The following is a 113,948-nucleotide window of genomic DNA, read 5'->3' on the forward strand; positions in this document are numbered from 1 at the left end:
TGAATTCTTGCCCCCGCAACCCTGCGGTCATCCGGTTGCAAGAGGCGCGTCGTCAGTCCAGCAAGGACGGGATGGGGATGAGGGCGTCGAGCGGCTGGCCTCGGCCGAGCTGCCCGTCGGAGTTGCTGCCCCAGGACCAGACGGTGCCATCCGGCTGGACGACCAGCATGTGCTCGCCGCCCACCGCGAGAGACGTCGCGCCGCTGGTGATGCCGGACACCTGGACGGGGGCCGCGCCGCCACTCCAGGCGCCGTTGCCGGCCTGACCCCAGGGCGTGTTTCCGCCCGTCCACAGCTCGCCGCTGAGGGTGATGGCCGCGGACGCGTCCTCGCTGGTGACCACCTCGAGCATCCCCGGGATGACCATGGGACGCGGGCTGTAGTTGCTGGGGCTGCCCAGTCCCATGCCGGCACGGGAGGCGCCATGGCCCCAGCTCATCCCGCTCCCATCCGCCAGCAGCGCCATGCCGTGGTGGGTGCCGCCGCCGATGGCGAGGACATTGCTCAGCCCCGGAATCAGGACGGGTGTGAGCCGCTGGGTGGTCGTGGTGTCGGCGAGCTGGCCATAATCATTGCGTCCCCAGGCCCAGGCGGACCCGTCGTAGCGGATGGCGTAGGACGTGTGAGGTCCCGCGACGACCTTCATCACGTCGCTCAGGTTGGAGACCTGGACGGGCGTGGTCCGGGAGACGAGCGTTCCATCCCCCAGGGCGCCGTGGGTGTTGTCGCCCCAGGCAAAGATTGTCGAGTCGTCGCGCAGGGCGAGGCGGTGGGTGGCGCTGGTCGAGATGGCGATGATGTTCTGGAGTCCCGGCACCTGCGTGGGCGTCAGCGTGCCGCCGCCCCAGGCCCAGACCGTGTTGTCGTCGCGCAGGGCCAGGGACGTCCGGCCCGCCGCCGCGATGGCGATGACGTTCTGGAGTCCCGCGACAGGCGCTGGGAGGACGCGGCGCGAGGTGGTCCCATCGCCCAGCTGCCCCGCCTCATTGGAGCCCCAGGACCAGACGGTGCCCTGGGCGCTCAGCAGCAGGGAGTGCGCGGCGCCGGCCGCGACGGCGAGGGCGGGCTCGGTGAGCGGGATGAGTCCGGGGAGCGGATACAAGGTGACGGCGCCGTCACCGCGCTCGCCCTCATGGCTGGTTCCCCAGGTCCAGAGGGTGCCATCGCTGCGCAGCGCCAGGGCATGCGTCTCGCCTCCGGCGACCACCGAGACGCCCGTCAGCCCCGACACCTGGACCGGGGTGGCGCGGCGCTGCTTGGTGCCGTCTCCGAGCTGGCCCTGGGTGTTCTCGCCCCAGCTCCACACCGTGCCGTTGGACTTGAGGGCGAAGGAGGTGTCGAGGCCCGCCGAGACGTCGGTGACACCCGTGAGCCCGGCCACCTGGACGGGGGAGAGGTGGAACGTATAGGTCGTCGGGTCCTGCATCCCCCAGCTCCACACGGTGCCGTCCGACTTCGCGGCCAGCGTGTGCCTGGGGCCGATGCTCACGGCCACGACGTTCGTCAGGCCGGGCACCTGCACGGGGACCATGCTGTTGCCCTGGGTGCTGCCGATGCCCATCATCCCGAACTGGTTGCTCCCCCAGCACCAGAGCGTGCTGTCCGAGCGGATGGCACAGGAGGTCATGTACCGGGCGAACACGGCGACGACGTTCGTCAGCCCGGGGACGGGCGCGGGGGCGTAGCGGGTGCTGTCGACTCCTCCGTCGCCGAGCTGGCCTTCACCGTTGTAGCCCCAGGCCCACACCGTGCCATCGCCCTTCACCGCGAGGGTGTGCATGTCTCCGGCGGCCACCGCCACGACGCCTGTCAGGTTCGGGACCTGGACGGGCGTGGGGCGAAAGCCGACGGGGCCGTAGGGAAAGTCAGGGGTGCCCAGCTGTCCATGGGTGCCATCGCCCCAGGTCCAGACGGTGCCGCCCGAGCGGAGCGCCACGGAGTGGTAGTCGCCCGTGGCCACGGAGGTGATGGACGTCAGGCCGGGGACCTGGACCGGCGTGGCGGTGCTGGCCGTGCCGGGCTGGCCGAGCTGGCCTCGGAGGTTCTGCCCGGCGGCCCACACCGTTCCATCCGAGCGGATGGCGAGCGAGTGGCGGCGATTCGCGGCGAGCTTGACCCGGGGCCGCGTGCGGGAGATGGCGGCTTCATGTCTGCCTTCAGCCGGATTGTCGACGCCCGCCTCCTGCTGACCACACCCCACGGACAGCAGGAGTCCCAGCGTGATACCCAATACACCGCGCAACCGTGATGACGACGGATGTGACATTCGACCCTCGTGTGAGATTGAAGCGGCGTCGAGACGAGGGCTGGGACTTCTTATTTAATGAGGATAGTCAGAGAGAGGCGTGGTCGCGGTGGACCCTTGCGCCAGTCCTCGAGGATGCCTCTGTTTCAGGCGTCGCGCGTGAGGCGGAAGCGCTCGTAGCGCTCTTCCAGATAATCGGGACGGGGGCGCTGGGCGGGGAGCAGGGGCAGGACTCCCAGCGGCTTGCCCGCGAAGCCCTTGAGCCCGTGCTCCAGCGTGGGGCCGTCCTGCTCGGCCATCAGTCGCCGGGCGATTTCGATGACGCCATCGGGGCGGATGCCCAGCAGGTCCGTGTCGAAGGCACCGTGGTGCAGCTTGCACAGCGAAAGGCCGTTGGGCACCTCGGGTCGGCCACGCACGTCCCGGTCCGGGAGGATGTGGGCTGCGTCCAGCAGCTCCCGACGCGGGAAGCGGCAGATGGCGCAGCGCTGCTCATAGGCGCGCAGCACGTGCTGTCGGAAGGCGACCTGGTGCAGGCGCTTCTTCACCTGCACCGTGGTGTAGCGGCGCTCCAGGCCGAGCAGCTTCGAGTCCGCCACGTAGCTCCCCGGTGCTCGCACCTGCGCTTCCGGCAGGCCGGACGCGACGGTGAAGGACTTCGTGGCCAGGTCCACGCCGGAGATGTAGACGGGCCAGATGGGCGCGTAGAGGCCGGGCTCGATTCCGTAGAAATAGATGAGCGGCGCGTCCAGCTCCATGGCGCGCACGAGCCTGCGGTTGTCGCGTCCGTCGACGTCCTCCCCCTGGAACCGATAGTCGAAGCCCTCGTCCGAGGGGAGGTCGTCGTAGCGCGCCTCGCGCCCATGGCGTGGCACGGTGGTCTTGATGGAGAGCGCCGTCTCTCGCATCTGCCGGGGCCAGAAGATGCCGCGGGCCCGGTTGGCGAAGTGGAGCGTCTCGCCCTGGTAGGTGAAGCCCGCGTCGATGACCTCCCAGGGCAGCACGTCCCCATGGCGACGCACCCGCTCCTGCAGGGCGTTGATGGCGGCGACGCGGATGGGCCAGTCGGAGTCCGGGGACATGGGCACCCACCGCCGTGGGAGGCTCCGGGGCGGGGATGACCAGGCTACCAGGTTGGCGTCCAGGCGGTGTGTCGGCGCGCGTCGACGCCACTCGAGAGCCTGTGGCCGCGCGGCCACGCCGAGTCCGGGCAGCCACGGCTTCACGGGGGGGCGCCATGGGCTTGGGGTTTGCTTGGGTGGGAGGGGATGAGTCCCTCCAGCCACGTCGTGTCGCTCGTCTGCGCTGTCCTCGGTGCCGCTCCGTCGCCGCCCGCGACGGTGCGGGTGATGGCATACAACGTCCTCTACTCCTCGCCGGCGGAGGACATCGACAAGTCCCTGGAGGTCATCGAGAAGGAGGCACCGGAGGTCCTCTGCCTGCGCGAGCTGACGCCTGGGTTCGCGGCCGCCTTCCGCAAGCGCTTGGGGAAGGACTATCCCCACCTCGAGCTCATGCCTCGCAAGGGGGCCTGGGGCGTGGGGCTCGCCAGCCGACACCCGCTGCGGCGGGTGGAGCGCTTTGCCCAGAAGCCACACCGCATGCCCGGGCTCGAAGCGGACGTGGTCGTCGGTGGGCGGGCGCTGAAGGTCGCCTGTCTCCACCTGATGCCGCCAGGGGCCTCGCATCGCCCGGAAGACAGCCTCCTCGAGACGCTGAGGAAGAACGCCACGCTCCGCAAGCACCAGGCGGAGGCCCTGGTGAAGCGCTACGCCAAGGAGCGCGGCCCGGTGCTCCTGTTCGGAGACATGAACGAGTCGCGCACGCAGGAGGCGATGACGACCTTCGCCGCCGCGGGCTTCACGCATGCCTGTGATGGGCCGGACGCGCTGTGTGGAGACACCTGGCCGGGCGCGGCGTCCGTGGTCCCCAGCTTCGTGGAGATAGACCACATCCTGGGACGACAGCTCTCGTTATCGGACGCCAAGGTGCTGCACGGTGGTGGCTCTGACCACTTCGCGGTTCGCGCGTCCGTCACGCTTCCTCCGTGAGCGTTTGTCCCTCCGGGCGGAGCGTTCGTCACGCGCCCGGGCGGTTTCGCCACATCCCCCGCATCGGGTTCGTCGGCGCCCGGTACGACACGCTCCTCCAGCGCCACCGGCGTCACCGGCGGCCCGTAGCGAGGAGCGTGTGCATGCATCGCCCGATGTCCTTCAACAGCCTCTTCCTGGCGAGCGCCCTCACCCTGGCCTTCGTGCCCGGGTGTCAGGACGCCCCGCCTGTCATCGACCCCGAGCCCCTGGGCACCGTCTCGCAAGGGCTCACCTGCGGCGGCAGCCTCATCCCCGTGATGTCGGCCCGCGACAACCCCGTCAGCGGCCTCGTCATCGCCTCCAGCGAGTTCAACGCGTCCAACCCCGCCTGGCACGCGGTCGACGGCAGCGACAGCACCATGTGGCTCACCGCGAGCGGCCAATCCACCGCCTGGCTCACCTACGAGTTCTTCGACGGCGCGCGCACGCTCTCCCACTACGCCATCAAGTTCTCCAATGGCTCACTCAACAACCGCGCGCCGCGCGACTGGACGCTCCAGGGGTGGTCCGGCAGCGCGTGGAACACGCTGGACACCCGCACGCAGCAGACGAACTGGGGCGGCGCCGAGGAGCGTGAGTTCTCCATCACCACCCCCGGCGCCTACAGCAAGTACCGTCTGATGGTGACCGAGGACAACACCGCCGGCACGGGCGTGGATGTCCTCTCCATCGGCCGGCTGTCCTTCTACAACTGCGCCTGTGCCACCATCGTCAACCAGGTGCCCGCCATGACGAGCGCCACCGCGCCCTCGGGCACCGTCACGGGCTCCGGCTTCCTCCAGGCGGGCAATGAGCCGTGGAAGGCCTTCGACAACGTCGACACCTCCGCGTCCATGTGGCTCTCCTCCAAGGCGACGCCCTCCTGGCTCTCCTACGAGTGGCCTGGCGCCTCGCGCATGCTCACCCGCTACGCCCTCAAGTTCCCCAACGGCGAGGCAGCCACCCGCGCTCCGAAGAGCTGGACCCTCCAGGCCTGGAACGGCACCGCCTGGGTGGTCGTCGACAGGCGCGTGGACGAGTTCAACTGGGCGAGCGCGGAGCGGCGCGAGTACCCGCTCAGCCTCCCCAGGGCCTTCAACCGCTTCAAGCTCGACATCACGGATGACAATGACCCGCGCGCCGGCGTGGAGACCGTCGCCCTCGCGCGCGTGGAGTTGCTCGGCTGCGAGCGCGACACCACGCCGCCCATCGTCCCCTCGTTCTCCGCCTTCACCCCGCCGTCGCCCGGCAACCAGACGGCCATCACCCTCAACGGCGTCACCGAGGGGAACGCCACCGTGCGCCTCTTCTCCGGCGGCACCTGCGCGGGCTCGCCCATCGCGACGCTCACGGCCACGGGCTCGGGCGCCTTCTCCCGCGCGCTCACCGTGGCGACCAACACCACCACGACCTTCTCCGCGAAGGCCGAGGACCTGGTGGGCAATGTCTCCGCGTGCTCCGCCGCCGTCAGCTACACGCACGACAACGTCGCACCCGTCACCCCCTTCCAGCTCGCCTTCGTCCCCAGCGACACGGGCTCCGAGCTGAACCCGCAGCTCGAGGGCCGCACCGAGGCCGGCGCGGTCGTGCTCGTCTTCCGGAGCGCCAACTGCTCGGGGTCCGTGCCGACCACCGCCACGGCGCACGCCACCACCGGCGTCTTCAGCACCAACCGGGCGGTGTTCGCGAACACGGTGACGACCTTCTCCGTGCGCGCCGTGGACGCCGCGGGGAACCTGTCGGGCTGCACGTCCGTGGCGTACACGCATGACTCCGTCGCGCCGGCCGCGCCGACCTTCACGACGGGGCTGGTGCCCCTGTCCCAGGGCTCCATCGTCGCCGGCATGCGCGTCCAGGCCGAGCCCCGCTCGCGCCTCTTCCTCTTCTGGGGGAATGACTGCGCCAACCCGACGAGCACCGATGTCGCGGTGGACAGCGGCGGCAGCGCGCTGGTGCCCCTGGTCGCGAGCCAGGTCGGCGTCCCGATGTCCCTTCGCCTCCGGGACATGGCGGGCAACCTGTCGCCGTGCGTGGCCGTCGAGGAGACCTGCTTCGCGGGTTTCCGCGACTGCGACGGTGACCCGGTCAACGGCTGTGAGACCTCGGTGATGGAGGACGCGGCGAACTGCGGCGCGTGCGGCACCGTGTGCGCCGGCGCGCCTTCCGCCAGCGGGGTCTGCGGCGCGGGCACCTGCGGCCTCGCCTGCGCGGTGGGCACCTTCGACTGCGATGGCAGCCCCCTCAACGGCTGCGAGTCCAGCACGGCCTGCGCGCCCGGCGTGTGTCAGGTGTCGCCGGAGAACGAGCTGCTCATTACGGCCCTGCCCGTGGTGGAGGACCCGGTGCGGACCGTCAACGGCGGCGCCTGGACGTTCGGCACGCTGATGCGGCGCATGAACGGCGGCCAGAATCCGTCCGAGATGATTCGCACCTGGCTCAAGACATGGGAGACGAACCAGGTCATCGCGGGCCTGCCCGTCGCCGGGCGCCCGAGCATGCTCCCCGATGTGCTCACGCCCTGGGAGACGCGCAGCGGCGGCCCGTCCGCGCCGCTCGACTTCAACACCGCGCCCTTCCGGCTGCTCGCCATCGTCAACCGCATCGACCTGCGCAGCGAGGGCACGCACTCGGGCGAGGGGCGCTTCGTCTTCGGGGTCACCACGCCCGCGGGGCTCGACCTGCCCTTCACCGTCATCCTCGAGTACATGCTGCCCGGCGACGGCCCGGAGGACATCCAGCGCTGGGCGCGGGACTGGCACGAGCTGGGCTCGCTGCCGCTCGGCAGCCCTCTCTACAACGCGAAGCTCCAGGCCCTCACCGACCGCTTCACCGAGCCCTTCGTCGCGCAGGGCCGCTTCATGGGCAGCGCCATCCACCAGGTGCGCACCAACGAGAACGCGCTGAACCCGCTGTGGGAGCTGCGCGAGTTCCACTTCGGTCCGAACGGGCTCGTCCCGTCCCCCGTGGCCCTCACGCCGGAGCTGAGCCTCAACAACTCGCCCCGGCTCGCGAGCTTCGTGCAGGAGAACGCCGCGGCCATCCTGGCCGGCACGCACGAGGTGCCCTCGCTGTACCAGGGACAGGCCTTCGTCGCCGGCTCGGCCCTGACGCCCTTCGGCCTGACGTGGTCCATCCCCGGTGCGGACCCGGAGGTCCGGCATCGCTTCTCGCTCAACACCTGCAATGGCTGCCACGCGGGTGAGACGCAGACGCCGTTCCTCCACGTCTTCCCGCGCTCCGCGGGAGCACCTTCGTTCCTGTCGCCCTTCCTCGTCAGCGCGCAGCCCGTGCCGGACCCGCTCACGGGCACGCCCCGCGTCTTCAACGACCTGGGACGACGGGATGACGATTTGGAGACGCTGGTGTGCGGCGCTCCGCAGGCGCTGGCGCCGAGCCTGGGCTCGGTGGGGGAGGGGCTGCTCGCGCCTCGCTCGCTGAGTGGCTCGTCGGCGCCGAAGTCGGACGCGGTGCCGGGCTTCCCGCCGCGCTCGAACCTGCCCCCGGGCCGCGTGCACTGACGCGCGGACGTCGTCACCGGAAATGAACGGGCCGGGCTCCATGTCACGTGCATGGAGTCCGGCCCGAGTGTTTTCGCGAAGTGGGTCCGGCTACTTCTTGGAGCTGCGCAGGTAGCGATAGAACTCCGAGTCGCTCCCGAGGAAGAGCGAGGTGGAGCGGTCCATCACCTGGGGGTAGGCCTCCAGCGTGCGCATGAACTGGTAGAACTCCGCGTCGCGACCGAAGGCGTCGGCGTAGATGCGCGTCGCCTCGGCGTCGGCCTTGCCGGTGATCTCCTGCGCCTTGCGGTAGGCCTCGGAGCGGATCTCCTTCAGGTCGCGCTCGCGCTGGCCGCGAATCTCCGCGGCGCGGCCCATGCCCTCCGAGCGTGAGCGCTCCGCGGTGCGCCGCCGCTCGGAAATCATGCGCTCGAAGACCTTCACCTGGACCTCGTCGACGTAGTTGATGCGACGAATCTGCACGTCGACCAGCTCCACGCCGAACTCCTTCACGATCTCCGCCGCGCGCAGGCGGATCTGCCGGGTGAGCTTGTCGCGGCCCTGGGCCACCTGCTCCTGCGACTCGCCGCGCTCCTCCTCGGTGGTGTACTCGTCGTCCTCGAACGGGCGGTTGGTGGAGCGCACCGCCTCAATCAGCGCGAAGGACGCGATGGTGTTGCGTGTCTCGCCGTCGATGATGTCGTCCAGCCGGGACTGCGCGTTGCGCTCGTCGCGCAGGCGCTGGAAGAAGCGCAGCGGGTCGACGATGCGCCAGCGGCCGAAGGTGTCCACCCAGATGTACTTCTTGTCCTTGGTGGGAATCTGGTTCGGGTCGCCGCGCCAGTCGAGCCAGCGCTTGTCGAAGCGGTTCACCGTGTCGACGAAGGGCTGCTTGAAGTGCAGGCCCGGCTCGGTGATGGACTGGCCGCGGGGCTGGCCGAAGCGGGTGATGACGGCCTGCTCGTGCTCGCTCAGGGTGTACGTGCTGGAGAAGCCCAGCACGATGGCGAGCACCGCGACGCCGAGGACAATCGTTGCCACGCGGCTCATCGCTGGGCCTCCGTCGTGTGCGCCGCGCCGGCGGCCGCGGAGTCCGGGCCGTCCATGCGCAACATGGGCGTGAGGCCCTTGAGGTTCTCGTCCATGACGACCTTCTGGCCGGTGCTGGTGAGCACCTGGCTCACGGTCTCCAGGTACATGCGGCGGCGGGTGACCTCGGGCGCCTTGCGGTACTCCTCGTAGACGCGGGTGAAGCGCTCGGCCTCGCCCTTGGCGCGGTTGACGCGCTCGATGGCGTAGCCCTCCGCGGAGCGCAGCGCCTCCTCGGCCTCGCCCTTGGCGCGCGGGATGGCGCGGTTGAGCTCGGCGAAGGCCTCGTTGATGGCGCGCTCCTTCTCCTGGATGGCCTGGTTGACCTCGTTGAAGGATGGCTTCACGGGGTCGGGCGGGTTGACGTCCTGGAGGACCACCTGCTGGATGTCCACGCCCGTCTCGTAGCGGTCCGCCAGGTCCTGGAGGAGCAGCTTGGACTGGGTGGCCACCGTCTGGCGGCCGGTGGTGAGGACCTCGTTGACGGAGTGGTCACCCACGACGGCGCGCATCGACGCCTCGGAGATGTCTCGCAGCATCCCCTCCACGTTCTTCACCTTGAAGAGGTACTTGTACGGGTCCTTGATCTTGTACTGGACGATCCACTCGACCACGGCGACGTTGAGGTCGCCGGTGAGCATCAGGGACTCGCGCTTCATGTCGGAGCCGCTGGCGGCGTAGGACGTGTTGCGCGCGCCCACGGACTCGGTGCGGAAGCCGAACTCCGCCTTGAGCTGGCGCTGCACCGGCACCTTGACGATGCGGTCGATGCCGTACGGCAGCCGGAAGTGCGGACCCGGCTCCACCGTGTCCACGAAACGCCCGAGCCGCAGGATGACGCCGACCTCGTCGGGCTCTACCTGCGCGTAGCTGGTGAACAGGCCCACCAGCAGGGCCAGGCCGACGCCACCGAAGAGCAGCCGGCGGCCCAAGCCTCGTTTGAGCTGCCTGCGCAGCTCATCCAGCACATCACCAGGATCCCGGCCATTCGGCTCGGGCTTCAATACGCGGGGGTCCCATGCCATCCTTCAGTCTTTGGACTACATAACATCCAGATGCAAGCGGGAACCCGGTCGCCGAGTGAAACAAGGGGCCACCTGGTTCCCTGGTGGCCCTCGTGAGATGGCGAGCACTCGGGGCCGGCCGTCCGGCTCACCGCGCGAGGCGAAGGCGCAGGGAGGGGGCGAGCTTGAGGGAGAAGACGCCGAGCACGCTCACGGCCTGGCTCGCGAGCATCACGAAGCCCAGGGTCGACAAGGTGGCGGAGTGGACGAGCATGAGGGCCACGCTCCCCAGGACCCAGGTGCCGTCCACCAGCAGGTGCACCAGGAGCATGCTCGTGGCGACGGGCGATTGGGTGGAGGCCCAGACGTTGATGCCGGCCCATGGCACCAGGAACACGCCCAGGCCGAAGAGGAAGGACGGCGGCAGCGTCCATCCCGCGAGCGTGGTGAGCGGGGTGGCGACGAACAGCAAGGTGACGCCCATGCTGAAGGCGGCGAAGGCATCCAGGCGATAGACGAGGCGGTCGTTCATGGGGAATCCTCGGGTGATGGGATGCCTCGAAGACTCGGTGTTGCCTCGACTGCCCCGCAATGACCTGGGAGGGAAGTGTGTGGCCACCTCGCGTGTGGGCGCGCGATGAAGCGGACCGCGCTCCGGGAGGTCGAGGTGTCGACCCGGCGTCCGCGCAAGGGTGTCCCGAAGCCCCGGAGCGAGCTGGGGGCGTTGCTCAAGGACTGGCGCGCGTCGCGGGGCAAGAGCCAGCTGGCGCTGTCGTTCGACGCGGAGGTGTCGCCCCGGCATCTGGCCTTCATCGAGTCGGGCCGGACGGAGCCCAGCCAGGACATGGTCCTGCGATTGGCGGAGGCCTTGGGCCTGGGCTTGCGTGAGCGCAACGCGCTGCTGGTCGCGGCGGGGTATGCGCCCCAGTTCGGTGAGAGTGATTGGAACAGTGAGGAGATGCGCGAGCTGCGACAGGCGGCGGCGCTGATTCTCGGCGCGCACGAGCCGCACCCGGCGCTGGCGCTGGACGCGGCGTCGACGGTGCTGGATGCGAACGCGGGGGCGCTGGCGATGATGGGGCTGGGGCGCGACGCGCTGGGGCGCACCAACCTGATGGACCTGGTCTTCGCGCCCGGGCGGGTCCGCTCCGCGATTGGGAACTGGCAGGACATCGCGGGCTACCTGCTCGGGCGGTTGAAGGAGAACGCGCGCCTGCGGGGGCCCGGGTCCGAGGTCGCGAACGTGCTGGCGCGAGTGCTCACGTACCCGGACGCGCGAGAGCTCCCCGCGAGGATGCCTGGCCGCTCCGCGGGCGTCCTGGTTCCGCTGACGTTCGTGGTCGATGGCGTCGCCACGCACTGGTTCACGACCGTGACGACCTTCGGGGCGCCGCTGCATGCCCTGGCGGAGGAGGTCACCATCGAGCAGTTCTACCCCCGCTGAGGTTCGGGGTGGGCGTGAGGGGTTGCGAGGTCTGCCTTCTGTCCTGGCGGCATTCTTCCAGTTGGGTGCTCTCGCGTGAGGGATTGGGCTTCTGTCCTCTCCAGGCAATGGCATAGGGTTGTCGCCAAACCCTGCTCGTGCAATCGGGAGGTACTGTCATGGACAGCGTGAAGTCCTACTCAGACTTCGAGAAGGAAGTGGACCCCCACGGGGATGCGCGGGCCGAACCGCTCATCATCCAGTTCGGCTTCCCGGGCAGCGGCTCCACGTTCGTCTGGCAGGTGCTCAACTCCATCCTGGGCAACGTGAAGAAGACCCACAAGTGTCCCCAGTTCCGGCCGGAGGACCGCGTGGTGGTCACGGTGCGGGACTTCCGAGACATCCTCTGTACCTACTTCAAGCGCGCCAACCTGCCCGTCACCAAGGCGAGCATCGACTTCCTGGTGAAGGAGCACGCGGAGGACAACTCCTCGTTCAGTGATTTGTACCGCGTCAGCGAGACGTGGGGTGACCGGAAGAACGTGCTCTGGCTGCGGTACGAGGACTTCTTCGGCAACTTCGACTACCTGTTCGGGCAGATCGAGAAGTTCTTCGGGATGAAGCTCACGGACGAGCAGAAGGCCCGTGCCCGCTCGAGCTACTCGTTGGAGGCGAACAAGGCGCGCTCGGAGCGCGTCGCCGTGGTCTGCCGGCAGGAGGGCGGGGCGGGGTGGATCGACGAGAAGTGGCAGGCCTACACCATCGACGGCATCAACGGGCTGCACGTCACGGGCGATGGCTCGGTGGGCAAGTGGCGGCAGATCATCCCGAAGGAGTGGCACGGCTACGTCAACGAGCTCCTGGCGGAGCCCCTGAAGCGCTACGGCTATCCGCTGGAGTCCTGAGGAGGGGTTCCCCGCATGAAGCTATCGGCTCGTGGTGAAGAGGTCCTGGCCGCCATCAACGACTCGGGCCTGAGCGTCGAGGAGAAGGCCGTGCTCGCGCGCGCGCTCCAGAAGAGCGTGGCGCGGGCGGGGCTTCTCCTCGGTCATCTCTCCTTCGGCGTGCGGGACATCGCGCGCGCCATCGCGTTCTACGACGCAGCGCTGGCGCCGCTGGGCTACACGCGGGTGTGGAGCTCGGAGCGCTCGGCGGGTTACGGCCCGGAGGGAGAGGGGGACACGCTGGCGCTGTTCCTGCGGCCGGAGGCCACGCCGCCCGGTGACGGCTTCCATCTGGCCTTCAATGCGCCGAGCCGGGAGGCCGTCGACGCCTTCCACGCCGCGTGCTTGAAGCACGGGGGCAAGGACCAGGGGGCTCCTGGCCTGCGTCCTCACTACAGCGACACGTATTACGCGGGCTTCGTGACGGACCCGGATGGGCACAAGCTGGAGGCCGTCCATCAGCTGGGATGAGCTTTCCGACGCGTGCGCGCTCGAGCGCCTCTTTGATGTCCTCGGACACGATGAGCGCGATGGTCCATCCCCATGTCCGGAACACCTTGGCGTCGCCCACTCTCGTGGGGTCGATTCGCATGCCCGCGACGCCCCGGCCAGCAGGACGACGCGGTACGCGCGCGTGCCGGACGCGGAGACGAAGAATCCCATCCATTAGGATCGACGCGTTCAGCAGGGCTTGCCCGAGGAGGGCAGGTGGAAGGCCGGCGCAGGATGCGCGCGGCCCTCCGGCGCGAGAAGGACCCGTTACCCGGGAGTGACGGGTCCACTTCGCGCTCTGCCTCACGGACGCTGCTGCGCGAGCATCCAGCTCAGCACCTTCGGCTCCTGGTAGACGCGGTCCCAGATGGAGTGGCCGCCATCATGGAAGAGGGTGAAGAGCACCGGCTTCGCGGGAGCATTGCCGCCGGCATCCTGCGCCGTCTGTCCGTCGACCCACTCCCACCGCGCGGGGCCCTGACGGAAGAACGCCGTCTGCGCGCGGCTGGGGTACGTGTACGTGTCCATGACCGTCCCCGTGGCGCCCATGGCCTGTCCCAGGCGCGTGAACCAGTCCCGCGTGCCCGTGTACGAGGCGGGGTCGTTGATGGCGTGCGAACCCCAGACCGCCAGGTTGGCGTTCACCATGGCCTGCGCGCGGGCGACGGAGGAGCCGTAGCCGCCGTTGCAGACCGGAATCGCGGCCGCCAGCTTCGCGGGGAAGGTGGACGCATAGGAGAACGTGCCCGCGCCGCCCATGCTCAGGCCCGTCAGGTACACGCGCTTCCTGTCCACCTTGTACGTCGACAGGATTCGCTCGATGAACGGGTCCAGGCTGTCGAGCGCCTCCTGGTCGTTCCAGAAGTTGGAGGTGCTCGTCTGGGGCGACACGAGGATGAAGGGATAGTCCTTCCCGTTCCTGTCGATGTACGACTGGAGCCCCATGTTGCGGACCCGGCCGAGCTGGGTCGGCCCGCCGTCTCCCCGCTCACCCGCGCCGTGCAGGAAGATGACGATGGGCCAGTTCGTGCCCGCGTCGTAGCCCGGCGGCAGGTACACGACGTGACCGTAGTTGCCCTGGAACACCCTCGTGGTGTCCTTGTAGATCTCCACGGTGGTCCCGCGTCCGTTCAGGGCGGGCTCCACCCGGACCTTCGTGCGGGAGCTCGCCGAGGCGCCCTGGTCATCCGTCACGCTCAGCTCGAACTCGTAGAGCCCCATCACCAGGCCGGAGGCCGTGGCGGACAGCGTGGTGGCGCTCGTCAGCGTCGCGGTGTTGGGACCGGAGACCTGTGTCCACTGCCGTGACACCACCGTCCCGTCCGGGTCGCTCGCCGTGCCCGTCAGCTGCGCCGACGACGTGGGCAGGATGAGCGTCTGGTCCAGGCCCGCGGAGGCGGTGGGCGGCACGTTGGCCGTCGTGCCCGCCGGGGTGCCGTAGACGACGATTTCGTTCGACGCGCCGTACATGCTGCGCGCGAAGTGGAGGTAGCGCGTGCGCTGGCCCACCGTCAGCCACTTCCACTGCTCCCACCCGTTGGTGGTGAGGGAGAGGGGCGTGGACCAGGCCCCCGGCGCCCCGACGCTGAAGAAGACGGTGCCGGAGTCATACGTGTCGAACACGCCGACCTCCGTCACGTCGTACAGCTGCCCCAGGTCGATGACGAAACCCATGGGGTACTGGTTCTCGTTGTAGACGACGTTGCCCCAGGTTGTCGCGGGCTTGAACGTCGAGCCCGCGCGCGGGTCCCCTATCAGGGCCTGCTCGTCATACAGGTTCTGATAGACGCCCAGCGTCGGACGGACGCCGTCGGGTTGGACGTTGGCGGGGTCGATGACCAGCTTCTGCCCCACCAGCGGCGACGTCACCGTGGAGAGGGATTGTTCGACGCCGTCCCCCTCCTGTTGTGCACCACAGCCGACCAGCATGCCCAGCGAGGCGAAGCCACACAGCCATGCTTCACGAAGCCGCGAACGAATCACGAAGGCCTCCTCATTCAGGATGGTGAGGAGGCCAAGGACAATCCAGATTAATCAGTGAAGTCCAGATTAATCATTTTCTGATGTTCCTGGGATGGGGTTGCCGTTGCAACCCGACTTCATTCCCGGGCTTCAGTCGTCGTCGTGGTCGTCGTCCTCGTCACCGTCCAGGTCGTCGTCGTCGAAGGCGTCGATGGAGCGGCGCAGGTTGTTCTCGATGGTGGAGCGGGCGGACGCGTCGCGCGGGTCCAGCCGCTGTCCATTGCCATCGACGAACCAGCCGGTCGGGTCGATGTTGAGCGTGATGTTGGGCTCCTGGCCCTCCTTCACCTCGAAGCGCGCCTCGCGCTCCTGCTCCAGGCGGACGCTGGAGACGAAGCTGAAGGGCTGCCCGTCGATGTGGCCATCGATGATGACCGAGGCGCCGAGCTCGGCGAGCTCCCGCAGGGGCGCGTCCTGGCCCGCCTGGGCGACGGTGACCTTGCCGATGTCGAACTCGATTTCATCGAAGATGCCGGGCGTCACCCGCAGGTTGCCCACGGGGACGATGCGGCCATTCAGGTCCTCCGCGGACAGGTCGATGAGGACGGGCCCCAGCCGCTGCTCGTCGTCATCGCGCGGGCGCAGCTGGTCATCGTCGTCGTCGTCCCGGTCATCGTCGCGATCATCGCCCTCGTACTCGAGCTCCAGCTCGCGCACGGACAGGCGCACCCGGTCCAGCGTGATGCCGGCGGCGGGCTCCTCTTGCTGAGCGCTCTTGCCGACGGCCTGGGCGCCACGCGCCGCGCCCACCCGGGTGCTCAGTCCGACCTTGACGCTGTCCTCATTGCCGCAAGCCGCGAGCAGCATGGCGGACACGCACAATCCGATGAATCGCATACCTTCCATCTCCTGGTATCGAGGGACCTGGCGAGCGGCGTCTCCGGCCTGCCGCCGCCCGAAAATCCCGGTCTGGAAATGAAGGAGCCTTGAGGCCCGAATCGGCCACATCACCTCGCCTGCATGAAGGGCGGCGTGGCCGAAACGGGGCCCGTGACTCCTTCCCATGAGACAGGTACTGACTGGGGAGACATGGTTTGTGCGCGTGCCTCGAGATGGGAGTGCCTCCGGTGGTCCGGAGCCCTCTTCGTGTGCTCCCAGGTGGACGCACGTGGGGATGCGTGGGGGATGGGCGGGGGAGAGCGGGCGTGACGGAGGAGGAGGTCGCCACCTGCATCCGGCGGGCAGCCGAGGGGGCTCAGGACGCGCACCGCGAGCTGTACCAGCGCTTCCATGGGGCCGTGCGCCGCGTGGCGCTGGGCTACTCGGCGCTGGGGCCCGCGGAGGTGGAGGACGTGGTCCAGGAGACCTTCGTCCGGGCCTTCCGCGAGCTGCCCCGGCTCCAGCACCCCCGCGCCTTCGGGAGCTGGTTGGTGACGATTGCCCGCCACCACGCGCAGTCGCTCAGCCGGGGCGCCCAGCTGCGAGGTCGCGCGGCGGAGGACCTGGCGCTGGAGCTGGAGTCGACCACGCCCGCGATTCCTCCGGCGCTGGAGCTGGAGCGGCGCGTGGCGGTGGTGCGCGAGTTGATTGAAGCGCTGCCCGAGGGCCCCGAGAAGGAGACGGTGCGCCTGTTCTATCTGGAGGGTGAGCTGAGCGCGCGGGAGATCGCCGAGCGCCTGGGGCTGGGCAAGAGCGCGGTGACGATGCGCCTGGAGCGCTTCCGCGCGCGGGTGAAGCGCCAGTTGCTGTCGCGGCTGTTGGCCGCGGGAGTGGGATGAGCCATGGGTGACGCGAGCAGGCACCTGGATGCGCACAGCTGGCGGGCGCTGCGGGACAAGTCCCCCGACGCGGTGGCGTACTTCGCCGACCACCTGTCGCGGCCCTGCGGCGAGTGCGAGGCGTTCCTCGAGAAGAACGACGACGCGTTCGGCCTGGAGGCGATGACGGACGAGGCGCTCGGGAGCCTGGCTCCTGTTCGCGAGGACGCGGTGGGCTGGGCCCGCTTGCGCAAGCGGCTCGGTCCGCCTCGGCGCCTGTGGCTCTCCGGCGCGGTGGCGGTGGCTGTCGCCGCCATGGTCACCTTCGCGTTCCATCCCGCGATGCTGACGGGCGGGCAGCCGGGCACCTCGGTGCGACTGAAGGGCGGCGCCGCGCTGTCGCTGGAGCTGACGGCGCTCGCCCGGATGCCGGATGGGAACCTGCGCCCGCTGACGGATGGAGCGCAGCTTCCTCCCGAGGCCGTGGTGCTGGTGCGCTATCGCGCGAGCGAGCTGGCGGACGCGCTGCTCGCGCTGGAGTCGCCCGACGGCTCCGTGCAGATGCTGGGCGCCTACGCGCTGGAGGCGGGGACGCATGACCTGCGCGAGGACGGTGAGCTGGCGGGCGTGTCCCTGGAGGGCGAGCAGGGCCCGAGGACCCTCGTGCTGGCCGCGTGGCCCCGGGGGGAGGGCTCCCGGGAGGCTCGTGACGCGGCGCTCGCGCGAGGACGGGTGCCGGAAGAGGCGACGCTGGCCCGGCTCGGGTTGCGGGTGACTCCGGAGGGCGCTCGCTGAGCGTGGGCCCTTGATTCGCTTCCGGCTCCAGTTCGTCTTCTGTCTCGTGCTCGTGGCGCTCTCGGCCTGCGGTGGCGCGCGGGACAAGGGGAAGGCGGTGAAGGTGCGCCTGGACCCGGCGCGCCTCGCCTCGGCGCACGAGGGGGAGCGCCACGCGCTGCTCATCGGCATCGACCAGTACGACGACGACTCCTGGAACGACCTGCGCTACCCGGGCAAGGACGCGGAGGACCTGGGGCGCGCGCTGGCGGACCCGAGGCGTGGAGGTTTCGCCTCGGTGACGGTGCTCAACCGTCCGGAGCAGACGACGCGCGCGGGAGTGCTGGAGGCGCTGCGGACGCTCCAGGCGCGCGCGTGGAATCCGAGGGACGTGGTGGTCGTCTACGTCTCCGGCCACGGCACGCTCGCGCGCGACACGCGGGGCGAGCTCCAGCGCTACCTGGTGATGCGCGACACGCGCTTCCGGGACGTGCAGGGCACGGGGCTGGAGATGGCGGTGCTGGAGCAGGCGCTGGAGCGGCTGGGCTCGCTGCGCCGGGTGCTGGTGCTGGCCACGTGTCACAGCGGCACGGGCAAGTCGCTGCTGCCGGAGTCGGTGCGCTCGGAGCTGGAGCGCACCAAGGCCGCGTTCCTCCCTCGCCCGTTGGAGGAGGACAGCCGCGCGTCGCTCGTCCTGTCCGCCAGTGATTGGGGCGAGGCGGCGCGCGAGGACGACGCGCTCGGCAATGACATCTACACCCACTTCTTCGTCCAGGCGCTCGACGGGCGCGCGGACCGCAACCGCGACGGCGCGGTGAGCGCCACCGAGGCGCACGACTGGGCGCGCCGCCACACGTGGACGTATACGCAGGGGCGCCAGCGCCCGAGCGTGCGGATGACGGAAGTGGGCGCGGACCCGGTGTTGCTCTCCGGCTCCCTGTCCCAGCCCGGCCAGCCGGAGGTGTTCTCCTACAGTCCTCGCCTGGAGGGCTTCACGCTCAAGGTGGATGGCGTGGACGCGGGGGAGCTGCCCGGCGGTGTGGCGCTCCCGGAGGGAAACCGCCGGCTGGGGCTGCACAAGGGCGGCGCGGTGTTGTGGGAGGACACGGTGGTGCTGCGTCCCGGGGAGCGTCGGGCGCTGGACTCGATGCTGCGCGAGCAGGCGGAGGGGCCTCGGCGCACCGTCTCGCTCGACATGGGCGTGCTGGGCTTCCTGGATGCCCGCAGCCGGCGCGAGGTCCTCCCGCGCACGTTGATGGCGGGCGCGGGCCTGCGGTGGCATGGGCTGCTGCTCGAGGAGCGGTTGGATGTGGGCGTGGACCTGGCCGTGGGGCAGGGGCGTCAGGCGCTCCAGTTGGAGCTGGGTGGGGCGGTGCCGGTGCGACACCGGGCGGTGATGTTGGGGCTGACGGTGGGGCCGTCGTGGGAGTGGGGGCGGCTGGGCGTGTCCACGGGGCCTCGTGTGGCCGCTCTGTGGATGGAGCGCTCCTTCCAGTTGGACCTGTTGAAACAGGATGAGCGCTACTTCACGGTATGGCCTGGCTGGATGGCGGGAGTGTCATGGAAGCTGGGGGCGCGGTGGGTGCTGGAGGCCAAGGGGCAGCTGCTCTGGGCCTATGTGCCCGTGGACGGACGCACTCGCGCGGTGGGCTTCGGTGGCTTGTGGCTGAGCGGAGGGTATCGCTTCTGATGCGTGCGCCTGGACAGCCGTGGCTCCTGTCGATGCTCGTCCTCCTGGGGGCCTGCGGCGGCTTCAACAATGGTCAGCTGGGGGAGGGCACCGTGCGCGGGCGCATCCTCGGCGCCGATGCCGACGTGGCGTGGGTGAGCGTGTTCGGCGAGTCCGAGCTGATGACCGGTGTGTCCTCGGACGGCCGCTTCGAGCTGGAGGGCGTGCCCGCCAGGACGGTGGAGCTGTTCGTGCTGGCGTCGCGCACGCACGCGGCCCGGGTGCGGGTGGTGCCGCAGGGGGCTCGCATCATCGACGTGGGAGACATCGACGCGCCGCCGGGCGCCTTCATCACCGTGCGGCTGCGGGGGCCTGACGGCAACGTGCCCGAGGAGGGGGAGGTGGAGGTGGATGGCACGCCCTTCGATGACCTGCCGGTGGACCCGTCGACGGGCGAGCTGCGCGTGGGGCCCCTGCCCGAGGGGTGCTACGAGCTGGAGGTCGACGCGAAGGAGCACGCGAAGAAGGAGGAGCAGGTCTGCGTCCGCGAGGGCGAGGAGCGCCTGCACGACGTCGTCCTGGAGAAGGCCGACGACGATGACGAGGAGGACGACGACTAGCGGACTTCAGACGCCGGTGACGCCCCGGATGAAGGCGAGCATCTGGTCGCACGTCGCATGCAGGTCCATCCGCTCCTCGGCCATGCGGCGGGCCTCGTGTCCCATGGTGCGCAAGGTGTCGGGGCTCGACACCAGCGAGTCGAGGGCCCTCGCGAGCGCCGGGTAGTCGCCCGCGGTGACCAGCCGCCCGTCCACGCCGTCCCGCACCAGCTCGCCCACGCCGCCCACGGGTGTGGCCACCACCGCGAGGCCCGCGGCCTTCGCCTCCGCGATGGCCCACGAGGACATGTCCGCCATCGTCGGCAGCACGAACAGGTCCGCCGCCTGCGCCAGCCCAATCAGCTCGGGCGAGTTGGGCCGGACGCCGGTGTGGACGCGGACGCCGGGCGGCGCCTCGAAGGTGTCGGACGTCACCAGGTCCAGCCGCCAGTTCCTCAGTCGCGTCTCCCGGGCCCAGCGCAGGAGCAGGTGCCCGCCCTTGCGGCCCAGGTCCCCTCCGACGAAGAGCAGCCGCACCACGCCGTCCTGTGCCTTGCGTTCGGGCGCCGGACGCCACAGCCGGGTGTCCACGCTCGGCCAGACCACGTGCACGCGGGCGCGTGGGACGCCGTACTCCTCCACCAGCGAGCGCTTGGTGAACTCCGAGAAGGACAGCATGCCCTTCGCGATGGAGTAGGTGCGGCGGTGCAGCGCGTTCTTCGCCTTGCCCACCCAGCCGGCGTGCTGCGAGCGCAGGCCGTAGTAGCGGAGATAGTCCTCCAGGCCGCTCGGCGTGGCGTCCGTGGAGACCACGCTGGGCACGCGCCCCATGAAGTCGTGCGCCAGGTGCGCCATGCGCTGCGTGTGGACCACGGCGGCCTGCACCGGGGCCCGCGCGAGCGCCTGATTCAACGCCGAGCGTGTCCTCAGCCCTCCGCGAAGCGACAGGCGCGAGCGCACCAGGGGCAGGCCCTCCCAGAGGTCGTCCGCGTGCTCGTCGATGGGCAGCCACACCGGCGTGATGTCGGTGCGCGCGGCCATGGCGCTCTTGAGGTTCTGCAGGAAGACGGCGTTGCCGAGCGTCGTCTCGATGGCGAAGGCAATGCGTGGAGGCGCCGACATCGCTTGCACGTCCGTCCGTCGCAGCTGGCGGCGACATGCCGCGCACGGCACCCACCTAACTTCAGTCCGTGGGCCTTGTTAAGGCCCATGAGCCTCCACGGCGCGGTTCTCAACGTGCGAGAAGATGCATGGTGGATGTGCCGACATCGTCACACCAACCTGAACCGTCCTTCAGTTATCGCCAGGCGCACGGCGGCCACCGTGGCGGCGGCATCCTGCTCGCTCGTGTCGAGCACATGACCCTCCGGGAGGGACGCGTCTCGGAAGCCGCGCCAGATGCCACGCAGCACGGCGGCGTCCGTCAGTGCGTCCGACGTGGTGCGCGCCTGGGCTCGCGCCACCGTCCGGGCCTCGTCCGGCAGGAGGATGACCAGCCGGAGGTCGAGTGGGTGTGTGCGCGCGGCGGCCAGCCAGGGCGCGAAGAACCAGGGGCCGATGACCCCATCGACCACCACCTCGTACCCGCCCGCGGCATAGGCCGTGGCGCTCGCGACCAGCGCGTTCATCACCGTGGTGTTCTGGTCATGGGCCTCGGTGCGCCAGGGTTCGAGGTAGCCCTGGCGCACGTAGGCATAGAAGTCATCCGAGGGAAGGTGGACCGCCCGCTCCTCGGGTGACTGCTCCGCCAGCCTCCGTGCCACGGTGGACTTTCCGACGCCCGACGGGCCGGAGACGAGGATGACACGCGGTGCGCTCATGTTGCCCAGCGTACCCCGGGGCCCCGGGCGAGGTGCTCCGGCTCACAACAACGGCGCGATGGTCAGCGTGGCGGGGCCGTCCAGGCGCGTCAGGCCGGACGGCGAGTTGCAGCCGTTCTCCAGGTCCTCGTTGAGGTAGGTGATGGTCTGGACGGCGCGGTTGCCGGCGAACTTGCCGGCGGTCACCGTGCCCGTCTGGACGAAGGCGAAGGTGGTGCTCTGCAGCGAGACCTTCACGGTGGTGAAGAGGACGGTGGAGGTCTCTCCGGTGTCCCACTGCAACGTGAGGGTGCTGCGGTAGGTGGAGAGGAAGTTGTCGCACGAGTTGCCGGGGAACAGGACCGGCCCCACGGACCAGGTCGCGGTGGTCACACGGGGGCCGAGCACGGTGGCGCACAGGCTGTAGGTCGTCTCTCCGGTGATGAGGACGTCCTGGGGCTCGTTCGTGAGCCCGGGGTTGAAGGTCACCGAGTTGGTCCCCGAGGGACAGCTCACCACCGCCGCTTGCGCGAAGGCTTGATGGGCGGGGAGCGCCGCCACCAGCAGTCCCAGCAGCCGCGCGAGCGCGCCCCATCGGTTCCAGGAAGATTCACGAGCAGGTCCGGACATGGCTCCTCCGACTTCCGCCGCCGACGTGGCGGCGATGGCGCGTACGGTGACCCGGATGCGGGGCGTCGCGGAACTGTACCCGGGTCCACGTCTGTCCTGGGATGCGGGCGCAATGTCTTGCGGGGAGTCCGTCGCCGCCCATGACGCAACCATGACTGACTCATGGAAAGGCAAACGCCCTGCCTCCGTCCGCGCCGCGTACCTTGCTTCGCGAGTGCTCGAGTCGTCGTTCCCCCAGTGGCTCCGTCGCGGGGCCAACGCGCGAGGAGGCGCGTTTCGAATCACCATGAACTTCACCCTCATTGGCTTGTGGGGCCACATGGGCCCCTTCGCGAAGCTCATCGTCATCGTGATGGGCGTGATGTCCGTGTTGTCATTGCTCATCCTCGTCGAGCGCGCGCTCGTCTTCCGGACCGCGCGTCGCAACTCGCGCAGGTTCGCCTCGGAGCTGGCCACGCTGCTCGCCAACGGGGACTTCGACACCGCCGCTCACGTCAAGCTGGGGCCCGACGTGGGCTACCTCGGCCGCACCATCCGCGCCGGCCTGACGGCCTATCGCACCGCCTCCGATGACGACCGCAACGAGGTCATGGAGTCCGTCGCCCGGAACCTGGAGCGGCAGGCGCAGCGCGAGGTGCAGGGCATGAAGCGTGGCCTGGGACAATTGGCGACGGTGGCCTCCACCGCGCCCTTCGTGGGGTTGCTCGGGACGACGATGGGCATCGTCACCGCGTTCCAGCAGATGGGCGAGGCGGGCGCGGGCGGCATCGGGAACATCTCCACCGGCATCTCCGAGGCGCTGGTGACGACGGCCTTCGGCCTGCTCGTCGCCATCCCCGCGGTCATGGGCTACAACTCCCTGCAGGGCTGGGTGGACGCGCGCGCCGTGGACCTCGCCGAGGCGAGCAACGAGTTCCTCGACGTCGTGGCCCGGGTCCTCAAGCGCTCCCGCGTCGCGGCGGGCTGAGCCGGGCGCCGCGCGCGGCCTTCCGAATCCTCCTGGAAAATACGGCCGGGAATATCCGGGCCCAGGCTCGTTCAGGTGCCGAGGCCGGGAAGCAGAAGCGCGACGCGCTCCTTCCCGTCTCCGGCGTGCCATTCGGGCACGCCCTCCTTCGAGGGGGACCTGGACCATGAAGATTCGGACTCAAAAGAAGCAGTGGCTGGCAGGCGCGCTCGCGGGCGCCCTGCTCGTGCCGGCGGCGGCGCTGGCGAACGAGACGCACGCCTACGGCATCGCCAACTTCGGCGGCTCCGGGCAGTGCTCGGGCTCGTCGCACTCGGTGCACACCCAGACGGCGTCGGCGTTCGCCAGCTACTTCACGTCGCTGCGCAACTCCGGCCTCTGGTCCGACGTGCGCACGCTCTCCAACATGAACGTGACGCGGGACCTCTGGACGGACCCGGCCAAGGGCGCGGTGGGCGAGTCCAACGACGCCGCCCTCAACGCGGGCGTGGACGACGCGGACGTCATCTTCATCCACACGCACGGCGGCCACGAGGTGTCCACGCCGCGCAGCTCGCTGGTCATGGGCAGCAACAGCCCCTCCTGCTCGGCGCTCACGGACAGCCACATGCGGCTGGGCAACGGCAAGCTGGACATCGCCGTCATCAAGGCCTGCCGGTCCGGCAACATCGAGGTCTGGGAGCGGGGTGGCTACCGCCAGCAACTGGTGACGGCCACCAGCGGCTTCAGCGTCTGGAATGCCTTCCACGGCGACTCGTCGTGCGGCGGCTTCGTGAAGGACTACCTCGAGGACTACCTGGAGGACTCCCGCAACGACGGCGTCGGTGAGAACTGGATTGATGAGGCCTACGACTGGGGCGTCATCTACGACGACTGCCCGGTCTCCATCGTCTTCGGAGACTCGAAGGCGAAGCGCAAGAGCATGTACGAGGCGGGTGGGTGGAGGGACCGCAAGAACACCGGCAGCAAGACGGGCTCCTCCTACTTCTACGTGAGCGGCTGCAACCCGGACAACGGTCGCAAGCTGCCCTGAGCCTTCCTCTCTCCACCCATCCATTCTTTTCGGACCTTGAAACCATGAAGACCCAACTCATCCGATTCCTGACCGCATTGCCTCTCACCGCGCTGCTCGGCTGCGACACCGCGGCGCCCCTGGCGGAGGAGGGCCAGGACACGGCGCCCGCGCAGGTGGCCCAGGCGGCGACCACCGTCAGCTTTGCCTTCGACTCCAGCGGCATCGCCGCGCTGCCCTCGGGCGCGCTTCCCACGCAGTTGCTGCCGGCCTCGGCCTTCAACGAGGCGATGGTCCAGCGCGGGCTCATCGGTACCTCCGAGTCCTTCACCGTCGCGGAGGAGCTGGGCACGCGCCGCGACCTGGAGTCGCCGTCCTGGCGGTTCGAGCGGGACATCTCGTCCGGCCGCGTGCTGGTGCTGAACAAGGTGGAGAGCGGCCCGGCGACGCCGCAGGAGCCCGGGGTGTTGCAGCGCAACGCCGTGGCGCGGCTGCAGCGCTGGGGCATCCCTTCTGGGGAGATTGGCGAGATTCGCCAGGTGCAGTCCTTCCTGCAGAACGAGGAGGTGGGCGAGGTCTCGCCCGCGGAGCTGCACCGCCACAAGACGTTCGTGCTGCGCGCCATCAATGGCATCCGCGTGCAAGGGCACCGCGCGGTGGTGACGCACGGCGTGGACGGTGGCTTCCAGCGCGCGCTCATCCGCTGGCCGGCGCTGGCGCGTGAGGGGCACCTGCTGCGCACCCGCCTGAGCACGGCGGAGATCGAGCGCAAGGCGACCGAGGCGCTCGTGGCCGAGGGCCTGACGACGGGCCGCGTGCGGCTCAGCTGGAAGTACGTGCCGCGCCAGCTCACCGACGGCACCTGGGCGCTGACGCTGCAGGTCAACGCCTCGCTGCCCTCCGTCAACACGGACACCCACACCGAGGAGCCTCGGGTGATTGACGTGGATGTGAACGCCGTCCCGTAGTCGCGGTGTGTCACCTGCTCGCCCCGGCCTCTTGTGGGCGGGGGAGGGTGGCAGGGTGGCGGCTTCGCTTCCCGCCGCCTCCAGTTGAAAGGGCTCGTCATCCTCAGGGGGGCGAGCCTCTTCGCCCACGCCGAGTTGGTGGAAGCGCTTCGTGCTCACGCCGTGGCGAGTGGCCCGGCCGGTCTGCTCCCTGCGGGTCTTGCAGGTTTTGAGTTGCAGTAGGGCGCTACACGGAGGCCCAGCTTCCAGACGGCTGGACTATTCCAGTGTGCGTTCTCCTTGCCGATAGGGATTCGAGCATTTTGGACCTGTCACGTCGTTCAGATGTGGAAGGGCTGGTAGTAGCTTGAGTCTGCCTTTGCGCGACCCCTGTTGCGCTGGCACTCGGAGCGTCCTGCCCATGTCCAATCCGTCTGACTCTCGGCCTGCCGGGAGCGCTGTCCCATGTCGCCCGAGCATCGCGCGCGTCCATGGCCTCTTCGAGTCGGAGATGGGCCTGCGTGTGACGATGGAGAGCGTCGCAGGGTTGCCGCTCAACACCCTGCTGTCCGTTGCCCAGGCGCGTGACCGCGGCTTCTCCGAGGCGCTCATCCTCTACGGGAACGCGGAGGTCGCGGTGGCCTTGGCCTGCGTGCATGCGCGCATGGGCGACGCGAGCTTCGCAATCGGCATCGTCAACCCGGTGGCAACGGAGCCCGGTGCAGCTCCGCGCCGTCGCACGTTGACGAAGCCGCTGACCGCGTAGCGGCGGCACCCCGTTCCCTTCACCACCACGGAGCCACCATCGGCGCGGCGCGAGTCGCTCCAGCCGACCGGGAGGCGTGTGTTCTTCGTGCCTCATCCCGGGGCACGCACAGGAGGCGTGTATGCACAGGAAGCGAAGCTGTCTGGCCGCCGCGCTGCTGCTGTTGCCGGCGACAGGAGGGGCCTCGGAGCCTTCGGCCCCGGAGGAAGAAGCCTCCAACGCTTCGGCCGCACCACCCGCGCGCAAGTGGCACTACCTGACGCGCGTGGAAACCACGTCGTTCGCGTTGCTGCCTCGCGCTGGCGCGGGGGATGACGAGGGCTTCGTGCAGGTGGCGCCCACGTTCATCCTCGACGGTGGTCCAGAGTTCGGCGTCAACGTGGGAGCGCCCGTGCGCTTTCGCCTGTGGGGCGGGAACGACGGCGGGACCCTCGTGCGTCGCGAGGACTGGGACACGCTCTCGGACTGGGGGCAGCTCGTTCGCGGCCTCAAGTTGGGGTCCGACGACGCGCCGGTAGGCGTCTGGTTCGGCCCGCTGGAGGAGTACAAACTCCTCTCCGGCCATCTCGTCCGCCGCTACTCCAACCGCGCGAATCCCGACTACCACCCGGCTGGGGGCATCTTCACTGGCACGTTGGGCCCGCTCTACACGGAAGCGTTCGCCTCGGATGTGCTCGGCGCGCGGCTGGTGGGCGCTGAGCTCTCCCTGGACCTGGAGCACCTCCTCTTCGGGCAGCCCGAGCAGCGGGGCCGGTACACGCTGGCCCTGTCCTCCGCCCATGACTTGGGGAGAGCGGGAGGAACAGCGCCGTCGATGACGTTGGCCCACCTGGATGCCATGGCGGTGATGGTGGTGCGGCCTGGAATGGAGGCCTACGTGAACGCGGGGTGGGGCGGGCAGCCGGGAGAGGGCGGTGCTTGGGGCGCTGTCATGGGAGGCGGGGTGGACTCCCTCTCCGAGAAGTTCAACCTGCGCCTTAGGCTGGAGGCGAGGCGCCAGCATGGCGGCTTCCGACAAGGCTACTTCGGCGCGGACTACGAACTGGCGCGCTTCCTGGCGGCGGGCCCTGACGGCGTGCCACTTGCGGAGGCTCACTTCCCGGACGGCTACTCCGCATTCGGAGAAGCCCTCGTGGAGTGGGATGCAGTCAGTTACGGAGGGCCCTACAAGCACCTGAGCCTCTCGGTGGGCGCGGAAGCCTTCTCGTGGGGGCGCGTCGACGTGGACGGTCGCGTTGCGGTGCAGCTCTTCGAGCGCGCCTTGGAAGTCGCGTTGAAGGGGCTCGCGGTTGGAGCTTGGAAGCCCGGGGCTCGCTACCTGGGCGCGGCGGAGGTCCGCTGGAGGTTCCTCGGCGGGAAGCTCTACGCGATGGGGACGGCCGGCACGCTGCTGTTCCCCACGGCGGAAGGGACGCTGCGGCCGGGGGCCTTCGCCTCGGCGGGCGTGGGGGTGGACAATGCGCGCTGAAGCCCTGCTCCTGGTCGTGGTGCTGGCCACGGGATGCGCGTCGGTGCCGCATGCTTCCGGGCGTGGTGGAACGCTGAACTACACGCCTCGCGGGACGACCTCTCCCGAGCGGGTGGACGTGCTGAGTGACGAAGGTCCTCATGCCTCCGGCTCCCCTCCGTACTCCCTCGCGGGCTCTGGGGCTGGGCAGCGCCTCTTCCGTCATGTCGGGCCACGAGGTGAGGGAACGAAGGCAGCACCTGGCACCGCATCTGGAGCTGTCGGAGGCAGAGGCCCGCAAGCCGCCTCGGCGCGGCAAGCCTTCCTTGACTCCCTCGACGAGGTGAAGGACTCGCTGAAGGAGTCCGAAGCCATGTTCTCCAAACTCGCGAAGAGCGCTCCCGTGTTCAGTGGCAGGGCTCTCAGTGAGGGAGCGTTCACGCGCTATCTCGACCAGGGCACCCATGAAGTGGCGTGGATTCGCGGCGCCCTCGGAAGCGCGACGATGCTGGCGGGGGACGCGTCGGAGGTGGGGGACTCGGAGCTGGAGTTGGCCCTCCTTCGCATGGCGGGTCCACGGCTCCAGTCCGCGATGTTCGGTGCCCTGCTGTTCGCCACCTGGGTGGACTTCCTCCAGCTCTCCGACGTCCTGCTGCGCGAGTGCCCGATGTGCGGCGACGAGAAGCTGTTCGTGGACCTCCACCGCGTTCAGGGCTTGATGGAGCCCACGCTCGCGGACCTCGCCTCTCGCGACCCCGAGCGAGTGGAGGCGGCGGCACTCGCGATGCCTGAGCTGATGGGGAAGCTGACGCGCGAGTTCAACAGGATGCACGCGGATGCCAGGGCCGCCATGGAGACCGGAGGCAAGGTCATGGTGGCGGCGCAGGTGTTGGAGATGCTCGCCATGATTTCCACGCTGAAGCTGGGGATGCCCAGGCTTCCACCTTCCGCCCCTGCGACGCTCGGCGTGGGACTCGTCATGAGTTCAGGCGGCGTCATGGCGGGCTCCCAGCTCGTTGTCTCCGCTGAGTGGGTGGAGATGATGCGAAGACTGGTGCAGGCAGGCGTCATCTCACTTCCCGTCGTTAGCGCGGCGGTCCGCATCCACAGTGGACAGGTGATGATGGCGCAGGCGCACCAGGACTTGCCCGAGGGCGTGCGAGAAGCGCTGGGGGACAGTCCCGAGGTGCGCGGTATGCGGGTGACAGGTAGAGCTGGGGCGGGCATGTCCGAGGTGCCAAGGCACCATGTCATGCCGAAGGAGCACCGCGAGTGGTTCGAGCAGCGCGGCTTCAAGGGCGACATGGACATCGACCAGTTCTGTGTCCGCCTGGAGCAGGCCCATCACGAGGCGATTCACGGAGGGGGGAACTGGAGGCTGGGACGCACATGGCCCGGGGAGTGGAACCGGATGATCATGAAGGTGCTGCGGGAGGCTGAAGCAGAAAACGGCCAGAGGTTGACGCGGAACGAGATCTTGAGGCTCATCGCGGGATACTTGAAGGAGTACGACATCCCGATGAAGTTCATGAAGGGGACGAGCCGATGACCGACGGGCGTTCGTGGCAGGGGAACTGGAAGGCCCGCCTGTATGAGCGCGTCCGAGCGCGCGGCTACGATTCGCTGACCGCATTTGCCGAGGCACGCCCGACTGCTTCGCTCGCGGCACTGGCCGAGGAACTGGGGCCTGACGATGTTGCCGGAGTGCAGGTGTTCAGCGGGCTCGTAGCTGAAGCGGAGCGAAGCCATCAGGTCACTCGTTTGGTGCGTGGGCAGTTCGTGCGCGAACTGCATGCGAGCCTTCCTACTGGGTGGCCCTCTGTACGGGATGACACAAACCGATTCGATGTTGCCCAAGCTCTCGCTCGCTGGAGTAGCTACACCCCGGAGACGCATGAGGCGCGCGTGAAGCACGCCAGAGCTGCGCTTCGCACAAATCCGCCGCCGCCCGGTTGGCGTCCGATGGGCCCCGACGATGAGCTGCTCCGCATCCTCCTACCCGACGACGAAGCCTGAGCCGGAGATGGTGGCCCCGCCAGTGGGTGAGGCGGGGCACCACGTTGTAGCGCCGCCACGAGTCAATCTGGACGTCATGCAGAAGAGAAGGCGATGAGCGACGGAGCAGCTTGGCAGGGCAACATCAAGGCTCGCCTGTACGAACGGGTCCGCGAGCGAGGCTACGACTCGGTCACTGCCTTTGCCGAGGACCGCCCCACCGCATCCCTCATCGAGCTTGCAGAGGAGCTTGGCCCGGATGACGTTGCGGGCGTTCAGGTTTTCAAGGGACTGGTCGCCGAGGCTGAGCGCAACAAGAGGCTCACTCGATTGGTGCGCGGGCAACTCGTGAGGGAGTTGTACGAACATCTCCCTGGTGGCTGGCCTGTCGCACTGGAGGGAGAGGCACGAACGGATGTTGCGATAGCGCTCGGACAGTGGTTCGCCTACACCCCGGAAACACACCAAGAGCGTGTTGACCGCGCGAGTGACGCTCTCTTCGCCAATCCCCCGCCCGTTGGCTGGCGCCCGCTCGGTCCTGATGTCGAGTTGCTTCGCACGCTCCTGCCGGACGACGAAGCCTGAACGAAGTGGGTAGCCCCTCGTGGCCGGAAGCGGCGGGAACTGGCGGCGGGGGGCGGGTTCGATTAATGCTGCGGGGAATCAGGTGGGGGGAACGCTCGTGAACCTGCAAACCGAGTTCGCCGCGGCGGTTCGACGTCAAGACATCCACTTTGCTGTCCGCAGCCTGCTGGAGCCCGTCACCCAGCCGCAGTTGGCCACGCTGGATTCACGGCTGCTCGCGTCCCTGCTGGAGCTCTACTGCCAGCCGCTGCTCATCGACATCGCCGACCGCAATGGCCTGCGCGTCGTCGATGCACCTCCCGAGGTGTATCCCCACTTCACGCTGCTGAAGGACGACTCGGACCGGGCCAAGGTCGCCGTCGACATCGAGGTGCGCTGGTCCACCGGGATGTCCGGGGGCGTGGTGATTCGCGAGCCGCTGGTGCAGAGCCGCTTCCCGCTCGACGAGTACACCGCGCACTGGGTCATCTGTTTCTCGTTGGACGTGCGCGCCCCATCCGAGCGCATCGAGTGGCGCGTCGAGAAGCGCCAGCCCGGCGAGCGCTCCTCCCTGAATGGCTGGCACCCGGAAGCGCCGCCCGTGCCGGAACTGGCTCCCCGACTCCGGTAGCTACGGCGCGGACCTGGGCGTCGTCGCCGCCCCACTGGCCGCTGGCGTGGGAGCCTGGGGCTTCGCGGGCTCGGCGGCCGGCGCCTCTGGCTCATGTCCTCGCAGCGCGATGGCGGGCAGCGACACAGTCAGCGCCCCCACGTCCAGGAAGCCGTGGAACCCCTCCGAGTGCACCTTGGGGAGCATCCGGATACCCACGGGCGTCTGGGGACGAATCTCCACCACCGGGCCCGGGGTGATGCCCATCACGTTGCACGTGATGTCCCCGTTCAGCTCCACGTCGCAGCCCCAGCGGCGGCCCTGCGCGTAGCCCACCTCCAGCACCTTCACGTCCGGGTGCTTCTCCACCACGTGCCGCGACAGGGGCACGAAGTCATCGTTCCAGTCCGCGTCCCCGAGCCGCGTGTGCGCATTGCCCGCCAGCACCAGGAACACGTCCTGGGGCCGCGCGGCGCGAGGCTTCAACACCTTGCCCGCCATGTGCGCGTCACGCGCCTTCCCCTGGCTCATGTCCGTGTCCATCGCCACCACGGAGATGGCGCGTCCCTGCGCCTTCAGCGCCCGCGCCCGGTCCAGCAAGTCCATCATCGCGCGGCTGCCTCGGCCGTCCTGCTGCACCTTGCGCCAGAAGTGGCCCCCGAGCAGCGCGTCCTGGTCCGCCGGCTTGCCCGCGCTCGCCAGGTACGCATCGATACGCGCCTGCTCCTTGTCGGGCACGGTGAGTGCGAGCGTGACGGCATGGCCCGCCTGCGAGGCCTCGCACATCAAATCTCCCACGCTCGCCGGCACCTCCCGCGTGCCCAACTGCTCACCGATGAGCACCGTGAGCCCCGCCTTCAGCAGCGGCTGGAACCCAGGGACCTTGCGCTCACAGGGCTCCTGCACCGGCTCCTTCCACCGCCGCAGATAGAAGGTCGGATCCCGCGCGAACGAGTCATCCCGCGACAGCTTCAGCGAGCCGGTGAGCGTCTCCAGCGAGGGGCGCGACTCCAGAATCAGGGTGAGCTGCCGCTCCAGCTCCAAGTCCCGCGTCCCCTGCGTGGCGCCGTCCAGCTCCACCCACGCCGCGGTGTCCCGCTCGCGCTGCGCCAGCTCCACCGGCGCGCCCCGGGCGCGGAACTCGTCCTCGAAGCGCTTCATGCCCACGAAGCGGTTGTGGATGGCGCCGCTCGCCTCGGGCTTGATTTCGACGTCGTTGCTGAAGGCGACGCGCTTCATCCGGAAGATGCGGATGATGCACTCGCGCTCGGAGAGGGACTCGCTGGACACCAGGTAGCGCGTGTGGTCGCCGTCGCTCTGGTAGCCCCAGGACTTCGTGCCGATCTGCGCCGCGCGCCACTCGGTCAGCAACAGCCGGGGGTCCTCCATGGGCTGGAGCACCCAACCTTCGTTCTTCAGGAGCTTCGCGGCCTCGGCGAGCGCCCGCTCCGGCGGCATCAGGAAGATGTGCTCGTACTTCGGCTGCTCCGGCTCCACGGGCGGCGGGGCGGGCTGGGTGGCCTCGGCCTGCTCGGGGGGACGGACGTTCCTCGCACAACCCGCGAGCAGCAACACCAGACCAGCCAGGGCTCGGTGCATCGATGGCCTCCCTTGTCGCGTCGGAGAACTCAGTGGCGGGGCTGGAACGCTCGGGGTCGAAAAGGATATCGGGGAGCCGCAAGCCCCCAGGGCGACGCACCACGTCGAGCACGCCCGCTCCCCGGCTGGAGGGCCCGGGGGGACGCAGGCCCCGTCGCCCGTCATCGCGGCGAGCAGGCGTCCTCCAGGGGCGTTATCCACGCGCCCTACCTTCAGAGAAGGAGGAAGCGTTCCATGAGCGGCACCTCGTCACGACCTGTCGAAAAGAGCGGCGTCTTCAAGCTGGGCGGAGTGCTGCCCATCCATCGCCTGGGCTATGGCGCCATGCAGCTGACCGGCCCCGGCATCTGGGGCCCGCCGAAGGACCGGGCGGAGGCGGTGCGCGTGCTGCGCCGCGCGGTGGAACTGGGGGTGGACTTCATCGACACCGCCGACTCCTACGGCCCCTATGTCAGCGAGGAGCTCATCGCCGAGGCCCTGCACCCGTACGCGAAGGGGCTGGTCATCGCGACCAAGGCGGGCCTGGTGCGCACCGGCCCCAATCAGTGGCACCCGGTGGGCGCGCCCAAGTACCTCCGCCAGGAGGTGGAGATGTCCCTGCGCCGCCTGAAGCTGGAGCGCATCGACCTGTTCCAGCTGCACCGCATCGACCCGAGGGTCCCCGTCGAGGAGTCGCTGGGCGAGCTCAAGGCGCTCCAGAAGGAGGGCAAGCTCGGCCACATCGGCCTGTCGGAGGTCTCCGTCGAGGACATCCAGCGCGCGCGCAAGGTGGTGGACGTGGTGTCGGTGCAGAACCGCTACAACCTCACGGACCGCGTGCACGAGCAGGTGCTGGCGTACTGCGAGCAGGAGCAGCTGGGCTTCATCCCCTGGTTCCCGCTGGCCACCGGCGGGCTGGCGAAGCCGGGCGGCGCGCTCGACGCGGCGGCGCGCAAGCACCAGGCGAGCCCCGCGCAGATTGCCCTCGCGTGGCTCCTGGCCCGCTCGCCGGTGATGCTGCCCATCCCGGGCACCTCCTCGGTGAAGCACCTGGAGGAGAACCTCGCGGGCGCCGAGCTCTCACTGAGCAAGGACGAGCTGGCCGCGGTGGACGCCCAGGCCTCGGGCCGCTGAAGGCGACGGCGCCCCGGCGGGCCGGCCCAGGTGCTCGGGCTGGCCTCCGGGGCGCCATCACTCCGCTCCGGGACTCAGGGGTTGGTCCAGATGCCCCAGTTCAGGAAGAAGTTCCGGATGGAGTTGCGCAGGCTGGTGGTCTGCGGCGTGCCCTGCGACGTGCCGTAGGTCCACACGGCGGCGTGGCCATAGGGCCCGTTCGGGCAGGAGGACTGGCCGTGGATGGCGATGGAGTGGCCATTCGAGATGGACGCCGACGCGAAGTAGGGGAAGGTCGGGGAGTAGGCATACACGTAGCCGTAGGAGTCCACGCGGCCGATGGTGCCGACGTTGGAGAACAGGGACACGCCACTGAGCTGGTTGAAGAACCCGCCGTTGCTGGCGCTCGTGTTCAACAGATACGTGCCGTCCACGCGATAGGAGCCCTGCTCGTACGCGGTGGCCGCGCCGGGGCTGGTATAGGCCGCGAAGGTGGAGCCGCTGATGCGGCCCTGGTGGTCGAAGCGCACCCGGCAGGTCGAGGTGCACGCGGCGATGCTCAGGCGGGGAACGAGGATGGGGAAGCGCGGGCCACCCGGCCAGGTGACGATCCACTCGATGTAATAGGTGATGATCCACCGCGAGCAGTTGAGCCGGAGGTTGACCTGGCTGATGCCGGAGAACCCGTACGAGATGCCATTGCGCCCCAGGGCGGTGAGCGCGTGCTTGGCGCCGGGGCCGTTCGTGCCGCTGACGATGCCTCCGCTGTTGTTGATGTAGACGCTGTAACCGGAGCCCGAGGGGCTCTGGCCATAAACGGCCTGCCACACGCAGGTGCAGGGGCCCTGGACCTGGAGCTTCGAGAGCGCCAGTGAGTAGGCCACCGCCTGGCCGCGCAGGGCGGGATTGATGGCGACGACCTCGTCCAGCAGGTCGACCTCCTTGCCCTCACCGGCCTTCGCGGCGACCTCGGCGAGCGCCGCGTCCAGCTCCTCGCTCACGTGCAGCACGTCGCCGCTCGTCCCCGCGCCCGGCGCCACGGTGAGCTGGCACTCCTTGTCGTCAGGGCAGTCGAGGTTGAGGTTGTAGGGCTGCGTGAGGAGGGTCTCCTTGCCCTCCCTGTCCTCGAGCACCAGCCGCTGGGACCAGCCCGTCTCCCAGAACTCCTTGATGGCGCCATCCAGGGAGATCTCCGTCTCCTTGCCGGGCTCCGGCTGCACCTCCACGCTCGCCGTCCCCTCGTCCTTGCCGTTGTAGGACGTGAGCACGAGGCCGGAGGGGAGCTCCTGGTTGTCGGCCCACTGGATGCGGACCTTCAGTCCGCCTTCGCCCACCAGGGAGAGCCCGGTGATGGTCGCCGCGGCGCCCTTCTCCGCCTGCGGGTCGGGGTCGGCGGCGCGGGCCATCGGGGCCAGCAGCAGGCCTCCGAGCGCGAGCACGGACAGGGGCAGCGAGCGCAGCGGTTGCAGCACGAGGTCCAGAAGACCCCGCGTGGGACGGTATGACATGGGGAAACCCCTTATGAGACACGAGGCACGGCCGACAGGGATTGCCGGGCGTGGTGTCTGTCAAAGCAGGTCTCGTGCCCGTGACATGGATTGTTTGTTTTTCCTGAGACAGCCCCCGGACCTCCCCGACCCGAGGGGAGGTGGGAGTGTCGACCGGTGGACGAAAGGGCGTAACCCATTCCGCCACGAATCCGTCCGACGCGTGGCGAGGAGCGCTACAGCCGCGTGAAGGTTTGATTGGCAAACGGGTGGTGAGGTCTGACTCATCCCGCGATACGGCGTTGGATGAGCAGTCATTGCCCCGGGCCCGCCGGTGAGGCGCGGGCCCGGGTGCGACAGGCTCAAGGCGCGCCGAACGCCTGGGTCCAGTAGTGCTTGTAGGTGCTGGAGGGCGCGTTGTAGTAGCCGACGCCGATGTGCACGAGCTGCGCGTTCATGATGTTCACGCAGTGGCCGCTGCTGGCCATCCAGCCGTTCACCACGGCCGTGGGCGTGGCGTAGCCCGCCGCGACGTTCTCCGCGGCGCGCCGGTAGGAGTAGCCCGCCGCCGTCATGCGCTGCCAGGGCGTGGAGCCGTCCGAGCCGGTGTGGCTCATGAAGTTGTTGACGCCCATGTCCTTGGAGTGTCGCCGCGCCGCGCACCGCAGTTGGTCGTTCATGGTGAGCGCGGGCGCCGGGGGATAGGCCGTGCCGCCGCAGGTCGCCCCGGCCGCGCGCCTCTGGTTGACGAGCACGAGGACCTGCTCCTCGAACGCGGCCCAGGCCGGGTCCCACGTCGCCACGTCGCTACAGATGGCGCTGGCGGTGACGGAGCCGGTGCCGGAGGGCGCGCCTCCCGTCTCCACGTGCATGGGAGGAATCAGGGTGCCTTCCTCCGGGGCGCCACCGGGGCCACCCGCGGACGGCGTCTCGGGCCCACCACAGCCGCCCATCAGCGCGGCGCCCATCAGGAACAGGGGGACGGAGCTCCATCGCATCGCGAATCCTTTCGAGTCAGAGGTGTGGCCATCTCCGGACGAGATGGTCTCCTCATCCTGGCGAGGACCGACGGGATGTCGAGAGGGAACCCGGCGCCCGGCTGCTCGGGCGAGGGGCCATGCGCTCAATGCGATGCAAATCTTACCAGGACATCGTGGCGCTCCTGGCCCCCTTCCTCACACGTGGCTTGTCTTCCTTTGCCGGCCGGAATGTTCCATCACCCCTGTCCGCGTCACTTCGTGGGAATGAAGCGCGCTACCGGGGCCCCTCGCGGAAGATGGCGCCGGCCAGGGTGGCCACGCTCGTCACGGCCGCGAAGGCGACGAGGGCGGCGGAGACGAGCGCGAAGAGGGTGGGCAGGCCCGCGCCGAAGTGGGAGACGGCGAGCCAGCCCAGGCCCGCGGCGATGAGCATGCGCGCGGTGCCTCCGACGACGGGCCAGAAGACCCGCGCCACGCCCTGGGAGGCGAACCCGAGCACGAAGCCCAGGCCCAGCAGGCCATAGAACGGCGCGACGATGCGCAGGTACAGCGCCCCGGGCGCGAGCACCGCAGGGTCCTGGCTGAACAGGTGCAGCCAGAGGCCGGGCGCCACCGCCACGACGAGTCCGATGGCCGACGTCACCCCGAAGCCCAGCCAGGCGCCCACCCACGCGGTGCGCCGCGCCCGCTCCAACTGCCCCGCGCCCGCGTTGGTGCCCACCATCGTCAGCACCGCCGTCCCCAGCCCGAACAGCAGCGGCACCAGCAGGTAGTCCAGCCGGGAGGCGATGCCGTAGCCGGCGAGCGCCTCGACGCCGAACAGGCCCACCGCGCCGGTGACGACGATGACCGTGAGGTTCGGCTGCACCGCGCTGAACGCCGTGGGCAGCCCCACGCGCAGGATGTCGCGGACGAGCCGCCCCTCCAGCCGCGCGGGCGAGAGCCGCAGCGAGGTGCGCCCCGATGCCAGGTGCTTGAGGAGCCAGAGCGCGGCGCCCAGGTAGAACAGGTCCATGGCCAGCCCCGCGCCCGCGATGCCCAGCGCCGGCAGCGGCCCCACGCCGAAGATGAGCGCCGGGGAGATGACGACGAGGACCGTGGCGCCCGCCAGCGTCACCTTCGCCGGCAGCTTCACGTTGCCCGCGCCTCGCAGCGCCGCCGCCAACAGGTTCACCACCCAGAACGGGATGGCCCCCAGGAACAGGTAGTTCGAGTACTCCACCGCCGCGTCCAGCGCCCCCGCCTCGCCGCCCAGCGCGCGGTAGAGCGCGGGGCCTCCCAGCCACGCGAGCAGCGTGGAGACGAGCCCCAGGCCCACGCCCATCACCACCGCGTGCCACACCAGCGCGTCCGCGTCCTGGCTGCGGTGCGCGCCCACCGCCCGCGCCACCGCGGAGGCCACCCCGCTGCCGATGCCCCCGTTGGACATCATCGTCATCAACATGAAGATGGGGAACACCAGCGACACGCCCGCCAGCGCGTCGGTGCCCAGGAAGCTCACGTACCAGGTCTCCGCCACGCCGACGAAGGACTGCGCCACCAGCACCACCGTGGTGGGCACCGCCAGCTTCAAGAGCGTGGGGAGGATGGGCCCGTGCAGCAGCGCCTGCCGGATGTCCGCGCCCGTGGTGCCCGCCTTCTGCTCGCCGCTGGCCTCGGCCTCCGAGGAGAGTGCGCTCTTCACCTGCATGGTTCCCGCTCCCGCGTGACGTATGATGAGCGTAATATGGTGTCGCGCGGGAGACACCGGAAAAATCCGGGGGAGCTCAGGTGAGCAGGAAGCTGTCGTCGGGGCGTGTGGGTGGGGGGAGGGGCTCGCCGGCCAGCTCCAGCACGGCGCGCTCGATGTTCCGCGTCAGGGCGTCGAGCGGCAAGTCGTTGGGCTCGGTGCCGAAGGGGTCCTCCAGCTCGGAGGTCACCATGTCGAGCGCGATGAACGTGTATGTGACGAAGACGGAGACCAGGGGCGTGGACCAGCCCAGGCTGCCGGCCAGGGCGAAGGGCAGGAGCAGGCTGTAGATGTAGACGGTGCGGTGGAGCATCACGCTGTAGACGTAGGGGATGGGGGTGCTGGCGATGCGCTCGCAGCCGCCGAGCACCTCCGAGAAGCGGTCCAGGTTGGCCTCGAGCGGGGCGACGAGCAGCTCGCCCAGCCGTCCCTCCCGCCGCATCCGGGCCACCCAGTCCGCCAGCGCCAGGATGACGCGGGGGGCGCGCTGGCCGGCCTGCTCCACGCGCTCGCGCACGCCCGGGGGCAGGGCGTCGAGCGCCACGGGGGTGCCGCGCAGCTGGTGGTTGAGCGTGAGGGCGAGGGCGCGGAGCAGGTCCGTCACGTCGCGGCGCTCCTCGGCGGAGAGGGCGGGCGTGGGCAGCGAGAGGGCCTGGCGCATGAAGGAGCGCGAGACGATTTGCAGCGAGCCCCACAGCTTGCGCGCCTCCCAGAAGCGGTCGTAGGCGGTGCTGTTGCGAAACCCCAGGAAGATGGCGAGCGCCACGCCCAAGAGGCCGAGCGGACCTTCCCGGAGGTTGAACTTCAGGTTGAAGGGCAGCGGCTGCAGGACGACGGCCAGGCACGCCAGCGCGAGGAAGAAGCCGAGCCGGGGGAAGATGCGTGGCATGACCGAGCCACGCCAGACGAAGAGCATGCGAAGCCAGTGCATTCGCGGGCGGACAATCATGCCGCCCCTGTAACACGCGAGGCCGGGGCAGGGTGGGGACGCCCCGGCCTCGTTGAAGGCGGACTCATCGGGGGCATCCGCGCGGACGAGCCCTCGCCCGTCGGCTCAGCGCACCTCGGGGCAGTCCCTGGCGTGCCTCCAAGGGCTCACAACAGCCTGGTCAGGACGAACGTCACGGACCCGTTGAGCGTGGCGAGCCCTTCTGGCGACGCGCACTTGTTGCCGAGCAGGTCGTTCGCGTAGGTGCTGACCCGCACCATGGTCGCGCCCGCGAACCTCCCCGACCTCACCGTGCCCGTGTCGGTGATGGTCGTCGCCACGTCTCCCACCCCGACGACGGTGGCGGAGAAGAGGACCTCGGACTCTCCCGGGGCTGGGTTTCCCGGCTCACTCCAGATGAGCCGCAGCGTGCCGTAGCTGGAGTGCAGGAGGTCCAGGCACGACGCGGCCTTGATGGGGCCGGTCCGAGGCACGAAGGTGGCGGTCAGCCCCGAGAGCAGGCAGTTGGACAGCACGCCTCCCGCCGAGGCCACCACGTCCTGCGGTTCGTTCTTCAGGGGCGGGTCGAAGGTGGAGATGACCGTGCCTCCGCAGGTCACCAGCGTCAGCAGTCCCTGCTCGGCGGCGCCGACCTCTGCCGGGCTCGTCGAGGCTCCTGGCTCCGGCTCCAGCGCTTCCGGTCCGACACCACACCCCGCGATGACGAGAAGCCCCGCGACGAAGCCCGACACGTGACAACGCATGAATGCCCCTTGGGTTGATGGGCATACATCATACGGATACGTGCCCTGGCGCCGTGGGGACCGACACCTGGGGGCAAGGAGGCTGTCGGGTTCCTGGCGTGACAAGCATTGACCAGACGGCACTTGGACCTGGGGCCACATCGAGGAGGGGTCAGGTCTGTCTTTGCGCGCGGCGGGTGGGCCTTTCGTGGCGATGTGGGTCCAGGGTCACCTCGCGCAGCCGCGTTCCCACCCGGACGATGGCCTGGAGCACCGGCAGCAGCTCCTCGCCGAGCGGGGACAGGGCGTACTCCACCGAGGGCGGTGACGTGGGCCGCACCTCGCGCGTCACCGCGCCCTTCTCCGTCAGCTCCTTCAGCCGCGTGGTGAGCACCTTGGGTGAGATGCCGGGGATGTCATGCAGCAGCTCGCCGAAGCGCCGCGGGCCGCCGGACAGCTGCCAGACGATGTTGGTGGTCCACGCTCCGCCCAGGAGCGACATGCAGGCATGGATGGGACAGCCGGGCGGTGGCGGTGGGGCCTTGCTCTTGCGCAGCTTCAGGGACATGGGGACTTACCGCCAGGTGAGTGGAGTTACCGCGGGGTGAGTGGAAAGTGCGCTCACCTTAGCCGCACTACTTTCCAAAGGTAACCCAGCCCCGTTACTCATGCGCCGTCGTTCCCATCCACCACGAGGAAGCCGATGAAGCTCTATTTCGCGCCGGGCGCCTGCTCGCTGTCCCCCCACATCGTCGCGCACGAGGCGGGCCTCACGCTGCAGCTCGAGAAGGTCGACACCCAGACGAAGGTCATGCAGTCGGGCGGTGACTTCTGGAAGGTCAACCCCAAGGGCTATGTGCCGGCGCTGGAGCTGGAGCCGGGCGACGTCCTCACCGAGGGCCCCGCGCTGGTGCAGTACCTGGCGGACCTGCGGCCCGAGGCGGGGCTGGTGCCTCCGGCGGGCAGCCTGGAGCGCTACCGCGTGCAGGAGATGCTCGGCTACATCAACTCCGAGCTGCACAAGACCTACGCCCCGCTCTTCCGCAACAACACGTCGGCCGAGGTGCGCGAGGAGCGCACGGCCTACCTGTTCAAGCGCTACCAGCTGCTTGAGGAGCGCCTGGCCACGCGCCCCTACCTCTTCGGGGACACCTTCGGCATCGCGGACGCGTACCTGTACACCGTCACCCGCTGGGCGAAGTACGTGAAGGTGGACATGTCCGGCTTCCCGAACCTGCTCGCGTTCATGGAGCGCGTCACCGCGCGTCCCGCGGTGCGCAAGGCGCTCGAGGCCGAGGGGCTGCCCGTCTGACGTCCCGGCCTCACATCCGGGCCAGGATTTCAGTCCGCTTCGACTCGTACTCGTCGGGGGGATGTGTCCCGCGTCGACCAGTCGGCGCAGGTCCTCCATCGCCTTCGCGGGGTCGTTCTTCCGCTGGAGGCGGATGGCGGTGTGCCACTGCTCCAGGAGGGGGGGGCTCGGACCCGGAGGCCCCTCCGTCAGGCGCGGGCCTGCCCCACGAGGACTCCCCCTGCAATCACCAGGGCGACGCCGATGAAGACGAGCACCAGCTCCTTGCGAGTCTTGTGCTCGCCCAGCAGGAAGACGCCGCCGAGCGTGGAGATGATGACGCCCATCTGCGACACGGTGAAGCCGGTGGTGACGCCCACGCGCTCGTCGGCCAGCAGGAGCGCCAGGTTTCCCGTCGCCCAGATGAGGCCGGGGAGGATGTTGAGCCAGGTCTTCTTCACGAAGGGCCGGCCCTCGCCACGCAGTGACAGCAGGAAGGCCGTCGTCAACAGGCCCACCGACTGGGGGAGGATGGCGTCCCAGCCGTTGACGCCGAACCACTTGGGGATGATGACGTAGGCGACCAGCCCCGCGCCGCAGAGCAGGAGCGCCGTGAGCCCCGCGTTGCGCTGGGCGGGGCTCGCGGTGTCGCGGACCTCCTTGTAGGACGTCATCGCGACGCCCAGCATCACCACGACGAGCCCCGTCGTCCCCAGCGCCACCTTCGCGGTGGTGGGCCACTCGTGGAATACCAGGACGCCAATCAGCGAGGTGCCGAGCAGTTGGAGGCAGACGATGGCGGGCATCGCCGTCGACACGCCGAGCAGCGCGAACGAGCGGAACTGGTTCGTCTGGCCCACCGCGCAGCAGGCGCCGGAGGCGAAGCCAGCCAGCACCACCGTGCGCGACAGGTGCGGTGAGACGACGTTGAGCGCGAACAGGGCCAGCGCCAGCGCGCCCAGCGTGCTGCCCAGGACCTGCTGCTTGGGAAGACCGCCCACCTTCGCGACGAGCAGCGGTTGGATGCCCCAGCACAGGGGCGGGATGAGCACGACCAGGTTCTCCAGGCTCATCCCCATGCTCCCCGCCTACGGCCCCCCGGAATCTAGGGCTGGAGGACGTGGCGGGAATCGGCCCCGTGGGCAGCGCCATGTGGGGCGGGGGACAGTGACGGCGTTGTCCCTCCGCCCGAGGGCCGGCTACGGGCGGTGGCTGCGGCGCTGCTGGAGCAGCCAGTCGTAGAGCTCGAGCGTGGCGTAGGCGGTGTCCCACGTCGAGCCGTCGTGGCGTCCACCCGGGATGACGGTGAAGCGCATCGCGCTGGAGCCCGCGCCGCAGCGGGTGTCCAGCCAGTTCTTGAGGTTGCTCGGGCGGCTCGGCGTGTCGAACTCGCCCTGGAAGGACCAGATGGGCAGGGCCTTCAGGTTGCAGACGTTCGCGTCGTTGGTGGGCGTGGACGTGAAGGCGATGGGGACGATGGCCGCGAGCGGCCCGTTGTCCGTGATGCCCTGCTCGAGGCTCCGGTTGGCGCCGCCGCTCAGGCCGGTGAAGTAGATGCGGTCCGTGTCCACGCGGTAGTCCTTCTTGGCGTCCTCGACCAGGGCCAGCAGCGCGTCGTTGTTGAACCAGCCCGTGCCGGAGTTGGTGAACGGCAGCCGCTGGTTCGGGGAGATGACGATGGCCTTCATCGCCGCGCGGAAGCTGGCGGAGTTGAACTGCCGCGCCAGGCCCTCGGGGTTGGCGAGAACGCCGGAGCGGTCCGTGGCCAGCGTGGCGCCGCCCAGGCCGTGCAGCGCGATGATGAGCGGCCAGCGGGTGGTGCGGTCCGCGTTGTACTGCTGGGGCAGGAACAGGGCGTAGTCGTAGCGGACGTTGCGCACCAGCGTCTGCTGTCCGGCGGCGCACGTGGTGGGCGCCGTCGACGCGACCCCGGGTCGGCCCGACAGCTCCAGCTCGCGCAGTCGGCAGTAGGGCTGGTCCTTGCACACCACCCGGACCTTCGTGGTGGTGACGGGCGCGGTGAAGGTGAGCGAGCGCTGCGTGGTGTTGGTCGGGTTGCCCTCCACCACGGAGCCCGGAATCGTCTTCCAGCAGCCGCCGTCCCAGCTCTGCAACTCGAACGCGGTCATCGCGTAGGACGACGTCGCGCTGGTGGACAGGTGCAGCGTCGCGCCGTGCACTTCGTGGGCGCTCCCGAGGTCGACGTCGAAATAATTGTGCGTCTGGAAGTGGTAGCCGGACTCCCAGCGCGTGGTGAGGTTCCCGTCCACGGCGTTGGAGGGCGGCAGGTTGGCGTTGCTGCTGCCGGCGGAGACCGGCTTGCCGAGCGCCACGTTGGTGAGCGTCTGGGGCGCGGGGGCCACCGTCACGCTGACCTCGTCCGTCCCGGTGGCGCCGTCATTGTCGGTGGCGGTGAGCCGGAAGACGGCGGTGCCGACCGTCAGTCCCGTGACGCTCAACGTGGCGGTGCTGACGCCGGAGAGCGTCGCGGTGGGACCGCTCACCTGTGTCCATGCTAGCGAGACCACCGTGCCGTCCGCGTCGGTGGCGCCGCCGCTGAAGGTGACGCTGTTCGTGGGCAGGGTGATGGCCTGGTCCGGGCCGGCGTTGGCCACCGGCGGGATGTTCACCTCGGTGGCGTGCGGCGTGCCGAAGACCCACAGCTCCTTCACGCGGCAGTTGTCCGCGAGCGGGTCCTTGCAGGAGAATCGCACCTTCTTCGCCGTCACCGGCTGGGTGAACGTCGTCGACACCGCGATGCTGGTGTTGTTCGTCTGGCTCGCGCCGGGGATGGGCTTCCAGCCCGTGCCGTCGTCGTAGAACAGCTCGTAGCTCTTGATGGGCCGGTCGGCGCGGAAGCCCGTGTAGAGCTCCATGCGCACCAGGTCGAATGTCCCCTGCAGGTCGATGTCCAACAGGCGCGTCTCGTTGTAGACGCCAGGGCACCAGCGCGAGTCATCGCTGTTGATGTCCCCATCCACCGCGTACTCCGGCAGGAAGCTGCCCTGCGTGGCGCTCGCGGTGGCGGGCTTGTGGAGCGTGACGTTGATGGGCTCCGCGAGGGCCGCGGCCTGTCGCGAGAGGGCTTCAGGGCCGCCAGCTTCCTCGGGGGTGCCACAACCCAGCAGCACGCCCATCACCAGGGTGCACAGTCGAGACGGAATCCTTCGCATGGTGTCCTCCTCCTCGGGCTCTTGGAGAAGAACGGGGCCGCTCGCGGCAAGTCTCATGGCCTCCGTGTTTTGCGCGGGTGTACCGTCCACCCGGGTACCGAGAGGTGGGGAACATGCGCGTCGCAGTCGCTCCTGGATGGCTCGTGGTGTTGCTCGTGTCCGCGTGTGCACACCCTGCCTCCTCGGAGCGGACGGGGGCCACGGGGTGCTCGGCACCCGGGACCCTGTGCTGGGACTTCGAGGAGGGGCGACTGCCGGAAGGCTGGACACCGTTCCGTGACGAGTTCAGCGGCCAGCTCCTCGTGGATGCCACGCGTGCACATGGTGGCAGGTATGCGCTGCACGCGAGCCAGCTCGTCGGGGGGCGCGAAGGCGAGCAGGGCGGTCCGAAGAAGACGGTGCGCTTCCAGCTCCCGAAGGACTTCGGCCCCGTGCTCTGGGGGCGTGTCCACGTCTACGTGACACCCGCGCGGCCGGCCTCGCACGCGGGGCTCTTCAACGCGCGGTATCCGCGCCCGGGGAGTCAGGACACCGCGTTCGAGGCGCTCGACTGGTACGAGGTGGCGACGTACCAGGAGAAGTACATGGCCATCTGGCATCCCCCGGAGCCGCCCGGCTTCCCGGAGTGGGTGCAGGTCTCCGACACGCCGCTCGTGCTGGACCGGTGGGCCTGCGTGGAGTGGCTCTTCGACGGCGCGAACGGTGACGCGCCCCAGGCCGCCGAGCCTCGCGTGTGGCTCGACGGCGTGGAGCTCCAGTGGCCTCGCAGGTTCGTCTTCGCCGACCCGCCCACCCAGACACCGCCCATGCGCGAGAAGGCTCGCGACTTCACGGTGCTGGAGGCTGGAGTGTTCCTCTACCAGGGCCTCTCTACGCCCACGGACTGGTGGCTGGATGACCTGGCCGTGGGCCCGCGGCGCGTGGGCTGCGAGTGATGGCGGGCTTCAGGCTCCGCCCGTGGGGCCGTGGAGCTTGAGCACGTAGAGGAAGTCCGGGACGGTGAGGCCGCGCGCCACGACGAGCCCGTCGCGCAGGATGAGCGTCTCCTCCAGCGAGTCGTGGAAGTGCGCCAGGGGCGTGGTGTCCAGGCGGCGGTGGAACGCGACGGGCGCGTCGCCGAGCACCTCCCAGTACGCGCGGCGTGTCACCTCGTCCGGCGGCGCGTTGCCGTCGAGCACCTCCCGGGGCGCGCCCGTGGCGAGGTCGAAGAAGCGCGTCTTCTGGTCATCCGAGCGGGTGACCAGCACGTCCCCCTCCATGGCCACCTCGAACGGCAGCGCGGGGTGCGGCACCTCGTACACCCGCCGCCCCGTGTCCGCTTCGTACAGGCGCACCCGGTCATCCAGCGTACACACCGCCACCCGCGAGCCATCCGCGGAGAACCGCGCGGCGATGACCGGCTCCTCGGAGACCTGGAGCACGCGCCGGAAGCCCGCGGGCAGGTCGAGCAGCTCCAGCTCCCCCGTGGCGCGCCCCACCGCGATGCGCGGCACGCGCTCGGCCGCCGTGTACGCCACCGCGGGCTTCATCAGGGCCTGGGTGTCGAGCACGAGCCGCCCCGTCTTCACGTCGTGCACCTGGAGCCGTGAGAGGGCCTCGTAGCCCGACACGACATGGGCGCCGTCCGGCGTGAACTCCACCATCGTGACGACGGCCTCGGGGCCCTTCAGCGTGTGGAGCAGCCGTCCGTCGGCCACGCGCCACACACGCACCACGCCCAGCTCGAACGTGCCCGCGAGCAGCGTCGAGTCCGGGGAGAAGGTCATCACCTGCTCCATCGTCATCTTCCGGGACGCGTCCCGCCCCTCCAGCGGCTTGTCGGTCAGCTCCGTCGTCGGCGTCATGCGCGCCACGTCGAACAGCTGGATGCCCCGCCGCCAACCGTCATCCAGGTAGCGCGTGACGGGATAGGCGGCCCACGCCTCGTTCGGGCTCAGGTTCCAGGGATGAAGGCCGGAGTCGTGGGCATCACGGGGCGGCTCGCGCACGCGGCCCTGGGCGTCGATGACGAGCATGCCGTCCATCCGCTTCGCGACGGCCAGGGTCCCCTCGGCCCGCCCCCACAGGTGCTTCACGCGGTGCTGCTCGGACAGGAGCCTGGGCGGAATGGGCGCGTCGAGCCTGCTGAGCAGCACGCCGCCATCGACGGCCGTCAACGCGAAGTGCCTCAGGTCCGGCGAGAAGGCCGCGCCGCGCTCATGCCCATCCGAGGAATAGGGGCGCGACCACACCGTGGCGCCGTCCTTCACGTCCAGCATCTCCAGCCGGTCGTATCCCAACAGGCCCAGCCGCGAGGTCCCCAGCCACTGCACGTGGGAGTAGCGCGATTGGCCCTGCAGGCCGCGCACCCGCTGCCAGGTCTTCGTCTCCGCCACGCCCACGTCGTCGAGGTCCGCCCACGCGAGCCACTCGCCGTCCGGACTGAAGGCCACCGTGCTCACGGAGCGCTGCGTGTCCAGCCGCGCCACCTGCTCGCCCGTGGACACGTCCCACACGCGCACCGTGTCGTCCGACGCGCCCGACACGAGCCAGCGGCCCGAGGGATGGAACGCCACGCTCAACACCGACTGCTGGTGCCCCTTGAGCGTGCGGACCTTCTCGCCCGTGTCCAGGTCGTACAGGTGGATGCGCCAGCCCAGGTTGCCCACCGCGAGCAATGTGCCGTCCGGGCTGAAGGCCACCGACGTCACCTGGCCCTCCTGGCGCCCGAACACGTGGAGCTGCTCGCCCGTCTCCACGTCCCAGACTCGCGCGTCATGCGCCCTGGAGCCCGAGGCCAGGCGCTTGCCGTCCGCGCTCCAGGCAATCCCACGCACCTCGCCCTCGTGGCCCTCCATCGTCTGGAGCCGCTGGCCCGTCGCCACGTCCCAGACCTGGACGTTGTCGCCGTCCTCGTGTGAGCCGGTGGCGAGCCGCGCCCCCGTCGCGTCGAACGCCGCGCACAGGACGTGGGCCTCGTGCCAGAGGTACGTGTCGGCGCCGTCCAGTGCGCCACGCAGCGGCAGCAGGGACTCCACCCAGGCCGCGCCGCCGGAGGCCTCGCGCTGTCGTCGCCACCATGCCGCGAGCTGGTACAGGTGCGCCTCCGGGTCGTCCCAGGGGCCCTGTCCCGTCGTTGCGTAGTGGGGCGCGGCGTCCGGCGCGTCGTACCAGCGCAGCCGGTTGTAGAGGCACTGGAAGAGGGCCTCGGGGTGCTCGCCCAGGAAGTCCGCGTCGAGCGCGACGGCCTTGCGCAGCACGCCGAGCGTCCGGGGGCCCACGGTGGGCCCGTCCTCGTGCAGCACGCGCGTGTCCGCGGGTGTCCGGGCGAGCGCGTCGTCGAGCGCGGCGAGCAGTCCGTCCACCCCTTCGGCGGCGAGGAGGGATTCGAGGGTGGAGAGCTCGGTGAGGGAGGCGAGGTCGTGGGGCATGGAGGGCCGCATTCTCGCGGCGACCCTCCATCGGGTTCAATGGGTGCGACGGGTCTGCGCCGTGCTGGTGGCGCGCGAGCCCTCGGAGGCCGGGGTGTCGCGCAGGGCGTGGACGGCCTCGACGATGTGCGTCGCGTCGATGCCCGCCGCGGCGAGCAGCTCCTCGGGCTTGCCGGAGCCGGGCAGCTTGCGCACCGCGAGGCGCTTCACGCGGGGCAAGGGCTCGGTTCCGTCCGAGAAGGCCTCCAGCACCGCGTCCGCGAGCCCGCCCTCGGCCCAGTGGTCCTCGACGACGAGGAGCCTACCCTGGGTCTCCTTCGCGGCCTGCCGCAGCGTCTTCACGTCCACGGGCTTCACCGAGTACAGGTCGATGACGCGCACGGACACGCCCGCGTCCTGCAAGCGCGCGTGGGCCTCCAGCGCTTCATGCAGCGTAATCCCGGCGGCCACAATGGTGACGACGTCCCGGTCGGAGCGTCGGAGCACCTTGCTGCCGCCGATGGGGAACTCCTCGGTGGGCGCGTAGAGCACGGGCGTCTTGGCGCGCGTGGTGCGCAGGTAGCTGATGCCGCGCAGGTCCACCAGGGCGGCCATCAGTCGGGCCGTCTGGTTGGCGTCGCTCGGGTAGAGCACGGTGCTGCCGGCGACGGCGCGCATCATCGCCAGGTCCTCCAGCCCCATCTGCGAGGGACCGTCCTCGCCGATGGACACGCCCGCGTGGCTGCCGCACACGTGCAAGGTCGCGTTGGACACGGCGGCCATGCGCAGCTGGTCATATGCGCGCGACAGGAAGGCGGCGAAGGTGCTGACGAAGACGCGCTTGCCCAGCACCGCCATGCCCACGCCGCTGGACACCATGTTCTGCTCGGCGATGTACATCTCGAAGTACCGGTCCGGGTGCGCCTTGCGCAGCTCCTCCGAGTACGTGGAGTTGGACACCTCCGCGTCCAGCGCGACCAGGTCCGGGTAGGCATCCCCCAGCGCCGCGAGCGCGTCGCCGTACACCTTGCGCGTGGCGACCTTCTCGTCCGTGGCGTAGGTGGGCAGCTTCAGCGGCCCGGCGGCGGGCTTCGCGGTGGGCTTCGTCACCTCCGGCTTCCTCACGTCGAAGCGCAGGTTCCGCTCGCCGCCGAGCTCCTGGATGGCCTCGCGCGCCTTGTCCTCGGGCAGGGGCTTTCCGTGCCAGTGCTCATGGTTGGCGATGAGCGAGTAGCCATGGCCCTTCTCCGTCTTGAAGACGAGGCACGTGGGCCTGCCCTTCGTGGCCTGGGCCTCGGCCAGCGCGCGGTCGATGGCGCCCAGGTCATGTCCGTCCACGGCCAGCGCATGCCAGCCGAATGCACGCGCGCGGGCGACATAGGCCTCGCCGTTCCAGCCCAGCTCCGTCTCGCCGCTCTGGCCCAGGCGGTTCATGTCGATGAGCGCGCACAGGGTGTCGAGCTTGTAGTGTGCGGCCTTGTCGAACGCCTCCCAGACCGAGCCCTCCGCCGTCTCGCTGTCGCCCATCATCACGTACGTGCGGAAGCGGCGCTGGTCCAGGCGCGCGGTGAGCGCCATGCCCACGCCGATGGCCAGTCCCTGGCCGAGCGAGCCGGTGGCCACGTCCACCAGCGGCAGCACATGCGGGTTGGGGTGTCCCTCCAGGCGACTGCCGAACTGGCGCAGGGTCAGGAGCTCCGCGTCGTCGATGGCGCCCGCCGCCTTGAACGCGGCGTAGAGGACCGGGCAGGCGTGGCCCTTGGAGAGCACGAAGCGGTCATTGTCCGGGGCGTGCGGGTGCTGGAAGTCGAAGCGCAGGTACTTCTGGAACAGCACCGCGACGATGTCCGCCGCGGACATGGACGAGCTCGGATGTCCGGAGCCCGCCGCCGTCGTCGCGCGGATGCTGTCGACCCGCAGCTGCGCCGCGAGCCCTGCCAGTGTGTCTGCCATCGTCTCTCTCCAGGCTGGGGGACCTCCGTAGGGTGTTGATGGCGGGGCCCCGGGTGAAGCGGCGCGGGCGCGCGCGGGGAGAGGGCGGACGAGGGGCCTCTCCTCGCAGGGCAACCCGACGAGGGGGCTCCCGTGTGCAGGCCCGCTCACGCTCCGGCGCGCGTGGGCAGATTCAGAGCCAGGGGTGTGAACCGCCATGAATCCACTGCGTCAGCTCGAGGAATTCGGCCAGGCCGTCTGGGTGGACAACCTCCAGCGGAGCTACATCACCCAGGGGACGCTCCAGAAGCTCATCACCGAGGATGGGCTCAAGGGGCTGACCTCCAACCCCACCATCTTCCAGAAGGCGGTGTCGGGCAGCGAGGACTACGAGGACCTCTTCCAGGCCGCGCGGGGCCAGGGGCGCTCGGCGGATGACGTCTACGAGCAGCTCGCCGTGCGCGACGTGCAGGGCGCCGCCGACATCCTGCGCTCCGTCTACGACGCGCTGAAGGGGAAGGATGGTTACGCCTCGCTCGAGGTCTCCCCGCGGCTCGCGAACGACACGAAGGCCACGCTCGACGAGGCGCGCAGGCTCTGGAAGACGCTGGACCGGCCCAACGTGATGATCAAGGTCCCCGGGACGGAAGCCGGGGTGCCCGCCATCGAGCAGCTCACGGCGGAGGGGCTGAACGTCAACGTGACGCTCCTGTTCAGCCAGGAGCGCTACCGGCAGGTCACCCACGCGTACCTGACGGGCCTGGAGCGCTTCGCCAAGGCGGGCGGAGACTTGAGCAAGGTGTCCAGCGTGGCCTCGTTCTTCGTCAGTCGCATCGACGTCGCGGTGGACAAGGAGATTCAGCAGCGATTGAAGGCGGGCGTCACCGCGGAGCAGCGCAAGGTGCTGGAGTCGCTGCACGGCAAGGTGGCCATCGCCAACGCGAAGCTCGCCTATCGCATCTACCAGGAGGTCTTCAGCAGCCCGCGCTGGAAGGCGCTCTCGGCGAAGGGCGCCAAGGTGCAGCGGGTGCTGTGGGCGAGCACCAGCACGAAGGACCCGAAGCTGCGGGACGTGCTCTACATCGAGGAGCTGATTGGCCCCGATACCGTGAACACGATGCCGCCGGCCACCATCGACGCCTTCAGGGACCACGGCAAGGTGCGCACCACGTTGCTGGAGGACCTGGCGGGCGCGAAGGAGACGATGCGCCAGCTGGAGGCCGGGGGAGTGTCGATGAAGAGCGTCACCGAGCGGCTGGCCGTGGACGGCGTGCGGCTCTTCGAGGAGTCGTTCGACGCGCTCCTGAATGCGGTGGAGGCGCAGCTGAAGAAGTCTTAGGCGGCGCAGTGTGCGGACCCTCCATGTCTCTGGCATGGTGCCGCGGACATGCGACGACTCCTCCTGGCCTGGTTGTGCTGCTGCGTCCCGTCCCTCGTCCTCGCGCAGTCGGTGGTGAAGGAGGAGTGGGTCGTCACCACGGACATGTGGGGCAACGCCCTGCACCAGGGGCTCACGCTGGAGCGCTCGGGGAAGAAGCTGTCCGGCACGTTCGACGGTGACGCGCTGGAGGGCGAGCGCACGGGCAACGAGGTCCGCTTCAACGTCACCGACTCACGGCAGGCGCGCTACGTCTACACGGGCAAGGTGCGGGGAGACCGGCTGGAGGGAACGGCGGACGTGCCGGACACGAACGACAAGAAGGCGCGGGTGAAGCGGGCCTTCACGGCGCGCCGGATTCCGGAGCGGCCTTCAGGCCCACCGCGTCGGCATGAGTTCACCCCGACGTCGTGGTCCAACGAGTTCTCGGCGGACCGGGCGCCGGTGCTGACGCTGTGGTCCGGGGACACGGTGAAGACGACGACGCTCGACTCCGGTGGCATGGATGAGCACGGTGTCTCACGCGCGCTGTATGGCAATCCGCAGACGGGGCCGTTCTTCATCGCGGATGCGCGGCCGGGGGACATGCTGGCGGTCCACTTGAAGCGCTTGCGATTGAACCGGCGCAGCGCGGACAGCCTGGACAGCATCGTCGGGCGGGCCATGACGCCGTTGTTGGCGTCGAAGGCGACGGAGCTGGGCAAGCCGGTGCGCTGGACGTTGGATTGGGAGAAGGGCGTGGCGCGGCCGGAGTCGCCCACGGAGAAGCTGAAGGACTTCACGGTGCCGCTGCGGCCGATGCTGGGCGGGCTGGCGGTGGCGCCGGGCTTCGGCTCGCCCCCTGTCTCCACGGGAGACACGGGGCGCTTCGGTGGGAACATGGACTTCAACGAGGTGGTGGAGGGCAACACCGTGTACCTGCCCGTGTTCCAGCCGGGAGCGCTGCTCTACGTGGGGGACGCGCACGCGGGGCAGGGGGATGGCGAGACGTCTCAGTTCGCGCTGGAGACGTCGATGGAGGTGGAGCTGACGGTGGAGGTCATCCGGGGCAAGGCGCCGTCGATGCCGCGAGTGGAGTCCCCCACGCACCTGATGGTGTTGGGACAGGCGGGCTCGCTCGACGATGCGCTGCGCCAGGCGACGAGCGGCCTGACGCAGTGGCTGGCGCAGGACTACGGGCTGTCGCTCTCGGAGAGCGCGCAGGTGATGGGCACGAGCGTGCAGTACGTCGTCGCCAACCTCGCGGGGCGCAGCGTCGGTGTCGCGGCGAAGCTGGACAAGGCCCGGCTGGCGCCGCTGCGGCCCTCGGGGAGATAAGCCCCCTCGCGTCGTCGGTCCTTACTCCCAACTGCTCCCGTTCCACGTCCGGGTGACATTCACCGTGGACGCCCCCGTGGTCTCCACCCAGCTGAGCACGGGGCGCTCCTGCACATCCCAGCTCAGCACGGGCTGGGACGCGACGGAGTCCTGCGCGTCATTCACGTTGAGCACACCACCCAGCGGATGCCACGCCTGCCCATCCCAGCGCGATGCGCGCAGCTCCACGTTGCTGAAGTGGGGCGACGCCTTCTTCAGCCACGCGACGGTGGGAAAGCCCCGCTCGTCCAGCGCCAGCGTGAACGTGTTGACCGCGCTCCCCGGCGGCCCACCCAGCCGCAGGTCCACCGGACCGACTCCGTCCCCGAGCTTGCGGTACACCGTGTTGTTGAGCACCGGCCCCGAGCGCTTCACATACACGCGGTAGATGTCCTCCGCGTAGTTCGTGTTCACCTCCAGCGTCTCACCCGTGTCCCCAATCCACGCCACGACGCACCCGTCGAACCCCTGGTCCGAGTAGTACGCCTGGAGCACCTGCGGCGTCAGGTAGTCCTTGTAGAGGTCGCAGTAGGGGAGGTTCGACCCCGCGTCCCGGATGGCCTGCAACGTCAGCCCCACGCGGGGCGGCAACGCGGTGAGCGCCTGTGACGACGAAGCCGCGTCAAACGACGGTGACACGGCGTCCTCTTCCGCGCAGCCCGCGAACAACCCCGCGCACACCACCGCCGTCAACAAACCCCGAGCCTTCCTGCCTGGGACGAATCGCATGTGAGCCACTCCTGTGGGAGGTGAAGCGGCCCAAAGCTAGGCATGCGAGTCTTTCACGGCCGTCGAGTCCGCCATGTCTGTTCAACGGCGGACCCGACTCATGTCAGGGAAAGAAGAACGAACGGTCGCAAGCGAGACTGCCTCCCGCGCGATACAGCATGTCTTGGTAGACGATGGTGTTGTTGATGGAAAACGCGCTCGTCACCGACGCCACGGTGACGCCGCCTCGCACCAGCCGGAAGCGCGGCGTGCCCTGCTGCAGCGGCACCCGGAACGATTGGATGCCCGCCGCCACGTCCCTGCGCTGAACGACGCCCGCGAACTCGATTTCGAGCGTCCCGGGCGCGGTGAGGAAGGCGAGCAGCTCGACCTCGTTCGCGGCCGCAGCCCCGCCCCGCAGCTCGTAGGGCGCGCGCTGCTTCGTCAGGTCCGGCGCGGCGCTCGTCGAGTGCACGCGGTGGAAGTAGTAGAGCGCGTCCCGGGCGATGGTCGGCTGGACGCCCGTCTTGAACCAGGCGGTGTAATACGCCGTCAAATCGAACGCCGCCCACTGCGTGCCGGACGAGGGCGAAATCTCCGTCGCCTCCGAGTAGTCGTTCCAGGTGATGAGCTGCACCCAGTCCGCGCCGCCCTGGATGGCCGCGTCCCACAGCGCCCGGTACGCCTGGGAGTTGTTCGCCTCCGTGTAGACGAGGTCCTTGGGCCGCGAGTCCTGCACGGCCACGGGCGCCATCCACTGGAGCCCCATCCCGTGCGCGGTGCCCACGTTGGTGCGCTGTCCCGCGGCGCTACCGAGCGTTCGGTTCCCCCACGTGGACGTCCCATGCAGCGGCACCACCGCCTGGAGCGTGTTCGTCGCCGCCACCCAGGGGCGCACGTACACGGGCCACAGCGCGGAGGGGATGCCCCGCGCCTGGAGCGCCTGCAGCACCGACGCCCACCACTGCGGCGTGCGGTTGTCCGCCATGTACGGCGAGAGCAAAAGCCGCCCGTCCGGCAGGTGATACACCGCCGGGTGCGAGGCCACCGAGCCGATGGAGCTCACGAACGCCGACAGCGCCTCCGCGTCCGTGCCCGAGTACGTGGAGCTCATGTCCGGCATGAGCACGATTCGAAAGCCGCTGTCCACGTTGCTCGCCGCCTGGAGCAGCTTCAGCAGCCGGTTCCAGTGCGTGCCGGTGTGGTTGAGGATGTCATACGTGAAGCCATCCAGCCCCAGCGTCGCCGCGCGCCGCACCTCCACCTCGAAGTTCGCCAGCTCGTAGTCCACGCCCGAGGCGCGCGGGGCCTGGGGCAGGGGGCGCTGCTTGAGCAGCCCGCCGCAGTACGCGAACTTGGAGTTCTCCCCGGTGGGCTGCAGGTAGTTGCGCGCGTAGTAGTCGACCGAGGGCTCCCGGTTGTCGAGCGAGAGCGGGTAGGGCGAGAAGTAGTGCGCGAACACCTTCTTCGGCGACGCGCGCAGCGTGCTCAGCGCCGGCAGGTTCAACGCGAAGCACGGCGTGGCCGGGGCGTCCTCCACCTCGGCCGTGAGCGACGCATCGAAGCTCAGGTCCGACGAGTTCAGCGTGGACTGGTGCACCTCCACCGCCACCACGTTGGTGCCCGCCACCAGCGCGGTGCTGGGGATGCTCGCGGTGTGCCACGCCTGCTCGGCGCTGTCGGCGATGACGGTGCTCGCCAAGGTCGACGCCGTCACCGTGCCCGAGGGCAGGTTGCTGCGCAGCACCTCCTGGCCATTCAGGTAGACGATGGCGCCGTCATCGCGCAGCAGCCGCAGCACCACGTTGCTCACCCGCGCCGGGTCCGCGACGGTGAAGGCCCGGCGGAACCACGTCGTCACGTGGCGCGCGCTGGTGCTCGGGCCGTAGGCGACGACGGTGGCCTCGTCCCCGTCGCCGTACCCCAGCTGCGCGGGCCCCTGGGCCCACGACGTGTCCGCGTAGCCCACCGACGTCCAGCCCGCGCCCGGGTCCACGCCTGTGTCGCGGTAGCGCCACGTACTCCCCGCGGCGATGAAGGTGATGGCCTGGAGCGCCCGCGCCTCGGCCGTGTCGCCAGGGGGCTCCGAGACAGGCTCGGAGGTGGTGGGGCCACAGGCGCTCAGCCAGGGAACGAGCACGGCGAGCCAGCGCGCTCGGCGGGAGGGAATCCGATTCATGGGGGCGTCTTCCGAGGGGGTGAGGGAAAGACAGGCAGACAGCCCGTCCTCTCGTAACACGCGACAGGCGGTGAATCCGAGACAAACTCGGCGATGGCTGTGTATTGCGCCGTTGTCGCCAAATTCCACCCGCCAGCCGGCGTATCAGCACATCCCATTTTCGGGCACCCTTCCCCCGGATGTGGGAAGGCGGAGGTGTGTCCCACGGGGGGCTCCCAGTGGAGAGCCCGTGGCACCCGCCTTGCTGTCGGGACCGAGTCGCTGGTTCAGCTTGGGAGATTGGCATGACGGGCCTGGTCCAGGAGTTCCGCCTCGCGCTGCGCAGGTTGCGCGGCTCGCCGGGGTTCACGCTGGTGGCGGTGTTGACGCTGGCGCTCGGCATCGGCGCCAACAGCGCCATCTTCAGCGTGGTGGACGCGGTGCTGCTGCGGCCCCTGCCCATGGCGGAGTCGGAGCGGCTCGTGCGCTTGTACAGCTCGGATGGCTCGCCGGGTGACTCGCCGTCGTCGGGGCCGGACTTCGTGGACTTCCGCGAGCGCACCCGCTCCTTCTCCGGGATGACGGCGGTGCGCAGCGGCGAGCAGAGCCTGGCCAGCGACGGCGCGGCGCCGGAGCGGCTGCGCGGCACCACCAGCACCGCGGACTTCTTCGACGTGCTGGGCGCGCGGGTGGCGCTGGGCCGGGCCTTCCGTCCGGAGGACGAGCAGCCGGGGCAGGAGCGGGTGGTGGTGCTCGGCCATGCGCTGTGGAAGCGCCGCTTCAACGCGGACCCGGAGGTGCTGGGCCGCTCGCTGTGGCTGGGCGGTGAGCGGCACACGGTGGTGGGTGTGGCGAGCGAGGGCTTCAGCTTCCCGCTGGAGACGCAGCTGTGGGTGCCCTTCGTGTGGGACGAGTCGCTCACCGGGGCCACGATGCGCGCCACCCACAGCCTGCGCGTCTACGCGCGGCTCAAGCCGGGCGTCACGCTGGAGGCGGCCCGCGCGGACGTGGCCGCGGTGGCCCAGGCGCTCGCGGTGGCCTACCCGGATTCGAACGGCGGGTACCGCGCCACGCTGGTACCGCTGCGCGAGGCGCTGCTGGGCAATGTCCGTCCCGCGCTCCTGTTCCTGCTGGGCGCGGTGGGGCTGGTGCTGCTCATCGCGTGCGCCAACCTCGCCAACCTGCTGCTCGCCCGCGCGGTGAGTCGTCGGGGGGAGCTGTCCGTGCGCATGGCGCTGGGGGCCAGCCGGGGCCGCATCCTGCGCCAGCTGCTGGTGGAGAGCGGCGTGCTGGCGGCGATGGGGGCGGGGCTCGGGGTGCTCCTGGCCGGGTGGCTCCTGGATGTCCTGGTGAGCCTGTCCCCGCAGGACATCCCCGGGCTGGCCCAGGTGGCCATCGACGCGCGTGTCGTCGCCTTCACGTGCGGACTGGGGCTCGTCACCGCGCTGCTGTTCGGCCTGTTGCCCGCGCTCCAGGCCTCCCGCGAGAGTCCGGCGGTGAGCCTGCGCGAGGTGGGCGCCAAGGGCGGCACGCGCGGTGGTGCTCGCGCGCGTCACCTGCTCATCGTCGGCGAGACGGCGCTGGCGGTGGTGCTGCTCGTGTGTGGAGGGCTGCTGCTCAAGGGCTTCCACCGCCTCTCCGACGTGGACCCCGGCTTCCGTCCGGACGGGGTGCTCAGCTTCGAGCTGGACCTGCCGGAGAGCGCCTACGGCTGGGCGTCGACGCGGAACCAGCGCTTCTACGACGCGCTGCTGGAGCGGCTGCGCGCGCTGCCGGGCGTGCAGGCCGCGGGGGCCGCGCTGGGCGTGCCGCTGGACGGCCGCTACATGGTGACGGGGATGTGGGACTCGGCGCGGCCGGAGCCCGGGCCGGGACAGAGCTGGGGCGTGCAGGTGGGCGTCATCACCCCCGGCTACGCGGAGGCGCTCGGCCTGCGGCTGGTGTCGGGCCGGTGGCTGACGTCCGCGGATGGCCTGGGCGAGGGGCAGCGCGCGCTGCTCATCAGCGAGGAGGCCGCGCGGCGCTACTGGCCCGGGGAGAGCCCGCTGGGGCGCACGGTGGAGATGGGCATCAACTTCGGCCTGGGCCGCTTCGGCGGACAGGTGGTGGGCGTGGTGGGGGACACGCGCAACAACGGGCTGGAGAAGGCCTCCTTCCCCCAGGTGTACGTGCCCTTCTCCCAGGCGCTGTACGGGAAGATGACGGTGGTGGTGCGCACGAAGGACGCGCCGCTCTCGCTGATGGCCCAGGTGCGCGAGGAGGTGCGCGCCCTGGACGCGAGCCTGCCGCTGGGCAGCGTGCGCACCCTCGAGGACCTGATGGGCGAGGCGCTGTCACGGCCGCGCTTCTACATGCTGGTGACGACGGGCTTCGCGCTCCTCGCGCTGCTGCTCGCGGCGGTGGGCCTGTCGGGTGTCATCGCCCACGCGGTGAGCCACCGCACGCGGGAGTTCGGCATCCGCATGGCGCTGGGCGCGCGCGGCGTGGAGCTCATGCGGCTGGTGCTGGGACAGTACCTGCGGCTGACGCTGGTGGGGCTCGGCGTGGGGCTCGGGCTGGCGCTCGTCGTCAGCCGGCTGCTGGAGGGGCTGGTGTACGGCGTCGCCCCGTGGGACCCCGTGACGTATGGCGCGGTGGCGGTGCTGCTCGTCGGCGTGGCGCTGCTGGCCAGCTGGGTGCCCGCGCGGCGCGCCACGCGGGTGGACCCCATCATCGCGCTCCGTCAGGAGTGAGCGCCCGCCCGGCCGCCTGCCTTGGGGCGGGCCGGCCGACGCGGGCCTGTGTCCCGGGTTGTCCTCTCCGGAACAGTCTCCAGCTTTCAGGGAACCATCCTTCCCAAGGAGACTTCCATGAAGCTTCCACTGATGGCGGCCGTGGCCGCACTGACGTTCTGGGGTTGTTCCAGCCACTCGGCGAGCACGCGGCCGGACAGCCCCTCGGGCTCCAGCGTCCCGAGCGCCACGGGTGGTTCGGGCTCGGTGGACGCGGCCGAGCAGGAGCGTCAGGCGCGCGAGGATGAGCGCGACGCGAACGAGAGCCCGGGTGAGGCCGCGGACGTGGTGGACAACGAGCGCCGGGACCGGGGCGGGGCGCCGACCATCTACGACAACGAGGCCACGGGTGGCTCCGGTACGGGCACCCAGGTGACGACGCCGGACGGCGAGAAGTGGGACGTCATGGAGGAGCCGGGTGGCTCCGAGCCGCGTGACTCGACCGAGGGCACGGGTGGCTCGGGCGTGGACGCGGCGGACGGCACGGACGGCAGCCTCGATGACGACCCGGCTCCCACGGGCGCCGAGGAGAGCCAGTAGTCCCTCGAAGGTGGCCTGAGGCCTTCCGCGTCGGTGCGCCCCGGCGCGGAAGCGCGGTCTCCCTCTAGAAGATGGAGTCCTTGTCGGTGAGGTTGTAGACCTCCTGCACGCCGCGCAGCAGCTGGGGGAAGTCCAGCTCCAGGTCCCTCAGCAGGCCGGTGCGCATGTCGAACACCCAGCCGTGCACGGTGGGGAAGCCCTTCTCCACGTACGAGCGCTGCACCGCGGCCGTCTTGATGACGCTGATGCACTGCTCGGTGACGTTGAGCTCCACCAGCCGTGCATAGCGCGCCTCGACGTCCTCGAGCGCGTCCAGCTCCGCCTTGTGCAGGCGGTAGACGTCGCGCACGTTGCGCAGCCACGGGTTGAGGATGCCCAGGTCCTTGGGCTGCATGGCGGCCCGCACGCCCCCGCAGCCGTAGTGGCCGCAGACGATGATGCGCTTCACCGACAGCTGGCGCACGGCGTAGTTGATGACCGACATCACGTTCAGGTCGACGTTGTTGATGAGGTTCGCGACGTTGCGATGGACGAAGACGTCCCCGGGCTCCACGCCCATGATTTCATTGGCGGGCACCCGGCTGTCGGAGCAGCCGATGTAGAGGTACTCGGGGCTCTGTTCCGCGGACAGTCGTTCGAAGTACTGCGGGTCGTCCTTCGTCTTGGCGGCGGACCAGCGGCGGTTGTTCTCGAAAAGCTGTTCGTAGGAGGGCACGAATCGGTGGCATCCCTCCATGGGCTCCCCCGCGTCAACGGGGAAGTGCGCTCGGAGGGTGACAGCGTCAGCGGGCGAGCTGAATGGGCCGGGAGGTGGAGGTCCGGAGCTGACGCATGTCGACCAGGATGTCGTAGGCCCGCGCCTTGGGGAGTACCGGCCCCGCGTCGAAGCGGTAGCTGGCGCGCACGTCGGGGAAGCGCTCCCGGGCCGCCAGGGCGAAGAGCTCCTTGGCCACCCACTCCGTGTCGACGGACACCGAGCCGAACTCGTCCAGGTAGCGCTGGGGCGCGGAGGAGTCCGTCTGTCGGGCGGTGAGCACGAAGACGCGCGGCGTGCGCGTGGGGACGAGCGCGGCGGCCCCCTGGCGCATCAGCTCCAGCTCCCGCAGCTGGGGCCAGGCGAACAGCTCCAGCGACTGTTGATGCGCGAGCAGTCCGCTCACCGCGACGAGCAGCGCCAGCGCCGCGCCGGCCACGCGCGGCCCGTGTCGGGGCCAGTGCTCGCCCAGCTTCACCACGCCCGCGAAGAAGAACACGCTCCACACCCCCGCGAGCGCGAAGAGCGTGCGGTAGGTGGGCCAGCGCTCACCGGCGAGCAGGCTGGCGCAGTACGCGACGCCGGACAGCCCCACCAGCGCCAGGAGCCACGCGGCCACGCCCGTGCGCCCCGCGCGCCGCCACTCGACGACGAGCGTCAGCAGGAGCAGGCCCAGCGTCACGCCCACCATGGGCCAGTAGCCCCACGCGGGCGTTGTGTCCGTGTCGTCGATGGCCGTCAGCGCCAGGGCGTTGGGCAGCACCTGGGTGACGAACCACGCCGCCTTGTCCAGCAGGTGTCGCTCCAGCGCCATGCGCGGCGAGGGGGTGAACAGCCCCACCGCGAAGCTCACGCGCGTGACGACGTACGCCAGCCCCAGCCCCACGCCCAGCACGGACACGTGGCCCAGGAGCCAGCGGGCCGGAGCGCGCACGTCCTCGTGTCGCCGCGTCACCAGCACCGCCGCGAGCAGCACCGCGTAGAACGGACCACTGGCCTGGTAGATGAGCGTCGACGCCGCCAGCGCCAGCGCGCCGCCCACCAGGAGCAGCCGTCCGCGGACGCCGCCGAGCCACGCGCCAGCTGGCCCGATGGCCTGTCTCGTCAGCGCGAAGGCCCCCGCGCTCGCGAGCAGGGCCACCGCCTGCGGCCAGCAGATGCTCCAGTTGGCGACGACCTGCGCGGACGGAATCAGCGGGATGAACGCGGCCAGCAGCGCGGCGGGCACCTGCTTCCAGCCCTCGGCGCGCAAGAGCAGGTAGAGCACCACGGCGAGCAGTCCCAATCCGAGCACCGCCAGGGCCCGCAGGCCGCGCAGCCCGTCCAGGTCCTCGGCCGCGCGCGTGGTGCGCTCCAGCATCCAGCCATACAGCGGACGGCCCATGGCGCCGCAGACGCGCAGAATCTTCCCGGGCTCCTCGCGCGCCTCGCGCAGGATGGCGTAGTCGTCCCTCAGGCCGTAGCGCAGCGAGACGGCGCTTCCGTAGACGACCCAGGGAAGCAGCAAGAGCAGGGCGGCCGTACCCCAAGCCCGGAAGAAACCTGTCGTGAAGCGTGTCCGCAGGGGAGAACCTCTGAAGGCCGACACCCTAGCAGAGTCGTATGACGCGTCTCGGCATGCGTGGAAACGAGGCTGTCCACGCCCAGGCCACATGCCCATCCGGACGCACGAGCAGTCCGTCCACGCCCCGCAGCGCGCCTGTGTCGGCGGAAGTCTCCAGCGCCAGGGCATTGACGCGGGGGCGCCAGCCAGGTGCGGGCTCCCAGTCCGAGGACGGCGCGGCGGCGGGTGTCGCGTGCAGCCACAGCCAGTGGCCGTCATGGAGGCCGGAGTAGAGCGAGCGCTGGCCTCCGTCGGCGAGTCGCAGCGTCCAGTCCGGGAGCCTGCGTCCCGTCCAGCCCGGCAGGGTGCTCGGTGAAGGCGCGGGGATGGGTGCACCAGCGAAGGCGACGTCCAGTCCGCTGAGCTGTTCGGCGAGCCGCTGGTTGATGGCGGGCAGGCGCAACAGGCCGTTCATCAGCTCGCGCAGCGCGAGGACCTCCGGGGTGAAGCCCATGAGCGCGGACTGGGCCTGGGTGTTGCTCAGGAGCGACTGCCCCACCGGATGTCTCTCCTGGTGGTAGCTGTCCAGCAGCGTGGGCGGCGCGCCCTCGCGCAGCACGGCGGCCAGCTTCCAGCCCAGGTTCATCGCGTCCTGCAGGCCCACGTTGAGCCCCTGTCCACCGGCCGGGTAGTGCATGTGCGCCGCGTCTCCGGCGAGCAGCACGCGGCCTCGCCGGTAGTGCTCCGCCAGCCGCGTCTCGTCGCCGAAGCGCGACAGCCACCGGGGCTCCTTCATGCCGAAGTCGGAGCCGGCCACGCGCGTGAGGCTCTCACGCAGCTCCTCCAGGGACAGCGGCTCGCGTGGCGAGGTGCGCTCGCGCCGGGCGTCGGTGACGATGGCGCGGTACTGGCCCTGGCCCAGGGGCACGATGACGGCGTTGCCGCGCGCGTTGGTGAGCGCGAGGAACGGCGTGGAGGGAGGGTGCTCCAGCGTGACGTCGCCCAGCATCGACGTGCGCGTGGAGTCCGTCCCCGGAAAGCCGATGCCCGCGAGCTGTCGCACGACGCTGCGCGCGCCGTCCGCCCCCACGGCGTAGCGGGCGCGGCAGCGGAACGCCGTCCCCTGGACGCTCCCCGCGAGCACCACGCCCTCCTCGTCCTCGTGCAAGGACTCCACGACGTGGCCTCGGCGGATGTCCACCCCCAGCCCGCGCGCGTGCTCCGCCAGCAGGGCCTCGGTGAGCGCCTGGGGCAGGAACAGCGTGTAGCGGAACGTCGTGTCGAGCCCGGAGAAGTCCAGCCGCGTGTCCAGCAGGCCGAAGTGCCCGGTGGGCAGGGGACGCCCGCGCTCCAGGAAGGGCGCCTCCAGCCCCCGCAGCGCCAGCACCTCCAGGGAGCGCGGATGCATCGTCAGGGCGCGTGACTCCCGCACCGGCGCCTCCCTTCGCTCCAGGACGCACACCTCCACGCCCGCGAGCGCCAGCTCGGCCGCCAGCATCAACCCGGTGGGGCCGCCTCCGACGATGGCCACCTCGACGTCCAGCTCCATGACCTGCCTCCTCATCACGAATCTAACGTTGTTAGTTTTCATCTAACGGCGTTAGATTGGGCCGTCAACACGAGGTGGCACGGGCGCATGCGCATCCAGAAGGAGCAGGTGGTCCAGGCGGCGTGGGCGCTGGTGGATGAGGTGGGTGTGGAGGGGCTGACGATGCGCTCGTTGGCGCAGGCGCTCTCCATCCAGGCGCCGTCGCTCTATTGGCATTTCCCCAGCAAGCAGTCGCTGCTGGAGACGATGGCGGACGCGCTGCTGGCGGACGTGGCGGTGGAGCGCCCGACGGGGAGGAGCTGGGAGGTGGTGGTGAAGGCCGTCGCGGGGGAGCTGCGGCGCGCGTTCCTGAGCCACCGGGACGCGGCCCGGGTGTTCGCGGGCACCGTCGTCGCGACGGAGAACACCTTCCGCGTCAGCGAGTGGCTGATGGAGGCGCTGACGCAGGCGGGGCTGTCCTCCAAGGAGGCGGGGTGGACCACCTTCACGCTGCTCGACTACGTCCTCGGGTTCACCATCGAGGAGCAGTCGTTGGGCACGCGCGACGCCCAGGCGCCCCCGGTGGCCGAGCAGATGCGGGCCCTGGCCACGCCGCGCTTCCCCCACGTGGCCCGGGCGGTGGAGGCCCTGGTGGACCCCGACTTCGACGCGCGCTTCACGTTCGGCCTGGAGCTGCTCCTGGCCGGCGTGCGTGCTCGTAGACCCGCGCGCGCGCGGTGACCAGGCGACAGCAACCCTGCCCTGGGGGCGCGCCCCTGGGTGCGCCGCGTCTGCTCTTGCACGACCGGATGTCAGACTATTGGAAGCGCTCCTTGACGTCGCCCCTCCACGCATCCACCTCAGCCCTGGTGGCCGTGCGTGCGCGACGAGAAGGATGTGGTGAAGCTCCGAGCCGATGACCGAGAGGTGTCCTGGGAGCGCCCGTCGCGGCCGGGGTTGTCCGCGTCACGGCTGCCTGCTCACAATGTGACCATCGAGGGTTGGGTGGTGGAGTGGCTCGCCCTGCACTGGCAGATGCCCACGGCCTCCATCGACACCCGGCGCCCCCTGGTGGAGCAGGGCCTCGACTCGATGGGGGCGATGCGGCTCACGTACGACCTGGAGCAGTGGCTGGGGTTGCCCCTCACCCTGTCGTTCCTCTGGGAGCAGCGCACCATCGAGTCGCTGGCGCGCGCCCTGGCCTCGCCGGACACGCTGTTCTCCCTGTCGCCCGTGAGTGATGCGGGCGACGCGGCGGGGGGGCTGGCGTCGGACACCGCGCCCGCGTCCTCGGGGCAGCGGCGGCTGTGGCGGCTGATGCGTCCTGTGCCCGACAGCCCGCGCTTCCACGTCCATTTCGGGCTGCGGTTCGACGGGCCGCTGGATGTCGACTCGCTGAAGCTCGGCCTCGAGGAGCTGGTGCGTCGGCACGAGGCCCTCCGGACGACGTTCCGCGAGGGCGACGGCGCGTTGACCCAGGTCGTCTCGCCCGCGGCGCGACTGGAGCTGCCGGTCGTCGACCTGCGGGGCGGAGGTGGGGGCGCGCCGGAGGAGGCGCTGGACTCGTCCTCGTTCCGCGCGATGAACGATGCCCAGGCGCGCGCGCCCTTCGACGTGGCGTCCGGTCCGCTGATGCGCGCCGCGCTGGTCATCCTGGCGGAGCAGACCCACGTCCTGCTGGTGACGCAGCATCAGCTCATCACGGACGGGCCGTCGCTCGGGGTCTTCGGGCGGGAGCTGGCCTCGCTGTACCGCGTCTTCCAGGCCGGGGTGCCCTCGCCGCTGGCGCCTCCCGCGCGTCAGCCCGTGGACGTGGCGCGCTGGCAACATCGCTGGTCGACGAGTGACGCGGCCCGCCTGCAGCGCGAGTACTGGCGCGCGCGGCTGGAGGGCGCCCCGCCGCTCTCGCTGACGTCGCGATGGACTCGCGAGGAGGACGCGGGAGGGCAGGGCGGCCTGGTGCGCTTCGAGGTGCCCGTGGCGCTGACGGCCGCCTGGAAGTCGCTGGCGAGCACGGAGGGCGCCACGTTGTTCACGGCCCTGTCCGCGGTGTTCGCCGCGCTCTTGCGCCAGGTGTCCGGCCAGGAGGACGTGCTCGTGGGCACGGTGGTGGCCAACCGGGGACGCCGCGAGCTGCGCGACGTGGTGGGCCTGCTCTCCAACACCGTGGCGCTGCGCTGCGACCTGACGGGCAACCCGTCCTTCCGCGAGCTGCTCCGGCGCCACCGCCTGCGCACCACGGAGGACCTGGGCCACCAGGAGCTCCCCTTCGACGAGGTGGCCGCGAGCCTCCCGCACGGGCTGCAGGCCGCGTGTGTGTTCGAGAGCGCGACGGGGGTCGACCTGTCCATCCCCGGCCTGTCCTGCACGCTGCTGTCGGACACGCCGGACGCATCCGTGCCGGGGTTCGCCCGCCATGCGCTGACGCTGCTGCTGCGCGAGGACCTGGCGGGGCTTCGCGGCGCCTTCGAGTACGCCTCCGCCGTCTTCCATCCCGCGGAGGTGGAGCAGCTGGCCCGGGCCTTCCGTCACCTGCTGGGGCGCATCGTCGAGGCGCCGGACGCGCGGCTGGACGAGCTGGCCCTGTCCGACGAAGCGCCGCGTCAGGCGCCGGGCGGCGGACCCGCGAGGACCTCCGGCACGGCGGACTCCAGCGCCTGACGGGCCTCTTCGAAGTCCCGTCGCGCCAGGTCCACCCACTCCCGGAGCTGCTCCAGCGGCTCGTGCGGCGCGCGCGTCTCCAGCGCCTCGCACCGGCGCGACAGCCGGGCCGCGCCGAACAGGGCCGCGCTGGAGCGCAGGCTGTGCGCGTGGCGGGTGAGCGCCGCCGCGTCGGAGGTCTCCAGGGCCTGCTGGAACGAGGACAGGTGCTTGTCGGCGTTGCGCAGGAAGTCGCGCACCAGCGTGGCCAGCTCGCCCCGGTCCGGGCCGGTGAGCAGCTCCAGCTTCTGCACCGCGGAGGCGTCGAAGCCGGGCGCCTCGGGCGGCGGCGCCAGCGGGAGGTCGGGCAGCCGCGCCGCGCTCTCCAGCGCCGCCATGAGCAGCGTGGCGTCCACCGGCTTCGTCACGAAGTCGTTCATCCCCGCCTGGAGACACAGGTCCTTGTCTCCCTGGATGACGCTCGCGGTCATCGCGATGATGCGGGGGCTGCCATACCGGGGAGCGTCCGCGCGGATGCGGCGCGTGGCCTCCAGGCCGTCCATCTGCGGCATGTGCACGTCCATGAAGACGACGTCGTAGCGCTCGCGCTCCAGGGCGCCCAGCGACTCCACGCCGTTGCCCGCCACGTCGGCGTCGTAGCCCAGCTTCTTGAACAGGCGCAGGCCGACCTTCTGGTTGATGGGGTTGTCCTCCACCAGGAGGATGCGCAGGGGCAGCCGCTGGCCCAGCGTGGCGTCCAGCTCCGCGGAGGCGCGGGTGGCCACCTCCTCGCCCTCGCGCAGGACGACCTCCACGCTGAAGGTGGAGCCCAGGCCCACGGTGCTGTGCACGCGGATGGTGCCGCCCATCAGCTCCGCCAGCCGCAGGCTGATGGCGAGCCCCAGGCCCGTGCCGCCGTAGTGGCGGCTGGTGGACGCGTCCACCTGGCTGAACGAGCGGAACAGCCGGTTCATCCGCTCCGCGGGGATGCCGATGCCGGTGTCCTGGATGTCGAAGCGCAGGGGCCAGCTGTCGGGCTCGAGCCCCGGCTTCAGCTCCCCGCGCGACACGCGCACGCTGACGCCGCCCTCGTGCGTGAACTTGAGCGCGTTGCCCACCAGGTTGACCAGCACCTGCCGCAGCCGCGTCTTGTCGCCCCACAGCGCGTCGCGCACGTCCGCGTCCACCGTGTGCTTCAGGTACAGACCGCGCGAGGCCGCCTGCGGCCCCAACAGGCCCAGGCATTCCTTGAGGCTCTGGCGCAGCGAGAAGGACTGTCCGTCGAGCTCGAACGCGCCCGCTTCTATCTTGGAGAAGTCGAGCAGATCATTGATGAGCCGCAGCAGCGCCTCGCCGCTCGTGTGGATGACGTCCACGCTCTCGCGCTGCTCCTCGGTGAGCGACGTCTCACGCAAGAGCTGCGCCATGCCCAGCACGCCGTTCATGGGTGTGCGGATCTCGTGGCTCATGTTGGCCAGGAAGCTGGACTTGGCGGTGTTGGCGGCGTCCGCCTCCGCGCGCGCGGCGTCCAGCGCCAGGTTCTTCTCCCCCATGCTGGAGAGGGCGTCCTGGGCCTCGGTGACGTCCAGCAGCGCCCACAGCCTGCCGCGCGCGGAGCCCCGGCGCGCGGGCACGCAGGAGACGGACAACGTCTGGTGTGGTGACTCGAAGCGCCAGAGCATGTCGCGCAGCTCCGGCTGGCTGCCATCGAACAACCTCGCCATCCGCTCCTCGATTTGCGCGCGGTTGGTCGCGCGCTCTCGCAGCGAGGCCATGGCGCGCGACATCTGGTGGGCGGGCACCTGCCCCTCGGGCAGCCCGAGCATGACGGCGCCCGGCTTGTTCACCCACGTCTCGACGCGGTTGTGCTCCAGGAACACCAGCGCGCAGGGCACCGCGTCGGTGATGGCGTCCACGCGCGCGCGCAAGGTCTCCGTGGCGCTCTCCAGGTCGCTCTCCCGCGCGCAGGTGAGCAGGAGCCCCGTCAGGGCCTGGAGGCAGGCGCGCTCGGCGGGAGAGAAGCCCGTGGGGCCCTGGCGCACCAGCACGAGGCCGCCCTTGCGGTCATCGACGGAGTGCCACGGCAGCACGGCCATGGCGCCGCGCAGCGACTCGGGGACGCCGCTCTCCAGGGGACGGGGTTCATGGAAGCGCCACGTCGAGTCCTCCGCCAGGGGGCCGCGGAAGAGCGCCTCGCCCAGGTGCGCCAGCCGAGGGCGCTGCGCGGGCGTGCCGGCCAGCTCGAACACGGTGAGCGGGTCGATGCGGCGCAGGCTGACGGCCACGTCCGCGCGACAGGCCTGACGCACCACCTCCAGCAGCCGGGTGAGCTGGCCGCCGTCGCGCGTGCCCAGCGCTCGCACCGCGGCCACCATCAGCTCCGCCAGCGCGGGGTCCACGGTCAGGGAACCGGGAGGGGGCCCCGGTTCCGTCACTTCCGTCGAGGAAGCGCTCACGCCGCCGCGAGGGCGCTTGCCGCGAGGGCGTCCGAGATGAGCGTGTTGACCTCGTTGGGCGCGCTCAGGTGCGGCAGGTGTCCCTGGTTGGGGACGTAGCGGATGTTGCCGCTCGGCAGGCTCCTGGCCAGGTACTCGCCCACCGCGGTGGGGACGGCGAAGTCGTTGAGCGGCTGGACGACCCAGGTGGGCACCTTCAGCCGGGTCACCTGCTCGCGGTAGTCCGACTCGAAGATGATGCGAATCACGCCGACGGCGATGTCGGGGCGCAGCGCCAGCAGCGAGTCGGCGAAGCCCTTGACCATCTCCGGCGTGGCGGCGGGACCCATGGCCGCCTGCGCGAAGCCGCTGGCCCAGGCCTCGAAGTGCTGCTCGATGGTCTTGTACAGCTCGTCGACGGCCTGGCGGTCGAACCCGCCCTTGAAGTCAGGCGAGTTGAGGTAGCGGGGCGAGGCGCCGATGAAGAGCATGCCCCGGAAGAACTCGGGTCGGACCAGCCCCGCGAGCACGCCAATCATGCCGCTCATCGAGTGGCCCACGTAGAACACGTTGCGCGCCTTGACCGACTCGAGCACCTCCAGCAGGTCCAGCGAGTAGCTCTCCAGGGCCGCGTAGCGATGCGGGCTGTAGTCCTCCAGGTCCGTGCCGTGCGTGCCCACGTGGTCGAACAGGACGATGCGGTGCGTGTCCTCGAAGGCGCGCACCTGGTGGTGCCACGCGCTCTGGTTGGTGCCGAAGCCGTGGGCGAAGACAATCACATCGTCGCCTCGGCCAATGACCTGCACATTGTTTCGAGTGGTGACTGACTTGGTCATGGCGCGAGTCTAGATGATGCGGGGCGCACGGGACGATGCAGCCCGCATGCTCGCAAGTCGACCACCCGACGGAACGTCACGACTCGCGCAGGCGCGCTCACGTTGCCGCACAAGGCGGCAGTGTACCGAGGGCCAGTTGACCCGCGGGAACCCCGTAGTCGCGCGGGACATGCAGGCGGGTCATGACGGACAGTCGCCGCGTCGGCCCCGGCACATCGCGTGCGAAGTCTGTCCGGGGGCGCCCACTCGCGGGCCCGGAGGGTTGAGGCGCGCGAGGCGTGCGGGGACAACGGCGCGTGGGGAGGAGCGCGCATGGGACTGTCGATGTTCCTGACGATGTGGGTGGGGCTGATGTCTGTCGCTCCAGCGGGCAGCGAGGCCCGGCTGCCCGGCAGCACGGAGTGGGCGCTCAGCCAACCGGCGACGGGCGCGCAATTGGAGGGCTACGCCAGCGCGACGAGCGTGCAGCGGGGCCAGTCCATCGACATCCACGTGCGGACCGACAGCCCGCATGCGGTGCGCTGGGAGCTGTACCGCATGGGCCACTACGGCGGCGCGGGCTCGCGGCGCATGGCGTCCGGAGGTCCCGTCACCCTCGGCCCGCAGCCCACGCCGGCGGCGGACAGGACGACGGGGCTGGTCGAGTGTCGCTGGCCGGTGAGCTTCACCGTGGCGACCCAGGCCTCGTGGCCCAGCGGGGTGTACCTGCTCAAGCTGGTGCGTGACGACGGGCCGCAGTCCTACGTCATCTTCGTGGTGCGCGCCGACGAGCGGAAGAACACGGGCGTCGTCCTGATTCCGTTCACCACGTTCCAGGCCTACAACGCCTGGGGCGGAGAGAGCCTCTACGCCACCTCCCTGGGACTGTCCGGAGGCCACGCGAAGGTCGCCTCGTTCGACCGGCCGTACCTGGATGGCAATGGCGCGGGCGAGTACTTCCATGCCTCGCACCACTTCGTGCTGTGGGCCGAGTCCAAGGGCTACGAGCTCAACTACGTCACCAACGTGGACCTGGACCGGGACCCCTCGCTGTTGCTGGGACAGAAGCTGTTCATCTCCGTGGGGCATGACGAGTACTGGTCGCGTCCGCTCAAGCAGGCGGTGGACGCGGCGCTGGCGTCGGGGGTGAACCTGGCGTTCCTGGGCAGCGACACCAGCTGCTGGCTCATCCGCCTGGAGGCGGGGCCCACGGGCACGTCGCGGCGCAGGCAGGTCTGTTACAAGGACGAGGCGCCCCAGGAGGACCCGAAGGCGGGCACGAACCTCATGACGGTGCGCTGGCGCAACGCGCGCCTGGGCGAGCCGGAGAACGGCCTGGTGGGCGTGATGTCCGACGCGTGGGGCCTCATCCCGCAGCCCTACGTGGTGCGCACGCCGGGCGCCTGGCCCTTCGCCGGCACGGGGCTCGCGCAGGGTGACTCCCTCCTCTCCGTGGTGGGCTACGAAATCGACCGCGCGTGGAGCAACGGAGCCTCGCCGCCGGGGCTCGTCGCCCTCGCCGAGTCGCCGGCCATCAGCAGCAGGGGCGAGCCCAACTGGCACACCTCCACCCTCTACACCGCGCCCTCGGGCGCGTTCGTCTTCGCCAGCGGCGGCATCTCCTGGTCCCACGGCCTGTCGCATCCACACTTCGCGGACCTGCGCGTGCAGCGCATCACCGACAACGTGCTGCGCAGGGCGGGCCTCGTGCCGCCGCTTGCGGGCGACACCTTCGGCGCGGACGACCCCAGGCCCGTGGACCGCACCGGACAGTCCGCGGGCGTGTCCACCTTCGCGGGGGCCGCGTTCCAGGAGGGGTTCGTCAACGGCCCCGCGGCGCAGGCGCGCTTGCGTCGGCCCGTGGGCGTGGCGGTGGACGCGCAGGGCAACGTGTTCGTCGCGGACACCGGCAACCACGCGGTGCGGCGCATCGCCAACGACGCGGCGCGCACCGTCACCACCATCGCGGGCACGGGCACGCCGGGGGTGGGCGAGGGGGCCGGCGCGACGACGGCGCTGCGCTCGCCGCAGTCCATCGCCATCGCCACCGACGGCACGCTCTACGTGGCGGACACGGGCAACCACCGCGTCGTCCGAATCGCCCGGGACGCGCGCTGGACGGTGACGACCTTCGCGGGTTCCAAGGACGGACGCCAGGGCAAGGCGGACGGCGTGGGCACCGCCGCGCGCTTCCAGACGCCCTCCAGCGTGACGTTCGCCGGGACGGACCTGTATGTGGCGGACACCTTCAACCACCGGCTCGCGCGCATCACCCCGGCTGGACGGGTGAGCACGCTGATTGGCGCGCGAGGCTCGGGCAGCACCAACGGCCCCGCCAGCCAGGCGAAGCTCCACCGGCCCACGGGTGTGGCCTTCGGCGGTGGCGCGCTGTGGGTGGTGGACACGGGCAACCGCCTCATCCGCCGCGTGGCGATGGACGCCTCCTTCACCACGTCCACCGCCGCGGGCGCCGTCACCGGCGGCTTCTCGGACGGGGCGGGCAGCGCGGCGCTGTTCCTGCCGATGCTCGGCGCGGCCTACGTCCAGGACCGGCTGCTGGTGACGGACACGGGCAACGAGCGCATCCGGGCCGTCGCCTCCGGCCGGGCGAGGACGTACGCGGGCACGGGCGCGCATGGTGCTCGGGATGGCGCGGCGGAACAGGCCACCTTCAGCCTGCCCGCGGGCATCGCGGGCCTGCCCAACGGGGACGTGCTGGTGGTGGACCAGGGCGCGTCCACGGTGCGCAAGCTGCTCGCGCCCGCCTCGGGGGGAGGCTCGCGACCCGTGCCGCGCATCACCGGTGGACCCTTCTCCGGGACGAGCGCGCCCTTGAACGTGTTCCTCGACGCGACGACGAGCACCGCGACGGGCGCGGGCCGCTGGATTCAGCGCTTCCGGTGGGAGCTGGGTGACGGCACCACGTCCGACGCGGCGTACCTGGAGCACCGCTACACGGGCGTGGGCCGCTACACCGTCACGCTCACCGCCACGGACGACCTGGGGGCGAGCGCCTTCGCCACGCAGGTCATCCAGGTGGGCCCGCCCTGACGACGGGCCCGTTCAGGCTCAGGACTTCAGGAAGGCGAGCAGGTCCGCGTGGAACTGCTCGCGGTGCGTCACCGTCAGGCCGTGCGGAGCGCCGGCGTAGACCTTGAGCGTGGAGCCCTTCACCAGCCGGGCCGCCGCGCGCGCCGCGCCCTCGATGGGGACGATCTGGTCGTCATCGCCGTGGATGATGAGCGTGGGGACGTCGAACTTCTTCAAGTCCTCGGTCTGGTCCGTCTCGGAGAACGCCTTGACGCAGTCGTAGGCGGGCTTGAGGCCGCACTGCATGCCGGCCAGCCAGAACGCGTCGCGCGCGCCCTGGGAGACCTTGGCGCCGGGGCGGTTGGCGCCGAAGAAGGGCGTGGTGAGGTCCTGGAAGAACTGGGAGCGGTCGGCGAGGACGCCCGCGCGGATGTTGTCGAACACCTCGATGGGCAGGCCGCCCGGGTTGCTGGCCGTCTTCGCCATGAGCGGAGGCACCGCGCCCACGAGCACCGCCTTGGCCACGCGCTTCGTGCCGTGCCGGGCGATGTAGCGCGCCACCTCGCCGCCGCCGGTGGAGAAGCCCACGAGCACCGCGTTCTTGACGTCGAGCGCGTCGAGCACCGCGGCCAGGTCGTCCGCGTACGTGTCCATGTCGTGACCGGACCACGTCTGGGTGGAGCGGCCGTGGCCCCGGCGGTCGTGCGCGATGGCGCGGTAGCCGTTCGAGGCGACGAACTGGAGCTGCTCGTCCCAGCTGTCCGAGTTCAGCGGCCAGCCGTGGCTGAAGACCACGGGCTGACCGGTGCCCCAGTCCTTGTAGAAGATGCGCGCTCCATCCTTCGTCGTGACGATGCTCATCGTGCCGGCTCCTTCGGGAAGTGACTTCCTCGAGAGCCAACGTAGCCAGGTGCACATCCGCGCCCCACCCCAAGCCGAGGCGCGCCTGACTCCCCCGGATGGGGGAGCCCGGGGGGCCGTGGGTCGGGATGCGGTCGGCTTCGTCAGTTATGCGCCACTGCGTCCACCAAGCGTCCGATGACGAACGTGGCGAGGGACTCCGTGCGCCGTGTGCGGGGTGGCTGGCCTAGGGTCCGACGCGTGGACCCCGTGGATACTGGTGACGCGCGCGCGAGCGTGGAGGTGGGCCGGAGGCGGGCGCCTCGGCTGGACGTGGGTGCCTGGAAGAGCGCGGTGGCGCGCGTGGTCTTCCTGGCGCTGACGTGGTGGGCGCTGTGTGACGGCGACCCGAGCAGCCTGACGTTCGGTCTGGTGGTGGTGGGCGTCGTGGCCGCGGTGAGCTTCGTGTTGAGCCCTCCGCGTCGCCATGCGTGGACGCTCCGGAGCGTGGCGGGCTTCACGCTCTTCTTCCTGAAGGGCTCGGTGCACGGCGGCTTCGACGTGGCCAGGCGCGCCCTCTCTCCCAGCCTGCCCATCTCCCCCGTCCTCGTCCGCTACCCGATGCGCCTGCCCGAGGGCGCGCCCCAGGCGCTGTTCCGCATCACGCTCTGCCTGATGCCCGGCACGCTGAGCGCGGACGTGGAGGGCGAGGAGCTGGTGGTGCACGCGCTCGTGGACCGGGGCCAGGTCATCCACGAGGAGCTGGCGGGCCTGGAGCTCCGTGTGCGCCGCCTGTTCGGCCTGGGGGGGACACCCCCGCCGCCGGAGGGCGCTCATGCATGAGCTGCGCACGGGCCTGGCCCTCTTCCTGCTCTTGAACATCCTGGCCGGCATGGTGCGCGTCGTTCGCGGGCCCACGCTGACGGACCGCTTCATCGTCGCGCAGCTGTTCGGCACCACGGGCGTGGGTGTGCTGGTGCTGCTCGCCGGGAACGAGGGGAGCGCCCCCTTGCGGGACGTGGCCCTCATCTTCGCGCTGCTCGCGCCCGTCACGGTGGTGGCCTTCGTGCGCTTCGCGGTGGGCAGCGACGCGGAGGACGCGCGCGCTCGTGGGGAGGCGCCGCGCCGATGACCCTCCTCGAAGGTGTCTCCGCGGCGTTCATGCTGGCGGGCGCGGGCTTCTGTCTGGCGGGCACGGTGGGCGTGCTGCGCTTCCCGGATGTGTACTGCCGGCTGCACGCGCTCACCAAGGTGGACAACCTGGGGCTGGGCCTGGTGGTGGTGGGCCTGGCGCTCCAGTCGGGCTCCTGGGCCACGGCGCTCAAGCTGCTGTTCGTCTGGCTGTTCGTCCTCGTCGCCAGTGCCTTCACGTGTCAGCTCATCGCCCGCGCGGCGCTGCGGCGGGGCACGCCGGCCTGGACTGGATGGCGGGAGTCATGATGGACGGGCTGCTCGACGCGAGCCTGGCCATCTGTCTGCCCCTCCTGGCCTGGCGGGTCCTGAGGACGGAGGCGCTGTCGCAGGCAGTGGTGCTCTTCGTGGCCTTCGGCCTGTTCTCCGCGCTGGGCTGGGCGCGGCTGGACGCGCCGGACATCGCGCTGGTGGAGGCCGCGGTGGGCACGGGCCTGACGGGCGCGCTGCTCATGCACACGCTGAGCTGGACGGAGGACGACTCCTCGGACGTGCGCGCCCGCGCGCGGCGCAGGCCCTGGGCGCTCTTGTGCACGGTGGCCCTGACGGCACTGCTGGGCTGGGCGGTGCTCGCGCTGCCCGCCGACAGCCAGGGCCTGGGGCGGCTCGTCGCCGCTCGCCAGGGGGACAGCGGCGTGGAGCACCCCGTCACCGCGGTGCTCTTGAACTTCCGGGGCTACGACACGCTGCTGGAGATCGCCGTGCTGCTGGTGGCCGCGCTGGGCGCGCGCGCGGTGAATCCGCGCAGCGAGCGGCCGGACAAGGAGGCGATGGAGGACCCGCTGACGGGGGAGCTGTTCCAGCTGATGACGCCCGCGCTGCTGCTGGTGGCGGGCTACCTGGTCTGGGTGGGCGACCACGGTCCGGGCGGAGCCTTCCAGGCGGGCGCCATCCTCGCGGGCGGCGGGGTGGTGGCCATCCTCACCGCGCGCATGGGCACGCCGCGCATGTCGTCGTTGCGGGTGCGCTGGGCGCTGCTCACCGGGCCGTTGATGTTCATCCTGGTGGCGGTGGCGCCGCTCGTCTCCGGAGGGCGGCTGCTCGAGTACCCGGAGCAGTACGCGGGCACGCTCATCTTCGTCGTGGAGGCGGCGCTGACGGTCTCCATCGCCATGGTGCTGCTGATGTTCTTCCCCGGGACGCGTCCGCCCCGGGCGCTGCCGGAGCAGCGGCCGTGAGCCCGTGGGCCGTCTATGCGCTCTCGGGCGTGGCGATGTTCAGCGTGGGGCTGGTGGGGCTCTTCTCCCACCAGCACGTCGTGAAGCGCATCCTCGCGGCGAACATCGCGGGCTCCGGCGTCCTGCTGGTGCTGGTGGCGCTCGCGCGGCGGGGGCCCAAGGGCGTGCCGGACCCGGTGCCGCACGCGCTGGTGCTCACGGGCATCGTGGTGTCGGTGAGCGCCACGGCGCTCGCGGTGGCGCTGGCGCGGCGCATGGCGCGGCTGCAGGCCGAGCAGTCCCACACCCCGGAGCGTGAGCCCGTCCCCGTTGGGGAGCGCTCATGACGGGAGCCTCGGCCTTGATGGCGTGGCCCGTCATCATCCCTCTGCTGGGCGCGGTGCTGGCGCTGCTGGTGGGACGGCCCGCGGTACGCCTCATCGCGGGCGTGACGTCGGTGGCCACGCTCAGCATGTCCGCCGTGCTGGCATGGGAGGTGGCGCATCGGGGTGTGCTGCGCCAGAGCATCGGTGGTTGGGGCGTGCCGCTGGGCATCGAGTGGCGGGCTGACGGGCTCGCCGTGCTGATGATGTTGACCATCGCCCTGGTGGGCTCGCTCACCAGCGTCCATGCCCTGGACCACCTTCCGGACCGCGAGGACCGGGAGTTCCTGCCGCTGTGGCTGCTGGTCTGGTGCGCGCTCAACGCGCTGGTGCTGTCGGCGGACGCCTTCAACCTCTACGTCACGCTGGAGCTGACCACTCTGGGCGCCGTGGCGCTCATCGCGGTGCGGCGGGACTTGCCGGGGCTGGACGGAGGGCTGCGCTACCTGCTCTTCGCGCTGCCGGGCTCGCTCTGCTACTTGCTGGGCATCGCGCTGTTGTACGGGGCCCATGCGGCGCTGGACGTGGGGCTGCTCGCCGAGCGCGTCCAGTCCGGGCCGGTGACGTGGGTGGCGGCGGCGCTGGTGACGGTGGGGCTGTGCCTCAAGACGCCGCTGTTCCCGCTGCACGTGTGGCTGCCACCGACGTACGCGGGCGCGCCCACGCCGGTGACGGCGCTGTTGTCGGCGCTCATCTCCAAGGGCTCCTACTACGTGCTGTTCCGGCTGTGGCTGGAGGTCTTCGCGCCGGTGATGGACGCCCAGGTGGCGCAGCTGCTCGGGCTGTTGGGCGCGGCCGCGGTCATCTGGGGCTCGTTGCTGGCGCTGCTCCAGTCGCAGCTCAAGCGGGTCGTCGCGTACTCGAGCGTCGCGCAGATCGGCTACATGTTCCTCGTCTTCCCCATGGCGACGGAGGATGCGCGGGCGGGGGCCATCTACCTGGTGGTCTCGCACGCGGCGGCCAAGGCCTCCATGTTCGTGGCGGTGGGCAACATCCACCAGGCGGTGGGAATCACCACGCTGGGCGGGGTGCAGGGCCTGGCGGGGCGGATGCCGTTCACCTTCCTGGCGCTCGGCCTGGGGGGCATCAGCCTGATTGGCATTCCTCCGAGCGGGGGCTTCATCGCGAAGTGGCTGCTGCTCAACGCGTCCATCGCCACGGGCCAGTGGTGGTGGGGCGTGGTGCTGCTGGTGGGCAGCCTCCTGGCGGCGGCGTACGTCTTCCGCATCCTCCGGGGCTCGTTCCTACCGCTGCCGGAGGGCGTCACCGTGCGCGCCATCCCGCTGGGCAACGAGCTGGCGCCGTTCGCGCTGGCGCTCATCGCGCTGGTGCTGGGGCTGGTGCCCTGGTTCCCGTTGGGGTTGCTGGCGGTGGGGGCGGCGCGATGAAGAACACCTGGCTGCCCCTGTGCGTGCTGCTGAGCTCGCTGTTGCCGGGGCTCATCATCTTCCTGCTCGCCGAGGAGGCGCGGCGCACGCGCACGGCGCTCAACCTGACGGCCGCGGCGACGAAGCTGCTGCTCACGGCGGCCATGGCCTGGGGCGTGTTCCAGGGGCGTCAGTACGAGACGCGCGTGACCTTCTTCCCCAACGCGGACCTGGTGCTGCGGGCGGACTCGTTCAGCCTGCTCTTCATCACGCTGTCCGCGGTGCTCTGGTTCGTGACCACCATCTACGCGGTGGGCTACCTGGAGGGCACCGGGCACCGCAGCCGGTTCTTCGGCTTCTTCTCGCTGTGTGTCGCCTCGACGATGGGCATCGCCCTGGCGGGCAACCTCCTGACGTTCTTCCTCTTCTACGAGATGCTCACGCTGTCCACGTACCCGCTGGTCATCCACCGCGGGACGAAGGAGGCGCTGCGCGCGGGCAACGTGTACCTGCGCTACACGCTCAGCGGGGCCACGCTGCTCCTGGCGGGCGTGGTGCTGCTCTACACGCTGGCGGGCACGGTGGAGTTCACCGAGCGGGGGGCGCTGTCGGCCGTGGTGGACCACCGCGTGGAGTTGACGGTGGCCTTCGCGCTGCTCATCGGCGGGCTCGCGGTGAAGGCGGCGCTGGTGCCGTTCCATGGCTGGCTGCCGGTGGCGATGGTGGCGCCCGCGCCGGTGAGCGCGCTGCTCCACGCCGTCGCGGTGGTGAAGGCGGGGGCGTTCGGCATCACCCGCGTCATCTACGACGTGTATGGCGTCTACCTGGTGCACGACCTGAAGGTGACGCGTCCGTTGGCCATCGTCGCGGCCATCACCATCCTGTACGGCTCGCTGAAGGCGCTCCAGCAGGGGGACTTGAAGAGGCGGCTGGCCTACTCGACGGTGAGCCAGGTGGCGTACATCGTGGTGGGGGTCTCCATCTTCGGCACGGTGTCGACGATTGGGGGGCTGGTGCACCTGGTGCATCAGGGGGTGATGAAAATCACCCTGTTCTTCTGCGCGGGGAACTACGCGGAGGAGCTGCACCTGCACCGGGTGAAGCAGCTGCGCGGAGTGGGGCGGCGGATGCCGCTGACGACGGCGGCCTTCACCATCGCCGCGCTGGGGATGATTGGGATTCCGCCCGTCGCGGGCTTCATCACCAAGTGGTACCTGGGCATCGGCGCGCTGGAGGCGAACGAGTCGTGGCTGGTGGTGGTGCTGCTCTTGAGCAGCCTGCTCAACGCGGGGTACTTCCTGCCCATCGTCTACTCGGCGTGGTTCCAGGCGCCGACCGAGGACTGGAAGCCGAGCCCGCGTCCCCACGGGTGGGAGATTGGCTGGGCGCTGCTGTTCCCGACGGTGGTGACGGCGGTGCTGTCGGTGGCCGCGGGGCTGTTCGCGGGCGCGGAGCTCAGCCCGCTGGGCTGGACGAGGCTCATCACGGACCGGGAGTTCCGGCCATGAGCGGATGGCAGGAGGTGCCCTCGCTGCTCGTCCTGGCGACCCTGGGCGTGCCGCTGGTGCTCATGGTGACGATGATGCCGCCGGCGACGCGCAAGGTGGGCGCCCTGCTGGCGCCGTGGGCGGCGCTCCCGACGGTGGTGCTGGGCTTGAGCGCCGGGGCGACGGTGTACTGGCCGCACGTGCTGTTGGGCATGCGGCTGTACGCGCCGGACGAGGTGACGCGGACGTACCTGCTCTTCACCGGCGTGTTGTGGCTGTTCTCCGGGCTCTTCGCGCGAGGGTATCTGCGCGAGGACGGGCGGAAGGCCTCGTTCTGGGGCTTCTACCTGGCGACGCTGGTGGGGAACGTGGGGGCGGTGCTCGCGCGGGACATGGCGAGCTTCTACCTGTTCTTCGCGATGATGACCTTCTGCGCGTATGGGCTCGTGGTCCATTCGCGGGAGGAGCGCGCGGCCCGGGCGGGGCGCGTGTACATCATCATGGCGTTGGTGGGCGAGGTGCTGCTGCTCGCGGCCTTCTTCCTCATCGCGGGCACGCGCATCAACCTGACGTTCGACGAGGTGCCGCGCGTGGTGGCGCAGTCGCCCGAGCGCGCGCTCATCTGCGTGCTGATTCTCGCGGGCTTCGGCGTGAAGGTGGGCGTGCTGCTGTTGCACATGTGGCTGCCCCTGGCGCATCCGGTGGCGCCCGCGCCGGGCAGCGCGGTGCTCAGCGGCACCATCATCAAGGTGGGGGTGCTGGGCTGGCTGCGCTTCCTGCCGCTGGGCGAGGCGAGCGTGCCCGAGGTGGGGCAGGTGCTCGTGGTCCTGGGGCTGGCGGCGAGCTTCTACGGCGTGCTGGTGGGGCTGACGCAGAAGGAGGCGAAGACGGTGCTCGCCTATTCGAGCATCAGCCAGATGGGGTTCTTGACGCTCGCGGTGGGGCTCGCGTTGGGGGCGCCGGAGGCGGCGGCGGTGTTGGTGGGCGCGGTGCTCGTGTATGCGACGCACCACTCGCTGGCGAAGGGGTTGTTGTTCCTGGGCGCCGGGCTGGTGCACGAGACGGGGCGGCGGGGCTGGCGCGCGGTGGTGGTGTGGGTGGGGCTGGTGTGGGCAGGGCTGGAGATTGCCGGAGCGCCGCTGACGAGCGGGGCGCTGGCGAAGCTGTCGTTGAAGTCGGCGGAGGCGGTGGCGCACGCGCCGGAGGTGGTGTCGACGCTGTTGTCGCTGGCGGCGGTGGGCAGCACGCTCATCATGGCGCGCTTCCTGGTGACGGTGCTCCCCGACGCGCCCGAGCAGGGGACTGGCGACACGGGAGGGATGTGGCTGTCGTGGGTGCTGCTGCTCGTCGTGGACACGGTGCTGTTGGTGTGGCCGCCGGTGGGCTCGGAGTTGCTGCCCAAGCTCCTGGAGCCGAAGAATCTGTGGTCCTCGGCCTGGCCCGTGGCGCTGGGCGTGGCCGTGAGCGCGGTGGCGTGGCGCATGGGCCGGAGCGTCCTGGAGATACCGGCGGGGGACGTGCTGTGGCCGTTGTCGAGGCGGGTGCTCCCCGGGTGGCGGCTGTTGACGCGAGGCGCGGAGCGCGAGGACTCGAAGCCGGGGGCGCTGACGGTGCGCACGCTGCGCGGGTTCGAGCGGATGCGCGACCTGTTCCTCCACGCGGTGGGCCGCGGGGAGGAGGGGCTGAGCCGGCTGAGCCACGTGGGCTTCCTGCTCCTGGTGTTCCTGGGTGTGTTCCTGTTCCTGCTCGTGCGCTGAGCCGGAACGCCCGCCCGGGCAAGGCCCGCGTGCCGAGCACGCGGGCCGGTGAGGCTCAGCCGCGCTGGACGCGCAGGCGGGCCGGCAGGCCGTTGAGGCTGACCTCCTCCTCCTGGCCGGTGAAGCCCTCGGGCCCCACATGGATGGCCGAGGCGAGCGTCTCCCGCGCAATCAGCGCGCGGCCCTCGTCCGTCACGCGCTTCACGCGCGCATCACCGTCCACCCACAGCTGGATGGTGTCCGTGTAGCCCAGCTCCAAATCCTTGCGAGCCCCCTGCACCCGCGCGAGCAGCTCGCGCACGAGCCCCTCGTCGATGAGCGCTTCGGTGAGCTGCGTGTGGAGCACCACCACGCCGGCGCCGGTGCCCGCCGCCGCGAAGCCGGGGTTGGCCTCCACGAGCGTCTCCAGCTCCTCACCGGTGAACACCAGCTTCTCGCCGCCCAGCTCCAGCGCCACCTGCCCCGTCTGGAGCAGCTCGCGGTGCAGCGCGCGCCCGTCGCCCGTGTCGAACGCCTTGCGCACCGGCGCCAGCTTGGGCCCGAGCCGTCCGCCCACCGCGCGCAGGTTCGGCCGCACCCGGAAGCGCACCACGTCCGCGTCCGGGCTGCCCGGCTCCACGAAGCGCACCTCGTGCACGTTCAGCTCGTCCGCGAGCAAATCCTTGTACGCGGCCAGCCGCTCCGTCAGCTCCTTGCGCGCGAGGATGATGTCGGCTCGCGCCAGCGGCTGACGCACCTTGAGCTTGTTGTCCGTGCGCACCTTGAGGCCCGGCGACACCAGCTCGCGCACCGCCGCCATGTCCGCGGCCAGCTCCGCGTCGATGAGGCTTGGGTCCGCCTGGGGGAAGTCCGCCAGGTGCACGCTCTCCGGCTGCGTCGTGGGCCAGGGCTTGCGCACCAGGTTGCCCCACATCTCGTCGGCGAAGAACGGGATGAACGGCGCGGAGAGGGCGGCGATGGTGGTCAGCGCCTCGTACAGCGTGAAGTACGCGTCCTGCTTGTCCTGCTCCAGCCCCGCCGTCCAGTACCGGTCCCGGCTGCGGCGCAGGAACCAGTTGGACAGGCCGTCCACCAGCGCCACCAGCCGCTGGGCCGCGTCGTACACCTGATAGGTGTCCAGCGCCTTCTCCACGTCGCGCAGCGCCAGCTGCACCTCGGAGAGAATCCACCGGTCCAGGAGCGGGCGCTGCCTCACCTCGCGCCAGCCCTGGCTCTGCTTCACCGCCTCCCACGGCGCCGCCTTGGCGTCCGGGTTGCCCTTCGCCGGGTTGAAGCCGTCGATGTTCGAGTAGATGGTGAAGAACGAGTAGACGTTGCGCAGCTTGATTTGAAAGTCCTTCTGCAACAGCCGCACGTTCGCCAGCGAGTGGCGCGTGTTGGACCACGTGGGGCTCGCCGCGTAGAAGAACCAGCGGAACGCGTCCGCGCCGGGGGCCTTGGCGTTGGGGTCCTTCACGGTGACGCGCTCGGAGGCCGCGAGCCTCGGCACCTCCACCGGCATCACGCCCGCGCCCTTGGCGGACGGCGCCACGCCCAGCTTCTCGTGCTCCGCGGGCCCGAGCAGCACCACGCGGCGCTTGAGCTTCTTGTGCGCCTTCACCGTCACGGTGACAAAGACGTCCGGCCGGTCCGGGCGGAACACCTGCACCTTGGCGCCCTCCACCAGGTCCAGGCCCTCCAGGTCCTCGCGCGCGATGAGCGCCACGCCCGGCTCACCCGGCATGCCCGCCTCGGCGGCGGTGAGCACCGCGAAGTCCATGCGCACTTCGTCGAGGATGATTTCGGGCGGCGTGTAGTTGCCCTTGGACTTGGACTCCTTGCGGCCCTCCTTGTCGGAGACGTGGCCCAGCACGATGCAGCTCTTGTACGGGTGCGGCCACTCCCGCTGGGGCACGAGGCCCAGGCGCGCCTGCGTCTCCTCGTCGAAGACCAGCGTGCTCACCATGAGCAGGGAGTAGAACCACCCGCGCGTCTGGTCGATGGCCTCGGAGATGAAGTCCGCCGGGAAGGCGCGGTTGAAGATGGCGTGCGAGCCCTCCGCATGCGGGAAGCCCCACTGCGCGAAGGGCATGCAGCCCGAGTCGAACCACACGTCCACCACCTCGGGCACGCGCACGAAGCGGCCCGGGGTGCCCGGCTTCTCGTACGTCACCTTGTCAATCCAGGGCTTGTGGACGATGAGGTGGCGCGCGTTGGCCTCGTGCGGCTTGCCCTTGAGGAACGCGGCGAGCTCCGACTCCACGGCGCCCAGGTTGCTGCCGGGCTTCTGGCGCAGCGCCTCGAGCGAGGGCACCGCCTCCACCTCGCCCGTCTCCGAGTGGACCCACAAAGGCAGCGGCGTGCCCCAGTAGCGCTCGCGCGACAGGGCCCAGTCGACGTTGTTGGCCAGGAAGTCGCCGAAGCGGCCTTCCTTGATGTGCTCGGGCACCCAGTTGACGGCGCGGTTGTTGGCGATGGCGCGGTCCTTCACCGCCGTGGTGCGGATGTACCAGGCGGGGCGGGCGAACTGGATGAGCGGGTCGTCATCCGCGCGCCAGCAGAACGGGTACTCGTGCTTGTACTGCTCGGTGACGAGCAACAGGCCCCGCTCCTTGAGGTTGCGCTGGATGTCCTTGTCCGCGTCCTTCACGAACTTGCCGGTGACGAGCGGCACGTCCTCGGAGAAGGTGCCGTCCGGCTTCACCGCGCAGAACAGCTCCATCGCGTGCGGCTGGGCGAAGCGCTCGCGGTCCTTGCGGAAGGCGTCGTAGTCGTCCTCGCCGAAGGCCGGGGCGATGTGGACGATGCCCGTGCCGCTCGACAGCGTGACGAAGTCGGCGGCCAGCACGCGCCAGGCGCGCACGTCGTCGCCGCCGTCTCGCAGCGCCAGCCGCGTGTCCCCCTCCTTGGAGAAGTACACGTCGAAGGGCGGCAGGTAGCGCTGGCCCACCAGCGCGCGGCCCGGCTGCGTGTCGAGGACAGGCAGGTCCTTCTTGAGCTTCTTGGCCAGCTCCTCGCGCAGCGCGGCGGCGACGATGAGCTTGCGGTCGCCCGCGTCCACGGTGACGTAGTCGACGCCCGTGTTGACGGCCGCGTACATGTTGGACGGCAGCGTCCAGGGCGTGGTCGTCCAGACGAGCAGCGAGGTGTCCGGCGCGTCGCGCAGCGGGAAGGCGACGTAGACGCTCGGGTCGTCCACCGTCTTGTAGCCCAGGCCCACCTCGGCCGAGCTCAGCGCGGTGCCGCCCTGCGGCCACCACCAGACCACCTTGTGGCCCTGGTACAACAGGCCCTTCTGGTGCAGCTCCGCCAGCGCCCACCAGACGCTCTCCACGAAGGGGCGGTGGTAGGTGACATAGGCCTGGTTCAGGTCCACCCAGAATCCGATGCGCTCGGTGAGCCGCTCCCACTCGGAGGTGTAGCGGAAGACGGACTCGATGCAGCGCTCGGTGAAGGGCTCCACGCCATAGCGCTCGATTTCCGCCTTGCCGTGGATGCGCAGCTCCTTCTCCACCTCCACCTCCACGGGCAGGCCGTGGGTGTCCCAGCCCGCCTTGCGAGGCACGTAGTGGCCGCGCATCGTCTGGTAGCGGGGGAACAAATCCTTGATGACGCGGGTGAGGACGTGGCCGTTGTGGGGCAGACCGTTGGCGGTGGGCGGGCCCTCGTAGAAGACGAAGCTCTTGGCCCCTTCGCGCGCCTCGAGCGAGCGCTCGAAGATGCGACGGTCCTTCCAGAAGGCGAGGATGCGGCGTTCCTCGGCCGGGAAGTCCATCTCCGCGGGTACGGCGTCGAACAGGGCGGGGGGCGCTGACTCAGGCATGGTGGGTGCTTGATAGCACCCGGAGCGAGGGAGGGAAGGGGGCCCGAGGAGGGATGCGCTCCTAGTTCCAGGGATAGGACGGCTCGTAGGTGCTCGTGCCGCCCAGGAGGAAGGGGAGCTTGCCTGTCAGGACGAGTCCCACCTCGCGGCCCTGTCGGACGCGGCCGGGGACGCCGTCCGGGCCGAGCGCGCCGCCCTTGTCGCTCAGGGGCAGGCTGATGCGCACGCCCAGCGAGCCGTAGATGCCCGTGAGGAAGGGGGTGAGCTGCAGGCCCGTGGTGGGCAGGTGGTCCTCGGTTCCGGTGAGGTGGTAGGCGCCCAGCTCCAGGCCCGCGAAGAGCAGGGTGCCCTGGATGCCGCCGGCGAGGCGGGCCTCCCCCTGGGTCATCCACTGGGCCTGGGCGAAGGCGCCCAGGCTCTGGACTTCATGGACCCAGTTGAGGGTGGACTCCAGCCCCAGCCCGTAGCGGGGCTTGCCCGTGAGGTCGTCGATGCTGACGAGGGGGCCGACGGTGAGCCAGGTCTCGTTCTTGGGGAAGGAGACCTGGGCCTGCGACGCGAAGGGGAGGAGGACGAGGAGGGCGCAGAGGAGGCGTGGGTTCATGGCGTGCTGGAGTTGCAACGCACGGACCTGGAGGAAGTTGCAGCGGAGGCAGGGGGTGGGACGTGTGCAGGGGACTGCACGGTGCGCAGCGGCTGGCGCACGCTCATGAAGTCGAGCGCGGGGCGCGGACGAAGAGCCGGCGCGCGGTGCGCAGCAGCAGGTCCTTGTAGCGAGGCTGGGAGTAGCCGCGCTCCAGGGTGAGGTGCTCCCAGTTGCGCACGGACAGGAGCGTCCAGAGCAGGTCGGTGGCCTCGCGCGGTGTGTAGTCGGGGGAGAGGGTGTGGTCGGTGCGCAGGGCTTCGATGGCGGCGGCGCAGCCTTCGCGCATGTCCTCCATGCGCTTCTTCCAGGCCTCGGCGGCCTCTTCGTCGGTGTCGGCCATGGCCATCAGCGCCTTGGCCACGCCGCGAATCTCGGGGATGTAGTCGGCCCAGGCGCCGACGTATGCGTCCAGGCGCTCCGCGCCGCTCTTCGCGGTGCGGCTGGGGACCAGGCGCGTGCGCACGTCCTTGAGCTCGTCCAGGTAGAGCGTGGTGGCGATGAGCAGGGCGGCCCGGGTGTTGAAGTGCAGATAGACGGCCTGACGGCTGACGCCGGCCTTCTTCGCGATGTCGCTCATCCGGACGGCCTGCCCCTGGCGTGTCTCCAACAGGTGCAGCGCGGCCGCGAGGATGCGGGTCCGGGTCTCCGGCGGTTCACTTGACATGATGTAAAGTCGCGAATATCTCTCGCGGAGTCAATTGACACGGTGTCAAGCGAGGGGCGGCGATGCGAAACCGGATGACGAAGGCGGTGTTGCTGGTCGTGGGCGCAATCGGGGGGGCGATTGGCGCGGCGTTGTTGTTCACGCCGCAGGCGTTCCACGGGTGGAGTGGAATCGACCATGGGGGGCAGGTGAGTCTGTTGAGCGAGGTGCGCGCGCCAGGAGGGGCATTGCTGGCGTGTGGGCTGCTCATCATGGCCGGCGGAATCTGGAGCCGGCTGACGTTCACGTCGCTGGCGGTGTCGACGACGCTGTACCTGTCTTACGGCATGTCGCGGCTGCTGAGCCTGGCCGTGGACGGCACGCCCGCGCCGGAGCTGGTCGCGGCGATGGTGGCGGAGCTGGTGATTGGCGCGCTCTGCGCGGTGCTGTGGTCGAAGAGCGCGCAGCCGCTGGGGCGCGCGGAGGCGCTCCCGGGGACTTGATGGGTGCTACGTACTTGCAGCCTTCTGCTCAAAGCCCATGACGAAACGGTTCTTCGAGCTTGCTCCCGACATGTCGCTCCCTGGGCGATGTTCTCTCGGAATCCCCACGGACATGAGTGGCCGCGAGGTCGAGGACCCCTGGCTGTTCAAGAAGGGGCGTCGCATCGAGAACCCGGGTCGATTGAGGATTCCCGTGGACGTCCCGGGCAGGACTTTCGATTTCACCCTCGCGGGGATTTCGACACCCGTCGTCCACGTCCGAGTGGCGACGCTGCTCACGGAACTGGCACCCGAGGATGTGCAGGTCATCCCGGTGGAGATTCCGGAGTACCCCGAGCAGTACAGCATCCTCGTGGCGACGAAACTCATCGAGTGCATCGACGACGCGGCGTCCCGGGAGGTGGAGCGGTGGACCGCCGAGGACGGACGGCCCGAGAAGGTGGGCCAGTACCGGGACGTGGACGGGCTGAGAATCGACCCGTTGAAGGTGGGTGAGGCAAAGCTCTTCCGGACCTGGGGCTGGTCCGTGGCGCTCATCGTCTCCGAGGACCTCAAGCTCGCGCTGGAGGCGCTCGGTATCACGGGGATGCGCTTCACCGAGGTCTGAGGTCCACCGTATGGTGGCGCATGGGAACGAAGGAACAGGACGCCCGGGAGCGCATCCTCCGGGCGACCATCATCTGCATCGAGCGCGACGGGCTGGATGCCACCGGCATCCGCGAGATTGCCCGCGAGGCGCAGGTGAACAGCGCCGCCATCAGCTACTACTTCCGCAGCAAGGAGAAGCTCATCACCCAGGCCCTGGACTCCACCCTGGACCAGGCCTTCACCCACGTCCTCCTCGACTTCGACAGGCTCCTCGACGAGGGCCTCTCCGTCCGCGAGGCCTTCGAGACCCTCCTCGAGGACGTCGTCGGCAACGTCGGCCGCTACCCCCGCATCGCCCACGCCCACCTGCACGACGCGCTCGTGCACCAACGCTACGACGGCGCCGCCGTCCAACGCCTCAACACCTTCCTCGAAGCGCTGTCCCGAAAGCTCGCCCCCGCCACACCCCACCTGAAGGAAGCACGCCGCCGACTCGCGCTCACCCAGGTCTGGTCCTCCATCCTCCTCGTGTCCATGCTCCCCCGCGTCTTCGACCAGGTCCTCCTGCTCGACTTCCGCACCCTCGACACCCGCCGCGCCTGGGTGAAGCAATACACGCGGCTGCTCTTCCCCTCCTGAGCCCCCGCCTCCGGCGCGAAGCGTCAACTCCAGTGCAACGGCTGCTTTCCCGCCGTCTTGAACACGTGAGACTTGAAGTCCTTGTGAGTGTTCACTCCTTGGCCGTCTAGCTCCGCGTCGCCAGAGGGCTTTCCGCAAGTCCGACAGTTCCTGAAAATAGCGATTTTCACGCCCCGCAGATGCGGGCTCGACTGGACGCGTGCTCCCAGAGGGGAGTGTCTGTCTTTCGCGTTTCGCGGGAGGACCGCATGCGTCAATCGTCGAAGTGGGTCGCCTGTCTCGTGCTGTGTTGCAGCGCGCTGGCGTGGGCACTCCAGCCCTCACAACCGAGCCCGTTGGCGAGCCAGGCGTTCTTCAAGCCGGAGCTGTACCTGCCCGTCTCCAACGTGTCCCTGGATGAAGCCCGCTCGAAGCTGAAGGGCGCGGCGCCCGGCGCGTGGGACGACTTCTTCGCCCGCAACGGGCGCGACTTCCACGTGTACCTGGACCCGCTGACGGGCATGCCCTCCGCCGTCCAGGGCGCCATCCCCCTCATCCCCGGCAAGGGCGTGGGCAACACCGTGACGCTCGGCTCGCTCCAGCAGCAGCTGGGCCGCTCCACCGGCGAGGTCGACGAGGCCGTCGTCGCCGATGCACTCTTCAAGTTCCTGAGCGACAACGAGGCCGCGCTCGGCGTGGACCTGCGCCAGCTGGGCCAGCCCCGCGTGAAGCAAGTCACCGACGTGCTGTGGCACGTGCTCATCCCGCAGGAGGTCGACGGCATCCCCGTGCGCCACGGCAAGCTGGTCGCCACGCTCAGCCACGGCAACATGGTGCTCCTGGGGACGGAGGCGTGGAGCAACGTCACCGCGGCCACGAAGCCCACGCTGAGCCCCGAGCAGGCCCTGACGCTCGGCGGTGAGCGCTTTGGCCTCCTGGAGACGCCGAGCACGCTGTGGCAGGAGCCCACGCTGGAGCTCGCCCCCCTGGCCCGCGCCGACGCGGCCTTCGGCGAGGGCTACCGTCACCAGCTCGTCTGGACGTATGGCTTCCAGAACCCCGGTGAGGTGGAGCGCTGGAAGGTGACGGTGGACGCGCACTCCGGCGAGGTGCTCGCGCTCGAGGACGACAACCACTACCTGGACGCCACCATCAAGGGCGGCATCTATCCGTTGAGCAGCACCGGCATCTGCCCCGACAACACCACCTGCGGCACCATGCAGCTGGACACGCCCATGCCCTGGGCGAACACGGGCCTGGCCTCGCCCAACAACTTCACCGACGGCGCCGGCGTCTTCAACTACTCCTCCGGCAACGTCACCACCACGCTGGCCGGCCGCTACGTGCGCGTGAGCGACACGTGCGGCTCGCCCAGCACCAGCTCGGCCACCGGCAACCTCAACCTGGGCGGCGCCAACAACCAGCACGACTGCACCACGGGCGGCGGTGGCGCGGGCAACACGCCGGCCTCCCGTTCCGCCTTCTACGAGCTCAACCGCATCGCCGAGCTGGGCCGCGGCTGGCTGCCCAACAACACGTGGCTGCAGAACCAGCTCACCGCCAACGTGAACATCAACAGCACGTGCAACGCCTTCTGGAACGGCTCCACCGTCAACTTCTACCGCAGCGGCGGTGGTTGCCGGAACACGGGCGAAATCGCGGCCGTGTTCGACCACGAGTGGGGCCACGGCATGGATGACTTCGACTCCGGCGGCGCGCTGAGCAACTCCAGCGAGGCGTACGCGGACATCGCGTCCATCTACCGGTTGCAGGCCTCGTGCGTGGGCTATGGCTTCTTCGCCACGACGAACCTGGGCTGCGGCATGACGCCGGACGGCACGGGCTACAACCAGAACGAGGCGCAGGCGGGCGGGACGTGGTGCAACACCCGCTGCTCCGGCGTGCGCGACGCGGACTACCTGGCGCACGCGAACCAGACGCCGGCCACGCCGCAGAACTTCGTGTGCTCGCGCTGCTCCTCCGGCACCGGCCCCTGCGGCCGTCAGGTGCACTGCGCCGCGGCGCCCGTGCGTCAGGCCGCGTGGGACCTGGTCGCTCGTGACTTGCAGGCCGCGCCGTTCAACTACGACTCCAACACGGCGTTCATCATCGGCAACAAGGTCTTCTACCAGGGCAGCGGCAACGTGGGCTCGTGGCACGCCTGCAACTGCTCGGCGGGCACGTCCGATGGCTGCGGCGCGAGCCACGGCTACATGCAGTGGCTGGCCGCGGACGACGACAACGGCAACCTCAACGACGGCACGCCGCACATGACGGCCATCCACGCGGCGTTCAACCGCCACGGCATCGCCTGCTCCACGCCCGCGCCCGCCAACTCCGGCTGCGCCACGGGCCCGAAGACGGCGCCCACCGCCACCGCCACGCCGAGCGACGGCCAGGTGGCGCTCGGCTGGAACAGCGTGCCCGGCGCCAGCGAGTACTGGGTGATGAAGACGGAGGGCTACGCGGGCTGTGACTTCGGCAAGGTGCGCGTCGCCACCGTCACCGGCACCACGTACACGGATGGTGAGGTCGCCAATGGCCGGCAGTACTGCTACTCCGTCGTGCCGGCCAGCTCCAGCGCCTGCTACGGCCCCGCCGCCGCGTGCACCTGCGCGACGGCCGGCGGTCCGTGCACGCCCCCGGGTGTCGCCACCCTCTCCACCCCGGCGGATGGGGCGGCCAATGTGGCGCTGTCGCCCGTGCTCGACTGGGCGGACGTGGCGGGCGCGACGTCGTACGAGGTGCAGGTGGCCACCGACGCGGCCTTCGGCACCGTGGTGCGCTCGGCGACGGCGCTCTCCAACAGCACCTGGAGCGTGACGCCCGCGCTGACGGCCAATACGCAGTACTTCTGGCGCGTGCGAGCGGTGAGCGGCTGCGGCGCCGGCAACTACAGCGCGGCCTTCCGCTTCACCACCGCGGACACCACCTGTCAGCCCGCGGCGGCCCCGGTGCTCGCCACGCCGTCCAATGGCGCGACGGGCGTCGCGCTGTCCCCCGTGCTCGACTGGGGGGATGTGACGGGCGCGACGTCGTACGAGGTGCAGGTGGCCACCGACGCGGGCTTCTCCAGCGTGGTCCGCTCGGCCTCGACGCTCCCCACCAGCACCTGGAGCGTGACGTCCGCGCTGACGGCGGGCACGCAGTATTTCTGGCGGGCGCGCGCGGTGGATGCGTGCGGCGCCGGCAACTACAGCGCGGGCTTCAGCTTCACCACCCAGACGGGCGGAGGCGGCACGTGCACCACGCCGCCCGTGGCCACGTATGACGCCACGCTCGGCACGCCCGTCTGCGGCAACGGCTGCGGTTGCGACACCGGCACGCTGGTCAACAGCCGTGGCAGCCAGTTCCTGGCGGCGGAGCCGAACGAGCCCAACACGCTGGATGGCTGCCCGGATGGTCCGTTCGGCTTCTACCACCTGGACGAGAGCATCGACCGTGTCGTGCTGCGCAGCGTGGACGGCGGGCCGATTACCCCGGGCAAGCAGGTCAAGGTGGACGTGACGGTGTGGTGCTACGACGCCACGGACAAGCTCAACCTCTACTACGCCCCCGTGTCCGGCTTCCCGCTCTGGTCCACGCTCGTCACCGGCCTGCAGTGCACGGGCAGCGGGGCGAAGACCTTCAGCCACACCTTCACCGCGGGCAGCAGCGTGGGTCAGCACGTCCTGAGGGCCCAGTTCGTGGAAGCGTCCAGCCCGCAGCTGAGCTGCACCTTCGGCTTCTACGATGACAACGACGACGTCGTGTTCGGAGTCTCCGCCGCCGTCGCGTCCAGCCCCACCCGGCCCCAGGCCGTGCAGGGCCGCGCGAAGGTGACTCGCTGAGCTTGCTCCGGCGCCGCCAGCCCGCTCGTGTCAGGGGCTGGCGGTGCGCCAGGCGCGCCTCTTGGTGGAGTATCGCGAGACTCAGTCCACGCGGCGGCCGGTGAAGCTCACCACGTAGTTGCACGTGGGCGTGTCGAAGTTGGCATCCATGAGCTGGGTCCTGAGGTCGATGAATCCCTCGACGCGGTCTGCCTCGAGCGAATCGCTTTCGATGACGAAGCGCTGCACCACCGTCCCACTGCCGGTGTCGTCCTCGATGAAGGTCTCGAGGCCCACGAACTGGAACGGGCCTCGTTCGACCGAGGTTCCGTTGACGATGAAGGGCGTCTCATCCAGGGGGACCTTGTGGAGCTGGGTCCGGAAGTAGCCAGGGACCTCGATGCGCGTGTCGCCATGCTCTCCCGCGGTGATGGTCCATCGCTGCTTCGTAGAGACCTCCCAGGCAGCCGAGAAGCCCTTCCGGCCGTTGTCGCAGACGTAGGGCACGGCGCTCAGCTCGGCCTCGTTCAGCTCGATGTCGTAAACGCTCTTCTCGAAGCCGCACCCCGTCGACAGCATCACCACGGTGCCGATGGCTCCCAATCTCGCGAACGTCGCCTTCCGCATCCGATGCCTCCTCCGTTGGGGCCGTGAATCACCACCGCGTGCCCTGATGCAATGAGACCTCCTCCGAGGAGACAGGTTCAAGGAGGTGTCTGGATGCCACTCATCCGGCAACCATCTGCCTCCCACGGGGCGTCTCGCGTCTTCAGCACGCTCCGTGCGGCGCTGGGGCGACGGTGAAGTCGAAGCCCTCGGTGGGAAGGGTGTCCGGGAGCCGTTCCACCGGATGGAATCGCAGCCGGGCGCACGCACTGAGCCTCGTGTCAGTGAGGCACGGGCAGGGCTTCATGCTCCCGACACAACAACTGGCTGTCCTCGCGAGACAGCGGCTCGCGCGTCAGTCCGCAGCGGAAGCGCCCCGAGCCTTCGCGCTGGAAGTGCTTGCAGGTGGCGCAGGCGCCGAAGCTGCGCTGGGCGTTCGCCGCCTGCAGCGCGCTCAAGAGTCCGGTGAGCGCCTCCTCGAGTCCCTCGCCATCGCCGGGCAGCCGCGCCAGGGCCCGTTTGAAGAGCTCCGGTGGCAGGGCCGCCCTCAGCACGGCGCGGCCCTCGTCCGTCAGCAGCAGGTGGACGACGCGCCGGTCCTCCGTGTCCGCCTCCTTTCGGAGCAGCCCCTTCTCCTCCAGCAGCAGCAGCGTCTGGGACACGGTGCCCTTGGTGAGCCCCAGGTACTCCGTCAGCGCCGCGGGGGTGTTGCTGTAGCGATTGCACGCCTGCAGGTAGCGCAGCGCCTGCAGGTGCACCGGCTGCAACCCATGGGGCAGCCCCGCCGCCCGCTCCTCCGTTCGGAGCAGGTTCCCGAGTCGCTCGAGCAGCGCGTAGAGGCGGTCGCCGGCCATGGGTCAAAAGGTATCGTGTCGATACTGAGTTGACAAGCGAAGGGGACGGGCGCATTTAGTGTCGAGTCGATACCAATCGACCCGCTGAACCACCCGCAGTCCCTGGGAGCACCCCATGACGACGCCCCTGATTGCCCCTGTTGGCCCCTCGAACACGCCCGCGGCCTCCGAGCCCACGCTCGCCGCCCTGAAGACGAAGTTCGGGGGTGTGCCGAAGATGTTCTCCACCTTTGCGCACTCGCCCGCGGCGCTGGAGGCCGTGGCGGGCTACTTCAACGCCATGGGCGGCGCGAAGCTGTCCGCGCGCACGCAGGAGGCCATCGCCATCGCGGTGGCGGAGCTGAACCGCTGCACCTACTGCCTCTCCGCGCACACGGCGCTGGCGAAGGGGCAGGGGGTGAAGGCGGATGAGCTCACGGGGTTCCGCTCGGGGCGCTCGGCGGACCCGCGCGAGCAGGCCATCCTGGACCTGGCCGTGGCCATCGCCCGGACGCGGGCGGCGGACGTGGGCCCGCAGCTGGCGCAGGCGCGCAAGGTGGGGCTGAGCGACGCGGAGCTGGTGGAGGTGGTGGCCGCCGTCGCGCAGAACGTGCTCACCAACTACCTCAACGTCGTGGCGGGCACCGAGGTGGACTTCCCTCGCGTCGCTTGAGTCCTCGCGGAGGTCCGTGGCGTGTTCGCACCGTGTGAGGCCGAGCGGGAGGTCCCCGCCCGGCCCCGCGCGATAGTCGTCATCGCGCGTGCGGCGGCGCCGCGCACGGTGGACGTCGGCCCTCGGGATACCCATCCACGAGGTCATCGCACTCGCAGCCGCGACGGCCGTCCGGGCCCAGGCTCCACACCTCCACGGCGTCTGCCTCGACCGAGTAGCCATAGGGCCGCTCCCAGGGGTCGAGCGGCACGGCCCCGATGATGAGCCCGCTCGTCACCAGGGCCTGGAGTCCTTCTTCTCGCGTCGGGTATCGCCCTGTCTTCATCCGGTAGCCGACCAGCATGCGCCGGAGGTTCTTCAGGTCGTACTGGGCCCGGTCCAGCTGCGCCGCCTTGTAATTGGGGAGGATGACCGCGAACACATTGAAGCCACAGCAGGACAGCAGGCTGAGCGCCACCACCCAGGGCCACACCTTTCGTGGGCGCGGGCGGGAGTCCGGGAGGGGCGGTGGGGCGTCGGTGTCATTCATGGGCGCGGTGGCATTTCAAACCCCATGCCCGCATGGCCTCCTCGTGCGCCAAGGTCTGCTCCTGACTCCAGGCGCGTCATCCCGTCAGGGTGGTGCCCCGGGAGCGCGCCGTATTGGCAGGCAGGTGCTCGCCGATGGAGGCACCACGCGGCCCCGAGTCCCTCGCGGCGTCTGTGATTGGGTGAGACGGCCCGGAGCATTCTCCTCCGGGCCGCCCGTTGCCGCGAGGAGGACTACGGGCTCAAGGAGATGCTCCCCGCCCAGGAGCCGTAGGAGGACGAGGTGACGCCGTAGCGGCTGGTGCTCGTGTAGCTGCTCTGGCCCGGCTGGATGGTGACCGTGACATCTCCACCGGAGGCGGGAATCGCGCCCGCGTGTACGGCGGCCGCGCAGACATCCGAGTCATCGGTGTACAGGTCCGTGCCCCAGATCGACGCGCCCAGGCTCACCGTCGGGCAGCCGCAGCGGATGGCCCTCCCGGTCTGCCCGCGATAGGACGTCAAGTTGTAGGTCGAGCAGAGCGGCGTCGTCTGGGGCTGTGGAATCTGCGCCCCGATGAAGCGGTAGCTCCCGCCCCAGTAGCCGTAGGAGGACGAGGTGACGCCGTTGCGGGTGGTTCCGATGAACGTGCTCTGGGCCGGCTGCACCTCGACGGTCACCTTCCCCCCGCTGGGGGGCATCACCCCCGCGTGCACCGCGGCGCGACAGATGTCCGAGTCATCGGTGTAGTTGTTCGTCCCCCAGACCGAGCCCGAGCCCCCCGAGGAGCAGGCGCAGCGAAGCTGCTTCCCCGTCTGTCCGCGATACTCCGCGACGTTGACGCTCCCGCAGGGCTTTCCATAGAGCGCGAACAGCGCGTCGGCGTCCGAGCTGGTGAACTCGCCGCTGCTGTTGACGTGAGGGCAGGTGTTCATGACGGAGCCGTCCCACGTGGCGGCCTCGGGCGTCCCCGAGATGGGGATGGCGCCCACGCCCATGTCGCCCTCGTTGTGGCCGTAGTACTGCAGGCAGCTGATGTAGATGTTGTAGTAGTCCGAGTGGCGCAGGCCGAGCGCGTGGCCAATCTCGTGGGTGATGGTGTGCTCGGTGACGTCGAGGGAGAACTCGCCCAGCTGGGTCGTCATCGTGATGTTCGCGTAGGGCAGCCCGAGATCAGGGAAGCCCGCCCTGCTCACGTTCTCGGAGGTGGGCGCGATGGTGATGTTCGCGGTGCAGCCGTCGGTCGGACCGCGCGCGAGGGTGAAGCGCAGCCCCAGCGCGTTGTAGTTCTCGATGGCCAGGTCGAGCCCCTGGCGCAGGAAGATGTAGTCGTCGTACCCAGGCGCGGGGTTGATGCAGATCTTCGTCACGTGGGCGCCGACGAGGTTGGTCGTGCGGAACTGCTCCTGGCTCCCCTCGGTCGCCTGAAGCATCTCGCGGGACGCCTGGAGCGTCACGTGCGCGTCGCCGCCCACGAACACCGCCTCGTCGATGACCTGGATGTCCCGGGCCGGGTAGCCCGCCTCGATGAGGTTGGCGATGATCTCCTCCTGCTCCATCTGAGGCTCGACACCGCCACAACCGGCCAGCCATGCGACACCGGTCGCGGCGAGGACTGCTGCCTGCTTGAACATGGATGCTCGTCTATCTGACAACGGGGAATGCGCCGCCCGGCGTGGGCTTCGCGCCAGGTCTCATAGCGTGCCCCCACCCCAAGTCCTCAGTGACATGTCTGGATGATAAATCCCTCTCGAACCCCGAGATTCGAGACAGCTGAGCGCTGTCAGAGCTTGCTGCTGAAATGGTCTCGCACGCTGGCGAAGACCTGGTCCGCGCGCGGCGCCGGTGGCGCTGGCCGCATGGGACGTCAGGACGACCTTCCCACAGGCCGCGAGGGTGGGAGGGACGTCCGGCGCGTGCTCGAAGACACCCTGGCTGGCGTCGGCGATGCGCCCTCCTGGAGCGCGCGGATGAGCGCCGCCTCGTCGACGATGGACCCTCGCGCGATGTGGCTCAAGAACCCCCGGGGTCCCCATGCGTCCAGCGCCTGTGCTGCCATCAGGCCACGAGTGCCCGCGCCCTCCTGGCAATACCAGCGCCGTCCCGCGCGGGGCGCTCCGGGAGCCACCTTGGCGAAGGGGCCGGCGGGACGCATGAAAGGGCGCCCCGGGCCGGGCACCTCGGCGCCCCCGGTGTTGGAATGGCCCCTCCCCGCGGGGCTGGCGACAACCCCTTAGTCAACGCTCCGTGACGGAGTGCGCCATGTCAGTCATTGTCATGGGATACAGCATCTGTGTTCATTTGAAGGCAGGGCGGTATGCGGGAGTGTCTGGGTCGTTCCCGGGTCCAGGTAGAATTTCAGCTTGCAGGCAATTGAAGGCCTGCCGACCAGGAGCGCACATGCAACGACTTCCCGCCCCAGCGTTCATCTTCAACCTCACCACGTCGTATCTGGCCCCGCGGTGTCTGTATGCGGTTGCACAGCTCGGCGTGGCGGACGTGCTGGGGACGACGCCGATGAGCACGGAGGAGCTGGCCAAGGCGACGGGGGCGCACGCGGACTCGCTGCACCGGATGCTGCGCCTGCTGTCGGCGCAGGGGGTGTTCGAGCGGCGCGCGCAGGGCTGGGCGCACACGGACTACTCCGAGCACCTCAAGGCCAACCACCCGCACTCGCTCAAGGCGCTGGTCATGATGTTCAACGACGACATCAACTGGCGCAGCGCCCAGTCGCTGACGGTGTCCGCGCGCACGGGGCAGACGGCGTGCGACACGGTGACGCCCGGCGGCCTGTGGCCGTATCTCCAGTCCCACCCGGAGGACGCGCGCATCTTCGACGCGGCGATGACGGGCAAGTCGCACATGGCCATCGCGGCCATGCTCCAGGCGATGGAGTTCCACCGCTACGAGCACATCGCGGACATCGCGGGTGGCCGCGGCCACGTGCTGTCGGCGGTGCTCGACGCGACGCCCCGCTCGCGCGGCACGCTGTTCGACCTGCCCCACGTCGTGGAGCACGCGCAGGCGCATGCCCGCATGCAGAAGCAGGGCGGTGACTTCTTCGTCGGGCCGCTGCCGCGCGCGGACGCGTACATCGTCAGCAACATCCTCCACGACTGGGCGGACCCGCAGGCCATCTCCATCCTGCGCAACATCCGCCAGGCGGCGCCGGCCCACGCGGAGCTGCTCGTGCTGGAGATGATGCTGCCGGAGGGGCCGGAGCTGCACCCCGCGCTGGTGATGGACATCGTCATGCTGTCGCTGGCGGGCGGACGCGAGCGCACCCAGGTCCAGTACGACGTGCTCTTCGCCGAGGGCGGCTTCAAGCTGGACCGCGTCGTCCCCACCCAGGGCCCGTACTCCATCATCGTGGGCAAGGTGGCGTGAGCCGTCCGCCCGACGCGGGAGGAGGTAAACCCTCCATTTCGTTGAAGATGTCACTGTGTGACAAGAACTGACCCGCGGGTCCGCGTGCAGGTCGCGCGGACTCCGCGTGGAGTCGGGCTAGGCTGGTGGCCTCCTTTCCCCTCAGGAGCCACCTCATGATTCGGAGTCTCTGGGCGCTGTGTCTCGTCGTCTGCCTCACGTCGGCCTGCTCCTCGGAGGACCCGCCCGATGAGGGCCCCGACTCGCTGGGGGACGCGGGGACGGCGGATGGTGGGCTGACGCCGGACGGTGGCAACCCTCCCGCGGACGGCGGTGCGGGCAACCCGGATGGTGGCGGCGTCACCGAGGCCGCGTGCGAGCCGTTCGGCCGCTTCGGCCCGCCGGGCAACACCCTCACGCTGCCGGGGCCCAACGCCACCAACGGGGAGATGTACATCCCCAACGTGCAGACGCGTTACCCCGACGTGGACTGGAGCACGCTGGACCGGCTCTACATCCCCGCGGGCAACTACACGCTCATCAACCTGGGCAACCTGCCGCAGCGCCCGGCGAGCCGGCCGCTGGTCATCACCAACAAGGGCGGCCAGGTGGTCATCCGTCCCAAGGCGGGCAGCACGCAGGGCTACATCTGGTCCATGGGCGGCGGCTCGAACTGGGTGCTCACCGGCCGGTATGACCCGGACTCGGGCACCGGCCACGCGGACTTCCCGGGCCACCGCTGCGGCCAGTACGCCACGTCGCGCAACCGCTACGGCATCCTGAGCGATGGCATCTTCCTGAGTGAAGGCCACATGGGCGTGGGCATCGGGGACGCGCACAGCTTCGAGCTGGAGTACCTGGAAATCACCCGCTCGGGCTTCGCCGGCGTGCGCATCAACCGCGCGGCGAGCGGGGGCGTGGCGCCGCCGCTCAACGACATCAAGCTGCACGACCTCTACATCCACGACACCGCGAGCGAGGCCATCTACTTCGGCTCCACGCAGGGCGCGCCCACGCCGCTCGCCACGAACCTCAAGGTCTACAACAACCGGCTGGTGCGCACCGGCAGCGAGGCGCTCCAGGTCCAGAGCCTGGGCGACGGGGCGGAGGTGCACCACAACGTCTTCGCCTTCGGGGCCATCGACTGGCGCGCCGTCTTCCAGCAGTACCAGGACAACAACTCCCAGGCCACGGTGCGCTCGGGCCGCATCCGCTTCCACCACAACGTCTTCGTGGGAGGCGCGGGCGCGCTGCTCAACTTCTTCGCCCAGCCCGAGTCGGGCGACGGGCCGCTCGACGTGGACTTCACCGACAACTACTTCGCGGACACGCTGTCTTTGGGCATCTGGTTCGGTGGCACCGTGGGGACGGGCTCGAGGTTCCTCTGGGAGCGCAACGCCTTCCGCGGGCTGGAGTTCGGCTACCAGAGCGTCTATCCGACCTCCTCGGACCCGGGCGTGGTGCTCAGCAAGGCGAACACCGTCACCTCGCCCATCACCTTCAAGGACAACCGCTGGGAGGGCGGTCGCCGGCTCATCGCGGGGCTCACGGGCGGCACCGGCACCGTGGGCACCGTGACGGCCACCGGCAACGTGAACGGCGCCGTCCCCGCGCTCACCTTCGTGAACACCGGCCTGCCGGCGGGGACCGCGACGCGCGCGCTGGAGATGTGGACGGACCGCGCCATCCGTGCCCCCAACTCACCGGAGGTGACGTACGCCGCGGGCGCGCTGGTGATGCACGACGGCCAGCTCTACCGGGCGCGCGCGCAGAACACCAACAAGGTGCCGCCCCAGAACGCCGCCCTCTGGGAGCTGCTGCCGCCCCCCGCCGATGACCTGCGCACCGCCCCCGGCACCGAGTGGCACACGAAGGGCGTGGGGCTCCTCGACGTCGCGCCGTGAGCAGGCCGTGAGCCTTCCAGACGGTGTCTCCGGGCGCGGCCTTCGAGACGGCCTTCGCGGCCACCCCGTTGCCCTCACGGACACGGTGGAGGGTCAGGGCGAGGCCCTCGAGTACGCGCCGAACGGCTCGGGCTGCTTCACCATGAGCGAGTCGGGGACGCCGTTCCGGCTCGAGCGCGTCGCCCGTCAGTCGCGGGAGGGGTGCTCCCGGGCGCCGCCACGGGCTCCCGGGAGCACTCCGGTGGGTCAGGTGCTGGAGCCGTCACAGCCCCAGGCGGCGCCGTCGCAGCGAATCCAGTTGCTCCCGTAGTCGCACTCCCAGGTGCCGTTGCACCGGAGCACCGAGCCGTTCTCGCAGATGAGCTCCAGGAAGCACGGGCCGGGATAGGCCGAGGGGTCCTTCTGCTCGTGCTCCTGCTCCGAGGCGCCCGCGACGGCCGCCGGAGGAACCACCGCCGCCGCGAGTCCGACCACTGCGCCCAACGTCACCGCGAGCCACGTCTTCATGGGGACCGCCTTTTCGTGAAGGGAAGCCCAAAGACTAACATCATCCGGTGACATGGGTTTCAGGGTGGCGGCTGTTCCAGCCTTGTCGACAGGCGATGGCTGGGGACACGGATGTTTTCATTCGGGTAAGAATCATGGGGTCCCCGGGACTCCCTCCCTGGACACTTCGAGGACGACGTCATGGACCAGCTCACCGCGATGCGGGTGTTCGCCCGGGTGGTCGAGGCCGGCACCTTCACCCGGGCCGCGGACACCTTGAAGATGCCCAAGCCCTCCGTGACGAAGCTGGTGCAGGGGTTGGAGGCGCACCTTCAAGTGAAGCTGCTCCAGCGCACCACGCGGCGGGTGACGGTGACGCCGGAGGGCGCGGCCTACTACGCGCGGACGTCCCGGCTGCTGGCGGACCTGGAGGACATCGAGGCGGACGTGTCGAGCGCGCGGACCCGGCCCCGGGGACGTCTGCGGGTGGATGCGGGCTCGTCGGTGTCCAACTTCCTGCTCATCCCCGCGCTGCCGTCGTTCCGGGAGAAGTTCCCGGACATCCAGCTGGAGCTGGGGGTGGGGGACCGCTCGGTGGACCTGGTGGGGGATGGCGTGGACTGCGTGATTCGCGGCGGCGTGTTGCCGGACCCGGCCCTGGTCGGTCGGCGCATCGGTGAGCTGGAGTTCGTGTCCTGCGCCACGCCGGGCTACCTGAAGCGAAGGGGCACTCCGGCGCAGCCCACCGACTTGCAGGATGGCCACGACATCGTGAGCTACTTCTCCACGCGGACGGGGCGGGTGATTCCGTTGTCGTTCCTCCAGGGCGAGGAGCGGCTGGAGGTGCTGGGGCGCGCCAGCGTGGCGGTGAACGAGAGCACGGCGCATCTGACGGCGGTGCTTGCGGGGCTGGGCGTGACGCAGCTGCCGGAGTTCGTCGTGCGCCCGCATCTGGCGAGCGGCGCGCTGGTGCGGCTGTTGCCCGAGTGGCGATGCGAGCCGTTCCCGGTCTTCATCGTGTATCCGCAGAACCGGCACATGAACGCCAAGCTGCGCGCCTTCGTGGACTGGGCGGTGGAGCTGTTCGCGCCGTTCCGCGCGCGCGGTGAGGTCCGTCAGGCGGCCTCGGGACGGTGAGCGGGTGGCGTGAGGCGTAGCGGTCCGTCAGCGCGCGGCGTGGGCGAGGGCGGAGGCGTCCTCGAGGAGCTGCTCCAGCCCCTGGGGGTCCTCCGTCACGCGGTAGTAGCCGCGGAGCCGACCCGCGGCGTCCACGAGGACGAAGTGCTCGCCGTGGAAGAGGGAGAGGAAGTCGTCCTCGTCGGCTTCCTCGGCACGGCCCATCATGACGCGGAAGCCCTTCAGGACGGTGGTCTCCACCTGTTCCAGGGGGCCCGTGACGAGGCTCCAGTTGGCGGTGTCGAGGGCGTGGTCCCGGGCGTAGGCAGCGAGCCGTTCAGGTGTGTCGTAGCGCGGGTCCACGCTGAAGGACACGAAGTGCACCGGGACGTCCTGCTCGCGGGCGCGTCGCTGGAGCCGGGCCATGCGCTCGGTGAGCAGGGGGCAGACGGTGGGGCAGCGGGTGAAGAAGAAGTCCGCGACGACGACGCGGCGCTCCAGCTGGGCCTGGGTGAAGGCGCGGGCCTCCTGGTCCCGCAGCTCGAAGTGGGGCAGGGGACCGAAGTCGGGAAGGCTTCGGGCTTTCGCCTCGAGGGTCCGTGATTGGAGCCAGGGCCACGCGCCCACGACGAGCAGGCTGAGGCTCGCACCAATGGCGAGCACGGGGAGGAGGCGACGGCGGGGCCTGGTGTTCATGGGCGGGGTGCTCAGTGCTGGAGCCCGCAGGTGTCGAGGCATCGAGCGTCCTCTTCCACCTGACGAGCGGTTTCGGGGTGGGTGAGGGCGTTCGTGTAGATGCCGCGCACGGAGCCCAGGGGGTCGACCAGGAGCAGCAGTGACGTGGCGTCCTCGGCGGGATGTCCCCGCGTCACCGCGCGCATCGCCTGCTCCAGGGCGTCTCCCCGCCACAGCCTGCGCCAGCCGCGGGGCAGGGGACTGGGGAGGGGGACGGGTGGTTCGTCCCGTGTGACGAGGAGGACGTCCACGCCGAGCCCGGAGGCCTCCAGGCTCGTGTGCACCGCGAGCAGGCCAGCGGGCTGGAGTTCGGACTCGGAGAGGAAGTGGAGCAGGGTGACGCGGCCTCGGAGGTGTTTGTTCTCGAGCGGGCGGCCCGCGTCGTCGCTCAGTGAGAAGGCGGGCAGGGGGCCGTAGTCGGGGAGGACCGTGGGATGGGTCGTCGCTGGACGTCCTTCGTGCAGCGTCTTCCCGATGACGCCGACGAGCGCGGCGCACGTCAGCACGAAGAGGAGGATGCCCAGCCACTCCAGCAGCGTGAGGAACCAGAGCATCGCCGAGGACGGGCGACGGTGCGTCGGCGGATGAGCGGGCGCGGACATCGTGCTGACGACATTGACTCAAGCTCTGTCGTGGCGAACGCGGTGAATTGTCGCAGGGCGCGGGACGCATGCCTGGTTGCGGCAACATGTCGCAAGGGGACGGAGGATTTGTCTGGCTACAGTCACCGTGGGGCGTGATGAAGACACGCGTCCATGGAGCGTCGACGTGAGGACATGGGTCGTGTGGATGATGTTGTCGGGAGCGCCGGCGTTCGCGACGCCGCGCGCGCAGGCCGAGGCGAGCACCGCGGAGTCCGTGGTGGGGATGACGCAGAGTGCCTCGGGACGGTGGCACGTGAAGGTGCTGTCCACGGCGACGCCGCTGAAACGCGGGCCACAGCGCTTCACCGTTCGCGTCTCGGATGCGGCGAACGGGAAGCTCGCTCAGGGACTGGAGTTGCGCGTGCAGCCGTGGATGCCGTCCATGGGACATGGCATCGATGAGGCCCCGCGCGTCACGTCGCGCTCGGATGGCGTGTTCGAGGTGTCGGAGCTCGACCTGTTCATGCCGGGGACGTGGGAGCTGCGCTTCACGCTCGCGGGGCGGGAGCAGGACACCGCGAGCGTGACGCTCAAACTGGGCAGATGAGGTGCGCGTGAGGACCGTGCCCGGGTCGGGCGAGGACTGAGGCGTCCGCGAGGGAAGCGGCTCAGGTGCTCGCCTTCTTCTTCGCCGGGGTCTTCCTGGCGCCTGCCTTCTGTTTCGAGGTCGCCTTGGTGCCGGTCTTCTTCGACGCCACTTTGCGCGCGCTGGCCTTCTTCGCCGGGGCCTTCCTGACGCCTGTCTTCTGCTTCGAGGCCGCCTTGGCGCCAGTCTTCTTCGCCGCCGACTTCTTCGCGGGCGTCGTCTCCAGGCCGCTCAGCGCCTTCTTCCACTGTTGGATGTACTCGGCGCGCGACGCCGCGTCGGGGAGCCCTTCCATGTGCAACGCGACGGTGTGCCCTCGCGCGGCCGGGAGGACGCGGAGCTGCGCGGTCCTCGGTCGCGGCCAGTCCGCGCGCGTCAGGCGGATGCGCAGCAGGGCCGGCGCACGCACCCGGACCGCCAGGACCTCCGTCCCATCCTTCAGCGTCGTCCGCTCACCCTCCTTCAACGCCGCGCGCGGCGAGGAGAGCCACCGCCCCAGGCCCGAGCCCTCGGCCCAGTTCCTCCAAGCGTCCTCGGCGCTCATGTCCATCGTGTGGCGAGCCCCTGCCGCATACGTTCCATCCGCCGCGAGACCTGCGAGCATTCTCCATCTCCTTTGCCGCCCACGATGGACAGGCGCGCACGTCCGGGCAACCGGGAAGTGACGCTGCGGACCCCCGCGGCCTTGGTGTAGAGGAGCCTGGTGACCCCACCCCCGTCCATCGCCGTCGACTTCATCGAGGAGGAGACCCGCCGCTATGTGCGGAGCTACCGCTCGGCATCGCTGTGCGCCGGCGTCACCTGGCGCGGTGAGTGGCATGTCCAGACCTACCGGAAGCAGGGCAACGCTCCCGCCTACGAGGCGGTCTTCGGCCTGGGCGGCCTCACGCAGGTCTTCACCGGCGCGCTGCTCGCCCTGCTCGTGGACAAGGGCCAGGCGCGGCTGGACATGACGCTCGGCGAGGTGATTCCCCGCGCGCTGCTTCCCGACGCCGACGCGGGGCGCATCACCCTGGAGCAGCTGGCCACCCACACCGCCGGGATGCCCCACCTGCCGCCCAACCTGGACGCGCCCGAGTCGCGACCGGAGGACCCGTTCGGTCACTACTCCGCCCAGCGCTTCGGCGACTTCCTGCGCGGCTACCACCCGACCGCTCCACCCCCGCGCCCCTTCTCCGAGTCCCTGCTCGGCATGGGCGTGCTGGGACATGCGCTCTCACGCCGCGCGGGCGTCAACTACGGGCACGCGCTCCGCGACTGGCTCTTCAAGCCGCTGAAGATGAGCGACACCTCGACGCGCGTGACGGAGGAGCTGGCGCCCAGGCTCCTGCCGGGCCACACCGCGCGAGGCCGCCCCGTGCCCGGATGGACCTTCCCCGCGCTCCCCGGCGCCGGCGCGCTCCACTCCACGACGCTCGACCTGCTGAAGTTTCTCGACGCGTGCCTCGGCCGCGAGGACGCGGGCCTGGCGCGTGCGCTCTCGATGACCTGGGTTCCCCGCGCGGAAGCGGGCAAGGTGCGCATGGGGCTGGGCTGGTCGCTCTCCCAGGTGAGGGGCCACACCGTGGCGTGGTGCTCGTCGGTGATGGGGGGCTATGTGGGCTTCATCGGCCTGGCGCCCACGGCGGATACGGGCGTGGTGCTGCTGGCGGACCACGGGTGGTCGCTGTTCGCCGCACTCCGGGGGCGCGTGCCCCTGGAGGGGCCGGGGTTCGCGCTCCTCTCCCGCCTCATCGCACAGCCGCCGGAGTAGTTGGCGCGACACCCCTTCCGAAAAAGGTTGCGGCCTCATGACGAGGGCGTGGCAGGTTACGCCCACCGACACCATGGTTGAGTACGACCCGCATCGTTGGTGGAGTTACTTCCACTACCTCAAGGGCTCGATGGTCCGCGAAATCGTGGCCCGAGTCATGGTCTGCGTCCTGTGGTCCCTGGGCGTCGCCCTCTTCCACACCCACGTCCGCTCGGTGAGCATCCCCGCCACGGTGCACACCCTGGCCGGAATCTCGCTGAGCCTCCTGCTCGTCTTCCGCACCAACTCCTCCTACGACCGCTTCTGGGAGGGCCGGAAGCTCTGGGGCGGCATCGTCAACGAGACGCGCAACCTGGCGCGCGCCTCGGGCGTCTTCCTCCAGTCCCAGCCCGTCCTCTACACCGCGATTCTGAGGTGGACCGCGGCCTTCCCCTTCGCCTCCGCGTCGTCGCTGCGAGGCAAGGCGTCGCTGGGCCCGCTGGCGCAGGAGCTGCCCGCGGACGAGGTGGCCCAGGTGATGGGCGCCCAGCACGTGCCCTTCGCGGTGACTCGCAAGCTGAGCTCGCTGCTCGACGCCGGCCGCCGCGAGGGGCGCTATTCCGAGTACGTGCAGATGCAACTGGACCAGAACGTCCAGCTCCTCCTCGACTACCTCGGCGGCTGTGAGCGCATCCGCAAGACGCCCATCCCCTTCGCGTACGTCATGCACCTGCGCCGCGCGCTGCTCGTGTATTGCTACACGCTGCCCTTCGCCTTGCTGGACGCGCTGGGCGGGCTGACGGTGCTGGCCACGTTCATCGTCGCGTACGTGTTCTTCGGCATCGAGGAGATTGGCGTCGAGATCGAGGACCCCTTCGGCCACGACGACAACGACCTGCCGCTGGACCTCATCTGCTCCACCATCTACGCCAACCTGACGGCCATCATCCCCGCGCAGCCGCAGCCGACGCAGCCGCCCCCGACGACGTGAGCCCTCAGCGGCCCGTCACGGGCACCGCGTCCGAGGGCGCGTCGCGGACACACAGCCAGAGGCCATCCTCGGGCGTACAGCGTGTGCCCGGGATTCGCTGGAGCTGGGCCACGCGCGCGGGGATGGACAGGTAGACGGTGCGCGAGTCCAACCGGCCCGCCGCGATGTCCGCGTCCAGGCCCAGGCAGTACTCCTGGGCGCGAGCGTCGTCGAGCCGTGTCACGTAGCCGCTGTTGAAGGTGAGGCCCAGCAGGTACGCGCGGTAGGCCCAGCGGTGGTAGTCCATGGGGCCCGCGCGGCAGCCACGGCCGGAGCTGTCATGCATCTGCGGTGGGTAGAGGACCAGGTGCTCGCGTCCCTTCGACGCCGCGGTGAGCTCGGGAGAGGGGGGCGTGCCCCAGCGGCCCGCGCCCTGGTTCGCCTGTCGGCCCTCGCCCAGGTTGAGGTCCATCACCTGGAGGCCGAGCAGCAGGCCCGCGAGCAGGGTGGCGCGCGCGGGGCTCAGCCTCCTGGCGAGGACCAGCGCTCCGCCCAGGAGCACCAGGTAGTAGAGCGGCCAGATGAAGCGCCCCGAGGAGCGGAACGCCTCGACCCATGGCAGCACGGGCCGATAGAGCGCGGACAGGTCGGCGACGTCCTTGCCCAGGAAGGTCACCCGCGAGGACAGGGCGAAGAAGGCGAGCCCCACGGACAAGACGCTCACGGGGAGCCAGCGTCGCCACAGCGCGAGGTGCGGCGTGGGCTGGCGCGCGAGCAGGACGGCCGCGAGCAGGGCCCCGAGCAGCCCTCCGGCGCCGAGGTAGCCGAACCCCTCGTACTGTCCCCCGAGCCGAGGCAACAAGGGCAGCAGGCGCGACCAGTTGTAGTGGTGGCCGTGCGGGTTGAAGAGCGTGTTGAGGTCCGCGGAGAACTCACCGAAGCCGCCCGCGCCCACGGGAGTTCGGGTGCCCAGGTAGCCGAACACGAAGAAGAGCCCCAGCATGGCCGCGACACACGCCACGGCCGCGAGCAGCGGCACCTTCACGGGCAGCTGTCGCTCCAGCGCGGTGCGCACGCAGAGGGAGATGGCGAGCGGCAGCGTCATCACCGCGATGACGGGGTGGATGCCCGCGGTGAACACGCAGAGCGCCAGCGCGAGCCAGAGGGCCTGGCGTGCCGCGCGCGCGTCTGGCTGGGGGATGAGGTGCAACCCCACGAGCAGGACCAGGGGCCAGTGGGTGCAGAGCGCGACGTGCGACAGGGCCATCCGCGACAGCAGCGTGGGGGACAGCACCAGCAGCGCGCCGACACACGCCTGCTGTTGCTTGGTGGCGCCCAGACGCTGGGCGACCCAGGCCGCCGCCGCGCCCTGCAGCATGAGACACAGGCACAGCCACGGGCCGACGTACTGGAAGGTCGTGGGCAGCAGCGGGGAGAGGGGCCGCAGCAGCAGGCCCACCCAGGGCATCGAGTCCGTGTACCCGAGTGAGGTCCCCAGCGGATGGATGTAATTGGGGGTCGACCCCAGCGGGAAGCCCAGCGGGGCCTGCCGGAAGTAGAGCCACCCCATCAGGTGCTGGCTGAAGTCGTCGCGGATGAGCCAGCCGATTTTCCCAGGCTGGAGCGCTCCGGCGCCGAGGGTCGCCAGGAACGTGAGCAGCCCCGCGAGCGCTGCCAGGAGTGGTCCCTGCTGCTCGTCGCACCACCGGACGAAGGGGGGTCGGCGCGACGTCTCCGGGGACGGGGACGCAGGGGCGGCGGGGGACAGGGCGGTGCTGGAGTCACTCGCGTCCGACATGGGCGGTGCTTGAGCACGGGACTTCCCGCCCCGTCAAGGCGGGGCGGGCAGCGGAGCGCTCCACCTCGGGCGCTGTCGTCGTGACGAGGCTTGACGGCCCGTCGTCCGGCGCGGGTGACGGAGGCGTGAGCGCCCGGCCTCTACAGTCCCGCGAGCCGTCCCAGCACACGCGTGGTGTCCTTCTCGAGGAAGTCGACCAGCGCCGCCGCGCGCGTGTGCCGGATGAGGGGCGCGTTCTGTCCCGCCCACAGCGACAGCAGGTCCTCGCGTCCTTGCCGGGCCGCCGCCTGGCGCAGCGGCTGGGTGAGCCAGTTCTGGATGGGGTAGGGCGGCACCTCCCGCTCGTGCGGCGTCATCTCCCGCAGGAAGCGGTTCTTGATGCCGCGCGCGTAGCGTCCGGAGAACACGCGCGTGAGCACCGTGCCCCGAGCGGACTCCTGGCGCAGCGCCTGCCGGTAGACGTCGCTCGCGTTGGACTCCTCGCACGCGAGGAAGGCCGTGCCCACCTGCACGCCCTCGGCCCCCAGCGCCAGCGCCGTGGCCACCGTGCGCCCATCCGCGATGCCACCCGAGGCGATGAGCGGCGTCTTCACCCGGTCCGCCAGCTGGGGCACCAGCGCCGTCGTCGCCGGGGACTCCTCCGCCGGCCGGAGGAACGAGGCCCGGTGGCCTCCCGCCTCACTGCCCGAGGCGACGATGAGGTCCACCCCCGCGGCCTCCAGCGCCAGCCCCTCGTCCACGTTCGTCGCCGTGCCCGCCGTGAGGATGCCCGCCGCCCGGCACGCCTCCAGCACCCGCGCCGAGGGGATGCCGAAGATGAAGCTGAACACCGGCGGCTTGAGCGCGAGCACCGCCTCCACCTGCGCCTCGTAGTCCTGGGAGAACGCGCTCGGGCACGTGGGCTGCGCCAGCCCCAGCTCGTCGTACCAGGGCTTCAGCCGGTCGACGGCCGCCTGGAACTCCGCGGGCGTCGGGCGCAGCGCCTTCTCACCCTCCAGCGGCACCCACAGGTTGATGGCGAACGGGCGCGAGGTGAGCCCCCGCAGCTCGCGGACGGTGGCCTCGATGTTCTCGGCGCTCAGGTGATGGGCACCGAACGAGCCGAGCCCCCCCGCCTCGGACACGGCCGCCGCCAGCCGCGTCGAGGACATCCCTCCGCCAAACGGCCCCTGCACCAGGGGGAGCCGGGTCCCCAGCTTCCGTGCCACGCGCGTGTCGGTCCACATGGAAAAGCCCTCGTCGTCGTTCCAGGTGCCCTGTCGTAGCGAGGCGCCCCCGCCCTGTCCGGGTAGACGGCCCGCCATGCCCCCTTTCCAATAAAGGCGCGAAGAAGCCCGCCTTGTGGGAGCAGGCCGCCACGGCGCTTGCCCCGGTGGGGGGCGGGTGCCACCCTCCCGCGCCTTGGCTCTTCGCGAGGGACACCATGCAAGCACCCGGACCGAGGATTGAAACCGCGCGCCTCATCCTGCGCCCCACGGCGCTCGAGGACTTCGAGGGCTTCGTCGCCCTGATGTCCGACCCGGACTCGGCGCGGCACATCGGCGGGGTGCAGCCGCGCTCCGTCGTCTGGCGCGGCATGTGCGGGATGGCCGGAGGCTGGGCCCTCCAGGGCTTCTCCATGTTCTCCGTCCTGGAGCGCTCCACGGGCCGGTGGATTGGCCGGGTGGGGCCCTGGTGCCCGGAGGGCTGGCCCGGCACCGAGGTCGGCTGGTCCCTGCTGAAGGAGACGTGGGGCCGTGGCTACGCCACCGAGGCCGCCAGCGCCGCCATGGACTGGGCGGTGGACCACCTGGGCTGGACGGACATCATCCACTCCATCGCCCCGGAGAACGCCCCCTCCCAGCAGGTGGCGCTCCGGCTGGGCTCGCGCCTGAGGGGGCCCGGCAGACTCCCCGCCCCCTTCGAGGCCGCCACGGTGGAGCTGTGGGGGCAGACCCGCGAGGAGTGGCGGGCCCGCCGCGCGGCTCCGTCCATTGGCTGACCCCACGCGTGGGATTCCAGGGCACGACGGGGGCCCTGGTGTTATGTCCGCCGGTGGGCTAGTCCTCGCCCCGGGGGCGTGTTCACCCCGCCAGCTCCCTTTCTCACCGGGCAAGGGAGCGATTAGATTCGAGGTTCGGTTCACCCGAGCCATGCCGTAACTTCGCGACCTGCCACACCCTTGGGTAGCAGGTCCTACACCCCTTCGAAGGAGCGCAACATTCTTCGTGATCAGAGAAGCAGCCGCGGCCAGAGCCGCGACCAGAGGACCAACCGCCGCATCCGCGCCCGCGAAGTCCGCGTCATCGGCTCGGGCGGCGAGCAGCTCGGCGTCATGCCGCTCGAGGCCGCGCTCGAGAAGTCGCGCTCCGAGGGGCTGGACCTCGTCGAGATCAGCCCGATGGCTTCGCCGCCAGTCTGCAAGATCATGGACTACGGCAAGTTCAAGTACGAGGAGAAGAAGAAGGCCTCGGAAGCCAAGCGCGCCCAGGTCGTGGTCCACCTGAAGGAAGTGAAGCTCCGTCCGAAGACGGAGGACCACGACTACGACTTCAAGGTCCGCAACACGCGCCGCTTCATCGAAGAGGGCGACAAGGCGAAGGTCGTCATCCAGTTCCGCGGGCGTGAAATCACGCACAAGGAGCAGGGCACCGCCATCCTCGACGACGTGGCGAAGGACCTGAAGGATGTCGCCGTGGTGGAGCAGCCGCCGCGGATGGAAGGGCGCTTGATGTTCATGATTCTGGCGCCCAACCCGAAGGTGGCCCAGCGCGCCCGCGAGCAGGTCCGCGCCGCCGCGGCCGAGGCCAAGCGCGGCCCGCCGCCCGGCGAGAAGGCCGCCGCGGAGAAGCCTTCCGCCGAGAAGCCCGCCGCCGAGACGCCCGCCGCGCCCGCCGCGGCGAGCACCAGCACCACCACCGAGGAGAACGCGTCCGCACCCGCGTCCACCCCGGCGGGCACCACCCCCTGAAGAAGACGCCCCGCACGCGGTGGATGACCTCCACCGCGTAGGGGAGACGCTCCCGGGCCGCGCCGGTCCTCTTCCAGTCTCCCTGGAATGAGGTGGCGCGGCGGGAGGCATGAGGCGGACAGGCGCAGGGTTGTCCGGTGAAAGCGGTCCAGGCGAACAACCCCTGTCGAGCCGGTGTAGGCTGATAGGTTGGAAGCGCCTGTAAACCGAACTCAGCCCCATGCAGCAGAAGCTCGCCGCCGACATGTCGACGACCGCCGTGCAGACGAAAGGCCCACCCGCGACGGCCCCGCGGAGTGTGCCAGCGCTGACTGTCGTGTCTCATCCCCACCCCCAGCGCATCGGAGAGCAGCTCCTCTTGGAGGTGCTCGCCAGCGTGGGCCGGACGGCGGCCTTGTCGCGCAACGCCCCGGACTTCTCGCGGCCCGGGGGGCTGCTGGCGCTGCCGTTGGGAGACCCCTTCCTCAGCCGGACGCCGGTGCTCTTCGAGCCCGCGGCCCAGGGGGGGCTGCGCCTGCGGGTGCCGGAGGATGGCACCCAGGTGTGCGTGGCCGGCGAGTCGGTGGCCGGGGGCCGGGAGTTCACCCAGGAGGAGCTGGTGGCCGGGGTGCCGCTGGTGCTCGCCGAGCGCGTGGTGCTGCTGCTGCACCTGGCGTCCACGGCCGCCCCGTCGGTCCACCGGGATTTGGGGCTGGTGGGGCAGAGCCAGTCCATCCAGCAGCTTCGCGACGACATCCTGCGGGTGGCGGACCTGGCGGTGCCGGTGCTCATCCGCGGCGAGACGGGCACGGGCAAGGAGCTGGTGGCGCGCGCCATCCACGAGCAGGGGCCGCGCCGCTCGGGGCCGTTCGTCAGCGTGAACCTGGGCGCGCTCTCCAAGGAGCTGGTGGCCGCGGAGCTGTTCGGCGCGCAGCGCGGCGCGTACACGGGCGCCAGCCGCGACCGGGACGGCTTCTTCCGCGCGGCGCACGGCGGCACGCTGTTCCTGGACGAGGTGGGCGAGGCGCCCGCCGAGGTGCAGGCCGCGCTCCTGCGCGTGCTGGAGACGGGCGAGGTGTACCCGGTGGGCGGGCACACGCCGGTGCCGGTGGACGTGCGGCTGGTGGCCGCCACGGACTCCAACCTGGAGGCGCGCATCGAGGAGCGCCTGTTCAAGGCGCCGCTGCTCCACCGGCTGGCGGGCTTCGAGCTGCGCGTGCCTGCCCTGCGCGAGCGGCGCGAGGACATCGGCCCGCTGTTCCTCCACTTCGCCCGGCAGGAGCTGGAGACGACGGGCGAGGGCTGGCGGCTGTCGCCCACGGACCCGCGCGCGGCGCCCTGGCTGCCCGCGTCCGTCGCGGTGCGGCTCTTGCGCTACGCGTGGCCCGGCAACGTGCGGCAATTGCGCAACATCACCCGGCAGCTCGTCATCGGCAGCCGCGGCCTGCCCGGCCTGCGCGTGGACTCGCGGCTGGAGCAGACGCTGGACGCCGAGTCGCTGCCGGTGCCCGGGCGGGTGCTGGCCCCGGCCGGCGCGGGTGTCCCCGAGGCGGCGGGGGAGGCGAAGTCCTCGCGCCGCAAGCCCTCGGAGGTGGGGGAGGACGAGCTGCTCGAGGCGCTGCGCGCGTGCTCGTGGGACCTCAAGGCCACCGCGGACTTCCTCGGCATCCCCCGTCCGTCTGTCTACGTGCTCATCGACAAGAGCTCGCTCATCCGCACCGCGCGGGACTTGAGCCCGGAGGAAATCACCCGCTGCTTCCAGGAGTGCGCGGGAGACCTGGACAAGATGGTGCAGCGGCTGGAGGTCTCCCGCCGCGCGCTCCAGCGCCGCGTGCGCGAGCTGGGCCTGTCGGACGCGTGAGCGCGCCGGACACGTCAGTCCCCGGGGGTGACACGTCGTTGACGTGTCCGCGTGCGCGCGCCGTGCGCGGGTGAAGCACCCGCTCCGAGGGACGGACACGTCGGTCGCCTCTGGTACGGTGCCTGCAACCCACACCGCGCATCTGCGGTTCCAACCCGGAAGGAGTCACGGCCCATGACTGTCACCGTCACCATCACGTCCGACGACATCATCTACAGCCCTTCGAACATCGTGAAGCACGGCGAGGAGGTGGAGTTCAAGCTGCAAGGCATCTCCTCCGCCCTGGTGGTCTTCAAGGACGGGACCACCTGCCTCTCGGGGCCGGGCTCCTTCACCCTGGACACGTCCAATCCGCTGGCGCAGGAGAGCGACCAGCAGGTGACGCAGACGTGCCTCAAGCGCCTCTACCCGTTCGACGTCGTGGTTCCCGCGCCCCCGCCGTCCCAGGCCGCGAGCTTCATCGGCTCCAACGCGGAGACGAAGAAGGGCGGCCTGGACGTGACGACGGACCCGCCCGAGGACCCGAAGAAGTAATCGGGCGTGGGGCTCAGGGCGCGGCGGGCCGGACGGAGAGCTCCAGGTCCGGTGCCAGCCGCGCCTTCCACGTCGAGGCCAGGTGCGGGTTGCTCGCCAGCGCCTGCTCCGCGTCCTCGCGGGCGCGCGCCGTCCACGCCTGACGCTGCTCCGGGACGGCGGTGCCCTCCGCCAGCGCCCACAGGAGCCCGGCGCGCAGCAGCCGTGCCCGGGCCCACTTCGGCCGGGCGGCGAGGATTCGCTCGACGCCCTCCAGGGCGCGCGTCAGCTTCCCGGTCGCGTCCCCGCCCTGGCGCGCCTTCCAGCGCCCCCAGGCCAGCGCCAGCTCGCTCGACGCCAGCACGTACTCCTGGCGCCGGGGGGACAGCGCCACCGCCTGGGCGAGCGCGTCCTCGGTCCGCCGGAAGTCCTCCTCCTTCGCGGTGCCCAGGCGCACCCGCTCGCGCGCGTGCACGTCGAGGAGGGCGCCCTGGTAGCGCCACGCGTAGCCCAGGCGCGGGTTGAGCTGCCGGGCGCGGTCCAGCGCCTCCTGCGCGCGGGTGAGCCCGGGCGCCACGGCGCGCCGCTCCTGCAGCGCGTGCGTGGCCGCGAGCACGTGCACGCGGGCCAGGTTGGTCCAGATGTCCGCGTCGCCGGGCATCATCTCCAGCGTCTTGCGGTAGGCGGCCTCCGCCGTCTTCAGGCCGAAGGACGGGTCCTGCCCGCGCGCCAGGAGGAAGCCCGCGCGCACCGCCTCCACCTCGCCCAGGTTGTTGTAGGCGTAGCTCTGCTGGGGGGCCGCCTCGCGCGCCTGCTCGAAGGCCTCGCGCGCCTCCGTCAGGAGCGCCTCCACGTCCTCGCCCTCCTCCCAGCGCTGCTCGGCCCACCACAGCAGGGCCGCGCCCAGGCCGTTGGCGAGCTGGGGCAGCTTGGGGTTGATGTCGCGGCCCTGACGGTAGAGCGCGAGCGCCCGCTCCAGGTCGGGCCTCGGGTCCTGGCCGTGCTCCTGGCGCCAGCGCGCCAGCTGCTCGGACACGTCCGCGCCCTGGTAGCAGGCGATGACGTTGCGCGGGTTGAGGGCGAGCGCGCGCTGGATGGCCTCCAGCGCGCGGGTGAGGTCCCCCTGCGCGTCCGGCGCCCGGGTGAGGCCCGCCCTCGCGCGGTAGGCGTTGCCCAGGTTGATCCACGCGTCGGCCTGGGTGTCGCGCAGGCGGATGGCGGCCAGGTAGGCGTCGATGGCCTTGCCCTGGTGCTCCAGCGAGTCCAGCCCGAGCCCGCTCTCGTAGTCGGCCCACACCTGATGCGTCACGCCCAGGTTGGCGTGGAAGGCGTAGTCGCGCTCCTCGGGCCCCAGCTGCTCGAAGGCCTCGATGGAGTGGCCCAGCTGCTCGCGCGGGTCCTGGGAGAGCCGCTGCAGGTGGCGCGCCCACAGCCGGTGGATGATGGCCAGGTCCAGCGTGACGCGCTCGGCGGGGGGCGCGAGCTTCAGCGCGGCCCTGGCCGCGTCGATGGCCTTGCCGAAGAGCGCCTCCACGTCCGTCGCGTTCTGGTTGGCGTGCTGCTCTCCCAGCCGGCGGTGCAGCCGCGACAGCACGATGAGCGAGCGGTGGTGTCCGGGCGCGGCCTGGAGCGCGCGTCCCAGGGCGGCGAGGCCCCGCTCGTACGGGGGCTGCACGTCGCCGGAGCCGTACAGCTCCATCACGAGCGCCGCCAGCTCCAGGCGCCCCAGGGCGTAGTGCGTGTCCGGCTGGCTCTCCGCGGTGGAGATGGCCTGGGCATACGCGCGCCGCCCCGCCTCCAGGTCCGCCTGGGAGCCCGCGCTGTCGCCCTGGTGCCAGCGCGCGGTGGCGCGGGCCAGGTGCACGTCGCCGCGCAACAGGGGCGCCTCGTAGAACCAGGGCCAGGTGTTGCCCATGGCGTCCAGGTGCGCCAGGGCCTCCTCGTGACGGCCTTCATGGAAGGCGAACAGGGCCTTCACGTACAAGGGCGGCGCGGGCACGTCCGGCCCCTCGGCCTGGCGCAGGTAGGCCAGCGCCGGGTCGCGGTAGCGCTGCTCCAGCTCGCGCCGGCGCGCCTCGCGCTGCTCCTGGCTCCTCCGCTCGACGTCCAGCAGCAGCTTCTCCCGGTACTGGTCTCCCAGCACCAGCGCCAGCGCCCAGGCGGCGCGGGGCTCGCGGTAGCCGTGGCGCCACGCCGACTCCAGCCGCGCCCGGGCGCCCTCCACGTCGCCCAGGGCCAGGAGCGCGCGGCCCAGCGCGTAGTGCCCGGGGCCCACCGCGTGCTCGCCCGCCTCGCGCACCTCGACCTCCAGCGCGTCCATGCTGGCGCGCAGGGCCTGCTGGTCCTCGCGCGTGTCGTGCAGGCGCGACAGGAAGGAGTAGCGCGCGGCCGCCTCGATGCGCTCCACCCGCTCGGTGAAGCTGCGCGTGAGCCGCTCGCGCTCGGCCACCTCCTTGCGCGCCACCACCGCCTGCCCCAGCGCCAGTGCCACCACCGTCAGCGCCGCCACCGCCAGGCTCAAGGCCACGCGGTGCTTGCGCGCCTTCTTGCGCAGCCGGTAGCCCACGCCCCGCCGCGCCTGCACCGGCTCCCCGCCCAGGAAGCGCTCCAGGTCATCCGCCAGCGCGCGCGCCGAGTCGTACCGGGCCGAGCGCTCCTTCTCCAGGCACTTGAGGACCACCGCCTCCAGGTCCTCGGGGATGTCCCGGTCCACCGCGCGCGGCGGCAGCGGCTCCTGCGTCTGCAGGCGGGTGATGACGTCCTGGCCGCTCCCCGCGAAGGGCGTCTGGCCGGTGAGCAGCACGTACAGCGTGGCGCCCAGCCCGTAGACGTCCACGCGCCGGTCCAGCCGGGACGTGTCCCCGCGGGCCTGCTCGGGGGCCATGTAGTGCGGCGTGCCCATCACCACGCCGCTCTGGCCCGCCTCCTCGCGCCAGTCGCGCGCCAGGCCGAAGTCCATGACGAAGGGCGCGTAACCCCCGTCCTCGGTGCGCTCCACCAGGATGTTGCCGGGCTTGATGTCCCGGTGCACCAGGCCCGCGCGGTGGGCGGCGTGCACGCCCTCGGCGGCCTGCCGCAGCACGAGCACCTTCTGCTCCGGCGTGAGCGTGGCGGCGAGCTGCCCGAGCGGCTGGCCGTCCACGTAGCGCATGGCGATGTAGCCGCGCCCCTGCACCTCGCCGACCTCGTACACCTCGCACACCCGCTCGTGGCGCACCCGGGCCTGGGCCCGCGCCTCCGACAGGAAGCGCCTGGCCAGCTCCGGGTCTCCGCCCTTCACGAACTTGAGCGCGACGTTGCGGCGCAACAGCGGGTCATACGCCAGGAACACCTGCCCCATGCCTCCCTGACCCAGGAAGCGCACCGGCTGGTAGCGGTTCCAGTCCGGCACCGGGAAGACGGGGGCCTCGCTCGCGTCATCCTCCAGGGCGGCGACGGGGGGCGCCACCGGGGGCGTGCGCGGGTCCAGCGTGGTGGCCTCCAGCGGGGCGCCCCCACTGGCCGTGTCCTCCAACGGGGGGCCCAGCTCCTCGCGCAGGGTGCTCAGCGTGTGCTCGCTCACCCCGCCGCGAGCGCGCAGCAGCTCCAGCGGGCTTCTGCCCAGGCCGAGCGCCTCCTCGCGCAGGGCGGTCGC

The 113,948-nt window shown here is 70.4% G+C and carries 95 protein-coding genes (1 of these 95 only partly in view); 51 read left to right on the forward strand and 44 right to left on the reverse strand.

The features are described 5' to 3' along the window. Nucleotides 1-52: 52 nt before the first annotated feature. Both OWM54_RS28305 and OWM54_RS28310 read right to left on the reverse strand, forming a co-directional pair. A complete protein-coding gene (locus tag OWM54_RS28305; RefSeq protein ID WP_267699534.1) occupies nt 53-2,266 on the reverse strand; it encodes an RCC1 repeat-containing protein in 2,214 nt (737 codons plus the stop codon). 125 nt (nt 2,267-2,391) lie between these two features. Next, nucleotides 2,392-3,327: an HNH endonuclease gene (locus tag OWM54_RS28310; RefSeq protein WP_223747221.1), complete on the reverse strand. Its 936-nt coding sequence runs from the start codon at nt 3,325-3,327 to the stop codon at nt 2,392-2,394. A gap of 186 nt (nt 3,328-3,513) precedes the next feature. On the opposite strand from OWM54_RS28310, the gene OWM54_RS28315 reads away from it, so the two are divergent. Further along, nucleotides 3,514-4,296 carry an endonuclease/exonuclease/phosphatase family protein gene (locus OWM54_RS28315; protein WP_223747222.1) on the forward strand — a complete coding sequence of 261 codons (783 nt, stop codon included), beginning with the start codon at nt 3,514-3,516 and terminating at the stop codon, nt 4,294-4,296. A gap of 143 nt (nt 4,297-4,439) precedes the next feature. Further along, a complete protein-coding gene (locus OWM54_RS28320; RefSeq protein ID WP_267699535.1) occupies nt 4,440-7,835 on the forward strand; it encodes an Ig-like domain-containing protein in 3,396 nt (1,131 codons plus the stop codon). A gap of 90 nt (nt 7,836-7,925) precedes the next feature. On the opposite strand, the gene hflC is transcribed toward OWM54_RS28320, so the two are convergent. The 3 genes from hflC to OWM54_RS28335 form a co-directional block, all read right to left on the reverse strand. Continuing rightward, nucleotides 7,926-8,864, reverse strand: coding sequence for a protease modulator HflC (gene hflC, locus OWM54_RS28325; RefSeq protein WP_248546311.1), 939 nt, complete (start codon nt 8,862-8,864; stop codon nt 7,926-7,928). After that, nucleotides 8,861-9,928, reverse strand: a complete 1,068-nt coding sequence (hflK, locus tag OWM54_RS28330; RefSeq protein WP_223747224.1) for an FtsH protease activity modulator HflK — start codon at nt 9,926-9,928, stop codon at nt 8,861-8,863. The genes hflC and hflK overlap by 4 nt, the downstream gene beginning before the upstream one ends. Before the next feature lie 127 nt (nt 9,929-10,055). After that, entirely contained in the window at nt 10,056-10,439 is a 384-nt protein-coding gene (locus OWM54_RS28335) for a hypothetical protein (protein WP_223747225.1), read from the reverse strand. Nucleotides 10,440-10,574: 135 nt separating this feature from the next. Here OWM54_RS28335 and OWM54_RS28340 point away from each other — a divergent pair, with 135 nt between their 5' ends. The 3 genes from OWM54_RS28340 (at nt 10,575) to OWM54_RS28350 (ending at nt 12,745) form a co-directional block, all read left to right on the forward strand. Continuing rightward, on the forward strand, nt 10,575-11,351 hold the full coding sequence (locus tag OWM54_RS28340; RefSeq protein ID WP_267699536.1) for a helix-turn-helix domain-containing protein: 777 nt from the start codon (nt 10,575-10,577) through the stop codon (nt 11,349-11,351). Nucleotides 11,352-11,509: 158 nt separating this feature from the next. Continuing rightward, nucleotides 11,510-12,235 carry a sulfotransferase domain-containing protein gene (locus OWM54_RS28345; RefSeq protein WP_223747227.1) on the forward strand — a complete coding sequence of 242 codons (726 nt, stop codon included), beginning with the start codon at nt 11,510-11,512 and terminating at the stop codon, nt 12,233-12,235. Between the two features lie 15 nt (nt 12,236-12,250). Continuing rightward, nucleotides 12,251-12,745, forward strand: a complete 495-nt coding sequence (locus tag OWM54_RS28350; protein WP_223781490.1) for a VOC family protein — start codon at nt 12,251-12,253, stop codon at nt 12,743-12,745. Between the two features lie 324 nt (nt 12,746-13,069). Here the strand turns inward: OWM54_RS28350 and OWM54_RS28355 are convergent, their stop codons facing one another. Beyond that, nucleotides 13,070-14,749, reverse strand: coding sequence for a PKD domain-containing protein (locus OWM54_RS28355; protein WP_267699537.1), 1,680 nt, complete (start codon nt 14,747-14,749; stop codon nt 13,070-13,072). Nucleotides 14,750-14,878: 129 nt separating this feature from the next. Next, a complete protein-coding gene (locus tag OWM54_RS28360; protein WP_223747230.1) occupies nt 14,879-15,625 on the reverse strand; it encodes a hypothetical protein in 747 nt (248 codons plus the stop codon). 308 nt (nt 15,626-15,933) lie between these two features. On the opposite strand from OWM54_RS28360, the gene OWM54_RS28365 reads away from it, so the two are divergent. Genes OWM54_RS28365 through OWM54_RS28380 form a run of 4 tightly spaced genes read left to right on the forward strand, consistent with a single transcriptional unit; the run spans nt 15,934 to nt 19,548 of the window. Next, the gene (locus OWM54_RS28365; protein WP_141333301.1) at nt 15,934-16,506 is read left to right on the forward strand and encodes an RNA polymerase sigma factor; all 573 of its coding nucleotides are present in this window, start codon (nt 15,934-15,936) and stop codon (nt 16,504-16,506) included. Between the two features lie 3 nt (nt 16,507-16,509). Beyond that, entirely contained in the window at nt 16,510-17,280 is a 771-nt protein-coding gene (locus OWM54_RS28370; protein ID WP_223747231.1) for a hypothetical protein, read from the forward strand. A 10-nt stretch (nt 17,281-17,290) separates the two neighbouring features. Further along, the gene (locus tag OWM54_RS28375; protein ID WP_267699538.1) at nt 17,291-18,949 is read left to right on the forward strand and encodes a caspase family protein; all 1,659 of its coding nucleotides are present in this window, start codon (nt 17,291-17,293) and stop codon (nt 18,947-18,949) included. Beyond that, complete coding sequence (locus OWM54_RS28380; RefSeq protein WP_223747233.1) at nt 18,949-19,548, forward strand: carboxypeptidase regulatory-like domain-containing protein; 600 nt, start codon at nt 18,949-18,951, stop codon at nt 19,546-19,548. Before OWM54_RS28375 ends, OWM54_RS28380 begins: the two co-directional genes overlap by 1 nt. Before the next feature lie 6 nt (nt 19,549-19,554). Here the strand turns inward: OWM54_RS28380 and OWM54_RS28385 are convergent, their stop codons facing one another. The 3 genes from OWM54_RS28385 to OWM54_RS28395 form a co-directional block, all read right to left on the reverse strand. After that, on the reverse strand, nt 19,555-20,649 hold the full coding sequence (locus OWM54_RS28385) for a glycosyltransferase family 4 protein (RefSeq protein ID WP_267699539.1): 1,095 nt from the start codon (nt 20,647-20,649) through the stop codon (nt 19,555-19,557). A 149-nt stretch (nt 20,650-20,798) separates the two neighbouring features. Further along, nucleotides 20,799-21,347: an AAA family ATPase gene (locus OWM54_RS28390; RefSeq protein ID WP_267699540.1), complete on the reverse strand. Its 549-nt coding sequence runs from the start codon at nt 21,345-21,347 to the stop codon at nt 20,799-20,801. A gap of 42 nt (nt 21,348-21,389) precedes the next feature. Next, the gene (locus OWM54_RS28395) at nt 21,390-21,956 is read right to left on the reverse strand and encodes a hypothetical protein (protein ID WP_223781496.1); all 567 of its coding nucleotides are present in this window, start codon (nt 21,954-21,956) and stop codon (nt 21,390-21,392) included. A 286-nt stretch (nt 21,957-22,242) separates the two neighbouring features. Between OWM54_RS28395 and OWM54_RS28400 the strand changes: the two genes are divergently transcribed. From OWM54_RS28400 to OWM54_RS28440, 9 genes are all read left to right on the forward strand, one after another. After that, a complete protein-coding gene (locus OWM54_RS28400) occupies nt 22,243-22,923 on the forward strand; it encodes a MotA/TolQ/ExbB proton channel family protein (protein ID WP_223747237.1) in 681 nt (226 codons plus the stop codon). Between the two features lie 166 nt (nt 22,924-23,089). After that, nucleotides 23,090-23,956 carry a DUF6345 domain-containing protein gene (locus OWM54_RS28405; protein WP_223781497.1) on the forward strand — a complete coding sequence of 289 codons (867 nt, stop codon included), beginning with the start codon at nt 23,090-23,092 and terminating at the stop codon, nt 23,954-23,956. Between the two features lie 44 nt (nt 23,957-24,000). Continuing rightward, nucleotides 24,001-24,903, forward strand: coding sequence for a hypothetical protein (locus tag OWM54_RS28410; RefSeq protein WP_141332606.1), 903 nt, complete (start codon nt 24,001-24,003; stop codon nt 24,901-24,903). A 490-nt stretch (nt 24,904-25,393) separates the two neighbouring features. Beyond that, nucleotides 25,394-25,648, forward strand: a complete 255-nt coding sequence (locus OWM54_RS28415) for a hypothetical protein (protein WP_267699541.1) — start codon at nt 25,394-25,396, stop codon at nt 25,646-25,648. A 121-nt stretch (nt 25,649-25,769) separates the two neighbouring features. Then, nucleotides 25,770-27,116 carry a hypothetical protein gene (locus OWM54_RS28420; protein ID WP_267699542.1) on the forward strand — a complete coding sequence of 449 codons (1,347 nt, stop codon included), beginning with the start codon at nt 25,770-25,772 and terminating at the stop codon, nt 27,114-27,116. Between the two features lie 352 nt (nt 27,117-27,468). After that, nucleotides 27,469-28,644 carry a DUF2380 domain-containing protein gene (locus OWM54_RS28425; protein ID WP_324289153.1) on the forward strand — a complete coding sequence of 392 codons (1,176 nt, stop codon included), beginning with the start codon at nt 27,469-27,471 and terminating at the stop codon, nt 28,642-28,644. After that, on the forward strand, nt 28,641-29,111 hold the full coding sequence (locus tag OWM54_RS28430) for an NUDIX hydrolase (protein ID WP_223751330.1): 471 nt from the start codon (nt 28,641-28,643) through the stop codon (nt 29,109-29,111). Before OWM54_RS28425 ends, OWM54_RS28430 begins: the two co-directional genes overlap by 4 nt. Nucleotides 29,112-29,204: 93 nt before the next feature. Further along, the gene (locus OWM54_RS28435; protein ID WP_267699544.1) at nt 29,205-29,675 is read left to right on the forward strand and encodes an NUDIX hydrolase; all 471 of its coding nucleotides are present in this window, start codon (nt 29,205-29,207) and stop codon (nt 29,673-29,675) included. 97 nt (nt 29,676-29,772) lie between these two features. Further along, nucleotides 29,773-30,285: a hypothetical protein gene (locus OWM54_RS28440; protein ID WP_267699545.1), complete on the forward strand. Its 513-nt coding sequence runs from the start codon at nt 29,773-29,775 to the stop codon at nt 30,283-30,285. Here the strand turns inward: OWM54_RS28440 and OWM54_RS28445 are convergent, their stop codons facing one another. Then, entirely contained in the window at nt 30,286-31,863 is a 1,578-nt protein-coding gene (locus OWM54_RS28445) for a hypothetical protein (protein WP_153882689.1), read from the reverse strand. It abuts the gene before it with no gap. 234 nt (nt 31,864-32,097) lie between these two features. Here OWM54_RS28445 and OWM54_RS28450 point away from each other — a divergent pair, with 234 nt between their 5' ends. Next, nucleotides 32,098-32,976: an aldo/keto reductase gene (locus tag OWM54_RS28450; RefSeq protein ID WP_141326060.1), complete on the forward strand. Its 879-nt coding sequence runs from the start codon at nt 32,098-32,100 to the stop codon at nt 32,974-32,976. 74 nt (nt 32,977-33,050) lie between these two features. Here OWM54_RS28450 and OWM54_RS28455 read toward each other — a convergent pair whose 3' ends face one another. The 6 genes from OWM54_RS28455 to OWM54_RS28480 all read right to left on the reverse strand — a co-directional run bounded on the left by OWM54_RS28455 (nt 33,051) and on the right by OWM54_RS28480 (nt 39,390). Next, nucleotides 33,051-34,463 (reverse strand): hypothetical protein, encoded by a 1,413-nt coding sequence (locus OWM54_RS28455; RefSeq protein WP_267699546.1) that lies wholly within the window; start codon nt 34,461-34,463, stop codon nt 33,051-33,053. Nucleotides 34,464-34,804: 341 nt separating this feature from the next. Beyond that, nucleotides 34,805-35,440, reverse strand: a complete 636-nt coding sequence (locus tag OWM54_RS28460; RefSeq protein WP_267699547.1) for a CAP domain-containing protein — start codon at nt 35,438-35,440, stop codon at nt 34,805-34,807. 256 nt (nt 35,441-35,696) lie between these two features. Continuing rightward, nucleotides 35,697-37,112, reverse strand: a complete 1,416-nt coding sequence (locus OWM54_RS28465; RefSeq protein ID WP_267699548.1) for an MATE family efflux transporter — start codon at nt 37,110-37,112, stop codon at nt 35,697-35,699. A 76-nt stretch (nt 37,113-37,188) separates the two neighbouring features. Next, nucleotides 37,189-38,100, reverse strand: a complete 912-nt coding sequence (locus tag OWM54_RS28470; protein WP_267699549.1) for a bestrophin family protein — start codon at nt 38,098-38,100, stop codon at nt 37,189-37,191. 146 nt (nt 38,101-38,246) lie between these two features. Beyond that, nucleotides 38,247-38,843 (reverse strand): hypothetical protein, encoded by a 597-nt coding sequence (locus OWM54_RS28475; protein ID WP_267699550.1) that lies wholly within the window; start codon nt 38,841-38,843, stop codon nt 38,247-38,249. A 151-nt stretch (nt 38,844-38,994) separates the two neighbouring features. Further along, nucleotides 38,995-39,390, reverse strand: a complete 396-nt coding sequence (locus OWM54_RS28480) for a winged helix-turn-helix transcriptional regulator (protein WP_267699551.1) — start codon at nt 39,388-39,390, stop codon at nt 38,995-38,997. A gap of 135 nt (nt 39,391-39,525) precedes the next feature. Here OWM54_RS28480 and gstA point away from each other — a divergent pair, with 135 nt between their 5' ends. Beyond that, nucleotides 39,526-40,134, forward strand: coding sequence for a glutathione transferase GstA (gene gstA / locus OWM54_RS28485; protein WP_267699552.1), 609 nt, complete (start codon nt 39,526-39,528; stop codon nt 40,132-40,134). A 188-nt stretch (nt 40,135-40,322) separates the two neighbouring features. On the opposite strand, the gene OWM54_RS28490 is transcribed toward gstA, so the two are convergent. Together OWM54_RS28490 and OWM54_RS28495 are read right to left on the reverse strand one after the other, a co-directional pair. Then, nucleotides 40,323-41,186, reverse strand: coding sequence for a GRP family sugar transporter (locus OWM54_RS28490; protein ID WP_223781510.1), 864 nt, complete (start codon nt 41,184-41,186; stop codon nt 40,323-40,325). 126 nt (nt 41,187-41,312) lie between these two features. Next, on the reverse strand, nt 41,313-43,286 hold the full coding sequence (locus tag OWM54_RS28495; RefSeq protein ID WP_223781511.1) for a discoidin domain-containing protein: 1,974 nt from the start codon (nt 43,284-43,286) through the stop codon (nt 41,313-41,315). A 113-nt stretch (nt 43,287-43,399) separates the two neighbouring features. Here OWM54_RS28495 and OWM54_RS28500 point away from each other — a divergent pair, with 113 nt between their 5' ends. After that, on the forward strand, nt 43,400-44,221 hold the full coding sequence (locus OWM54_RS28500) for a hypothetical protein (RefSeq protein ID WP_223751344.1): 822 nt from the start codon (nt 43,400-43,402) through the stop codon (nt 44,219-44,221). Nucleotides 44,222-44,230: 9 nt separating this feature from the next. Here OWM54_RS28500 and OWM54_RS28505 read toward each other — a convergent pair whose 3' ends face one another. Together OWM54_RS28505 and OWM54_RS28510 are read right to left on the reverse strand one after the other, a co-directional pair. Beyond that, nucleotides 44,231-46,696, reverse strand: a complete 2,466-nt coding sequence (locus tag OWM54_RS28505) for a WD40 repeat domain-containing protein (protein ID WP_267699553.1) — start codon at nt 46,694-46,696, stop codon at nt 44,231-44,233. A gap of 36 nt (nt 46,697-46,732) precedes the next feature. Then, nucleotides 46,733-48,628, reverse strand: a complete 1,896-nt coding sequence (locus OWM54_RS28510) for a transketolase (RefSeq protein ID WP_267699554.1) — start codon at nt 48,626-48,628, stop codon at nt 46,733-46,735. A 196-nt stretch (nt 48,629-48,824) separates the two neighbouring features. Between OWM54_RS28510 and tal the strand changes: the two genes are divergently transcribed. Both tal and OWM54_RS28520 read left to right on the forward strand, forming a co-directional pair. Then, nucleotides 48,825-49,946, forward strand: coding sequence for a transaldolase (gene tal, locus OWM54_RS28515; RefSeq protein ID WP_267699555.1), 1,122 nt, complete (start codon nt 48,825-48,827; stop codon nt 49,944-49,946). A gap of 48 nt (nt 49,947-49,994) precedes the next feature. Then, the gene (locus OWM54_RS28520; RefSeq protein WP_223751348.1) at nt 49,995-51,302 is read left to right on the forward strand and encodes an acetamidase/formamidase family protein; all 1,308 of its coding nucleotides are present in this window, start codon (nt 49,995-49,997) and stop codon (nt 51,300-51,302) included. Between the two features lie 21 nt (nt 51,303-51,323). Here the strand turns inward: OWM54_RS28520 and OWM54_RS28525 are convergent, their stop codons facing one another. Beyond that, nucleotides 51,324-52,070 (reverse strand): hypothetical protein, encoded by a 747-nt coding sequence (locus OWM54_RS28525; RefSeq protein WP_267699556.1) that lies wholly within the window; start codon nt 52,068-52,070, stop codon nt 51,324-51,326. Between the two features lie 103 nt (nt 52,071-52,173). Beyond that, entirely contained in the window at nt 52,174-54,228 is a 2,055-nt protein-coding gene (locus tag OWM54_RS28530; RefSeq protein ID WP_267699557.1) for a glycoside hydrolase family 71 protein, read from the reverse strand. A 284-nt stretch (nt 54,229-54,512) separates the two neighbouring features. Between OWM54_RS28530 and OWM54_RS28535 the strand changes: the two genes are divergently transcribed. Together OWM54_RS28535 and OWM54_RS28540 are read left to right on the forward strand one after the other, a co-directional pair. Continuing rightward, nucleotides 54,513-56,939 carry an ABC transporter permease gene (locus OWM54_RS28535; protein ID WP_267699558.1) on the forward strand — a complete coding sequence of 809 codons (2,427 nt, stop codon included), beginning with the start codon at nt 54,513-54,515 and terminating at the stop codon, nt 56,937-56,939. Between the two features lie 117 nt (nt 56,940-57,056). Further along, on the forward strand, nt 57,057-57,518 hold the full coding sequence (locus tag OWM54_RS28540; RefSeq protein ID WP_267699559.1) for a hypothetical protein: 462 nt from the start codon (nt 57,057-57,059) through the stop codon (nt 57,516-57,518). 64 nt (nt 57,519-57,582) lie between these two features. Here the strand turns inward: OWM54_RS28540 and OWM54_RS28545 are convergent, their stop codons facing one another. The 3 genes from OWM54_RS28545 to OWM54_RS28555 form a co-directional block, all read right to left on the reverse strand. Next, entirely contained in the window at nt 57,583-58,233 is a 651-nt protein-coding gene (locus tag OWM54_RS28545) for a carbonic anhydrase (RefSeq protein WP_223751354.1), read from the reverse strand. 67 nt (nt 58,234-58,300) lie between these two features. Beyond that, nucleotides 58,301-59,779 carry a glucosyltransferase domain-containing protein gene (locus OWM54_RS28550; RefSeq protein WP_223781519.1) on the reverse strand — a complete coding sequence of 493 codons (1,479 nt, stop codon included), beginning with the start codon at nt 59,777-59,779 and terminating at the stop codon, nt 58,301-58,303. Between the two features lie 82 nt (nt 59,780-59,861). Further along, complete coding sequence (locus tag OWM54_RS28555; RefSeq protein ID WP_267699560.1) at nt 59,862-61,364, reverse strand: FAD-dependent monooxygenase; 1,503 nt, start codon at nt 61,362-61,364, stop codon at nt 59,862-59,864. A gap of 87 nt (nt 61,365-61,451) precedes the next feature. Between OWM54_RS28555 and OWM54_RS28560 the strand changes: the two genes are divergently transcribed. Both OWM54_RS28560 and OWM54_RS28565 read left to right on the forward strand, forming a co-directional pair. Continuing rightward, a complete protein-coding gene (locus OWM54_RS28560; RefSeq protein ID WP_223781521.1) occupies nt 61,452-62,084 on the forward strand; it encodes a TetR/AcrR family transcriptional regulator C-terminal domain-containing protein in 633 nt (210 codons plus the stop codon). A gap of 138 nt (nt 62,085-62,222) precedes the next feature. Beyond that, nucleotides 62,223-64,004, forward strand: a complete 1,782-nt coding sequence (locus OWM54_RS28565) for a condensation domain-containing protein (protein ID WP_267699562.1) — start codon at nt 62,223-62,225, stop codon at nt 64,002-64,004. Here OWM54_RS28565 and OWM54_RS28570 read toward each other — a convergent pair. Both OWM54_RS28570 and OWM54_RS28575 read right to left on the reverse strand, forming a co-directional pair. After that, a complete protein-coding gene (locus OWM54_RS28570) occupies nt 63,947-66,382 on the reverse strand; it encodes a hybrid sensor histidine kinase/response regulator (protein ID WP_267699563.1) in 2,436 nt (811 codons plus the stop codon). The two genes, OWM54_RS28565 and OWM54_RS28570, sit on opposite strands and share 58 nt — an antisense overlap. A 53-nt stretch (nt 66,383-66,435) precedes the next feature. Further along, nucleotides 66,436-67,197 carry an alpha/beta fold hydrolase gene (locus tag OWM54_RS28575; protein WP_267699564.1) on the reverse strand — a complete coding sequence of 254 codons (762 nt, stop codon included), beginning with the start codon at nt 67,195-67,197 and terminating at the stop codon, nt 66,436-66,438. Between the two features lie 369 nt (nt 67,198-67,566). On the opposite strand from OWM54_RS28575, the gene OWM54_RS28580 reads away from it, so the two are divergent. Continuing rightward, entirely contained in the window at nt 67,567-70,284 is a 2,718-nt protein-coding gene (locus tag OWM54_RS28580) for a N,N-dimethylformamidase beta subunit family domain-containing protein (RefSeq protein ID WP_267699565.1), read from the forward strand. Between the two features lie 18 nt (nt 70,285-70,302). On the opposite strand, the gene OWM54_RS28585 is transcribed toward OWM54_RS28580, so the two are convergent. Beyond that, nucleotides 70,303-71,124, reverse strand: coding sequence for an alpha/beta fold hydrolase (locus OWM54_RS28585; protein WP_074951279.1), 822 nt, complete (start codon nt 71,122-71,124; stop codon nt 70,303-70,305). Nucleotides 71,125-71,373: 249 nt separating this feature from the next. Here OWM54_RS28585 and OWM54_RS28590 point away from each other — a divergent pair, with 249 nt between their 5' ends. From OWM54_RS28590 to OWM54_RS28625, 8 genes are read left to right on the forward strand one after another with little or no spacing between them, the layout of a single operon-like run. After that, the gene (locus tag OWM54_RS28590) at nt 71,374-71,946 is read left to right on the forward strand and encodes a Na+/H+ antiporter subunit E (RefSeq protein ID WP_267699567.1); all 573 of its coding nucleotides are present in this window, start codon (nt 71,374-71,376) and stop codon (nt 71,944-71,946) included. Next, nucleotides 71,939-72,235: a monovalent cation/H+ antiporter complex subunit F gene (locus OWM54_RS28595; protein ID WP_141330747.1), complete on the forward strand. Its 297-nt coding sequence runs from the start codon at nt 71,939-71,941 to the stop codon at nt 72,233-72,235. Before OWM54_RS28590 ends, OWM54_RS28595 begins: the two co-directional genes overlap by 8 nt. Beyond that, a complete protein-coding gene (gene mnhG / locus OWM54_RS28600) occupies nt 72,232-72,543 on the forward strand; it encodes a monovalent cation/H(+) antiporter subunit G (protein WP_267699568.1) in 312 nt (103 codons plus the stop codon). The genes OWM54_RS28595 and mnhG overlap by 4 nt, the downstream gene beginning before the upstream one ends. Then, nucleotides 72,528-73,472, forward strand: a complete 945-nt coding sequence (gene mbhE / locus OWM54_RS28605) for a hydrogen gas-evolving membrane-bound hydrogenase subunit E (protein ID WP_267699569.1) — start codon at nt 72,528-72,530, stop codon at nt 73,470-73,472. Before mnhG ends, mbhE begins: the two co-directional genes overlap by 16 nt. Beyond that, entirely contained in the window at nt 73,469-73,798 is a 330-nt protein-coding gene (locus OWM54_RS28610) for a cation:proton antiporter subunit C (protein ID WP_267699570.1), read from the forward strand. Before mbhE ends, OWM54_RS28610 begins: the two co-directional genes overlap by 4 nt. Next, entirely contained in the window at nt 73,795-75,222 is a 1,428-nt protein-coding gene (locus OWM54_RS28615; RefSeq protein ID WP_267699571.1) for a complex I subunit 5 family protein, read from the forward strand. The genes OWM54_RS28610 and OWM54_RS28615 overlap by 4 nt, the downstream gene beginning before the upstream one ends. Further along, complete coding sequence (locus tag OWM54_RS28620) at nt 75,219-76,709, forward strand: monovalent cation/H+ antiporter subunit D family protein (protein ID WP_267699572.1); 1,491 nt, start codon at nt 75,219-75,221, stop codon at nt 76,707-76,709. Before OWM54_RS28615 ends, OWM54_RS28620 begins: the two co-directional genes overlap by 4 nt. Further along, nucleotides 76,706-78,445: a complex I subunit 5 family protein gene (locus tag OWM54_RS28625; protein WP_267699573.1), complete on the forward strand. Its 1,740-nt coding sequence runs from the start codon at nt 76,706-76,708 to the stop codon at nt 78,443-78,445. Before OWM54_RS28620 ends, OWM54_RS28625 begins: the two co-directional genes overlap by 4 nt. A 55-nt stretch (nt 78,446-78,500) precedes the next feature. On the opposite strand, the gene ileS is transcribed toward OWM54_RS28625, so the two are convergent. The 3 genes from ileS to OWM54_RS28640 form a co-directional block, all read right to left on the reverse strand. Continuing rightward, nucleotides 78,501-82,247: an isoleucine--tRNA ligase gene (gene ileS / locus OWM54_RS28630; RefSeq protein ID WP_267699574.1), complete on the reverse strand. Its 3,747-nt coding sequence runs from the start codon at nt 82,245-82,247 to the stop codon at nt 78,501-78,503. 61 nt (nt 82,248-82,308) lie between these two features. Then, nucleotides 82,309-82,851 carry a hypothetical protein gene (locus OWM54_RS28635; protein WP_223751372.1) on the reverse strand — a complete coding sequence of 181 codons (543 nt, stop codon included), beginning with the start codon at nt 82,849-82,851 and terminating at the stop codon, nt 82,309-82,311. Nucleotides 82,852-82,954: 103 nt separating this feature from the next. Then, on the reverse strand, nt 82,955-83,557 hold the full coding sequence (locus OWM54_RS28640; RefSeq protein ID WP_267699575.1) for a TetR/AcrR family transcriptional regulator: 603 nt from the start codon (nt 83,555-83,557) through the stop codon (nt 82,955-82,957). A gap of 62 nt (nt 83,558-83,619) precedes the next feature. Between OWM54_RS28640 and OWM54_RS28645 the strand changes: the two genes are divergently transcribed. From OWM54_RS28645 to OWM54_RS28660, 4 genes are all read left to right on the forward strand, one after another. Then, nucleotides 83,620-84,039, forward strand: coding sequence for a DUF4345 domain-containing protein (locus OWM54_RS28645; RefSeq protein ID WP_223781530.1), 420 nt, complete (start codon nt 83,620-83,622; stop codon nt 84,037-84,039). 37 nt (nt 84,040-84,076) lie between these two features. Then, nucleotides 84,077-84,646: an imm11 family protein gene (locus OWM54_RS28650; RefSeq protein ID WP_267699576.1), complete on the forward strand. Its 570-nt coding sequence runs from the start codon at nt 84,077-84,079 to the stop codon at nt 84,644-84,646. Nucleotides 84,647-84,666: 20 nt separating this feature from the next. Beyond that, the gene (locus OWM54_RS28655; protein WP_267699577.1) at nt 84,667-85,266 is read left to right on the forward strand and encodes a TetR/AcrR family transcriptional regulator; all 600 of its coding nucleotides are present in this window, start codon (nt 84,667-84,669) and stop codon (nt 85,264-85,266) included. Nucleotides 85,267-85,514: 248 nt separating this feature from the next. Beyond that, on the forward strand, nt 85,515-89,075 hold the full coding sequence (locus OWM54_RS28660; RefSeq protein WP_267699578.1) for an endopeptidase: 3,561 nt from the start codon (nt 85,515-85,517) through the stop codon (nt 89,073-89,075). A gap of 81 nt (nt 89,076-89,156) precedes the next feature. On the opposite strand, the gene OWM54_RS28665 is transcribed toward OWM54_RS28660, so the two are convergent. Next, nucleotides 89,157-89,681 (reverse strand): hypothetical protein, encoded by a 525-nt coding sequence (locus OWM54_RS28665; protein ID WP_223751378.1) that lies wholly within the window; start codon nt 89,679-89,681, stop codon nt 89,157-89,159. A gap of 260 nt (nt 89,682-89,941) precedes the next feature. Further along, complete coding sequence (locus OWM54_RS28670; RefSeq protein WP_223751379.1) at nt 89,942-90,514, reverse strand: MarR family winged helix-turn-helix transcriptional regulator; 573 nt, start codon at nt 90,512-90,514, stop codon at nt 89,942-89,944. Nucleotides 90,515-90,629: 115 nt separating this feature from the next. Between OWM54_RS28670 and OWM54_RS28675 the strand changes: the two genes are divergently transcribed. Beyond that, nucleotides 90,630-91,166: a carboxymuconolactone decarboxylase family protein gene (locus OWM54_RS28675; RefSeq protein ID WP_223751380.1), complete on the forward strand. Its 537-nt coding sequence runs from the start codon at nt 90,630-90,632 to the stop codon at nt 91,164-91,166. A gap of 79 nt (nt 91,167-91,245) precedes the next feature. Here OWM54_RS28675 and OWM54_RS28680 read toward each other — a convergent pair whose 3' ends face one another. The 3 genes from OWM54_RS28680 to OWM54_RS43440 form a co-directional block, all read right to left on the reverse strand. After that, on the reverse strand, nt 91,246-91,626 hold the full coding sequence (locus OWM54_RS28680) for a type II secretion system protein GspG (RefSeq protein WP_223751381.1): 381 nt from the start codon (nt 91,624-91,626) through the stop codon (nt 91,246-91,248). Between the two features lie 302 nt (nt 91,627-91,928). Further along, on the reverse strand, nt 91,929-93,308 hold the full coding sequence (locus OWM54_RS43270; RefSeq protein ID WP_305070844.1) for a M57 family metalloprotease: 1,380 nt from the start codon (nt 93,306-93,308) through the stop codon (nt 91,929-91,931). A gap of 233 nt (nt 93,309-93,541) precedes the next feature. Next, the gene (locus OWM54_RS43440) at nt 93,542-93,829 is read right to left on the reverse strand and encodes an NAD(P)-dependent oxidoreductase (protein ID WP_223751382.1); all 288 of its coding nucleotides are present in this window, start codon (nt 93,827-93,829) and stop codon (nt 93,542-93,544) included. Nucleotides 93,830-94,074: 245 nt separating this feature from the next. Here OWM54_RS43440 and OWM54_RS28695 point away from each other — a divergent pair, with 245 nt between their 5' ends. After that, nucleotides 94,075-95,061 carry a methyltransferase gene (locus tag OWM54_RS28695; RefSeq protein WP_267699579.1) on the forward strand — a complete coding sequence of 329 codons (987 nt, stop codon included), beginning with the start codon at nt 94,075-94,077 and terminating at the stop codon, nt 95,059-95,061. A gap of 155 nt (nt 95,062-95,216) precedes the next feature. Next, nucleotides 95,217-96,944, forward strand: a complete 1,728-nt coding sequence (locus OWM54_RS28700) for a right-handed parallel beta-helix repeat-containing protein (protein WP_223751384.1) — start codon at nt 95,217-95,219, stop codon at nt 96,942-96,944. Between the two features lie 246 nt (nt 96,945-97,190). On the opposite strand, the gene OWM54_RS28705 is transcribed toward OWM54_RS28700, so the two are convergent. After that, a complete protein-coding gene (locus tag OWM54_RS28705) occupies nt 97,191-97,451 on the reverse strand; it encodes a hypothetical protein (RefSeq protein ID WP_223751385.1) in 261 nt (86 codons plus the stop codon). Between the two features lie 180 nt (nt 97,452-97,631). On the opposite strand from OWM54_RS28705, the gene OWM54_RS28710 reads away from it, so the two are divergent. Beyond that, on the forward strand, nt 97,632-98,567 hold the full coding sequence (locus tag OWM54_RS28710) for a LysR family transcriptional regulator (RefSeq protein WP_223751386.1): 936 nt from the start codon (nt 97,632-97,634) through the stop codon (nt 98,565-98,567). A 27-nt stretch (nt 98,568-98,594) separates the two neighbouring features. Here OWM54_RS28710 and OWM54_RS28715 read toward each other — a convergent pair whose 3' ends face one another. Continuing rightward, nucleotides 98,595-99,242: an SCO family protein gene (locus OWM54_RS28715; protein ID WP_223751387.1), complete on the reverse strand. Its 648-nt coding sequence runs from the start codon at nt 99,240-99,242 to the stop codon at nt 98,595-98,597. A gap of 11 nt (nt 99,243-99,253) precedes the next feature. Beyond that, nucleotides 99,254-99,883 carry a hypothetical protein gene (locus tag OWM54_RS28720; protein WP_223751388.1) on the reverse strand — a complete coding sequence of 210 codons (630 nt, stop codon included), beginning with the start codon at nt 99,881-99,883 and terminating at the stop codon, nt 99,254-99,256. 166 nt (nt 99,884-100,049) lie between these two features. On the opposite strand from OWM54_RS28720, the gene OWM54_RS28725 reads away from it, so the two are divergent. Beyond that, complete coding sequence (locus OWM54_RS28725; protein WP_223751389.1) at nt 100,050-100,472, forward strand: FixH family protein; 423 nt, start codon at nt 100,050-100,052, stop codon at nt 100,470-100,472. Nucleotides 100,473-100,533: 61 nt separating this feature from the next. Here the strand turns inward: OWM54_RS28725 and OWM54_RS28730 are convergent, their stop codons facing one another. Then, on the reverse strand, nt 100,534-101,115 hold the full coding sequence (locus tag OWM54_RS28730) for a hypothetical protein (protein WP_223781534.1): 582 nt from the start codon (nt 101,113-101,115) through the stop codon (nt 100,534-100,536). Nucleotides 101,116-101,214: 99 nt separating this feature from the next. Here OWM54_RS28730 and OWM54_RS28735 point away from each other — a divergent pair, with 99 nt between their 5' ends. Together OWM54_RS28735 and OWM54_RS28740 are read left to right on the forward strand one after the other, a co-directional pair. Continuing rightward, nucleotides 101,215-102,264 carry a serine hydrolase domain-containing protein gene (locus tag OWM54_RS28735; RefSeq protein WP_267699580.1) on the forward strand — a complete coding sequence of 350 codons (1,050 nt, stop codon included), beginning with the start codon at nt 101,215-101,217 and terminating at the stop codon, nt 102,262-102,264. Between the two features lie 73 nt (nt 102,265-102,337). Further along, the gene (locus tag OWM54_RS28740; protein ID WP_223751392.1) at nt 102,338-103,234 is read left to right on the forward strand and encodes a bestrophin family protein; all 897 of its coding nucleotides are present in this window, start codon (nt 102,338-102,340) and stop codon (nt 103,232-103,234) included. Nucleotides 103,235-103,238: 4 nt separating this feature from the next. On the opposite strand, the gene OWM54_RS28745 is transcribed toward OWM54_RS28740, so the two are convergent. After that, nucleotides 103,239-105,011, reverse strand: coding sequence for a DUF6311 domain-containing protein (locus tag OWM54_RS28745; protein WP_267699581.1), 1,773 nt, complete (start codon nt 105,009-105,011; stop codon nt 103,239-103,241). Between the two features lie 140 nt (nt 105,012-105,151). Further along, on the reverse strand, nt 105,152-106,237 hold the full coding sequence (locus tag OWM54_RS28750; protein WP_267699582.1) for an NAD(P)H-dependent flavin oxidoreductase: 1,086 nt from the start codon (nt 106,235-106,237) through the stop codon (nt 105,152-105,154). A gap of 197 nt (nt 106,238-106,434) precedes the next feature. On the opposite strand from OWM54_RS28750, the gene OWM54_RS28755 reads away from it, so the two are divergent. From OWM54_RS28755 to OWM54_RS28770, 4 genes are all read left to right on the forward strand, one after another. Then, a complete protein-coding gene (locus tag OWM54_RS28755; RefSeq protein ID WP_223751395.1) occupies nt 106,435-106,992 on the forward strand; it encodes a GNAT family N-acetyltransferase in 558 nt (185 codons plus the stop codon). Nucleotides 106,993-107,211: 219 nt separating this feature from the next. Continuing rightward, nucleotides 107,212-107,961 (forward strand): translation initiation factor IF-3, encoded by a 750-nt coding sequence (gene infC, locus OWM54_RS28760; RefSeq protein ID WP_223751407.1) that lies wholly within the window; start codon nt 107,212-107,214, stop codon nt 107,959-107,961. A gap of 220 nt (nt 107,962-108,181) precedes the next feature. Beyond that, a complete protein-coding gene (locus OWM54_RS28765) occupies nt 108,182-109,801 on the forward strand; it encodes a sigma 54-interacting transcriptional regulator (RefSeq protein WP_223751396.1) in 1,620 nt (539 codons plus the stop codon). 174 nt (nt 109,802-109,975) lie between these two features. Further along, nucleotides 109,976-110,335, forward strand: coding sequence for a hypothetical protein (locus tag OWM54_RS28770; protein WP_223751397.1), 360 nt, complete (start codon nt 109,976-109,978; stop codon nt 110,333-110,335). A 13-nt stretch (nt 110,336-110,348) separates the two neighbouring features. On the opposite strand, the gene OWM54_RS28775 is transcribed toward OWM54_RS28770, so the two are convergent. Beyond that, nucleotides 110,349-113,948, reverse strand: partial view of a serine/threonine-protein kinase gene (locus OWM54_RS28775; protein ID WP_223751398.1) — the 3' portion only. 96 nt of this gene lie beyond the right edge of the window; the window shows 3,600 of its 3,696 coding nt (coding positions 97-3,696); its start codon lies off the right edge, out of view; the stop codon is at nt 110,349-110,351.

The sequence above is a fragment of the Myxococcus sp. MISCRS1 genome (genome assembly GCF_026626605.1).
In the GTDB taxonomy this organism is placed as follows: domain Bacteria; phylum Myxococcota; class Myxococcia; order Myxococcales; family Myxococcaceae; genus Myxococcus; species Myxococcus fulvus.

Coding starts and splice junctions, on each gene's coding strand:
- OWM54_RS28305 (WP_267699534.1), bottom strand. CDS start 2,266: ATGTCACATCCGTCGTCATCACGGTTGCGCGGTGTATTGGGTATCACG.
- OWM54_RS28465 (WP_267699548.1), bottom strand. CDS start 37,112: ATGCAGGTGAAGAGCGCACTCTCCTCGGAGGCCGAGGCCAGCGGCGAG.
- OWM54_RS28580 (WP_267699565.1), top strand. CDS start 67,567: ATGGGACTGTCGATGTTCCTGACGATGTGGGTGGGGCTGATGTCTGTC.
- OWM54_RS28455 (WP_267699546.1), bottom strand. CDS start 34,463: ATGTCATACCGTCCCACGCGGGGTCTTCTGGACCTCGTGCTGCAACCG.
- OWM54_RS28710 (WP_223751386.1), top strand. CDS start 97,632: ATGGACCAGCTCACCGCGATGCGGGTGTTCGCCCGGGTGGTCGAGGCC.
- OWM54_RS28450 (WP_141326060.1), top strand. CDS start 32,098: ATGAGCGGCACCTCGTCACGACCTGTCGAAAAGAGCGGCGTCTTCAAG.
- hflK (WP_223747224.1), bottom strand. CDS start 9,928: ATGGCATGGGACCCCCGCGTATTGAAGCCCGAGCCGAATGGCCGGGAT.
- OWM54_RS28385 (WP_267699539.1), bottom strand. CDS start 20,649: ATGTCGGCGCCTCCACGCATTGCCTTCGCCATCGAGACGACGCTCGGC.
- OWM54_RS28540 (WP_267699559.1), top strand. CDS start 57,057: ATGAAGCTTCCACTGATGGCGGCCGTGGCCGCACTGACGTTCTGGGGT.
- OWM54_RS28535 (WP_267699558.1), top strand. CDS start 54,513: ATGACGGGCCTGGTCCAGGAGTTCCGCCTCGCGCTGCGCAGGTTGCGC.
- OWM54_RS28390 (WP_267699540.1), bottom strand. CDS start 21,347: ATGAGCGCACCGCGTGTCATCCTCGTCTCCGGCCCGTCGGGCGTCGGA.
- OWM54_RS28350 (WP_223781490.1), top strand. CDS start 12,251: ATGAAGCTATCGGCTCGTGGTGAAGAGGTCCTGGCCGCCATCAACGAC.
- OWM54_RS28555 (WP_267699560.1), bottom strand. CDS start 61,364: ATGGAGCTGGACGTCGAGGTGGCCATCGTCGGAGGCGGCCCCACCGGG.
- OWM54_RS28670 (WP_223751379.1), bottom strand. CDS start 90,514: ATGGCCGGCGACCGCCTCTACGCGCTGCTCGAGCGACTCGGGAACCTG.
- OWM54_RS28410 (WP_141332606.1), top strand. CDS start 24,001: ATGAAGACCCAACTCATCCGATTCCTGACCGCATTGCCTCTCACCGCG.
- ileS (WP_267699574.1), bottom strand. CDS start 82,247: ATGCCTGAGTCAGCGCCCCCCGCCCTGTTCGACGCCGTACCCGCGGAG.
- OWM54_RS28560 (WP_223781521.1), top strand. CDS start 61,452: ATGCGCATCCAGAAGGAGCAGGTGGTCCAGGCGGCGTGGGCGCTGGTG.
- OWM54_RS28505 (WP_267699553.1), bottom strand. CDS start 46,696: ATGCCCCACGACCTCGCCTCCCTCACCGAGCTCTCCACCCTCGAATCC.
- OWM54_RS28310 (WP_223747221.1), bottom strand. CDS start 3,327: ATGTCCCCGGACTCCGACTGGCCCATCCGCGTCGCCGCCATCAACGCC.
- OWM54_RS28335 (WP_223747225.1), bottom strand. CDS start 10,439: ATGAACGACCGCCTCGTCTATCGCCTGGATGCCTTCGCCGCCTTCAGC.
- OWM54_RS28730 (WP_223781534.1), bottom strand. CDS start 101,115: ATGCTCGCAGGTCTCGCGGCGGATGGAACGTATGCGGCAGGGGCTCGC.
- OWM54_RS28525 (WP_267699556.1), bottom strand. CDS start 52,070: ATGCGATTCGTCCCAGGCAGGAAGGCTCGGGGTTTGTTGACGGCGGTG.
- OWM54_RS28620 (WP_267699572.1), top strand. CDS start 75,219: ATGAAGAACACCTGGCTGCCCCTGTGCGTGCTGCTGAGCTCGCTGTTG.
- OWM54_RS28430 (WP_223751330.1), top strand. CDS start 28,641: ATGACCGACGGGCGTTCGTGGCAGGGGAACTGGAAGGCCCGCCTGTAT.
- hflC (WP_248546311.1), bottom strand. CDS start 8,864: ATGAGCCGCGTGGCAACGATTGTCCTCGGCGTCGCGGTGCTCGCCATC.
- OWM54_RS28320 (WP_267699535.1), top strand. CDS start 4,440: ATGCATCGCCCGATGTCCTTCAACAGCCTCTTCCTGGCGAGCGCCCTC.
- OWM54_RS28475 (WP_267699550.1), bottom strand. CDS start 38,843: ATGCGTTGTCACGTGTCGGGCTTCGTCGCGGGGCTTCTCGTCATCGCG.
- OWM54_RS28395 (WP_223781496.1), bottom strand. CDS start 21,956: ATGTCCGGACCTGCTCGTGAATCTTCCTGGAACCGATGGGGCGCGCTC.
- OWM54_RS43270 (WP_305070844.1), bottom strand. CDS start 93,308: ATGTTCAAGCAGGCAGCAGTCCTCGCCGCGACCGGTGTCGCATGGCTG.
- OWM54_RS28700 (WP_223751384.1), top strand. CDS start 95,217: ATGATTCGGAGTCTCTGGGCGCTGTGTCTCGTCGTCTGCCTCACGTCG.
- OWM54_RS28635 (WP_223751372.1), bottom strand. CDS start 82,851: ATGAACCCACGCCTCCTCTGCGCCCTCCTCGTCCTCCTCCCCTTCGCG.
- mbhE (WP_267699569.1), top strand. CDS start 72,528: ATGGCGGGAGTCATGATGGACGGGCTGCTCGACGCGAGCCTGGCCATC.
- OWM54_RS28655 (WP_267699577.1), top strand. CDS start 84,667: ATGGGAACGAAGGAACAGGACGCCCGGGAGCGCATCCTCCGGGCGACC.
- OWM54_RS28645 (WP_223781530.1), top strand. CDS start 83,620: ATGCGAAACCGGATGACGAAGGCGGTGTTGCTGGTCGTGGGCGCAATC.
- OWM54_RS28435 (WP_267699544.1), top strand. CDS start 29,205: ATGAGCGACGGAGCAGCTTGGCAGGGCAACATCAAGGCTCGCCTGTAC.
- OWM54_RS28720 (WP_223751388.1), bottom strand. CDS start 99,883: ATGTCCGCGCCCGCTCATCCGCCGACGCACCGTCGCCCGTCCTCGGCG.
- OWM54_RS28370 (WP_223747231.1), top strand. CDS start 16,510: ATGGGTGACGCGAGCAGGCACCTGGATGCGCACAGCTGGCGGGCGCTG.
- OWM54_RS28745 (WP_267699581.1), bottom strand. CDS start 105,011: ATGTCGGACGCGAGTGACTCCAGCACCGCCCTGTCCCCCGCCGCCCCT.
- OWM54_RS28495 (WP_223781511.1), bottom strand. CDS start 43,286: ATGCGAAGGATTCCGTCTCGACTGTGCACCCTGGTGATGGGCGTGCTG.
- OWM54_RS28520 (WP_223751348.1), top strand. CDS start 49,995: ATGCGACGACTCCTCCTGGCCTGGTTGTGCTGCTGCGTCCCGTCCCTC.
- OWM54_RS28740 (WP_223751392.1), top strand. CDS start 102,338: ATGGTTGAGTACGACCCGCATCGTTGGTGGAGTTACTTCCACTACCTC.
- OWM54_RS28415 (WP_267699541.1), top strand. CDS start 25,394: ATGGGCCTGCGTGTGACGATGGAGAGCGTCGCAGGGTTGCCGCTCAAC.
- OWM54_RS28650 (WP_267699576.1), top strand. CDS start 84,077: ATGACGAAACGGTTCTTCGAGCTTGCTCCCGACATGTCGCTCCCTGGG.
- OWM54_RS28425 (WP_324289153.1), top strand. CDS start 27,469: ATGTTCTCCAAACTCGCGAAGAGCGCTCCCGTGTTCAGTGGCAGGGCT.
- OWM54_RS28675 (WP_223751380.1), top strand. CDS start 90,630: ATGACGACGCCCCTGATTGCCCCTGTTGGCCCCTCGAACACGCCCGCG.
- OWM54_RS28705 (WP_223751385.1), bottom strand. CDS start 97,451: ATGAAGACGTGGCTCGCGGTGACGTTGGGCGCAGTGGTCGGACTCGCG.
- OWM54_RS28445 (WP_153882689.1), bottom strand. CDS start 31,863: ATGCACCGAGCCCTGGCTGGTCTGGTGTTGCTGCTCGCGGGTTGTGCG.
- OWM54_RS28530 (WP_267699557.1), bottom strand. CDS start 54,228: ATGAATCGGATTCCCTCCCGCCGAGCGCGCTGGCTCGCCGTGCTCGTT.
- OWM54_RS28595 (WP_141330747.1), top strand. CDS start 71,939: ATGCATGAGCTGCGCACGGGCCTGGCCCTCTTCCTGCTCTTGAACATC.
- OWM54_RS28750 (WP_267699582.1), bottom strand. CDS start 106,237: ATGTGGACCGACACGCGCGTGGCACGGAAGCTGGGGACCCGGCTCCCC.
- OWM54_RS28400 (WP_223747237.1), top strand. CDS start 22,243: ATGAACTTCACCCTCATTGGCTTGTGGGGCCACATGGGCCCCTTCGCG.
- OWM54_RS28625 (WP_267699573.1), top strand. CDS start 76,706: ATGAGCGGATGGCAGGAGGTGCCCTCGCTGCTCGTCCTGGCGACCCTG.
- OWM54_RS28500 (WP_223751344.1), top strand. CDS start 43,400: ATGCGCGTCGCAGTCGCTCCTGGATGGCTCGTGGTGTTGCTCGTGTCC.
- OWM54_RS28470 (WP_267699549.1), bottom strand. CDS start 38,100: ATGATTGTCCGCCCGCGAATGCACTGGCTTCGCATGCTCTTCGTCTGG.
- OWM54_RS28360 (WP_223747230.1), bottom strand. CDS start 15,625: ATGCGATTCATCGGATTGTGCGTGTCCGCCATGCTGCTCGCGGCTTGC.
- OWM54_RS28405 (WP_223781497.1), top strand. CDS start 23,090: ATGAAGATTCGGACTCAAAAGAAGCAGTGGCTGGCAGGCGCGCTCGCG.
- OWM54_RS28380 (WP_223747233.1), top strand. CDS start 18,949: ATGCGTGCGCCTGGACAGCCGTGGCTCCTGTCGATGCTCGTCCTCCTG.
- OWM54_RS28660 (WP_267699578.1), top strand. CDS start 85,515: ATGCGTCAATCGTCGAAGTGGGTCGCCTGTCTCGTGCTGTGTTGCAGC.
- OWM54_RS28510 (WP_267699554.1), bottom strand. CDS start 48,628: ATGGCAGACACACTGGCAGGGCTCGCGGCGCAGCTGCGGGTCGACAGC.
- OWM54_RS28345 (WP_223747227.1), top strand. CDS start 11,510: ATGGACAGCGTGAAGTCCTACTCAGACTTCGAGAAGGAAGTGGACCCC.
- OWM54_RS28460 (WP_267699547.1), bottom strand. CDS start 35,440: ATGCGATGGAGCTCCGTCCCCCTGTTCCTGATGGGCGCCGCGCTGATG.
- OWM54_RS28715 (WP_223751387.1), bottom strand. CDS start 99,242: ATGAACACCAGGCCCCGCCGTCGCCTCCTCCCCGTGCTCGCCATTGGT.
- OWM54_RS28585 (WP_074951279.1), bottom strand. CDS start 71,124: ATGAGCATCGTCACGACGAAGGATGGAGCGCGCATCTTCTACAAGGAC.
- OWM54_RS28665 (WP_223751378.1), bottom strand. CDS start 89,681: ATGCGGAAGGCGACGTTCGCGAGATTGGGAGCCATCGGCACCGTGGTG.
- OWM54_RS28770 (WP_223751397.1), top strand. CDS start 109,976: ATGACTGTCACCGTCACCATCACGTCCGACGACATCATCTACAGCCCT.
- OWM54_RS28695 (WP_267699579.1), top strand. CDS start 94,075: ATGCAACGACTTCCCGCCCCAGCGTTCATCTTCAACCTCACCACGTCG.
- OWM54_RS28420 (WP_267699542.1), top strand. CDS start 25,770: ATGCACAGGAAGCGAAGCTGTCTGGCCGCCGCGCTGCTGCTGTTGCCG.
- OWM54_RS28640 (WP_267699575.1), bottom strand. CDS start 83,557: ATGTCAAGTGAACCGCCGGAGACCCGGACCCGCATCCTCGCGGCCGCG.
- OWM54_RS28315 (WP_223747222.1), top strand. CDS start 3,514: ATGAGTCCCTCCAGCCACGTCGTGTCGCTCGTCTGCGCTGTCCTCGGT.
- OWM54_RS28615 (WP_267699571.1), top strand. CDS start 73,795: ATGACGGGAGCCTCGGCCTTGATGGCGTGGCCCGTCATCATCCCTCTG.
- OWM54_RS28765 (WP_223751396.1), top strand. CDS start 108,182: ATGCAGCAGAAGCTCGCCGCCGACATGTCGACGACCGCCGTGCAGACG.
- OWM54_RS28480 (WP_267699551.1), bottom strand. CDS start 39,390: ATGTCCCTGAAGCTGCGCAAGAGCAAGGCCCCACCGCCACCGCCCGGC.
- tal (WP_267699555.1), top strand. CDS start 48,825: ATGAATCCACTGCGTCAGCTCGAGGAATTCGGCCAGGCCGTCTGGGTG.
- gstA (WP_267699552.1), top strand. CDS start 39,526: ATGAAGCTCTATTTCGCGCCGGGCGCCTGCTCGCTGTCCCCCCACATC.
- OWM54_RS28755 (WP_223751395.1), top strand. CDS start 106,435: ATGCAAGCACCCGGACCGAGGATTGAAACCGCGCGCCTCATCCTGCGC.
- OWM54_RS28490 (WP_223781510.1), bottom strand. CDS start 41,186: ATGAGCCTGGAGAACCTGGTCGTGCTCATCCCGCCCCTGTGCTGGGGC.
- OWM54_RS43440 (WP_223751382.1), bottom strand. CDS start 93,829: ATGCGTCCCGCCGGCCCCTTCGCCAAGGTGGCTCCCGGAGCGCCCCGC.
- mnhG (WP_267699568.1), top strand. CDS start 72,232: ATGACCCTCCTCGAAGGTGTCTCCGCGGCGTTCATGCTGGCGGGCGCG.